This window comes from Nocardia sp. SYP-A9097 (assembly GCF_009649815.1).
Lineage (GTDB): Bacteria > Actinomycetota > Actinomycetes > Mycobacteriales > Mycobacteriaceae > Nocardia.
Genome location: NZ_WJIC01000009.1, coordinates 1 through 113,647 on the forward strand (window position 1 = coordinate 1; position 113,647 = coordinate 113,647).

110 protein-coding genes and 3 pseudogenes (1 of these 113 cut by a window edge) are annotated in these 113,647 nt (G+C 65.6%); 50 read left to right on the top strand and 63 right to left on the bottom strand.

Features of this window, described 5'->3' with window-relative positions:
• Positions 1–858: 858 nt before the first annotated feature.
• The 5 genes from GFY24_RS19330 to dxs all read right to left on the bottom strand — a co-directional run bounded on the left by GFY24_RS19330 (position 859) and on the right by dxs (position 6,812).
• Positions 859–1,596 (bottom strand): dienelactone hydrolase family protein, encoded by a 738-nt coding sequence (locus tag GFY24_RS19330; protein ID WP_153806490.1) that lies wholly within the window; start codon positions 1,594–1,596, stop codon positions 859–861.
• Positions 1,597–1,886: 290 nt separating this feature from the next.
• On the bottom strand, positions 1,887–2,657 hold the full coding sequence (locus GFY24_RS19335; protein ID WP_153806491.1) for a hypothetical protein: 771 nt from the start codon (positions 2,655–2,657) through the stop codon (positions 1,887–1,889).
• A complete protein-coding gene (locus tag GFY24_RS19340; RefSeq protein WP_228566464.1) occupies positions 2,641–3,552 on the bottom strand; it encodes a hypothetical protein in 912 nt (303 codons plus the stop codon). The genes GFY24_RS19335 and GFY24_RS19340 overlap by 17 nt, the downstream gene beginning before the upstream one ends.
• Before the next feature lie 334 nt (positions 3,553–3,886).
• Positions 3,887–4,705 (bottom strand): enoyl-CoA hydratase, encoded by an 819-nt coding sequence (locus GFY24_RS19345; protein ID WP_153806492.1) that lies wholly within the window; start codon positions 4,703–4,705, stop codon positions 3,887–3,889.
• Between the two features lie 136 nt (positions 4,706–4,841).
• Entirely contained in the window at positions 4,842–6,812 is a 1,971-nt protein-coding gene (gene dxs / locus GFY24_RS19350; protein WP_309231049.1) for a 1-deoxy-D-xylulose-5-phosphate synthase, read from the bottom strand.
• A 198-nt stretch (positions 6,813–7,010) separates the two neighbouring features.
• Between dxs and glsA the strand changes: the two are divergent.
• The 4 genes and pseudogenes from glsA to GFY24_RS19370 all read left to right on the top strand — a co-directional run bounded on the left by glsA (position 7,011) and on the right by GFY24_RS19370 (position 11,467).
• Positions 7,011–8,831, top strand: a pseudogene (glsA, locus tag GFY24_RS19355) (glutaminase A).
• Positions 8,832–8,960: 129 nt separating this feature from the next.
• Positions 8,961–9,647, top strand: a complete 687-nt coding sequence (locus GFY24_RS19360) for an SIMPL domain-containing protein (protein ID WP_309231050.1) — start codon at positions 8,961–8,963, stop codon at positions 9,645–9,647.
• A gap of 721 nt (positions 9,648–10,368) precedes the next feature.
• Positions 10,369–11,268 carry a helix-turn-helix transcriptional regulator gene (locus GFY24_RS19365; RefSeq protein WP_153806493.1) on the top strand — a complete coding sequence of 300 codons (900 nt, stop codon included), beginning with the start codon at positions 10,369–10,371 and terminating at the stop codon, positions 11,266–11,268.
• Positions 11,258–11,467, top strand: a complete 210-nt coding sequence (locus GFY24_RS19370) for a DUF397 domain-containing protein (protein ID WP_309231051.1) — start codon at positions 11,258–11,260, stop codon at positions 11,465–11,467. The genes GFY24_RS19365 and GFY24_RS19370 overlap by 11 nt, the downstream gene beginning before the upstream one ends.
• 49 nt (positions 11,468–11,516) lie before the next feature.
• Here the strand turns inward: GFY24_RS19370 and GFY24_RS19375 are convergent, their stop codons facing one another.
• From GFY24_RS19375 to GFY24_RS19385, 3 genes are all read right to left on the bottom strand, one after another.
• On the bottom strand, positions 11,517–12,326 hold the full coding sequence (locus GFY24_RS19375) for a hypothetical protein (protein WP_153806495.1): 810 nt from the start codon (positions 12,324–12,326) through the stop codon (positions 11,517–11,519).
• 93 nt (positions 12,327–12,419) lie between these two features.
• Positions 12,420–13,883 (bottom strand): TRAM domain-containing protein, encoded by a 1,464-nt coding sequence (locus tag GFY24_RS19380; protein ID WP_309231052.1) that lies wholly within the window; start codon positions 13,881–13,883, stop codon positions 12,420–12,422.
• Complete coding sequence (locus GFY24_RS19385; RefSeq protein WP_309231053.1) at positions 13,880–15,868, bottom strand: APC family permease; 1,989 nt, start codon at positions 15,866–15,868, stop codon at positions 13,880–13,882. The genes GFY24_RS19380 and GFY24_RS19385 overlap by 4 nt, the downstream gene beginning before the upstream one ends.
• 259 nt (positions 15,869–16,127) lie before the next feature.
• On the opposite strand from GFY24_RS19385, the gene GFY24_RS19390 reads away from it, so the two are divergent.
• Together GFY24_RS19390 and GFY24_RS19395 are read left to right on the top strand one after the other, a co-directional pair.
• On the top strand, positions 16,128–16,793 hold the full coding sequence (locus GFY24_RS19390) for a TrkA family potassium uptake protein (RefSeq protein WP_309231054.1): 666 nt from the start codon (positions 16,128–16,130) through the stop codon (positions 16,791–16,793).
• A 2-nt stretch (positions 16,794–16,795) separates the two neighbouring features.
• Positions 16,796–17,485, top strand: coding sequence for a TrkA family potassium uptake protein (locus GFY24_RS19395; protein ID WP_153806498.1), 690 nt, complete (start codon positions 16,796–16,798; stop codon positions 17,483–17,485).
• 49 nt (positions 17,486–17,534) lie between these two features.
• On the opposite strand, the gene GFY24_RS19400 is transcribed toward GFY24_RS19395, so the two are convergent.
• The 3 genes from GFY24_RS19400 to GFY24_RS19410 all read right to left on the bottom strand — a co-directional run bounded on the left by GFY24_RS19400 (position 17,535) and on the right by GFY24_RS19410 (position 19,625).
• Positions 17,535–18,176, bottom strand: coding sequence for a sigma-70 family RNA polymerase sigma factor (locus tag GFY24_RS19400; RefSeq protein WP_309231095.1), 642 nt, complete (start codon positions 18,174–18,176; stop codon positions 17,535–17,537).
• Positions 18,177–18,396: 220 nt separating this feature from the next.
• Positions 18,397–19,227: a DUF3159 domain-containing protein gene (locus GFY24_RS19405; protein ID WP_228566465.1), complete on the bottom strand. Its 831-nt coding sequence runs from the start codon at positions 19,225–19,227 to the stop codon at positions 18,397–18,399.
• Positions 19,228–19,232: 5 nt separating this feature from the next.
• Entirely contained in the window at positions 19,233–19,625 is a 393-nt protein-coding gene (locus GFY24_RS19410; RefSeq protein WP_153806500.1) for an OB-fold nucleic acid binding domain-containing protein, read from the bottom strand.
• 157 nt (positions 19,626–19,782) lie between these two features.
• On the opposite strand from GFY24_RS19410, the gene GFY24_RS19415 reads away from it, so the two are divergent.
• Positions 19,783–20,499 (top strand): alpha/beta hydrolase, encoded by a 717-nt coding sequence (locus tag GFY24_RS19415; protein ID WP_309231055.1) that lies wholly within the window; start codon positions 19,783–19,785, stop codon positions 20,497–20,499.
• A 77-nt stretch (positions 20,500–20,576) separates the two neighbouring features.
• Here GFY24_RS19415 and GFY24_RS19420 read toward each other — a convergent pair whose 3' ends face one another.
• Positions 20,577–21,449 carry a DUF3710 domain-containing protein gene (locus tag GFY24_RS19420; RefSeq protein ID WP_153806698.1) on the bottom strand — a complete coding sequence of 291 codons (873 nt, stop codon included), beginning with the start codon at positions 21,447–21,449 and terminating at the stop codon, positions 20,577–20,579.
• 2 nt (positions 21,450–21,451) lie between these two features.
• The gene (gene dut, locus GFY24_RS19425; RefSeq protein WP_309231056.1) at positions 21,452–21,952 is read right to left on the bottom strand and encodes a dUTP diphosphatase; all 501 of its coding nucleotides are present in this window, start codon (positions 21,950–21,952) and stop codon (positions 21,452–21,454) included.
• 79 nt (positions 21,953–22,031) lie between these two features.
• On the opposite strand from dut, the gene GFY24_RS19430 reads away from it, so the two are divergent.
• Positions 22,032–22,505: a DUF3093 domain-containing protein gene (locus tag GFY24_RS19430; protein ID WP_153806700.1), complete on the top strand. Its 474-nt coding sequence runs from the start codon at positions 22,032–22,034 to the stop codon at positions 22,503–22,505.
• Between the two features lie 170 nt (positions 22,506–22,675).
• On the opposite strand, the gene GFY24_RS19435 is transcribed toward GFY24_RS19430, so the two are convergent.
• Positions 22,676–22,978, bottom strand: coding sequence for a DUF4193 domain-containing protein (locus tag GFY24_RS19435; RefSeq protein ID WP_067566805.1), 303 nt, complete (start codon positions 22,976–22,978; stop codon positions 22,676–22,678).
• A gap of 419 nt (positions 22,979–23,397) precedes the next feature.
• Between GFY24_RS19435 and cei the strand changes: the two genes are divergently transcribed.
• Positions 23,398–24,075, top strand: a complete 678-nt coding sequence (gene cei, locus GFY24_RS19440) for an envelope integrity protein Cei (protein WP_309231057.1) — start codon at positions 23,398–23,400, stop codon at positions 24,073–24,075.
• A 121-nt stretch (positions 24,076–24,196) separates the two neighbouring features.
• On the opposite strand, the gene GFY24_RS19445 is transcribed toward cei, so the two are convergent.
• Entirely contained in the window at positions 24,197–25,138 is a 942-nt protein-coding gene (locus GFY24_RS19445) for an inositol monophosphatase family protein (RefSeq protein WP_153806501.1), read from the bottom strand.
• A 156-nt stretch (positions 25,139–25,294) separates the two neighbouring features.
• On the opposite strand from GFY24_RS19445, the gene ppgK reads away from it, so the two are divergent.
• Positions 25,295–26,053, top strand: a complete 759-nt coding sequence (ppgK, locus tag GFY24_RS19450; protein ID WP_153806502.1) for a polyphosphate--glucose phosphotransferase — start codon at positions 25,295–25,297, stop codon at positions 26,051–26,053.
• Positions 26,054–26,204: 151 nt separating this feature from the next.
• Positions 26,205–27,596, top strand: a complete 1,392-nt coding sequence (locus tag GFY24_RS19455; protein ID WP_309231058.1) for an RNA polymerase sigma factor — start codon at positions 26,205–26,207, stop codon at positions 27,594–27,596.
• Between the two features lie 310 nt (positions 27,597–27,906).
• On the opposite strand, the gene GFY24_RS19460 is transcribed toward GFY24_RS19455, so the two are convergent.
• From GFY24_RS19460 to fdxA, 3 genes are all read right to left on the bottom strand, one after another.
• Positions 27,907–28,047, bottom strand: a complete 141-nt coding sequence (locus GFY24_RS19460; RefSeq protein WP_153806504.1) for a hypothetical protein — start codon at positions 28,045–28,047, stop codon at positions 27,907–27,909.
• Between the two features lie 47 nt (positions 28,048–28,094).
• Positions 28,095–28,625 (bottom strand): ADP-ribosyltransferase, encoded by a 531-nt coding sequence (locus GFY24_RS19465; RefSeq protein WP_194852935.1) that lies wholly within the window; start codon positions 28,623–28,625, stop codon positions 28,095–28,097.
• Positions 28,626–28,961: 336 nt separating this feature from the next.
• Positions 28,962–29,297, bottom strand: coding sequence for a ferredoxin (gene fdxA / locus GFY24_RS19470; protein WP_153806506.1), 336 nt, complete (start codon positions 29,295–29,297; stop codon positions 28,962–28,964).
• Positions 29,298–29,408: 111 nt separating this feature from the next.
• On the opposite strand from fdxA, the gene GFY24_RS19475 reads away from it, so the two are divergent.
• Together GFY24_RS19475 and GFY24_RS19480 are read left to right on the top strand one after the other, a co-directional pair.
• Positions 29,409–30,338, top strand: coding sequence for a LysR family transcriptional regulator (locus GFY24_RS19475; protein ID WP_153806507.1), 930 nt, complete (start codon positions 29,409–29,411; stop codon positions 30,336–30,338).
• Between the two features lie 199 nt (positions 30,339–30,537).
• The gene (locus GFY24_RS19480; RefSeq protein WP_153806508.1) at positions 30,538–30,876 is read left to right on the top strand and encodes a hypothetical protein; all 339 of its coding nucleotides are present in this window, start codon (positions 30,538–30,540) and stop codon (positions 30,874–30,876) included.
• Positions 30,877–31,024: 148 nt separating this feature from the next.
• On the opposite strand, the gene GFY24_RS43360 is transcribed toward GFY24_RS19480, so the two are convergent.
• Positions 31,025–31,330: a hypothetical protein gene (locus GFY24_RS43360; RefSeq protein WP_309231101.1), complete on the bottom strand. Its 306-nt coding sequence runs from the start codon at positions 31,328–31,330 to the stop codon at positions 31,025–31,027.
• Between GFY24_RS43360 and GFY24_RS19485 the strand changes: the two genes are divergently transcribed.
• The 3 genes from GFY24_RS19485 to GFY24_RS19490 all read left to right on the top strand — a co-directional run bounded on the left by GFY24_RS19485 (position 31,310) and on the right by GFY24_RS19490 (position 33,066).
• Complete coding sequence (locus GFY24_RS19485; protein ID WP_309231096.1) at positions 31,310–32,035, top strand: MHYT domain-containing protein; 726 nt, start codon at positions 31,310–31,312, stop codon at positions 32,033–32,035. The two genes, GFY24_RS43360 and GFY24_RS19485, sit on opposite strands and share 21 nt — an antisense overlap.
• A 200-nt stretch (positions 32,036–32,235) precedes the next feature.
• Positions 32,236–32,427, top strand: coding sequence for a hypothetical protein (locus GFY24_RS42095; RefSeq protein WP_228566466.1), 192 nt, complete (start codon positions 32,236–32,238; stop codon positions 32,425–32,427).
• An 18-nt stretch (positions 32,428–32,445) separates the two neighbouring features.
• The gene (locus GFY24_RS19490) at positions 32,446–33,066 is read left to right on the top strand and encodes a cation:proton antiporter (RefSeq protein ID WP_228566483.1); all 621 of its coding nucleotides are present in this window, start codon (positions 32,446–32,448) and stop codon (positions 33,064–33,066) included.
• A gap of 64 nt (positions 33,067–33,130) precedes the next feature.
• Here GFY24_RS19490 and eutC read toward each other — a convergent pair whose 3' ends face one another.
• Together eutC and GFY24_RS19500 are read right to left on the bottom strand one after the other, a co-directional pair.
• Positions 33,131–33,934 (bottom strand): ethanolamine ammonia-lyase subunit EutC, encoded by an 804-nt coding sequence (gene eutC, locus GFY24_RS19495; protein ID WP_153806509.1) that lies wholly within the window; start codon positions 33,932–33,934, stop codon positions 33,131–33,133.
• Between the two features lie 10 nt (positions 33,935–33,944).
• On the bottom strand, positions 33,945–35,357 hold the full coding sequence (locus GFY24_RS19500) for an ethanolamine ammonia-lyase subunit EutB (protein ID WP_153806510.1): 1,413 nt from the start codon (positions 35,355–35,357) through the stop codon (positions 33,945–33,947).
• Between the two features lie 206 nt (positions 35,358–35,563).
• On the opposite strand from GFY24_RS19500, the gene GFY24_RS19505 reads away from it, so the two are divergent.
• Complete coding sequence (locus tag GFY24_RS19505) at positions 35,564–36,436, top strand: rhomboid-like protein (protein WP_194852936.1); 873 nt, start codon at positions 35,564–35,566, stop codon at positions 36,434–36,436.
• Here GFY24_RS19505 and GFY24_RS19510 read toward each other — a convergent pair.
• From GFY24_RS19510 to GFY24_RS19530, 5 genes are read right to left on the bottom strand one after another with little or no spacing between them, the layout of a single operon-like run.
• On the bottom strand, positions 36,332–37,522 hold the full coding sequence (locus tag GFY24_RS19510) for a cation:proton antiporter (protein ID WP_309231059.1): 1,191 nt from the start codon (positions 37,520–37,522) through the stop codon (positions 36,332–36,334). The genes GFY24_RS19505 and GFY24_RS19510 overlap by 105 nt on opposite strands.
• Positions 37,523–37,526: 4 nt before the next feature.
• Positions 37,527–38,009, bottom strand: a complete 483-nt coding sequence (locus GFY24_RS19515; RefSeq protein WP_309231060.1) for a cation:proton antiporter regulatory subunit — start codon at positions 38,007–38,009, stop codon at positions 37,527–37,529.
• 43 nt (positions 38,010–38,052) lie between these two features.
• The gene (locus GFY24_RS19520; RefSeq protein ID WP_309231061.1) at positions 38,053–38,421 is read right to left on the bottom strand and encodes a DUF952 domain-containing protein; all 369 of its coding nucleotides are present in this window, start codon (positions 38,419–38,421) and stop codon (positions 38,053–38,055) included.
• A gap of 35 nt (positions 38,422–38,456) precedes the next feature.
• On the bottom strand, positions 38,457–38,819 hold the full coding sequence (locus tag GFY24_RS19525; RefSeq protein ID WP_194852937.1) for an aldehyde dehydrogenase family protein: 363 nt from the start codon (positions 38,817–38,819) through the stop codon (positions 38,457–38,459).
• A 13-nt stretch (positions 38,820–38,832) separates the two neighbouring features.
• Entirely contained in the window at positions 38,833–39,282 is a 450-nt protein-coding gene (locus GFY24_RS19530) for an aldehyde dehydrogenase family protein (RefSeq protein WP_153806513.1), read from the bottom strand.
• Between the two features lie 135 nt (positions 39,283–39,417).
• On the opposite strand from GFY24_RS19530, the gene GFY24_RS19535 reads away from it, so the two are divergent.
• From GFY24_RS19535 to GFY24_RS19555, 5 genes are all read left to right on the top strand, one after another.
• Entirely contained in the window at positions 39,418–40,452 is a 1,035-nt protein-coding gene (locus GFY24_RS19535) for an AraC family transcriptional regulator (protein ID WP_153806514.1), read from the top strand.
• Between the two features lie 88 nt (positions 40,453–40,540).
• The gene (locus GFY24_RS19540; protein WP_153806515.1) at positions 40,541–42,346 is read left to right on the top strand and encodes an acyl-CoA dehydrogenase; all 1,806 of its coding nucleotides are present in this window, start codon (positions 40,541–40,543) and stop codon (positions 42,344–42,346) included.
• Positions 42,347–42,682: 336 nt separating this feature from the next.
• Positions 42,683–42,877, top strand: a complete 195-nt coding sequence (locus tag GFY24_RS42100) for a hypothetical protein (RefSeq protein ID WP_040809921.1) — start codon at positions 42,683–42,685, stop codon at positions 42,875–42,877.
• 229 nt (positions 42,878–43,106) lie between these two features.
• Positions 43,107–44,834 (top strand): DEAD/DEAH box helicase, encoded by a 1,728-nt coding sequence (locus GFY24_RS19550; RefSeq protein WP_153806705.1) that lies wholly within the window; start codon positions 43,107–43,109, stop codon positions 44,832–44,834.
• A 1-nt stretch (position 44,835) separates the two neighbouring features.
• Positions 44,836–45,396, top strand: coding sequence for a hypothetical protein (locus tag GFY24_RS19555; protein ID WP_153806516.1), 561 nt, complete (start codon positions 44,836–44,838; stop codon positions 45,394–45,396).
• Here the strand turns inward: GFY24_RS19555 and GFY24_RS19560 are convergent.
• Positions 45,393–45,959 carry a class I SAM-dependent methyltransferase gene (locus tag GFY24_RS19560; RefSeq protein ID WP_153806517.1) on the bottom strand — a complete coding sequence of 189 codons (567 nt, stop codon included), beginning with the start codon at positions 45,957–45,959 and terminating at the stop codon, positions 45,393–45,395. The genes GFY24_RS19555 and GFY24_RS19560 overlap by 4 nt on opposite strands.
• Positions 45,960–46,102: 143 nt before the next feature.
• On the opposite strand from GFY24_RS19560, the gene GFY24_RS19565 reads away from it, so the two are divergent.
• Both GFY24_RS19565 and GFY24_RS19570 read left to right on the top strand, forming a co-directional pair.
• A complete protein-coding gene (locus GFY24_RS19565; RefSeq protein WP_153806518.1) occupies positions 46,103–46,438 on the top strand; it encodes a hypothetical protein in 336 nt (111 codons plus the stop codon).
• 156 nt (positions 46,439–46,594) lie between these two features.
• A complete protein-coding gene (locus GFY24_RS19570; RefSeq protein WP_309231062.1) occupies positions 46,595–47,362 on the top strand; it encodes a helix-turn-helix transcriptional regulator in 768 nt (255 codons plus the stop codon).
• A 9-nt stretch (positions 47,363–47,371) separates the two neighbouring features.
• On the opposite strand, the gene GFY24_RS19575 is transcribed toward GFY24_RS19570, so the two are convergent.
• Complete coding sequence (locus GFY24_RS19575; RefSeq protein ID WP_153806519.1) at positions 47,372–47,710, bottom strand: hypothetical protein; 339 nt, start codon at positions 47,708–47,710, stop codon at positions 47,372–47,374.
• A gap of 263 nt (positions 47,711–47,973) precedes the next feature.
• On the opposite strand from GFY24_RS19575, the gene GFY24_RS19580 reads away from it, so the two are divergent.
• From GFY24_RS19580 to GFY24_RS19620, 9 genes are all read left to right on the top strand, one after another.
• Positions 47,974–48,942, top strand: coding sequence for a hypothetical protein (locus GFY24_RS19580; RefSeq protein WP_194852938.1), 969 nt, complete (start codon positions 47,974–47,976; stop codon positions 48,940–48,942).
• A 144-nt stretch (positions 48,943–49,086) separates the two neighbouring features.
• Positions 49,087–50,268, top strand: a complete 1,182-nt coding sequence (locus GFY24_RS19585) for a hypothetical protein (protein ID WP_153806521.1) — start codon at positions 49,087–49,089, stop codon at positions 50,266–50,268.
• Positions 50,265–52,475: a caspase family protein gene (locus tag GFY24_RS19590; protein ID WP_153806522.1), complete on the top strand. Its 2,211-nt coding sequence runs from the start codon at positions 50,265–50,267 to the stop codon at positions 52,473–52,475. The genes GFY24_RS19585 and GFY24_RS19590 overlap by 4 nt, the downstream gene beginning before the upstream one ends.
• Positions 52,475–53,419 (top strand): MoxR family ATPase, encoded by a 945-nt coding sequence (locus GFY24_RS19595; protein WP_153806523.1) that lies wholly within the window; start codon positions 52,475–52,477, stop codon positions 53,417–53,419. Before GFY24_RS19590 ends, GFY24_RS19595 begins: the two co-directional genes overlap by 1 nt.
• Entirely contained in the window at positions 53,416–58,125 is a 4,710-nt protein-coding gene (locus GFY24_RS43205) for an SAV_2336 N-terminal domain-related protein (protein WP_153806524.1), read from the top strand. The genes GFY24_RS19595 and GFY24_RS43205 overlap by 4 nt, the downstream gene beginning before the upstream one ends.
• A 22-nt stretch (positions 58,126–58,147) precedes the next feature.
• Positions 58,148–58,510, top strand: a complete 363-nt coding sequence (locus tag GFY24_RS19605; protein WP_228566468.1) for a putative quinol monooxygenase — start codon at positions 58,148–58,150, stop codon at positions 58,508–58,510.
• Between the two features lie 43 nt (positions 58,511–58,553).
• Positions 58,554–59,051, top strand: a complete 498-nt coding sequence (locus GFY24_RS19610; protein ID WP_309231063.1) for a DUF1992 domain-containing protein — start codon at positions 58,554–58,556, stop codon at positions 59,049–59,051.
• A 185-nt stretch (positions 59,052–59,236) separates the two neighbouring features.
• The gene (locus GFY24_RS19615) at positions 59,237–59,506 is read left to right on the top strand and encodes an excalibur calcium-binding domain-containing protein (protein ID WP_309231064.1); all 270 of its coding nucleotides are present in this window, start codon (positions 59,237–59,239) and stop codon (positions 59,504–59,506) included.
• A gap of 48 nt (positions 59,507–59,554) precedes the next feature.
• Positions 59,555–59,869 carry a DUF1905 domain-containing protein gene (locus GFY24_RS19620; RefSeq protein WP_153806525.1) on the top strand — a complete coding sequence of 105 codons (315 nt, stop codon included), beginning with the start codon at positions 59,555–59,557 and terminating at the stop codon, positions 59,867–59,869.
• A 58-nt stretch (positions 59,870–59,927) separates the two neighbouring features.
• Here the strand turns inward: GFY24_RS19620 and GFY24_RS19625 are convergent, their stop codons facing one another.
• The gene (locus GFY24_RS19625) at positions 59,928–61,643 is read right to left on the bottom strand and encodes a DEAD/DEAH box helicase (RefSeq protein ID WP_309231065.1); all 1,716 of its coding nucleotides are present in this window, start codon (positions 61,641–61,643) and stop codon (positions 59,928–59,930) included.
• Positions 61,644–61,765: 122 nt separating this feature from the next.
• On the opposite strand from GFY24_RS19625, the gene GFY24_RS19630 reads away from it, so the two are divergent.
• A complete protein-coding gene (locus GFY24_RS19630) occupies positions 61,766–62,842 on the top strand; it encodes a YihY/virulence factor BrkB family protein (protein ID WP_153806708.1) in 1,077 nt (358 codons plus the stop codon).
• A 38-nt stretch (positions 62,843–62,880) separates the two neighbouring features.
• On the opposite strand, the pseudogene GFY24_RS19635 reads toward GFY24_RS19630, so the two are convergent.
• Positions 62,881–63,624, bottom strand: a pseudogene (locus GFY24_RS19635) (DUF4132 domain-containing protein); the annotation flags it as partial.
• Between the two features lie 194 nt (positions 63,625–63,818).
• Between GFY24_RS19635 and GFY24_RS19640 the strand changes: the two are divergent.
• On the top strand, positions 63,819–64,160 hold the full coding sequence (locus GFY24_RS19640) for an STAS domain-containing protein (protein WP_309231067.1): 342 nt from the start codon (positions 63,819–63,821) through the stop codon (positions 64,158–64,160).
• Here GFY24_RS19640 and GFY24_RS19645 read toward each other — a convergent pair.
• The 3 genes from GFY24_RS19645 to GFY24_RS19655 all read right to left on the bottom strand — a co-directional run bounded on the left by GFY24_RS19645 (position 64,127) and on the right by GFY24_RS19655 (position 68,515).
• Positions 64,127–65,704: a CHASE3 domain-containing protein gene (locus GFY24_RS19645; protein WP_153806528.1), complete on the bottom strand. Its 1,578-nt coding sequence runs from the start codon at positions 65,702–65,704 to the stop codon at positions 64,127–64,129. The genes GFY24_RS19640 and GFY24_RS19645 overlap by 34 nt on opposite strands.
• On the bottom strand, positions 65,701–66,918 hold the full coding sequence (locus tag GFY24_RS19650) for a fused response regulator/phosphatase (RefSeq protein ID WP_153806529.1): 1,218 nt from the start codon (positions 66,916–66,918) through the stop codon (positions 65,701–65,703). Before GFY24_RS19650 ends, GFY24_RS19645 begins: the two co-directional genes overlap by 4 nt.
• Before the next feature lie 106 nt (positions 66,919–67,024).
• Positions 67,025–68,515: a carboxylesterase family protein gene (locus GFY24_RS19655; protein WP_309231068.1), complete on the bottom strand. Its 1,491-nt coding sequence runs from the start codon at positions 68,513–68,515 to the stop codon at positions 67,025–67,027.
• A gap of 325 nt (positions 68,516–68,840) precedes the next feature.
• Between GFY24_RS19655 and GFY24_RS19660 the strand changes: the two genes are divergently transcribed.
• A complete protein-coding gene (locus GFY24_RS19660) occupies positions 68,841–69,347 on the top strand; it encodes a hypothetical protein (protein ID WP_153806530.1) in 507 nt (168 codons plus the stop codon).
• 1 nt (position 69,348) lies between these two features.
• Positions 69,349–70,911 carry an MFS transporter gene (locus GFY24_RS19665; protein WP_153806531.1) on the top strand — a complete coding sequence of 521 codons (1,563 nt, stop codon included), beginning with the start codon at positions 69,349–69,351 and terminating at the stop codon, positions 70,909–70,911.
• Here the strand turns inward: GFY24_RS19665 and GFY24_RS19670 are convergent, their stop codons facing one another.
• Positions 70,912–71,844 (bottom strand): glycoside hydrolase family 43 protein, encoded by a 933-nt coding sequence (locus GFY24_RS19670; RefSeq protein WP_309231069.1) that lies wholly within the window; start codon positions 71,842–71,844, stop codon positions 70,912–70,914.
• A gap of 118 nt (positions 71,845–71,962) precedes the next feature.
• Here GFY24_RS19670 and GFY24_RS19675 point away from each other — a divergent pair, with 118 nt between their 5' ends.
• Positions 71,963–72,319 carry a hypothetical protein gene (locus GFY24_RS19675; protein ID WP_153806532.1) on the top strand — a complete coding sequence of 119 codons (357 nt, stop codon included), beginning with the start codon at positions 71,963–71,965 and terminating at the stop codon, positions 72,317–72,319.
• Between the two features lie 8 nt (positions 72,320–72,327).
• On the opposite strand, the gene GFY24_RS19680 is transcribed toward GFY24_RS19675, so the two are convergent.
• From GFY24_RS19680 to GFY24_RS19735, 12 genes are read right to left on the bottom strand one after another with little or no spacing between them, the layout of a single operon-like run.
• Positions 72,328–73,944 carry an ABC transporter ATP-binding protein gene (locus GFY24_RS19680; protein WP_194852939.1) on the bottom strand — a complete coding sequence of 539 codons (1,617 nt, stop codon included), beginning with the start codon at positions 73,942–73,944 and terminating at the stop codon, positions 72,328–72,330.
• Positions 73,941–74,828, bottom strand: coding sequence for an ABC transporter permease (locus tag GFY24_RS19685; protein WP_153806534.1), 888 nt, complete (start codon positions 74,826–74,828; stop codon positions 73,941–73,943). Before GFY24_RS19685 ends, GFY24_RS19680 begins: the two co-directional genes overlap by 4 nt.
• Positions 74,825–75,838: an ABC transporter permease gene (locus tag GFY24_RS19690; RefSeq protein ID WP_153806535.1), complete on the bottom strand. Its 1,014-nt coding sequence runs from the start codon at positions 75,836–75,838 to the stop codon at positions 74,825–74,827. The genes GFY24_RS19685 and GFY24_RS19690 overlap by 4 nt, the downstream gene beginning before the upstream one ends.
• Positions 75,822–77,432 carry an ABC transporter substrate-binding protein gene (locus GFY24_RS19695; RefSeq protein ID WP_153806536.1) on the bottom strand — a complete coding sequence of 537 codons (1,611 nt, stop codon included), beginning with the start codon at positions 77,430–77,432 and terminating at the stop codon, positions 75,822–75,824. The genes GFY24_RS19690 and GFY24_RS19695 overlap by 17 nt, the downstream gene beginning before the upstream one ends.
• A complete protein-coding gene (locus GFY24_RS19700) occupies positions 77,429–78,673 on the bottom strand; it encodes a serine hydrolase (protein ID WP_153806537.1) in 1,245 nt (414 codons plus the stop codon). Before GFY24_RS19700 ends, GFY24_RS19695 begins: the two co-directional genes overlap by 4 nt.
• Positions 78,674–78,717: 44 nt before the next feature.
• Positions 78,718–79,548, bottom strand: a complete 831-nt coding sequence (locus tag GFY24_RS19705) for a thioesterase family protein (protein WP_153806538.1) — start codon at positions 79,546–79,548, stop codon at positions 78,718–78,720.
• Entirely contained in the window at positions 79,545–80,756 is a 1,212-nt protein-coding gene (locus GFY24_RS19710) for an MFS transporter (RefSeq protein WP_153806539.1), read from the bottom strand. The genes GFY24_RS19705 and GFY24_RS19710 overlap by 4 nt, the downstream gene beginning before the upstream one ends.
• Entirely contained in the window at positions 80,749–81,726 is a 978-nt protein-coding gene (locus GFY24_RS19715) for a glutathione S-transferase C-terminal domain-containing protein (RefSeq protein ID WP_153806540.1), read from the bottom strand. Before GFY24_RS19715 ends, GFY24_RS19710 begins: the two co-directional genes overlap by 8 nt.
• Positions 81,707–82,636, bottom strand: a complete 930-nt coding sequence (locus GFY24_RS19720; RefSeq protein WP_153806541.1) for a hypothetical protein — start codon at positions 82,634–82,636, stop codon at positions 81,707–81,709. Before GFY24_RS19720 ends, GFY24_RS19715 begins: the two co-directional genes overlap by 20 nt.
• Positions 82,633–83,781, bottom strand: a complete 1,149-nt coding sequence (locus tag GFY24_RS19725; RefSeq protein WP_153806542.1) for a 3-deoxy-7-phosphoheptulonate synthase — start codon at positions 83,779–83,781, stop codon at positions 82,633–82,635. Before GFY24_RS19725 ends, GFY24_RS19720 begins: the two co-directional genes overlap by 4 nt.
• Positions 83,778–85,517: an asparagine synthase-related protein gene (locus GFY24_RS19730; protein WP_153806543.1), complete on the bottom strand. Its 1,740-nt coding sequence runs from the start codon at positions 85,515–85,517 to the stop codon at positions 83,778–83,780. Before GFY24_RS19730 ends, GFY24_RS19725 begins: the two co-directional genes overlap by 4 nt.
• Positions 85,514–86,938 carry a phenylacetate--CoA ligase family protein gene (locus GFY24_RS19735; protein ID WP_194852940.1) on the bottom strand — a complete coding sequence of 475 codons (1,425 nt, stop codon included), beginning with the start codon at positions 86,936–86,938 and terminating at the stop codon, positions 85,514–85,516. The genes GFY24_RS19730 and GFY24_RS19735 overlap by 4 nt, the downstream gene beginning before the upstream one ends.
• Positions 86,939–88,255: 1,317 nt before the next feature.
• On the opposite strand from GFY24_RS19735, the gene GFY24_RS19740 reads away from it, so the two are divergent.
• On the top strand, positions 88,256–88,675 hold the full coding sequence (locus tag GFY24_RS19740) for a DUF4352 domain-containing protein (RefSeq protein WP_153806545.1): 420 nt from the start codon (positions 88,256–88,258) through the stop codon (positions 88,673–88,675).
• 593 nt (positions 88,676–89,268) lie between these two features.
• Positions 89,269–89,424: a DUF4352 domain-containing protein gene (locus GFY24_RS43770; protein WP_375336069.1), complete on the top strand. Its 156-nt coding sequence runs from the start codon at positions 89,269–89,271 to the stop codon at positions 89,422–89,424.
• 240 nt (positions 89,425–89,664) lie between these two features.
• Here the strand turns inward: GFY24_RS43770 and GFY24_RS19745 are convergent, their stop codons facing one another.
• On the bottom strand, positions 89,665–90,102 hold the full coding sequence (locus tag GFY24_RS19745; RefSeq protein WP_153806546.1) for a hypothetical protein: 438 nt from the start codon (positions 90,100–90,102) through the stop codon (positions 89,665–89,667).
• Between the two features lie 258 nt (positions 90,103–90,360).
• On the opposite strand from GFY24_RS19745, the gene GFY24_RS42985 reads away from it, so the two are divergent.
• Both GFY24_RS42985 and GFY24_RS19750 read left to right on the top strand, forming a co-directional pair.
• A complete protein-coding gene (locus GFY24_RS42985; protein ID WP_255458703.1) occupies positions 90,361–90,495 on the top strand; it encodes a hypothetical protein in 135 nt (44 codons plus the stop codon).
• 458 nt (positions 90,496–90,953) lie between these two features.
• Positions 90,954–91,256 (top strand): hypothetical protein, encoded by a 303-nt coding sequence (locus GFY24_RS19750; protein WP_153806547.1) that lies wholly within the window; start codon positions 90,954–90,956, stop codon positions 91,254–91,256.
• Between the two features lie 57 nt (positions 91,257–91,313).
• On the opposite strand, the gene GFY24_RS42110 is transcribed toward GFY24_RS19750, so the two are convergent.
• The gene (locus GFY24_RS42110; protein ID WP_309231070.1) at positions 91,314–91,547 is read right to left on the bottom strand and encodes a DUF3039 domain-containing protein; all 234 of its coding nucleotides are present in this window, start codon (positions 91,545–91,547) and stop codon (positions 91,314–91,316) included.
• Positions 91,548–91,710: 163 nt separating this feature from the next.
• On the opposite strand from GFY24_RS42110, the gene GFY24_RS19760 reads away from it, so the two are divergent.
• Entirely contained in the window at positions 91,711–92,061 is a 351-nt protein-coding gene (locus tag GFY24_RS19760; RefSeq protein WP_228566493.1) for a DUF3099 domain-containing protein, read from the top strand.
• Here the strand turns inward: GFY24_RS19760 and GFY24_RS19765 are convergent.
• On the bottom strand, positions 92,032–93,303 hold the full coding sequence (locus tag GFY24_RS19765; protein ID WP_153806711.1) for an MFS transporter: 1,272 nt from the start codon (positions 93,301–93,303) through the stop codon (positions 92,032–92,034). The two genes, GFY24_RS19760 and GFY24_RS19765, sit on opposite strands and share 30 nt — an antisense overlap.
• Positions 93,304–93,558: 255 nt before the next feature.
• Here GFY24_RS19765 and GFY24_RS19770 point away from each other — a divergent pair, with 255 nt between their 5' ends.
• On the top strand, positions 93,559–94,557 hold the full coding sequence (locus GFY24_RS19770) for a GlxA family transcriptional regulator (protein ID WP_153806550.1): 999 nt from the start codon (positions 93,559–93,561) through the stop codon (positions 94,555–94,557).
• Positions 94,554–95,279 (top strand): VOC family protein, encoded by a 726-nt coding sequence (locus GFY24_RS19775; RefSeq protein ID WP_153806551.1) that lies wholly within the window; start codon positions 94,554–94,556, stop codon positions 95,277–95,279. Before GFY24_RS19770 ends, GFY24_RS19775 begins: the two co-directional genes overlap by 4 nt.
• 17 nt (positions 95,280–95,296) lie before the next feature.
• On the opposite strand, the gene GFY24_RS19780 is transcribed toward GFY24_RS19775, so the two are convergent.
• The 6 genes and pseudogenes from GFY24_RS19780 to GFY24_RS19805 all read right to left on the bottom strand — a co-directional run.
• Positions 95,297–95,869 carry a hypothetical protein gene (locus GFY24_RS19780; RefSeq protein ID WP_228566469.1) on the bottom strand — a complete coding sequence of 191 codons (573 nt, stop codon included), beginning with the start codon at positions 95,867–95,869 and terminating at the stop codon, positions 95,297–95,299.
• Positions 95,869–96,375, bottom strand: coding sequence for a F0F1 ATP synthase subunit B (locus GFY24_RS19785; RefSeq protein ID WP_153806553.1), 507 nt, complete (start codon positions 96,373–96,375; stop codon positions 95,869–95,871). The genes GFY24_RS19780 and GFY24_RS19785 overlap by 1 nt, the downstream gene beginning before the upstream one ends.
• 8 nt (positions 96,376–96,383) lie before the next feature.
• The gene (locus GFY24_RS19790; RefSeq protein ID WP_153806554.1) at positions 96,384–96,641 is read right to left on the bottom strand and encodes a F0F1 ATP synthase subunit C; all 258 of its coding nucleotides are present in this window, start codon (positions 96,639–96,641) and stop codon (positions 96,384–96,386) included.
• 44 nt (positions 96,642–96,685) lie between these two features.
• On the bottom strand, positions 96,686–97,438 hold the full coding sequence (gene atpB, locus GFY24_RS19795; protein WP_153806555.1) for a F0F1 ATP synthase subunit A: 753 nt from the start codon (positions 97,436–97,438) through the stop codon (positions 96,686–96,688).
• A 26-nt stretch (positions 97,439–97,464) separates the two neighbouring features.
• Positions 97,465–97,845, bottom strand: coding sequence for a hypothetical protein (locus GFY24_RS19800; RefSeq protein ID WP_309231071.1), 381 nt, complete (start codon positions 97,843–97,845; stop codon positions 97,465–97,467).
• Positions 97,846–98,009: 164 nt separating this feature from the next.
• Positions 98,010–98,456, bottom strand: a pseudogene (locus GFY24_RS19805) (cation acetate symporter); the annotation flags it as partial.
• Positions 98,457–98,745: 289 nt separating this feature from the next.
• Between GFY24_RS19805 and GFY24_RS19810 the strand changes: the two are divergent.
• Both GFY24_RS19810 and GFY24_RS19815 read left to right on the top strand, forming a co-directional pair.
• Entirely contained in the window at positions 98,746–100,263 is a 1,518-nt protein-coding gene (locus tag GFY24_RS19810; RefSeq protein WP_153806556.1) for a methyltransferase, read from the top strand.
• A 442-nt stretch (positions 100,264–100,705) separates the two neighbouring features.
• Positions 100,706–101,674: a sigma-70 family RNA polymerase sigma factor gene (locus GFY24_RS19815; RefSeq protein ID WP_153806557.1), complete on the top strand. Its 969-nt coding sequence runs from the start codon at positions 100,706–100,708 to the stop codon at positions 101,672–101,674.
• Between the two features lie 110 nt (positions 101,675–101,784).
• Here the strand turns inward: GFY24_RS19815 and GFY24_RS19820 are convergent, their stop codons facing one another.
• From GFY24_RS19820 to GFY24_RS19830, 3 genes are all read right to left on the bottom strand, one after another.
• Complete coding sequence (locus GFY24_RS19820) at positions 101,785–103,881, bottom strand: glycogen debranching N-terminal domain-containing protein (protein WP_309231072.1); 2,097 nt, start codon at positions 103,879–103,881, stop codon at positions 101,785–101,787.
• Positions 103,878–105,062 (bottom strand): glycosyltransferase family 4 protein, encoded by a 1,185-nt coding sequence (locus GFY24_RS19825; RefSeq protein WP_153806558.1) that lies wholly within the window; start codon positions 105,060–105,062, stop codon positions 103,878–103,880. Before GFY24_RS19825 ends, GFY24_RS19820 begins: the two co-directional genes overlap by 4 nt.
• Before the next feature lie 301 nt (positions 105,063–105,363).
• Positions 105,364–105,579, bottom strand: coding sequence for a hypothetical protein (locus GFY24_RS19830; RefSeq protein ID WP_153806559.1), 216 nt, complete (start codon positions 105,577–105,579; stop codon positions 105,364–105,366).
• A 169-nt stretch (positions 105,580–105,748) separates the two neighbouring features.
• Between GFY24_RS19830 and GFY24_RS19835 the strand changes: the two genes are divergently transcribed.
• A complete protein-coding gene (locus GFY24_RS19835; RefSeq protein WP_153806560.1) occupies positions 105,749–106,600 on the top strand; it encodes an SAM-dependent methyltransferase in 852 nt (283 codons plus the stop codon).
• A 114-nt stretch (positions 106,601–106,714) separates the two neighbouring features.
• A complete protein-coding gene (locus GFY24_RS19840) occupies positions 106,715–107,362 on the top strand; it encodes a hypothetical protein (RefSeq protein WP_153806561.1) in 648 nt (215 codons plus the stop codon).
• A 90-nt stretch (positions 107,363–107,452) separates the two neighbouring features.
• On the opposite strand, the gene GFY24_RS19845 is transcribed toward GFY24_RS19840, so the two are convergent.
• The gene (locus GFY24_RS19845; RefSeq protein WP_153806562.1) at positions 107,453–108,274 is read right to left on the bottom strand and encodes a helix-turn-helix domain-containing protein; all 822 of its coding nucleotides are present in this window, start codon (positions 108,272–108,274) and stop codon (positions 107,453–107,455) included.
• Between the two features lie 86 nt (positions 108,275–108,360).
• On the opposite strand from GFY24_RS19845, the gene GFY24_RS19850 reads away from it, so the two are divergent.
• Positions 108,361–109,227 (top strand): NAD(P)H-binding protein, encoded by an 867-nt coding sequence (locus GFY24_RS19850; RefSeq protein ID WP_153806563.1) that lies wholly within the window; start codon positions 108,361–108,363, stop codon positions 109,225–109,227.
• Positions 109,228–109,276: 49 nt separating this feature from the next.
• Here the strand turns inward: GFY24_RS19850 and GFY24_RS19855 are convergent, their stop codons facing one another.
• The 4 genes from GFY24_RS19855 to GFY24_RS19870 all read right to left on the bottom strand — a co-directional run.
• Positions 109,277–109,720 carry an SRPBCC domain-containing protein gene (locus GFY24_RS19855; protein ID WP_153806564.1) on the bottom strand — a complete coding sequence of 148 codons (444 nt, stop codon included), beginning with the start codon at positions 109,718–109,720 and terminating at the stop codon, positions 109,277–109,279.
• A complete protein-coding gene (locus GFY24_RS19860; protein WP_228566470.1) occupies positions 109,717–110,067 on the bottom strand; it encodes a helix-turn-helix transcriptional regulator in 351 nt (116 codons plus the stop codon). Before GFY24_RS19860 ends, GFY24_RS19855 begins: the two co-directional genes overlap by 4 nt.
• A 75-nt stretch (positions 110,068–110,142) precedes the next feature.
• Positions 110,143–112,905, bottom strand: a complete 2,763-nt coding sequence (gene ppc / locus GFY24_RS19865; RefSeq protein ID WP_153806566.1) for a phosphoenolpyruvate carboxylase — start codon at positions 112,903–112,905, stop codon at positions 110,143–110,145.
• An 87-nt stretch (positions 112,906–112,992) separates the two neighbouring features.
• A protein-coding gene (locus GFY24_RS19870) for a GNAT family N-acetyltransferase (RefSeq protein ID WP_153806715.1) crosses the window boundary here: on the bottom strand, positions 112,993–113,647 show its end. Its footprint extends 2,024 nt past the window's final position; only the last 655 of its 2,679 coding nucleotides appear in the window; the start codon falls outside the window, past its right edge — the gene reads right to left on this strand; its stop codon occupies positions 112,993–112,995.

A 113,647-nucleotide genomic window follows, 5' to 3' on the forward strand; every position in this document is an offset into this window, starting at 1 on the left:
AGTCGTCATCGGTCAACGCCAGCAGTGAGGCTTCGAGAAGAGTGTCAGCCGCATCGCCCAGTGCCGAAGCACCGGCTGCGATTACGGTTTCCCTCCCCTGATTCATAGCCTAATTCTACCGCCGAAATAGCCCCCGAAGAACCCCAAATGTGTTGTGATATAAAGTGATTCAGAATATCGGGCCGTTCATTTCACGCCCTTTGTCTCCACGCGTCTACCGACCGAGAGTTCCCGCATTTTCTCGTTCTTGTTCTTTTATGTTTTGTCTCTGAACGGAACCACAGCCTGCCAGCCAGGCTGGTACGTGAGATGACGGCACCCAAGGGGGGAGCGAAAGCCGGGTACGGCACCCAAGGTTCCCACACCTCTTCTTTGTCGCATGCACGCCACAACCGAACACCACCAAGATCGCACCACGCCATTGGTTCGGCCACCCCCGGCAAATGCCAAACCAGTAGTGCGCGCCGCGGCGCCCAATCAGCACCGCGGCACAACCACTCCCTCGCCAGGGAAGGGCATCTGCTCGTTATCCACCGTCACCCAGCGAGAAGAGTTTTCAGGCGGACGCCAACTGACGCTGTATGCGAACTGCCACACAATGATTCATCGACGGCCGAAGCAATTACTCACGCCAGACAAGCCGCGAAAGACTATCGTGCGACCGACCAACTGATTCCGTGCGTTCCCACGATCTGAGCCGTGAGATCGACTGCGGTACAGGCTGACTGGGTACCGCTACAGTCGAGGTGGTTGTAGATCTGCCGGCCATCGCTCATCGAGGAGGGGCGTGACCCGTCCTCGATGAGCGGCAGCCTGGCCGACAGCTCTATCGTCTGCTGCCGGCGTGACGGGTCGGTCTCACTTCAGGTGCCGGGCGAAGAACCGGTTCCCCTCCTCCCCCGCGAACTGCGGGACGCCGGTGTGGCCGCCCATATTGGCGTGCAGAGTCTTCTCTTTGGAGCCGAAGGCGTCGAAGAGGTCCAGGGCCATTTGCCGGTCGTTTCCTTCGTCGTCCCATTGCAGCAGGACGTGCAGTGGGATGGTGACCTGCCGGGCCTCCTCGATTATGGTGCGGGGCACGAAACTTCCGGCGAACAGGACGGCGGCCGAGATGCGTGGCTCGACCAGCGCGAGCCGTACACCGATGGAGATCACCCCTCCCGAGAAACCGACTGGGCCATCGATCTCGGGCAGCGCGAGCAGGGCGTCCAGGGTGGCCTGCCATTCCGGGACCGATTTGTCGACGAGCGGGAGGATGAGCCGGTCGACGATGTCGTCGGTGACCGGCTCCCCGGCCTGCAGCACTTGGCGCAGGTCGGCGCGGGCCTGATCGGCAGCGGCCGAACGGGGCCGATCACCAGTCCAGGGCAGTTCGATGGTGGCCGCGGCGTAGCCCTGCGCCGCGGAGTGCTGGGCCCGAGCTACCAGTCGGGGGTACATCTTCTTCAGTCCGAGTCCGCCGGGATTGCCGAGCAGGATCAGCGGTGTCGGTGCGGATACGGATTCAGGCGTCCAGAGGATGCCGGGAATCTCGCCGAGGGTGAATTCGCGCTCGAGGACGCCGTCATCGAGGCGCTTTTCAGAAGTGAATTGCATTGGTCGTGCCTTTCGGGAGTGCTGATGGCGCTCCCAGACGACCTATCGCCCGACCGTGACCCCAGAGGGGAGCACCCATGTAGATACTGCGTTCACGGGTACCACCTCCTCGTTCTCTCGCACGGCCTCCGGAAGGCTAACAGTGGTCGCCACAGTCCGCCAACATGTTTTCGCGGAGGCTTTCATGGCCGGATTGCCCGGTAATACACCTGACTGCCTGTCGCGTGGACGATGGAATCGCATCTCCGGACCGGCACTCGGATCTCGCACACCATCGGAAGCACCGGAGGTCATACGGGCGGCATCAGGTCGCTCTCGCTGACTGTGTACGTCAACGGGGGGTAGACGAAGTCTATTTCGTTGTTCTCGCGTCGGCGTAGTCGGTAGAACTCGCGCCGCTGATCGTCGTCAGCCGAGGTGAGGCGCGCACCCTGCGGGAGGTAGGCGTGTCCCTCGCGAAACCGGATGAAGGTCTTCGACGTCCGGAAGGTCACGCCCAGCCATTGGTTCTCCGCTGCCCGGGCGGGCGCGCCCAGGACGATCTTGTGCACGAGTCGCCGATTCGAGGTGACGGAGAACGCGACGACACTGTTGTGGGCGAGGGGGATCTCGAACGTCTTGCCGGACAACCCCTTTGGTTCGAAGATCAGCTTCCTCGGCGGGACCGCTTCGGGGTGTCGGTAGCAGGAGAAGACGGCGATGAACGACTCGTCGGCCAGATCGAGGGCTTGGTCCGAATGGCTGCCCATGGTGGCGTAGGCGTTCGTGTAGCTCTCGATGAGTGCGTTGTTGAAGCCGACCGAGAGCCCTGCTACCTCCTGAATCCGTTGTGCCAGACGGTCATGCACCGCCCGGAAGTGCTGTGTCGGGCTGCCGTATCGAGTGGTGGTACGGACGAGAGGCACGCCGCCCGACCCGTCGGTCTTGGTGAGCGTGGCGCCTCGCCGACCTTTTCCCACGTCTTCCAAGAGTGCCGAGGCGGAGAGCTCCGCGAAGAGATCCTCCTCGAAAAGCAGTGCGTACGAGACGATTTCGTCCGAGATCCTAGGCTCGGGGCGCAACGTAGTCTCCCGTGTTCATGCTGAAGAGAAATTGGTCGCCGTAGTCGATGAAGGACGAGGTCCTGTTCTCCTGGGAGTACAGCCTGCGCAGCTCATCCATGCCCTCGGGTGTGGGCGGCCCCAGCTCCACCAAGTCTCCGGCCCTGTCGAGAAATGTTTGGCTATTCTTGTGCACGGCTTCGGTTTTCGAGCAGCGCACCACGTATCCCAGGCGGGTCGGCAGCGATTCGACGTCCAACGTCGAAGGCCGGATTTCGTGGGTGTACAGGCGGTTGGTCGACAGCGGCATGAAGAAGACGGAGCCGGGATAGAGGATCAGGGTGAACTGTGCGGGGAGCCCGTCGCGCTCTTCGACCGAATCCTTCAGGCGGAAGCGGAGTTTGGTCAGCCCGCTGGCACTCTTCACGCCGTAGTCGAAGGCGTCTTCGGTCAAGGGCCGCAGCTTGTCGAGCCCGTCATAAAAGGTGCAGAAGGCCATGATCCCGCTGGCGGGCATGTCCTTGGTCTTGTCCGCGTGGGCCGAGATCTTGGCCTTGGACTGCTTCCGCTCGGCCGCGGCAAGGGTGTTGTGGTAGATCTGGGCGAGGACGTGATTGAGCGGTGCCTGATCCCGAAAGACGGTGGCGGCCTCACGATTCAGGGCCTCGACGATGCTCGTATCGGTCGGGCCGAAGTTCTCGGTCGGCCCCGAGAGGTTCGTGGAGCAGCGGAGCAGTCGGAAATGCAGTTCACCACCACGTCGCGTGACAGGCGTTAAATAGATCCCGCTGCGATGCGCTGTCCCAGGCTTGGTGGACTCGGTCAAGGACTGGAACGCGTGCTCCGCGTGGATCCGCCCGAAGTGGTCGGCACCGAGGTCGAAGAAGCGGCGGTAGAACACGCCGACGCCGTGCACACGGACGGGAACCCGGCCGAGGTCGATGAGGGTCCACGGTTCGTCGACGTCCTCGCGGTAACCGTGTGACAGCCCTCGGATGACGAACACTCTTGCAGCCGCCCGAGTTGGCGGTCGCCGATCGCTGAAACATCACCACACAGGTAGACGGTCTTCTGCGTGAGGTCGGGTGAACCGGAAGCAAGTTCCTCCGGTGTGACCGTGGACCCGAAGAAGTCCCTGATCAAGTCGTTGTCCCGCAACGCCGCAGGCGCGATCAAGATGTTGCTCGTGTCTTCGATGCAGGCTTCTGTGGTGTACATCAAGCGGTACCCGTCATTCGCAGATCTCGCGGTCAGTCTTCGAAGATCGGGGGGCGGCGGTCTCGACGGGCGCGGATTGCCTCTTCGAAGTTTTCGGTGGTGAGGCGGACGTAGAGCTGGGCGGTGCCCTCGTGTTGCATGTGAGATTCGAAGCTGCCGGCTTCGAGGCCGCTCCAGAGCATGCGTTTGGTCAGTTCGGTGCCTACTCGGCTCCAGCGGATGATTTGGTCGGCGGTGTCGTACGCGGCTTCGAGGAGTTTGTCGGCGGGGACTACGCGCGAGACTATGCCGATGCGTTCGGCTTCGGCGGCGTCCACGTCGCGGCCGGTGAGCATGATTTCGAAGGCTCGGGTGGTGCCGACCGCTCGGGGTAGCAGGTAGCTGATGCCGAGTTCGGCCGCGGTCAGGCCGTTGTTGATGCCTGCGGCCCGGAAGTAGGCGTCCTCCGAGGCGATTCGGATATCGGTGCCGACCGCCAGGCAGAAGCCGCCGCCGATGGCCGCGCCGTTGATGGCGCTGATCACCGGCTGATGCATGCGGCGGATGGTCAGCATGACGTTGTTGAGCAGCTCCATGGAGCGGCGGGCGATGGTGGTTTTGGTCAGGCCCTCGACCCCGGGGACACGGCCCGCGTGTTGCAGGTCCGCGCCGGAGCAGAAGCCGTGGCCCGCGCCGGTGAGCACCACCACGCGGACCTCGTTGTCGGCGGCGACCGCCTCGAGGGTTTCACGCAGCGGGATCATGACGTCGAAGGCCATGGCGTTCATCCGCTCGGGGCGGTTGAGGGTGACCAGGGCGATGCCCGGGCGCGGCTTCTCGACGAGTACGAACGCGGGGTCCTCTGCGGGCATGCACAACTCCTGACCGGAAAACTGTAACCGGTTCTAGAATCTACGCGAGAAGTGCTGCGGCGTACACGTTCCGGCGGATACGAGAGAGGCGGGCCGCACCCCTGGAGATGCCGCCCGCCTCTGCTCTTGGATACGACTACTCCGCGAGCGCCCTCGCGGTCGAGATGGGCTTACCGCCCTCGGCTTCGGACATCGCCACATCCGCCTCGGCGCTGTTACCCAGCCAGCCGTGCACACGCTGCGCGATATCGCCCGGGGTGAGACCCAGGTCGTGGTGGATCTGCGCGCGCGCGGCGTGATCCAGGAACTGCTGCGGCACACCGAGATCGCGCGTGGCGACATCGACACCGACCGCACGCAGGCGCGCGGAGACCGTACTGCCGATACCACCGTGCAGGCCGCTGTCCTCCATGGTCACGACCAGGCGGTAGTTCTCGGCCAGCTTCACCACGGTGTCCGAGACCGGCAGCACCCAGCGCGGGTCGATGACCGTGACCGAAACACCCTCGGCCGCCAGCAGATCCGAGACCTTCAAGGCAAGGTCCGCGAAGGCACCGACCGCGACGAGCAGTACATCGCCACGCGCCGACTGCGCACCGGCGTCCTCACCCTCGGGCAGCCGCAGCACATCCACGCCGTCGAAGCGCTCGACCGCGGAAATATCCTCCGAGGTCGTGCCCTTCGGGAAGCGGATGGCAGTCGGGCCGTCACTGATATGCAGTGCCTCGCCCAGCTCCTCGCGCAGGGTGGCACCATCGCGCGGGGCTGCCACGCGAATACCGGGGACGATGCCGAGCACCGAGAAATCCCACATGCCATTGTGCGAAGCACCGTCGTCACCGGTGATTCCGGCGCGATCCAGCACCAGCGTCACCGGAAGCTTGAGTAGTGCCACATCCATCAGCAGCTGATCGAACGCACGGTTCAGGAAGGTGGAGTAGATGGCCACCACCGGATGCAGACCACCCAGGGCCATACCGGCCGCGGAAGTCATGGCGTGCTGTTCGGCGATGCCGACGTCGAACATGCGCTCCGGGAAGCGCTTTCCGAACGGGGACAATCCGGTCGGACCGGGCATGGCGGCGGTAATTGCGACAATATCGTCGCGCTGCTCGGCCTGCTCGATGAGTTCCTCGGAGAAGATCGAGGTCCAGCTCGTTCCGGACGAACCACCCAGCGGCTCACCCGTCTCCGGGTCGATGCGGCTGACCGAATGCATCTGATCGGCCACATGGTCCTCGGCGGGCTTGAAACCGCGGCCCTTCTGCGTGACCACGTGCACCACGACCGGACCACCGAAATCCTTGGCGCGCCGCAGCGCAGCCTCCAATGCCACGGTGTCGTGACCATCGACCGGGCCCACGTACTTCAGGCCCAGATCGCCGAACAACTCCTGCGGAGCCACCGCGTCCTTGATGCCGGTCTTCAACGCGTGCAGCATCGAATAGGCCGAATCCCCCACGCGCGGAATGGACTGCACGATGCGCTTGGTGGCGTCCAGAGCCTGCTCGTAGGCAGGCTGCATACGCAACCCGGCCAACCGCTCGGCGAGACCGCCGATGGTCGGCGCATACGAACGACCATTGTCATTGACCACCACGACCACCGAACGGTCCTGCCCGGCGGCGATATTGTTCAACGCCTCCCAGCACATACCGCCGGTGAGTGCGCCGTCGCCGACGACCGCGACCACATGCCGCTTCTGCCTGGTCAGCCCGAACGCCTTGGCCAGACCGTCCGCATAGGACAGTGACGCCGACGCGTGCGAGGACTCGACCCAGTCGTGCGCGCTCTCCGCGCGGCACGGATAGCCGGACAGGCCACCGCCCTTGCGTAGCGTGTCGAACCCGTCCTTGCGGCCGGTGAGGATCTTGTGCACATAGGCCTGGTGCCCGGTATCGAAGATGATCGGGTCGGCCGGCGAATCGAAGATCCGGTGCAGCGCGATGGTCAGCTCCACGACGCCGAGGTTCGGCCCCAGGTGCCCACCGGTGACGGCGACCTTTCGCACCAGGAACTCGCGAATCTCCTCGGCCAATTCGCGCAGCTCCGGTATCGACAGCCGACGCAGGTCCTCGGGCATGTCGACCCGGGAAAGCACTCCCACGGCTATTGCTCCCTCCGGATGTCTCCTGTGATTGCAACAGTCTACGGAGACCCGACCGGCCCCCAACGCCAGGAACTGAACTCCACCTGCGACATCCGCAATAGATGTGAGGCTCCACACACATTACCTGGATACAGTGGCCGCGTGGTCCCCCCAATTCCGGCCACCGGCGGCCCAGCTCGCGTGTCGCACGGCGTGGTGGCGAACATCATCGATGAAGTGTACGAATTATGCCGTTCGGACACCTCCGGTGAGCTCGCCGACTACATACCGGAACTCGCGGCGGTACAACCGGATTCATTCGGCATCTGCCTGACCACCGCCGACGGCAAGATATACGGCAGCGGAGACCTGGACACCCACTTCACAATTCAGTCGATCTCCAAACCCTTCACCTACGCACTGGCATTGGCCGATCGCGGACCCGCCGCCGTGGCCGAACGAATTGATGTGGAGCCCACCGGGGAACCGTTCAACGAAATCAGTCTCGACCCCAAGACCCAGCGGCCCCGCAATCCGATGATCAACGCCGGCGCGATTGCCGCCGCGGCCCTGGTCGACGGTCGTGACGCGGCCGACCGATTCGCACGGATACGGCGCAGCTACAGCCGATTCGCCGGGCGTGAACTTCAACTCGATGAGGACGTGTACGCCTCCGAGGCGCGCACCGGATTCCGCAATCGGGCCATCGGATATCTGCTGCGCGGAGCCGGAATCATCGACGGCGATCCGGATGAAGCGGTCGACCGGTACTTCCGGCAATGCTCCATCGACGTGACCTGCCGCGATCTGGCGGTGATGGCCGCCACGCTCGCCAATAACGGCGTGAATCCATTGACACACGAACGCGCGCTGTCGCGGCCACTGGTCGAACAGGTACTGAGCGTGATGACCACCTGCGGTATGTACGACGCCGCCGGAGACTGAGTCACCACCGTCGGGCTGCCCGCGAAAAGCGGTGTGGGCGGCGGGATTCTGGCCGTCCTGCCCGGCCAGATCGGAATCGCCGTCTACTCACCACGATTGGACGCACACGGCAGCAGTGTGCGCGGGGTCAAGGTGTGCCGGGAGCTCTCGCATCGGCTCGGATTGCACTTCCTGCATGTGACACGGGCCGCGCATACGGCAATTCGGACCGCTTATACCGTGGCCGAAGCACCTTCGCGATTGCGGCGTGACGCCGATGAACTGGCGGTTTTGCGCGAATGGGGTGAGCGCGCACAGATTTTCGAACTACACGGCGATCTGCTGTTCGCGGGCGCGGAATCCACCGTGCGCACGGTGGAGGCCACCGCGGCTACGGGAGATCTCGAAGCGCTCGTATTGGATCTGCGCGAAGTCGCCGATGTGAGCGCGATCGCGGTCCGCATGCTCGACGATCTGCAAGCCGAACTCGCCGCCGCCGGAAGCCGGGTGGCACTGGTCGATCCGGAAGCCAAACTCGGGCATATGGAATCGAGTCTGGATCCGGGCGACCCGCGCGGACGCGTATTCGCCGACCGCGACAGCGCCACCGAATGGTGCGAACAACTCATCATCGACAAATATCGGCCCGAGGATTGCACGCCGTCGGCCGCATTGCGAATCGAACAGCATCCCGCGCTGGCCGATCTGCCCGATGAGGAAAGGCAGCGGCTGGCAAAGGAATTCGAGATCCGCACCATCGCGCGCGGCGAACGCATCATCGCCCGCGACAGCCCGCGCGCCGGACTCTTCCTGATACTCGACGGCCGCGTCCGCTTCACCTTCGAGGATCACACCGGCAGACGACACCGGCTCATCTCACTCTCACCCGGAATGTCATTCGGCGAGATCTCCCTGCTCACCGGAGCGCGATTCAGCAATGACATCTACGCCGAGAACACCGTCCGCCTGGCGGTACTCACCCCGGACAAATTCGACGAACTCACCCGCCAAGCCCCCGAAGTGAAACTCGCACTCCTGGAACGCCTCGCCACCGCCGCCTACGCCCAAGCCGACGCCGCCGTCCGCGCACTCGCCGCACACGGCGGAGTCTGACCAGCGCGCCGCGACCTGGGCAAACGTGGGCGTCGGTAGCATCGGAGCGTGCTCCAGCTTCGGTGCATCCCGGCCGGAACCACGCCGGGATGACGAGGTGACTTCACGATCAGCAACCAGGAGGACGCCGTGACCGGCACCGGAACCAACACCGGCAGCATTACGATCTACGGCTCCGGAAGTGCCACCGGCACACCGGATCTCATGCGAGTGACCATGTCCATCGAGACCAAGGCGAGCACTGTCGCACTCGCGTACGCGGCGGCCGGGGAACGCACTACCGCGCTCATCGAATCGCTACGCAGGGATGAGGTCCCGGGGCGCGATATCTCGACCAGCGGACTGTCGGTGCGCACGGACACGGTATGGACCGAGGCCAATCGCGAGCAGGTTGTCGGATACATCGCGAGCACTTCGCTGTCAGTGACGCTGCGCGATATCGCCGCACCGGAGAAGAGCGACGCGACCAGCGGACCAGCGGCGATCATCGCGCACGCGGTCGACGCGGGCGGAGACGACGTGCGCCTCGGCGGATTGACCCTCACCGTAAGCGATCCCGAGACAATGCTCATCCGGGCACGCGATGCCGCCTGGGACCACGCCCTGGACAAAGCCGAACAGTTCGCCCGCCGCGCAGGCCGCAGGCTCGGCCCGGTCCTGGAGATCACCGAAGACACCTCCGGCCCCTCAATCCCCATGCCCCGCATAGCTTTCGCCGCCGCCAAGAGCGATATAGCCGGTGCCCCACCGATTCCCGTCGAACTCGGTGAAAGCGAACTCTCCGCCTCGATCAAGGTCACCTGGCAACTCGGCTGAACCGCTGCCAGACAGGCTTCGGCAGTGCAGCTTTCGCCCGACGGTGTCGCGGACCGCCCAGGTGCCTAGGCACGATGCCGCCCGTGTTTGCGATGAAGATTGCTTACCGGGATGCGATGGAATGGGCGGCCGTGGGCGATCAGGAGATGTCTGTCAAGCACTGGCGAAGTGTCCGAGTGATCCTCGGAGATCGCCCACCGTACAACCGCGACAACTCCGATATAGGACAGTGCTACGACAATGAACTGAGCCAGCACGAGCATGAAAACCCCCTTAAGACAGGGTATTTGTGAATTTGCGGCACTTGCGGAATTGAGCAGCGGGCGTGCCCGATGACGTTGATCAACCGTCCTTCACATTGAGCGGCTCGACGTCGATTACCAGGGCGACCAGTCCAGGATCGTCACGCACCATGTCCTTGGGCCGTATAGCGCTGCCGTGCTACGAATTTCGGCTTCATCCCACGCTTGCCGCACGCCGCTGATGTCTGATCGCAGGTATCCGATCGCGGTCGGCCGAAACTTCATTGTGTGTCTCCGTTCTCGGGGTATCCCGCTCCGACTGCCCGATGCGCATTTCTATGACACACCCCAGGGCGGTGAAGATTTCACTGAAACGGTGGCACCGAAGAAACTGCCCCGAAACCCCTGAACGATCCCCGCCGCCGGTGGGAAGATATCGCCGCAACGGTGAATCCAACCTCCCCGAACCGGAGGATCCAATGACACAGCCAACCAGCGACGCAGGTTCGACGCTGCCTCGTCGCCAACTCGGCCGCTACCTGCTGGAGTGGCGCACCCGCGCCGGATACACACAGACAAAAGCCGCTCAGCTCCTAGAAATGGGGGCGACCAGTCTCGGACGGTTGGAGAAGGGGGAGAACTCCCGCATCAAATCGCGGGACCTACAGGCCGCGTGCGACCTGTACGGCGTGCCGGAGGATCTCGCCGCCGCACTGGTCGGCCTGGCAAAGCAGACCAACGTCAAGAACTGGTGGCACCAGTACGGCGACCTGATTCCCAAAGACTTTGATGTCTATGTGGGTCTCGAGGCCGCTGCGTCGAAAATCACTACGTACCAACCTGATCTGGTGCCCGGCCTACTTCAGATCGCAGAGTATGACCGATCGCTGGTGAGCCAGATTTGGCCGGCCGATCCCCCCGAGGAGTGGGAGCGGCGTGTGCAGTTGAAAATGCAGCGTCAGAGGATCGTCAGCCGGCGAACCCAGCCGGTTGAGCTGGATGTGGTCGTCGGTGAAGCAGCGCTGCGCCGAGTCGCCGGCGGGCGCACCGTAATGGCTGCTCAACTTCGACGGCTCGCAGATGAATCAGCGCAGGAGAACATCGAGTTGCGGATACTCCCCTCGGAGGCCAGGTTTCCAGGCGGTATCTCGATGCCGCCCTTCGTCCTCCTTCAGTACGGAGAATCGGCACGTGGAGAGCCTGTAGAGCCTCCTGTTGTGTTCCTGGAGGGCATTGTGGGCAACATGTACATTGAGGACGCGGACAACGTGGCAAGCTTCTCGCGATCATTCGACCGCCTCAGAGACGTAGCACTCGACTGCACCGACAGCCGACAGATGCTCAGGAAGATGGCAAGGGAGTATGAGAGTGAACGTTGACCTGTCGGGCGCACGCTGGTTCAAGAGCAGCCATAGCCAGGGCGGCGGCGAATGTGTGGAGGTCGCCTTCCTCGATGGTGGCGCTGTCGGCGTCCGCGACTCCAAGAACCCGACCGGCCCTGCACTGGTCTTCACGCCCGGTGAATGGAGCGCCTTCACCGCAGGTGTCGATGACGGAGAATTCAACCACCCCAACTGATTTCGTAGTCGCGGGCGGCGCCGCTCTCGTCGCCGCGGATCTGGCTGAATCAGAACTCGATCTGGGACAGCAGGGTCGCGGCGCGGGTGGCGGTGAGTTGGATGCGGAAGCGGGTGGCGTCGGCGCGGGTGCGGTGGGGGTGTGGGTTCGGGGAGGTGAGTAGGCGGAGGTCGCGGAGTAGGCGGGTGCCTGCTCGGATCGAGAGGCGGCTCGTATCTATCAGGTGGCGAACGTTTTTGGTGCTGTCGAGGTCTTGGGTGCCCGCTGCGTAGGCGGTGAGGTGGTCGAGGGCGGTGCTCAGGTGTTCTTCGCAGGTGGGGTAGTCGCGGCGGGAGAAGGCGCGGGTGGCCTGCTGTAGGTGTTCCAAAGGGGTTTGCTGGCTGCGTAATTCGAGTTCGGTCTCGATCAGGGCCAGTTGTTCCGCCAGGGCGACGGGCAGGCGCTGGGTGGGTCTGAGGCGACAGCGGACACTGGATTCTGCCGCTGTGCCGCTTACCTTTTCGAGGCGCAGCTGATAGCCGTCGACCAGTAGCGTGGCGCGCAAGGTGGCCAGCCAGGGCGGAAGTTGTTTGCGCTCGGTGGATTCCCCGCGCAGGAACTTCTGTGTGGTCACCTCCACCAGGTTCAGCAGCGCCTGATCGGCGTCGGCATTACCGGCGAGCGCCGCCATGCGCGCACCGTAGACGGGGGTGACCAATCGCCCCCAATAGCTGTCGCTGTTGACCCACATCTCGACGGTGTACTCCGGGCGTTTGAGGTCGACGCTCAGGAGCAGCCCCTCGAGGGAGTAGAACTTGGCTTGATCGCCGTAGATCAGTTCCACCACCGCCGCGAGGGTCGGGTCGGACAGCGTAGTCATGACGGCTATCTTGGCCGACGCCCTGCGGGCCGTGCCGCACGACCCGCTTCCGGCGGGCAAACGGAGAGGGATTCTGCCGCAATACGATCCGGGTCAGCGCTCCAGCAGCGCTATGCATTCCACGTGGTGAGTACCGGGGAAGGCATCGAATACCCGCAGCGCCGAGGGGCGGTAACCGGCAGTGCGGTACAACCCCACATCGCGGGCGAAAGCCGCTGGATCACAACCGATATGGACAATGCGACGCGGGCCACGCTCACCCAGGGCGGCAATGACCTCTTTGCCCGCACCCGCACGCGGCGGGTCCAGCACAACGACATCCGGTGTGGTGTCGGACTGTTCGACAATCCAGCGTTCGACGCGCTCGGCCCGCAACTCCACCCACGGCAGATCCCGCAGTGCCGCTTTACCTTCGGTGACCGCGGTGCGCGCGAACTCGACACCGTGCACCACACCGTCCGCACCGACCCGCTCACCCAGTCCGGCGGCGAAGACACCGACACCGCTGTAGAGATCCCAGGCCAGCGCACCGGGGGCGGCATCGGCCCACTCCCCCACCACATCCGAATAGCATTGCGCCGCACCGTAATGCGGCTGCCAGAAACCGGTGGCGGAGAGTTCGAAGCGGCGACCCGAGACATACTGAACGGCCCGGCCACTGCCATCGATCAGTCGCTCATGGCGCGGACCGGCCGCGGCGGCGCGACGCGCGGCCGCACTACTGCGGTCACTCCCGCGACCCCCACCCTGACGACCACCACGATTGCGTTCACCCCGGCCATGCGCATTGCGGTCACCGCGCTCGGACTCGACCGGAGCCAACTCGATCAAGTGCCGCATACCGTCACCATCCACGGCCACAACAAGATCCGCGCCGGGAGTCCACTTGCGGTCGGCGATACCCTCCATGGCACCGGCCATCGGCTGTGGGCAGCGCAGATCCGCGATCACCTCGGTACTGCGGTAGCCGTGCACACCCGCCCGGCCGTTCGCATCCACCACCAAGCGCACCCGGGATCGCCAACCGGCCGTATATGACTGCGGCACAATCTCTTTCACACGACCGGCCGCGAAGTCACGAATCCGGCCGGCCGCGATGCCGCGCACACCGCCCAGTGCGGCGGGCATGGTGCCGGCCTCGAACGCGCCGAGCCGCGCCGCCGCGCCGTACACCGGGGCGGGGATGGCCTCGACCTCGAAGTCGGTCTCCCAGTCGGCGAGTCGGCGCAACTGCTCGGAGACCACGGCGGCTTTCAGACCGCGCTGACCCTCGGGGCTCGCATGCGCGAAGTCGCAGCAGCCCGCGCCGCCGGGGCCGGAGACCGGGCAGGTGGGGTCGATACGGTCCGCGGACGCCTCCAGGATTTCGATGGCGTCGGCGCGGCAGAACGATCCACCGCGATCCTCGGTCACCCTCGCGCGCACCAGTTCACCGGGCAGGCCGTGGCGCACGAACAGCACGCGCCCCTCATGCCGTGCGACACAGAAGCCACCATGTCCGGGCGGCCCGAGCCGAACCTCGAAAACCGAACCGCGCCAATCTTCTCCGCTACTCACAGTTCGTCTCCGTATCCGCGCCGCACCGAACCGGGGGCACTGATCTCACGTCCGGCACGCGCCTTGGCCGAGGAGGTGAGCTGCCACGGCACCGAGGTCACCATGACGCCCGGCTCGAACAGCAGACGGCCCTTCAATCGCAGCGCACTCTGGTTGTGCAGCAACTGTTCCCACCAATGCCCGACCACATATTCGGGAATGAACACGGTCACCACATCGCGCGGGGAATCCCTGCGCATCCGCTTCACGTAATCCATCACGGGCTTGGTGATTTCACGGTACGGCGATTCGATCACCTTGAGCGGCACCGAGATATCGCTGCGCTCCCACTCCCGTACCAGCGCGCGGGTATCGGGTTCATCGACATTGACGGTAATCGCCTCGATTGTGTCGGGCCGGGTGGCACGCGCGTACGCGATGGCCCGTTTGGTGGGTAGATGGAGTTTGGAGACCAGCACGATGGAGTGCGTGCGACTGGGCAGCACACCATCCCACTCGGTCTCGTCGAGTTCACGCGAGACCGTGTCGTAGTGCCGCCGAATGAGTTTCATCAAACCGAAAATCGCCGCCATGGTGACGATGGCGATCCACGCGCCCGCCAGGAATTTGGTGACCAGCACGATCACCAGCACGGTCGCGGTCATGGTGAGACCGACCGCGTTGATCACCCGCGAACGCTTCATCCGCGCCCGCTGCGTCGGATCGGTCTCGGTGCGCAGCAGTCGCGTCCAATGCCGCAGCATGCCGGTCTGACTCAGCACGAACGACACGAACACACCCACGATGTAGAGCTGGATGAGCTTGGTCACCTCGGCCCCGAAGAACACCACGAACGCGATCGCCGCACCCGCCAGGAAGATGATGCCGTTACTGAACGCCAACCGGTCACCGCGCGTATGCAGCTGCCTCGGCAGGAAGCGGTCCTGCGCCAGAATCGAACCGAGCACCGGGAAACCGTTGAACGCGGTATTGGCCGCCAGCACCAGGATCAGCGCGGTGACGATGGTGACGAAGTAGAAGCCCGCCGGGAACCCGTGGAACACCGCGCCCGCCAACTGCGCGACCAGGGTCTTCTGCTCGTATCCGGCCGGCGCGCCGATCAGATCGGAGGTGTTGTGCGCGTACACCACACCCACCTTCTGGGTGAGCACGATCATCCCCATGAACATGACGATCGCGATACTGCCCAGCAGCAACAGCGTGGTCGCGGCATTGCGCGACTTGGGCTTCCGGAACGCGGGCACACCATTGCTGATGGCCTCCACACCCGTCAGCGCGGCACAGCCGGAGGAGAACGCGCGGGCGATGAGGAACACCAGCGGCAGGCCGAGCAGATGCTCCTCCTCGGCTTTCAGCCCGAATCCATACGACTCCGCGTGCACCTGATCGCCCAGCAGACCGATCCGGAAGAAACCCCACACCAGCATGACGAACATGCCGATCATGAACGCGTACACCGGAATGGCGAACAACGTCCCGGATTCCCGCACACCACGCAGATTCATGGCGGTCAGGATCACGATCGCCGCGACCGCGAACAACACCTTGTGCGTGGAGACGAACGGCACCGCCGAACCGATATTCGAGGCCGCCGAGGAGATCGACACCGCCACGGTGAGCACATAATCCACCAGCAGCGCACTACCCACGGTCAGACCCGCGGTGGGCCCCAGATTCTTCGTGGCGACCTCGTAATCGCCACCACCGGATGGATAGGCGTGCACATTCTGCCGATAGCTGGCAACCACCACCGCCATCACCAGCGCGACCGCCAAACCCACCCACGGTGCGTACGTGTAGGCCGACAGCCCGGCCACCGACAGCACCAGGAAGATCTCCTCCGGCGCGTATGCCACCGATGACAAAGCATCCGAGGCGAAGACCGGGAGCGCGATTCGTTTGGGCAGCAGCGTATGCCCCAGGGAATCGCTACGGAATGGGCGGCCAACCAGCATGCGTTTGGCGGCCGTCGTCAACTTCGACACTTTGGTGAGCATAAGGGAGTGCGCGGCCGGTCGTGTCCACGGCGCGGCAGAGCGCCGTCGCGGACCGTACTGTTGCGCAGGGAGGCCGTGAGTATCAAGCGCTCCGCGGTGTGACCTTTTTCCAGTTCCGGTTTGAATACCGACAAGAGGGGGAAAGTGCCTCGGGAAAAACTCGAGCGGTACGGTTGCCCACCACTGTGGTTTTCTACAAGAGGGAACCAGACCGCACACCACGGTTTTCGGGAATGGGGTTCGCACGGTGTACGTAGTGATCATGGGGTGTGGACGAGTGGGATCCTCACTCGCGCGCGCCCTGGTCCGCATCGGCCACGAGGTCGCGGTGATCGACCAGAATTCGAGCGCCTTCCTCCGTCTCGGCCGTGATTTCCCCGGATTGTGCATTACCGGAGTCGGATTCGACCGGGATGTGCTGACCCGCGCGGGAATCGAACGGGCGGGCGCGTTCGCGGCCGTCTCCTCCGGCGACAACTCCAATATCATCTCCGCGCGGGTGGCTCGCGAAACCTTCGGAATCGACCGCGTCGTCGCCCGCATCTACGACGCCAAACGCGCCGCGGTCTACGAGCGCCTCGGCATTCCGACCATCGCCACCGTGCCGTGGACCACCGATCGGTTCCTGCGCACGCTGGTCGCCGATCAATCCACCACCACCTGGCGCGACCCCACCGGCACCGTCGCGGTCACCGAAATCCCACTGCACGAGGAGTGGTACGGGCGCACCGTGCAATCCCTGGAGAGCGCCACCGGCGCGCGCGTGGCCTTCCTCATCCGGTTCGGACAGGGCATGCTGCCCAACGCCAAAACCATGCTGCAGGCCGATGACATGGTCTATATCGCCGCCACCTCCGGCAGCGTCGGCGAGGCCGTCGCGCTGGCCGGTAATCCCCCCGCTAGCGAGGACTAGTCATGAAGGTAGCCATTGCGGGCGCCGGCGCCGTCGGCCGATCCATCGCCCAGGAGCTATTGCGCGGCGGGCACCAGGTCATGCTGCTGGAGCGCCGCCTCGATCACATCGATCCGACCGCCGCACCCACTGCGGTGTGGACGCACGCCGATGCCTGCGAGCTGGAGACGCTCGAAGAGGCCGGGCTGCAATCCTATGACGTGGTCATCGCCGCCACCGGCGACGACAAGGTGAACCTGGTGTTCGCGCTGCTCGCCAAGACCGAATTCGGGGTGGGGCGCGTGGTCGCGCGCGTGAACGATCCGCGCAACGAATGGCTGTTCGATACCTCGTGGGGTGTGGACGTCGCCGTCTCGACACCGCGACTGCTGGCCTCACTGGTCGAGGAGGCCGTCTCGGTCGGTGATCTGGTGCGGCTCATGACCCTGCGCCAGGGTCAGGCCAATCTGGTCGAGATCACACTGCCCACCGATACGCCATTGGCGGGCAAGGCCGTTCGCACGCTGAAGCTGCCGCGCGATGCCGCGCTGGTCACCATTCTGCGCGGCGGGCGGGTCATCGTCCCGCAGGCCGACGATCCCCTGGAAGGAGAGGACGAACTGCTGTTCGTCACCTCCGTGGAGGCCGAGGACGATCTTCGTAAAGCCCTCGGCGTCAACGGTTTCGGCAGCCCGGTCGGCGCAACCGCCTGATCCTGCCGGGCCGGACTCCCGAAACGTGTTCGGTGCGGGCGGTATTCATCTATGAAGCCGCCCGCAGTTCGGCGCGCAGCTTGTTGAGCGCGCGATGCTGCATCACCCGCACCACGCCCGGACTGGTGCCGATGGCCTCCGCGGTCTGCGCCGCGGTCCACCCCAGCACAATCCGCATGACCAGCACCTCGCGATGGGTCGGAGCCAGCACCTTCATGAGTTCCCGTGTGGCTGCCCGAGTTTCGGACTGCATCGCCCGCTCCTCCGGTCCGGCCTCCATATTCGGCTCGTCCGGGAACTCCGCCACCGGGTATGCCGGGTGCAGCTGTGCCCGCCGGAACGCGTCGGCGACCTTATTGGCCGAGATGCCGTACACGAATGCCAGGAACGACTTGCCCTGATCCCGGTAGCGCGGAATCGCCTGCACGGTGGCCAGGCAGATCTCCTGTGCCACATCATCGGCCGTCACATGCAGGTGTCCCGCACCGCTCATCCGGGCCGCGCAATAACGCCGCACCAGCGGATACACGATCTTGAGAATCTCGGTGACCGCCGCCCGATCACCCGCGGCCGCCGGACCGATCAACTTCTCCAGTTCGGCTGCGGCACGCCGGGATTCCGATGTGGCCGCACTATTGGTCTTGCTTCCCCGCCCCGCCGAATGCCTGCGCGCGGCGGCCGCTGTCTGCACTACGGTCCCGAGCCCCTCGCCACGGTCCTGCTGTGCCACTGCCTTGCCGTCGGTGTTCAACTCCGTCGATCCTTTCGCCGTATCGTTCATAACGATCCTGCGATGATCGGAGCCTTCGAAATAGGCACCCCAGGGGTGGGGTGGCCACCCCCTTTACGGGCCAGATCCGACCGAAGGTGTTGCGCAACGGGCAGTTAGCGCGATAAGGCGCTGGTAGAGCTCAATTACGAGCGGAGTCCGCGGATTCGGTCGACTCGGCGGACTTCCCGGTCTTCGCGGTGGAGACGGGCAGATGCCCGGCCTTACGCACCGCCCACACCGTGACCACCAGGGCCACCGCGGTCAGCGGCCAGCCCATGGCCAGGCGAGCCACCGCCAGCAGACCCGTGCTGTTGGAGGCGTAGAGGTGGTTCTGCACCAGATAGCGGGCACCGAACACCACCGCCCACACCACGGTCGCCAGATCGTAGAGGCGCATGGCCCGGCGATCCGAACGCCATTCGGTGCCATGACCGTTCAACACACCCCAGATGACACCGGCCAGCGGCCAGCGCACCACCAGAGACAGCAGGAACGCGCCCGAGTACACCAGGCTCGCGTAGATACCGAACAGGAAGAAGCCCTTGGCCTCACCCATGCGATAGGCGATGAACGCGCACAGGCCCACACCCAGGAAACCCGAGATCGCGGGCTGAATCGCACCGCGCCGCACCAGACGCCAGATCAGAATCGCGGTCGCCACACCCAGGGCCGCCCAGATGGCGGTGGTGAGCCCGCGCAACGAATTCACCGGCACGAACACCAGCACCGGCAGCGAGGAGTAGATCAGCCCGCTGAAACCACCCAACTGCTCGAGCAGGGTCTGTTCGACCACTTCCTCGAGCTCGTCTTCGAGCTTCTCCTCGAAGTGCTGCACCGCGTACTGCTCGGTCACGGCCCCGGCAAGCTCGGCCTCACGCGCGGTGAGCTCGTGCCCGAAGACGTCCTCCAGCTCGCGAGGGTCACCGGCGGGCGCGCGGCCCTCGTCATTGCTGCTGGCAGGTATCGGCATAGGTGTCAGGAGTTCCCGCGAAGTTCGTAGTAGGGGTTGAAGATGACCTTGCCGCCGGCACGCTCACCGACGCGACCTCGGACCAGAATACGACGGCCCGGCTCGATACCGGGGATACGCCGCCTGCCGATGAAAACCAGGGCGACACTGTCGGTGCCATCGAAGAACTCGGCCTCGACCTCGGCCCCACCCGACTTCGGACACGCCTCCACACTACGCAAACGGCCCAGCATGGTGACCTCTTCGCCACGGCGACACTCCGATGCGTGGCACGCGCCGGACGCCTCCGACGTCTCGGCGAGTTCCTCGGCATCCAAACGATCCAGGTCCTCCGTCAAGCGTCGGCTGAGTCGCCGGAAATAGCCTGACGGGAAGTCCTTTCCACCCGAGGATGGCATCTCGCACGCTCTCCTGTAGAGCCAACACGGCGTGGGTCGCACGTCGTTCGTTTCTTCCACTTACCGGAGGGTTACCCCCGGCCCGTGGACGTACACCGCCACTGTAGAGGGGACGGCCCGCACCCGCCACGCGCGCCTGTCGCAGTACGCTCGCCGGGTGCCAGATCTTCCCCATCCGGCGGTCGCCGTCGCCCTGCCCGGAACCGGCTCCGACGCCCACTTCGCCCGACGCGCCTTCGGATCCGCCTGTGCCGCACTGGATATCCCCTTCCACCCGGTCGACCCCGACCCGCGGCGCGTGATCGACAGCTATCACGCGGCATTGGACGCGGCCGCACGCTCGGGACCGGTGCTGATCGCCGGAATCTCGCTCGGCGCGGCGGTCGCGGTGGATTGGGCGGCCCGAAACCCGGGATCGGTCTACGGCGTAGTCGCGGCCCTGCCCGCCTGGACCGGCGCCGACACCACCGGCTGCCCGGCGGCATTGAGCGCGGCAGCCACCGCCTCGGCCCTGCGCGCGGACGGCATCGACGCCGTCATCGAGGGCATGCGAGCCTCCAGCCCCACCTGGCTCGCCGAAGCCCTCACCCGCTCCTGGCGCACCCAATGGCCGGACCTGCCCGCGGCCCTCGACGAGGCCGCCGCCTACCGCTGGCCCGAAGCGGAACTGTTGAGCAGCATCACCGTCCCCGTCTCCATCGTCGGCACGATCGACGACCCGGTGCACCCCTTCACTGTCGCCCAAAGCTGGACAGACCTCATCCCCGACAGCGAGCTACACCACATCACCCTCGACGAACTCGGCTCGGACCCAGCCATTCTCGGCTCACGCGGCTTCCGAACCCTCGTCCCCCGCCGCATCCCAACCCACTGAGTGGGGCCGCCCACATACAGCAAACGGCCTCCGCCACCTCGTTTCGCTGAGGTGTGCGGAGGCCGTTGTATTTCTGGCTAGTTGAGGCCCAACTGCTGCATGGCCGAACCTTCCGCGCCTCGGCGCGGTTCGGCGTCCGGTTGCGGGACACCCGGCTGAGGGCCGCCTTGGAGGGCGGCGAGCTGCGCGGCCACGGCCTGCTGCTGCGCGGCCAGCTGCTGCTGGTGCGCGGCGGAGAGCTGATCCGCGAGCTCCTGGGGTAGGACCACCGGCAGCGGTTCCCGCACCGGCAGCGGCTCGTCACCGCGGCGCACGATGGTCTCACTCATGATCGCGCGGGCGGCGGCGACCAGGGGCGTGCTCTCGGCGGCCGCACCGGCGGCACCGGCCGCGACCAGGCGCACCATCCAGCGGTGCCCGTCGACGCCGATGAAACGCAGATCCGCGCCCTCGGTGACGGCATGCAGTTCCCGACCCCAGGGACCGTTCTGCACCGATACCTGCGCACCGTCCTTGCGCAGTGTCTCGGCGAGATCGGCTGCGACCGAACGCCATTGGCCCGACGACTTGGGTGCGGCGTACGCGGCCACGGTGATCCGGCCGTGCTCGGTCGCCAGGTGCACCGCCTGCGGGGTGCCATCGGGAGTCATCTCGACCTGCAGCTGCCCGCCGGGCGGGACCGGCACGATGACCGATCCCAGGTCCAGGCGCTGTTCGGCGACATTCTCGAGCTGGTCGGCGACATCCTCGTAGTTGTACGGGCCGACCTTGGAGCCGCGCTCGGGCACCCGGAACGAATCGGTATCGAACTCCGGATCCGTCGCCGCGGTGTACTCGGGTTCGTCGTAGCCCTCGGCCTCGTACTCGACGTCGTCGTCGCCGTATTCGTCGTACTCGTCGTACTGGGCGGCGGCATCCGCGTCGCCCTTGTTCTTCTTGCGTCCGAACATCGTCATGCCTCCTTGCCGACTGATCTACCCGCCCCGCCGGACTGTGCGGTCAGGCTGGCGTGCCCACCGCTCGATCCGTATCCTCCTGCGCCCCGCTCGGTTTCGTCGAGGGAGCCCACCTCGGCGAAGTCGACCCGCTCGACCCGCTGCACCAGCAGCTGAGCGATGCGGTCACCGCGCCGGAGCTCGATGGGAGTACGCAAATCATGATTGATCAAGCAAACCTTGATCTCACCGCGGTACCCGGCGTCGACCGTGCCGGGGGTGTTGACAACCGACAGGCCGTGCTTGGCCGCCAGTCCGGATCGGGGATGGATCAGACCGACCGTCCCGATCGGGAGCGCGATCGCGATGCCGGTACCCACCAGCACCCGCTCCCCCGGTTCGATGATGACGTCCTCGGTGGTGCACAGGTCCACCCCGGCGTCGCCCTCATGAGCGCGCGTGGGTACGGGCATGCCGGCATCGAGCCGCAGCAGGGGAATAGGAGGAATTCCGGTCACGTGCGCCGAGCCTACGCGTTCACCCCCGCAGTCATTGACCTAGTCTGATGTCGTGTCCGACCAGCCCCCTCAGGTGACCATGGAACCTCAGCAGCAGACCACGCCCCTCTACTCCGAGCGCCTGTGGGTGCCGCTGTGGTGGTGGCCCGTCGGATTGGCCGTCACCGGCCTCCTGGCAGCCGAAATCCACATGGGCGCACCGGGTATCCGGGCGTGGCTGCCGTACGTTCTGCTGTTCCCCATCCCCGTCTGGGTACTGCTGTGGATGTCGCGGCACCGGGTCGAAGTGACCCGCGACGCGGACGGAACCCCCGAATTGCGAATCGACACCGCCCATCTCCCGGCCACTTTCGTGGCGCGCGCGGCGGGGGTGCCGACGAGTGCGAAGAGCGCGGCCCTGGGTCGACAACTCGATCCGGCCGCCTATGTACAACACCACGCCTGGGTCGGCCCGATGCTGCTACTGGTACTCGACGACCCGGACGACCCGACACCGTACTGGTTGGTCAGTACGCGTCGGCCCGAACGAATCATGGAATCACTCGGCCTTTAACGAGCCTGGTTGGTCAGGCTGCGCTTGTGGGCCCGAACGAATCCTCGAGGCTCTAGGTGTGGAAATCGCCGCTTAGCTAACGCTTTTCAGACCCAGATCGTCCTTGCCGCGCTCGGCGAACCGAGCGCGGGCTGACGGATATTTCCTGCTCAGGGCTGCGTGACCTGGAATCAGGCCGCGCAGTCCATGCAAATCAGCTGCCCGCCGGCCTCATTGGCCAGCCGGCTGCGGTGGTGCACGAGGAAGCAGCTGGAACAGGTGAACTCATCGGCCTGCTTCGGGATGACCCGAACCGAGAGCACCTCCTCCGAAAGATCCGCGCCGGGAAGCTCGAACGACTCCGCGGTATCGGATTCGTCGATATCCACGACGGCGGACGCGGCCTCGTTGCGACGAGCCTTCAGCTCCTCGAGCGAGTCCTCCGAAACTTCGTCGGTTTCGCTACGCCTCGGTGCGTCATAGTCGGTTGCCATGTCGTCTTCCCCTCGTCCTTACTCCGTATATCCCGGACCGGCTCGTTCCGGTTCGGATTCCCACAGGAATCCGGCCGGGGTTTGCCGCCCCGCCCGTGGTGTACGCCACACGTACACCGGTCACCGACCTGGCCGGATACTCCTGGTCCGTACCTGATCGCGCTCGGTCAACGCAGGACATGCCCTTGTTGTTCCCGAAATCGAACCCCCGATTCAACCCGGGCGATACGATCTGGGCCGCCAGACAATAGCGGACCCCGGGACAAAAGTCGCAATCAAAACACACGCGAGTCGAAACTGAGGGTCAATCGTCACCGACCAGGGAACTGGCCGAGACCTTGACGCGGGTTCCCGAGACCAACCGGGGACTTACCGAGACCTTGCACGCAACCGCGCTCAGCTTTTCGTAGAGTGTGCCTGTGGTTTCACTGATCACCCAAGGCAATTCGACCGACCCCGAGGGGCGGCCCTTCATTCGGCGACGCTGGGAGCCGTGGGCAGCCATGGTGGGCGTCATCGCCGTGATCTGCGTCGGTGTGTGGTTCAAGGCACTGACGACGACCGAGGCCGATCACGGCGCGATGGCATGCAATTCGCCCAGTCCAGCGTCCAGTACCTCCGCTCCCGCGGCCGCCCCACTGGGCCAGCGGGTCGGACAATCCCGGCTGCGCGATGTGGAGCCGGTGGCGCTCGCACAGTCCAAGGTGCGTGTGTTCAATGCCAACGCCCAGCGCGGGCAGGCCGCGCATGTGGCCTCCGAACTGGGCGATCTCGGTTTCGCCAGCGCACCGGACGTGCAGGTCGGCAATGATCCGGTCTACGTGAACGGTGATCTGGAGTGCACCGGGCAGATTCGATTCGGCGTGAACGGGCGGCCCGCCGCGGCGGCCGTGCAGTTGGTCGCGCCGTGTGCGGAGTTGATCGAGGATCAGCGCACCGATGACACCGTGGATCTGGTGCTGGGCTCGCTCTTCCGCGATATCCGGCCGAGCACCGATGCCGAGGAGGTGTTGCGGTCGCTGAAGAATCCGGCCCCGGGCACCACACCGGCTATCGATCCGAAATTGCTGGACGCGGCCCGGCACGCCAAGTGCTGACGTCCTGAGAACCACCGGCCGAAAACCCTTTCCGGCCGTGACCGATACGAGAATCGCCGCACCCGGTTCGGGTGCGGCGATTCGTCATTTCCGGGGTTCGGGCGTGTCTAGCGGGGTGGAGCTAAACCGGGATAGGGGTGGTGACACCGATACGGTCCAGCAGATCGGACAATTCGGCCGCGATTCCGGGGGCGGCGGCGACCACCAACTCCCCCGCCGTCCCCAAGGAGGTCGGCGCGGGCAGGGTCAGCACCGCGCCCGCCTCGGCGGCGATGAGCGCGCCCGCGGCCCAATCCCAGAGGTTCAGGCCGTGCTCGTAGTGCGCGTCCACCCGGCCCTCGGCGACCATGCACAGATCGAGTGCCGCGGAACCCAATCGGCGGATGTCGCGAATCTCCGGCAACAGTTCGGCGATGAGCTCGCCCTGCCGGGCGCGGCGCTTGGGCGCGTAGGCGAATCCGGTGGCGACCAGTGCCATGGAGACCGAGTCGACGGCATTGCAGCGCAACGGAATCGGCGCGTCCACCGGATCCCCGGCCGTGCCCCAGACGCCGAACGCACTGCGATGTGCGCCCTCCCCCAGGCCCGCGCTGTAGGTGACCCCGTGCACCACATCCGCGACGGCTCCGGCCACGGACTGCCCGCCGCGCACCGCCGCCACCGATACCGAGTACGCGGGAATCCCGTAGACGAAGTTCACCGTCCCGTCGATCGGATCCACGACCCACTGCACGGCCTCCTGATCGTCCGCCAGCGTCCCGCCGTCCTCTTCCCCTACTACGTAGTCCCCCGGGCGCAATTCGTCGACGAGGCGGCGGACCAGGGCCTCGGTTTCGGTATCGACGATCGTCACCGGGTCCGTGGGCGTGCTCTTGGACTGCATGGCCTCGTCTTCGACGGCGCCCGGCCCGAAAACCTGCGGGCGGCGTTCGCGCACATGCGCGGCGGCGGTTTCGGCCAGATGTACCGCTATGCGCCGAAGTTCGGCGACGTCGGTCCCGTCGGCGGTCGTGGTGGTGTTCGATGCGGTGGAGGTGAAATCGGATTCCGGCACGTTGACCATCGCAGCACAGATCCGGCATGCCTCGCATTAGGCTTGTCGGGCAGGACACAGCTCATCGGCCGGTTCCAGCCAGGGGAAAACAGGGTCACCGCCGGAGCCGGTATCGTGCCGCGCGCCGGGATTCATCGGCATCATCGGGAGAACGAGGAGTCTTCAATGTCCGCTCGGGGCCACGGGTTCGGGATCGACATCGGCGGTAGCGGGGTCAAGGGCGCCGAGGTCGATCTGGCCACCGGCGAACTGGTCGCGGAACGCATCAAGGTGGCGACACCGCAGCCGTCCACGCCGAACGCGGTGGCCGAGGCGGTCGCGAAGGTGGTGGCGCAGTCCGGTTGGGCGGGTCCGGTCGGCATCACCATGCCGAGCGTGATCATCAACGGTGCGGTGCGCACGGCCGCCAATATCGACAAGTCCTGGATCGGGACCGATGCCCGTTCGCTGTTCTCGCTCGCGCTGGGTGGCCGGGAGGTGACGGTGCTCAATGACGCCGACGCCGCCGGGCTCGCCGAGGACCGCTACGGCGCGGCAAAGGATCTCGACGGTTTGGTAATGCTGCTCACCTTCGGCACGGGTATCGGATCGGCCGTGATGTACAACGGCTTGCTGGTTCCGAACAGCGAACTCGGGCATATCGAAGTCGATGGCCGGGAGGCCGAGCATCGGGCCGCCGCGTCCGTGAAGGATCGCGAGGGCCTGAGCTACGCCGAATGGGCCGTCGAGGTGAGTAAGGTGCTGGTCACGCTGGAAAATCTGTTCTGGCCGAATGTGTTCGTGGCGGGTGGCGGCATCAGCCGTGACTACGCCGAATGGATTCCCCTGCTGACCAACAGAACACCGGTTGTGGCAGCCGATTTGAAGAACACCGCGGGCATTGTCGGAGCGGCTATGGCCGTGTCTGCAGGTATCGCGCCGTAAGCAGGCTGGTTCGATCGTTACAATGGAACAACATCCGGCGGTGCGCCGGTGAAACCAACCCGGCATGCGCGCCGGTTATCCCCCGACAGACCGCTCCGCCGGATCACCACTCTGGCGTGACGCCGCACGAGACCGTCACGAAAGGGCGTACGTGGTAGCCACGAATACCCGAGAGACCGCCGAATCGGCCGACGAAGCCGACTCCGCAGACACCACCGCAGCACGGCCGGTCAAAAAGGCTGCCGCCAAGAAAGCACCGGCCAAGAAAGCGGTAGCCAAAAAGGCTGCCGCCAAGAAGGTCGCTGCCAAGAAGGCGCCCGCCAAGAAAGCCGCCGCGAAGAAGGCCACCGCCAAGGGCGAAGGCTCCGAGGGCGAAGCCGAAGTGATCGGCGAAGACGAGGTCGAACTCGACGATCTCGGCGACCTGGAGGTCGACGAGACCGATCTGGTCGAGGAAGATCTCGCCGAGGACGACGCCGACGAAGAGGCCGAGGCGACTCCGGCGGGCGAGGAGGCGGAAGCCGAGGAGCCCACCGAGAAGGACAAGGCTTCCGGCGATTTCGTCTGGGACGAGGAGGAATCCGAGGCCCTGCGCCAGGCCCGTAAGGACGCCGAGCTCACCGCTTCGGCCGACTCGGTCCGCGCCTACCTCAAGCAGATCGGCAAGGTCGCACTGCTCAACGCGGAGGAGGAGGTCGAGCTCGCCAAGCGAATCGAGGCCGGTCTCTACGCCACCGAGCGCCTGCGCGAACTGGCCGAGAAGGGCGAGAAGCTCCCCGTTCAGCTGCGCCGCGATCTGCAGTGGATCATGCGCGATGGGAATCGCGCCAAGAACCATCTGCTGGAAGCGAACCTGCGACTGGTGGTTTCGCTCGCCAAGCGCTACACCGGCCGCGGTATGGCGTTCCTGGACCTCATCCAGGAAGGCAACCTGGGTCTGATCCGCGCGGTCGAGAAGTTCGACTACACCAAGGGCTACAAGTTCTCCACGTACGCCACCTGGTGGATCCGTCAGGCCATCACCCGCGCCATGGCAGACCAGGCCCGCACCATCCGCATCCCGGTGCACATGGTCGAGGTCATCAACAAGCTGGGCCGTATCCAGCGCGAACTCCTCCAGGACCTGGGCCGCGAGCCCACCCCGGAAGAGCTCGCCAAGGAAATGGACATCACGCCCGAAAAGGTGCTGGAAATCCAGCAGTACGCGCGTGAACCCATCTCCCTCGACCAGACCATCGGCGACGAGGGCGACTCCCAACTCGGCGACTTCATCGAAGACTCCGAAGCCGTAGTCGCCGTTGACGCGGTCAGCTTCACCCTGCTCCAGGATCAACTCCAGTCGGTCCTCGAGACGTTGTCCGAACGCGAAGCCGGCGTAGTCCGCCTCCGCTTCGGCCTCACCGACGGCCAGCCCCGCACCTTGGACGAAATCGGCCAGGTTTACGGGGTAACCCGCGAACGCATCCGCCAAATCGAGTCCAAGACCATGAGCAAGCTCCGCCACCCGAGCCGCTCCCAGGTCCTGCGCGACTATTTGGATTAGTCCGCACCCGAGATCGGGCCGCCGAGCAACTGCTCGGCGGCCCGATCTCGTATCCCGCCTCAAACACACCGCTGTCAGTCCTGAATAGCAGGAACTAGAATTCAGCGTGCGCTCCCCGGCAGTGTCCGTGTGCGCCTCGAAGAGACGCTGCAGGTCCTTACTCTGATTACGGGGCGATCCGAGAACCCACGGACGCGCCCGCTTCTCACGTTGAAATGGTTCGGCGGCGTTGACAGTTCGGCCGACGCCGGATGGATCCTCGGAGGCTCCCGCTCACCAATCTGGTGGCGGCCTGGAGAGCGTGGGGGGTCTACTTATCAGCCTTGCCGACGGGGTTGCGGCGGCGGATCTTGATACCCAGTTTTTCGGCCTCGCGGCGGCGTTCTTCGCGCTGTTCAGGCGTCAGCTTCACGCGCTCGACACGCATCGTCTCTTGCGTCAACGCTCCCATTTCACGCCTCCCTCACGAATCCCTGGATGCGCCACATGCTACGCGCCTCATCCCCAGTCGACACCACTGATGAAGTAGCTGCGCGCGTCGATGAGCAGCACTTCCCGCTCTTCTTTGACGGTGGCGAGATCACCCAGCCGTAGCGCTGGGGTACCTGTGGGCACGATCAAGTCCACGATCACTGCGGGACGGTGACGAATCGAGCGCGGCGGGTATGCCAGACCACAAGTCGACATAAACCCTCGGTGTCTGATTTCCTCTTCGACAAGCGCGTCCGCGGACCCTTCGTCGAAGATGTCGAAGTCGGCCGCCACGGCTTCGCGGGTCACGCGAACGGGCTCAGGAAGCGGATACTTCGCCAGGCCGGACCGGATCAGGTCGATATAACGGGCCACCAGCGGCGACCTTTCGCCGCCATCCCACAGTGCGGCGTTGATCTGCTCGAAGTAGTTATATGCGTATGCTCGGATTGCTCCGCTCTCCTCGGAGGTAAGTAGGGAGTGGTCTTGACTCGTTAGCGCTGTGTCAGCCAGTCGTGTCGTCTGAAAAGCGTCATCCTCGTTATCCGCGTCCACCACATGTGGATTGTCCCGCATCACCACTCGCGCTCGTCCCGCTTCGCGCAGCGCAATCAGCCGCGTGGATTCAGTTCAGCGGCGCTGATCGACGGGGTGGTCTTCAGTTGTCAGTCAAAGATATTGGGCAAGTGCGCGACTACGTGGATTTAGTCGCAACCGAGTAAGGCCCCCTGAGTTCCAACTCTGGGGGCCTTTCTCGCATCCGGACTCCGGGCGCTGGCGTCAAACCTGGGTATTGCCAACGGAATTCAGCGTCCTGAAGAACTTGGCCTTGCTGAACTGGTTGACCGTCAACCACTCTCGGAGGCGGTCGAAGTCAAGGTGGGGCGCAGCATATTACGGGTGGTACTCGCGCACATAAGCTGTATCCACGCCGAGTGCGCCGAGTCGGGTTCCGTTGCCGGGGTGGCCGAGGGGGGTTGGGTGGCCGGGTAGGGGGTCGGTGAAGAAGCGGGCGTTTTCGGTGGCGAACTGTTCTTGGTCTGGGGGGAGGTCGTCTTCGTAGTAGATGGCTTCGACGGGGCAGGCTGGTTCGCAGGCGCCGCAGTCGGTGCATTCGTCGGGTTGGATGTAGGCCATTCGGTTGCCAATGAAGATGCAGTCGACTGGGCATTCTTCGATGCAGGCTTTGTCCAGGACATCTACGCAGGCGGCGCCTATCACGTATGTCATGATGCGGTCCTTCGCTGTTTTCGGGCCGCGAGGTGCGGATATGCATGATCCTGGTGGCCGTGCTCGTCGGACGGTAGCGATCGAATGCCGAGTACGTCATAAGGTGGCCTTATGTTGCTGCCGCCGGGTACGCCTGATTTGGAGGTGCTCGCGCTGCTCGTGTCGGTGGCGGAGTTGGGCAGTCTCGGTGCGGCCGCGCGACGGCACGGGATCAGTCAGCCTGCCGCGAGCATGCGAATCAGTGGGCTGGAGCGGCGGTTGAATCTGTGGTTGATCGATCGTGGGCGCAGCGGGTCGGTGTTGACCGATGCCGGACAGATCGTGGTCGAGCTCGGCCGGCCGGTGCTGGCGGCGGCGCTGGCATTGACCGACGGTATCGCGGCGCTGCACAGTCCGGTGGGGGCGAGCTTGCGCATCGTGGCCTCGACAACCATTGCCGACCATCGCATTCCGCACTGGCTGACGGCGTTGCGGAAGATCCATCCGGATCTGGCGGTGGTTTTGGACGTGGCGAACTCCAGTCAGGTCACAGCGGCGGTCCGCGATCGTGAGGCGGGGCTCGGATTCGTCGAAGGACCGCATCCGCCAACGGGATTGGGCAGTCGAGTGCTGGCTGCCGACGAGCTCGTGGTGGTCGTCGCGCCCACGCATCCGTGGTCTACCCGACGCCGGGCACTGACCACGCGCGAACTCGCCGACACCCCGCTGCTGTGGCGGGAGAAGGGTTCCGGCACCCGGGAGACGGTGTGGGAGACCCTCGAAATGCATGGCACACCGGCTCGGCCCGCGGCCGAACTCGGTTCGGCCGCAGCGATTCTCGCTACCGCCCGCAGCGGCACGGCACCGGCTGTGGTCAGCCGCTTGATCGTGGCGCACGAACTACGCGCCGGTACCCTCCGCGAGGTGCGCCTCGCCGATTCGCTCACATTGACCAGAAAGTTCCGTGCCATCTGGCACCGGCGGACACCTCCCAGCGGTCCCGCAGCGGACCTGGTCGAGCTCGCCGCCCGCATCGAATCCGCGCGCATGCGCCCGAAATAGCCCCGCCGACTGCGTGGCGGTGAAGGGTCGGATCGCGACCGAAGGGGCCTTTCGACACCGGATGGTGCGCCGAATGCGGTGGGGCGGTGGGGACTTCAGGGGACGTTCTGCCCTTGGTACGGCGGTGCGCGCAGGCCACTCTTGATGGAGGCAGAGGCCGAATCCCTGTGGGGATCACACCATTTCGAGAGGGCAAACCATGAAACCGTTGTCGGAATCGCTGATGGATCTCGCGACCAAGGTGAAGCAGTTCGAAGAGTCGTCGGCTGCGGCGCGGGAGCAGAACCGCGCCAAGTTGCAGGCTCGGCGGGAAGAGCTGGGTGCGACCCTCGAGCATGAGGGGAACGAGTTCGAAACGACCACCGCGGAGCTGCGGCAGGCGGCGCAGAGTTGGTGGTCGGATACCAAGGATGCCCTCGAACATCAGATCACGGTGATGCGGGCCGACTTCGACAAATGGCAAGCCGACATCAAGGCGCAGCGTACGGAGCAGCCCGCAGCGGCGGCCGAGCCCGCCGAGCCGGCGACCAAGGGCTGATCACGAGAGCCGAATGCCCCATCGCAGGAGAACGATTCGAAGGCCGCCACCGAGATGCTCGGCGGCGGCCTTCGTTTGCCCCCGCGCACTGGTTCGGAACCCGTTCCCTCACACCGATTCTCAGCAGCGGTTAATAGGAACGAAACATTCACTTTTCAATTTCCCAATCGGACCATCGGCCGGTACTCTTCGCTCGTCGCAGCTGCGATAGCGAAACTTTTGTTCTGGCAATGGAGTTCGAGTGCTGGAAATAAGCCACTTCAGCTATGGATGGGTCACACCCGTACTGGCATACATAATGTCCGTCACCGGATGTTTGCTCGGTCTTCGATGCACGGCGCGTGCGCGCACCGGTGAGGGGCGGCGAGGCTGGCTTATCGCGGCGGCCGTCGCGATTGGCGGAACCGGCATCTGGGTTATGCATTTCATTGCCATGCTTGGCTTTTCGATTCATGGCGCGACGATCCGATACAACGTGCCGATTACCCTGCTCAGCGCGGCGATCGCCATGCTCGTAGTGTGGGTCGGACTGTCGATTGTGGCGACCGGGCGCTGGGGTGGCTGGGAGTTGCCCGCCGGTGGCACGGTGACCGGACTCGGTGTGGGCGCCATGCATTACTCGGGTATGTACGCCATGAAATCCGATGCGATCATTGATTACAATCCAGGTTTGGTAAGCCTTTCCATGGTTATCGCCGTGGTGGCATCGATTGTGGCGCTGTGGTTCACCTTGAATATCAACGGGATTCTCGCCACTTTCGGTGCGGCGCTCATCATGGGCGTCGCCGTTTGCGGTATGCATTACACCGGTATGGCGTCGATGAGCGCACATCAGGGCAATCATATGAGCATGCCGCACGGCGCGGGCGCGATGGAATTGCTCGCACCACTGATGATCAGCGTCAGCATGGTGACCATGGTGTTGCTCATTCACGTCGGTTTGACCGAGGTGGACGAGGCGAGCCGGGTGGCCGAACCGGTGCGACCGGAGCCGGTGCCACACGATCCGTGGTCCCTGCAGGCGCATCCGGTCGGTGTGCAGTCGAATCCTGTTGCGCCACAGCAGTACACGGAAGCGCACAATCCCGAGCCGTATCAGTACCCGCAGCCGCCGCAGTACGCACCGGAGCGCAGCGTCTATCCGCCACGCTTTTCCTGAACTCCTCCGCAATAACCTGAGATTCGCCCCGCCCGCCTGAGAACTTCACGGCGGACTGCTGAGAACAGGGACCACCTGGTCGACTTTCCGGCATACGCGCAGCAAACTGTCTGGCGTGGCGCATCAAATGGAGTTGATCTTCGTCGTCCTGTTCGCGACGATCCTGGCCCAACCGCTCGGTAAGGGGCCTGTTCAATGATGTGACGGCCATCGTCATCTATTCGGTGGCCATTCAGGCGGTGGTCACCGGCAAATTCTCGACATGGGACGCGGCCGGAAAATTCGCCGTCTCGGCACTGGTCGGCGTAGGGGTCGGATTACTGTTCGGCTGGGCGGTCATCGGCGGCGCGGCCGTGGTGATCGGCGTGGTGGTGGGTTTGCGCCTGATCTGACTGCTGATCACCACCGCCCTGTTCCGGAACTGGTGGCGCGATCGCGAGGCCGACGAGCCGTACACCTGGCGAGAGACCGTGGTCACCTGGTGGGCGGGTATGCGCGGAGTCGCGACAGTCGCTCTGGCACTTGCCGTTCCATTCACCACAGATGCCGGCGAACCGTTCCCCCGACGCACCGAAATCCTGTTCACGGCGTTCGCGGTGGCACTGTTCACCCTCCTGCTACAGGGCCCGACCCTGCCCGCGGTGGTGCGCGCCACCGGAGTGCACGTGGACACCGTGCATGAGCGAGCCATGGAGCGCCGCTTGTGGACTCGTGTCCTGGAGGCGGAACTCGCTCGGCTGAAGGAGATCTCGACCACAGAGGCCCTCCCCGAGGAGGTCTACGAACGCCTCCGCGACGGCTTCGAACGCCGTCTGGCACAGGCGGATCCGGAGGCCGCCGACAGCAATGCCCGCATGAACACCGACCGCACCGTGGCCTTCGCCGAACAAATGCGCGCCATCAGCAACGAGGTCCTGGAAGCGGGCCGGGCCGAAGCCCTCGCCGCCCGCCGCGAACCCGGCATCGCCCCCGACGTCGTGGACCGCGTCATGCGCCGCCTCGACCTGCGCACCAAAGCCGGAGCGCCCTGACGTGCATGTACTGGCGCAGGCCCCTTCTCGACGTTTACCAGCGTGATTGCATGCACTTCGGGGGCTATGCCGATTCGGCCTCCAGAATGAGTGTGTCGGCTGGGCTTAACGAGCCGGAGGTGTCCTTGAGGTCGACACCGGAACGGCCCAGACGGCGCGCGCCCTCGATAAGACCGGCGGTGACCTGGGCGGCGCGGGTGTAACCGAGACCCTCGGGTGGGTGGATATTCGAGATGCAATTGCGCTCGGAGTCGGCGCGGCCGGGACTCGGGAGATGGGTGAGGTAAATACCGAGACTGTCGGCCACCGACAGGCCCGGGCGTTCGCCGATCAGGACCAGCAGCGTCGTGACGCCCTGCGCGGAGCCGATGTGGTCGCCGAGGGCTACCCGAGATTGGGTGGCGATAACCGGTGGGGCAAAGGTGAATCGGTCTCCGAGTGCCTCGAAAAGCGCGGCGAGCATGGGCGCACCATGGTCGGTGAGCGCACGGGGTGAGAGGCCGTCGGCGAGCACCACCCCGATATCCGCGCCGGTGTGATGCAGAGCTGAAATGCCCTGACCGGCAGGAAGTTCGGACTTCCCGGGAACACGGCCGAGATCGGGGCGGCGCAGGTATTCGGACCGATTACCGGCACTGCTGCGAACACGCACCGGATCACCGAGCCCGAGCGCTTTCACCTGCGCCGCAAGGGCGTCCACATCGAGAGGATTGTGTACGGCATCGCGTGCGGCCGCATGCGCGGCCCGCAACTCCAGAACATCGGCGGTGGGCAGTGCATCACCGGTCCGCCCCAACCCGATGCGAGCCTGGGTGGTGCGGCGTAGTTCGGCCCAGAATGCCTGGGCAGCAATATCGTTCGTGGTCATACTTCCCCGATCAAGAGGCGCCGGCGAGGGCACGCAGGGGTGAGGACAGGGGTTCCACGGGCAGGATGCGACCGTCCGCGCCCATCATGCCGAGTCGATCCAGCCAGGCGGCGAATTCGGGAGCGGGCGTGAGCCCCAAGACTTTTCGGGCGTAGAGGGCATCGTGGTAAGCCAGGCTCTGGTAGCCGAGCATGACATCGTCGGCACCGGGGACGGCGATGACGAAGGCGCATCCGGCCGCGCCCAGCAGGGTGAGGAGGGTGTCCATATCGTCTTGGTCGGCTTCGGCGTGGTTGGTGTAGCAGACATCCACGCCCATGGGCAGGCCGAGCAACTTGCCGCAGAAGTGGTCTTCGAGCCCGGCGCGAATGATTTGCTTACCGTCATAGAGGTATTCGGGCCCGATGAACCCGACCACCGTATTGACCAGCAGCGGGTCCAGGTCCCGCGCGACGGCGTAGGCGCGGGTCTCGAGGGTCTGCTGATCGACCGGTTTGCCGCCGGTGCCCAGGTGCGCACCGGCCGAAAGTGCCGAACCCTGACCGGTTTCCAGGTACATGACATTGTCACCGACGGTGCCGCGCCGCAGTGAGCGTCCGGCCTCGTCGGCCTCGCGCAGTAGCGAAATATTCACGCCGAAGCCGGAATTGGCGCCTTCGGTGCCCGCGATGGATTGGAATACCAGATCCACCGGCGCACCGGCCTCGATCAATCCCATGGTGGTGGTGACATGCGAGAGCACACAGGACTGGGTCGGAATATCGAACCGCTGCCGCACCTCGTCCAGCAGGTACAGCAGATCGGCGGTGGCCTTGGGCGAGTCGGTGGCCGGATTGATCCCGATGACCGCGTCCCCGCAGCCCAGCAGCAGCCCGTCCAGCACTGCCGCGGCGATCCCGCGCGGATCATCGGTGGGATGGTTGGGCTGCAAGCGTGTGGCGAGCGTCCCGGGCAGTCCGATGGTGGTGCGGAATCCGGCCGTCACCTCGGTGGCCTTGGCGACGGCGATGAGATCCTGATTGCGCATGAGCTTGCTGACCGCCGCCACCATCTCCGGTGTCAGCCCCCGGGATACGGCCGCGAGCGTCACGGCGGCGTCCGGTTCGGCCGCGACGGCGAGCAGCCAGTCCCGCAGTCCGCCCACTGTGAGATGCGAAACCGCCTGGAACGCAACACGATCGTGGGTATCGAGGATCAACCGCGTGACCTCGTCGGTCTCGTACGGCACCACCGGCTCGTTCAGGAAGACACTCAGCGGCACCTCCGACAGCGCCCATTGCGCGGCGGCCCGTTCGGCATCGGATTCGGCAGCGCACCCGGCCAATTCATCGCCGCTGCGTCTGGGAGTGGCCTTGGCGAGCAGTTCCACCAACCCGTCGAAGGTGTGGTTGGTGCCGCCGATTCGCTGGTGGTACCGGGTCATTCGAGCTCCTCCGATGGATGACATTCCCATCCTCCGGATCCATGTTGCTGCGGTGTAACCGAATCTTTCCCGCAGCATTAATGCCGGTTACTTCGCATGCGCGAGACACACCGCTGCGAGCGCGTTGACCTCGGGATACCATGGCAGCAACGCCCCGGTGGGGCATCTGTTCGCACCAGTAGCGCACGCGAGAACGGACCCCGCACATGAGTTTGCGCACCTACCGGCCGCCCTGGGTCGACTCCGTCGATATCGGCGATGAGATCCGGATGATGCGCGCGTGGTGGGGTCAACCGCATCGGCTGCGCCGCGCGGCGAGCGCATATCAGCGGCTGCTGGCGGTGGCCCCGGCCGCTATCGCGTACGCCTTCACCCTGTTCGTCACCTGGTGGACGTTGCGCGGGGCCAGCGATATCGTCGGCCGCCGCCTGATCCTGTCGGCGTCCACGAATCTGCGGAATATGCAGCGTGATCCGATTCAGGTGCTGCTCGCCTCGGCGTTCTGGACCGATGGCGGTTTCCCCTGGGGCGACATTCTCACTCTGCTCACCGTGATGGCGCTGGCCGAGCGCTGGCTGGGTTCACTGCGCTGGATTCTGGTGGTGGCCGCCGGGCATATCGGCGCGACTCTGCTCACGGTGAGCGCGATTTCTCATGCGGTGGCCCGGGATATGATCCCGTTCCGGGTGACGGTGGCCTCGGACGTCGGCCCCAGCTACGGGATTTCGGCCATGCTCGCGGTGATGGCCTATCGATTACGCGGCAGGGTCAGGCTGATTTACGCTGTCGGACTGCTGATCTGGTACGGCTTCGCGCTCTGGAGCGGGCCGACTTTCACCGATTACGGCCATTTGCTCGCGCTGTTCATCGGTTTCGCCGTCGGCGGCCTGGCGGTGCTGTTCTCGCGGCGTCTGCTGGCATGGCGGAATTCGGCCGCTCGCACCGGTCCGACGGCCGAAAGAGCCGCCGTGCCTTCAGATCCCGGCGACGGGGTCGAGTCCGCCGCGGTCCCGCTGGAAGAGCCGGACGGCAGGCTCGACCACTCGGGCGGCGATCGGGCCCAGTATGGCCATAATTAGCACATATGCCGAGGCCAGCGCGGCCAGCTTGTGATTCGTCCCGCCCATCGAAACCGCCAGTCCGGCAATGACAATGGAGAATTCGCCGCGCGCGACCAGGGCGGCTCCCGCACGCGCCCGGCCCATCCGGCGAATGCCCTGCCGTCGGGCCGCCCACCAGCCGGTGCCGATCTTGGTCAATGCGGTGACCACGGCCAGCGCGATGGCCCAGACCAGTACCGGCGGTATGGCCTGCGGATCGGTATTGAGCCCGAAGGCCACAAAGAAAATGGCCGCGAACAGATCTCGTAATGGTTCCAGGAGTTTGGCCGCCTCCTGCGCGGTCGATCCGGAGATGGCGATGCCGAGCAGGAACGCGCCGACTGCCGCCGACACATTCAGCGCGGAGGCCGCACCGGCGACCAGCAGCGCCGCGCCCAGCAGTTTGAGCAGGAAGATCTCATTGTCATTGCTGTCCACCACGGCCGAGACGTAGCGTCCGTAGCGCAGCGCCACCAGCAATACGACGGTGATCGCGACCAATGCGATGGCGAGGGATCTCATCCCGGTGGCGAGGCTCAGCCCGGCCAGCATCATGGTCAGGATCGGCAGGTACACCGCCATGGCCAGATCCTCGAACACCAGGATGGAGAGGATCACCGGTGTCTCGCGGTTACCCAGTCGCCCGAGGTCATTGAGCACTTTGGCGACAATCCCGGAGGACGAGATATAGGTGATGCCGCCCATGGTCACCGCCCCCACCGCCCCCCAGCCCAGGAACAGCGCCACCAGTACGCCCGGCGTCGCATTGGCGACGATATCGAGGATGCCCGCGAGCCAGCCGCGCCGCAGTCCGGTCACCAATTCGGCTGCGGTGTACTCCAATCCGAGCAGCAGGAGCAGTAGCACCACGCCGATCTCACCGGCCAGGTGACCGAACTCGGCGGCGGCCCGCATCTCGATGATCCCGCCTTCACCGAAGGCGAGTCCGCCCAGCAGATACAGCGGAATCGGCGACATGCCGAAGCGGGCGGCGAACCGGCCCATCATGCCGAGCGCGAACAAGATCGCGCCGAGTTCGATCAGTGCTAGGCCGGTCGAATCCACCGGTTCAGCCGTCGGCCAGGATGCGGACGGCCGCGTCCAGTCCGTGCGGTGTGCCGACCACAACCAGCAGATCGCCGGAGTCGAGAACGAAATCGGGTCCGGGTGAGGGGTGTAGTTGGCCCGCGCGCATGACCGCGACTATGGAGGCTTTGGTGCGGGTGCGCATTCCGGTCTCACCGAGCATGCGGCCGCGGTAGGGCGAATTGCCGCCGATGGGTAGTTGGCGGGTGGTAATGCCGGGTAGGTCGCGGTGGTCTTCCTTGAGTTTCTCCACCAGCTGTGGCGCGCCGAGCAGATTGGCCAGCACGGCGGCCTCATCGGTGGTGAGTGGAACCTGCGCCAGGCAGGCGTCCGGGTCGTCGCGCTGGGAGACGATCAGGTCGATGGCGCCGTCTCGATGCGCCACCACCCCGATCCGACGCCCCGAACGGACCTCGAAATCCTTCCGCACACCGATACCGGGCAGCGCTGTCACATCGACGTTCACCCGTCCAGATTAGGACAGGGTGGACCGATACCGGTGGAGCAGCTCAGCTGTCGGCGAGCGCGCTGTAAAGACCGTCCGGTCCTGGCCGGTAGGCGGTGATTTCCACGACCGCCGAAATCGGCAGTGGACCGTACAGATGCGGGAAGCGCATGGACTCCGGATCGGTCGGCACGCCCGGCTCCCACTTCACCGGGGCGCCGAGGCGTTCAGGGTCCAGCCGCAGCAGCGCCATATCCGTGCGCCCCGCGAAGAGCCGATTGGCGGGAAGATGCACCTGATACGGCTCGGACAGATGAATGAATCCGACCTCCGCGAGTGAGGGCGCGCGGTACTCCCCCGCCGCCACGGCCGCCTCCCACTCATCGCGAGCGCAGATGTGCAGCAAGGTCTTCGGCGTCGTCTCGTCGTCCACCCGCTCCAATTTAGCCGTATGGCGCGCGGACCCGATCAGAACGGAGCGGGGCGGGCGACGTGCACCGATACGTCATTGACCTCAACGGGGGTGGGCGCGAACCGGCCCACCGCGCGAGCGCCGACCGCGGCGTCCCCGGTCCAGACACTCACGCACGGCGCGCCGGGCGGGCGCAGGGCGAGTTCGAAAGCCTCGCCCGCTTCGGCGACACGCACCACGGGCAGCACCGGGCCGAGGGTCTGCTGGGTCAGCACGGACATGGTCGGGTCGACATCGCCGAGCACGGTCGGTTCGAAGCTGTGCCCGGCCGCGGTGCCGCCGCAGTGCAGGGTCGCGCCCTCGAGCAGTGCGTCGCGGACCTGATCGCGAACCTGATCGATATGTTTGGCGGAGGTCATGACGCCGACCGTGTCATCGTCCAGACTCGGCCCGAAGGCGGCGGCCTCCGAGTTGCATGGCCGTGCCGGGCCGCAGCGACGCCTGCGGCATTCTGCCGCCCAGGAATTCAGCGGCATTGGTGCGGTAGTGATCGAGGGCCTCGAGGGTGAGCGCCAACTCGGCATCGGCCTCGATCTCGGGTTTACCGGTCTCCAGGCTCAGCAGCGTGGTGAGCCCGGACCTGTTGTCCTGTAACCAATTCCGGAACGAGTACAGCCAGTGGACGCGCCCGACGACGCCCAGTGACCGCCACAGCACGCTGTTGTCGCGCAGCCGATCCACGGCATCGCGAACCGATGCGGGGGTGTGAGCGGGAACGGTGTCGATCACTCTGCCGTCGGCGGGTGCGATCACGATGAGCATCGGCGAGCCGACCTTTCCGGCGGACGACACCTCGGAATATGCGGAAAGCGCAGTGCGCATGAATCTCACCGTATGGGTGGGGTTTTCGAGCGACCAGCTGGCAATGGGCCAGGAATCAGCGAATATGGGCCGTACCCAGGCAACTTACCGGCTGGTAACGGCCCGGGGGCGCCGAAAGTTTGCGAGTATGCCTGAGTGACGGAAGAGTTGGCGCAACTGCGGTCCATCACCAGCACCGCGCTGCTGGCCGACTTCGCCCTGGGTCGCGGGCTCACCATACGGTCGGTTTTGCACGAAACCGGTATCGGCGAAACAGATCTGCGCGACCCCTCCACGGAAATCACACTGGCGCAGGAATTCTCGATCATGCGCAACGTGGTCGCGGGTATCGAGGACGAACCCGGACTGGGTCTACTGGCCGGTCTGCTCTGCCATCCGCCATCCATGGGCGTACTCGGTTTCGCGCTGATGAGCGCCGCGAATCTGCGTGGGGCCATGGATATCGCGCTGCGCTACGCCGACCTTTCCTTCACCGCCGCACACCATTACATCGAGGATATGGGGTCCGAGGTGGCGGTGGTGCGCGATGACAGTGCGCTACCCCCGGATATCCGCCGCTTCACCCTGGAACGCGATCTGGCCGCCATCGCCACCATTCAGCAGGACCTGCTGCCCATGCGCATTCCCGCGGTGCGCGTGGAGCTCTATGTCGAAGCCCATCCAATCTACGAGATGTTCGGCGCGGTCTTCGGCGTCGAGGAGGTGTCGTTCTCTATGCCGCAGTCCCGCATCACCTTTCAGGCGACCACCCTGCAAACCCCACTGCCGCAGGCGAATATATCCACCGCCCGCTTCTACGAACAGCAGTGCGCGGACCTCATGGAGAGCAGGCACAGCCGCGCCGGGCTCAGCGGGCGGGTGCGGCAGTTGCTCATCCGGCACGGCGGTTCGGCGGATCAGGCGCGCATTGCCGCGGATCTGGATGTCAGCGTGCGCACCCTGCGCCGCCGCCTCTCCGAGGAGGGCACCACCTTCCGCGAACTGAGCTCCGAGACGGTCGGACTGCTGGCCGAGGAGCTGCTCATTGCCGGATTGACCGTCGAGCAGGCGGCCGAGCGGCTCGGCTACTCCAGTGTGTCGGCGTTCGCCTCGGCCTTCCGCACCTGGAAGGGCCTGTCACCAGGGCATTTCGGCCGCCTGCACCGCGGCCGCACCTCGGTGCGCTCCTGAGCCTGCCCGGCGGGGTCGTGGGCGGAACCACACCGATCTGGTAGACCGTCGGGTACGAGACCACCCGTACCCGACCGTTCGAGGAACCATGAACCCGTCCGTGATCATGTCCGCCCGCGATATCGAGTTCCTGCTCTACGACTGGCTGGACGTGGAGTCTCTCACCGGGCGCGAACGCTTCGCCGACCACTCCCGCGATACCTTCGACCAAGTACTGCGGCTGTGCCAGGATCTGGCCACCACCTACTTCGCCCCGCACAATCGCGAGAACGATCTGCACGAGCCCGAATTCGACGGTGAGCGCGTGCACATCATCCCCGCCGTAGGCAAGGCCGTGAAAGCCTTCGCCGATGCCGGAATGATCGGCGCGGCAATGGATTACGAGATCGGCGGCATGCAGCTGCCACATGTGCTGTACACCGCGTGCATGTCCTGGTTCCACGCCGCCAACGCGGGCACCACCGCCTACCCCATGCTCACCACCGGAAACGCGAATCTGCTTGCCACACACGGCAGTCCGGAGCAGATCGAACGCTTCGTGCGCCCCATGCTGGACGGCCGCAGCCTCGGCACCATGGCGCTGTCGGAGCCGCACGCCGGATCCAGCCTCGCCGATATCACCACCCGCGCCGTGCCCCAGGATGACGCCTCGTACCGGATCTTCGGTCACAAAATGTGGATTTCCGGTGGGGACCACGAACTTTCGGAGAATATCGTGCACCTGGTGCTGGCCCGGATTCCGGGCGCACCCGAGGGCACGCGCGGCATCTCCCTGTTCATCGTGCCGAAATTCCTCGCGGACGAACAGGATCGGCCGACCGTGCGCAATGATGTGGCGCTCGCGGGCATCAATCACAAGATGGGCTGGCGCGGCACCGTCAATACCGCACCGGTCTTCGGCGACGGCAATTTCACCCCCGGCGGGCAGCCCGGCGCGGTCGGATATCTGGTCGGCGAACCGAATCACGGTCTGGCACAGATGTTCACGATGATGAACGAGGCCCGTATCAGCGTCGGCCTGGCCGCCACCGCGCTGGGCTACACCGGCTACCTCAAGTCCCTCGACTATGCCCGCACTCGTCCGCAGGGCCGCCCGCTCGGTGCGAAGGGCGGCCCGCAGGTGCCGATCATCGACCACCCGGATGTGCGCCGCATGCTGCTCGCACAGAAGTCGTACGTCGAAGGCGCACTGGCACTGCAGTTCTACTGCGGCAAGCTCGTCGACGAACAGCACACCGCCACAACCGAATCCGAGCGCGCCGAGGCCGCGACCCTGCTGCGCATCCTCACCCCCATCGCCAAGAGCTGGCCCAGCCAATGGTGCCTGACCGCCAATGATCTCGCCATCCAGGTGCACGGCGGTGCCGGCTACACCCGCGACTACGACGTCGAACAGCACTATCGCGACAATCGCCTCAACCCGATTCACGAGGGCACACACGGCATTCAGAGCATGGACCTGCTCGGCCGCCAGGTCACCCTCGACAATGGCGCGGCGCTGACCGCCCTGCTCACCCGGATGGCCGCGACTGTCGCCACCGCCCGCGCCACCGGCGATACCGAGCTGACGGGTTACGCCGACGCCCTCGAGACCGCCGCCGGGCGACTCGCCGCCACCACGGCGGGTCTGTGGCGGGACGGCGACGCGGCGACCGCCCTGGCCAACTCGGCGGTCTACCTCGAGGCGTTCGGTCATGTGACGCTGTCCTGGATCTGGCTCGAACAGGCTCTCGCCGCGGCACCACTCGCGGCCCGCGGCGACAGCTTCGGATCGGGTAAGCGCGCGGCCGCCGGATACTTCTTCCGATGGGAATTACCGCGCACCGCTGCACAGTTCGATCTGCTCGACTCGCGCGACCGCGCGACCCTCGATCTGAACCCGTCTTGGCTGTGAGCTTGCTAAGCGTGTTCGGAGGGTTATCCAATCGGAGTGTGAGTGTCGGTGCCCCCGGGTAGTCTCCCGATAGACAACTCGATCAGTGTGTTCGGAGGGGCGGATCCAAGTGCTCCGCGGGGACCCGCCAGGGCCTGTTCGCTTTCAGCGAAATCCCTGGTCGTGTTAGGCAAAACACACGGGAAACTCCTCGGGAACAAAGACCTCCCCCCGAACGTCTGACAGAGTAGTCATCAACCACTGCTGGGAAGTAGCGGTAGCGAGCTCGCGAAGTGGATCGCGAGCCCCACACCAGGCGAAGGGTGTGCGAACACTCGGAGCCAGGACGGAGGAGTCATGCCAGGAACCCTGACTAGCACCCCACTGACCGCGGTCGATCGTTGTGACCGCTGCGGGGCGGCTGCACGCGTGCGTGCAACCCTTCCTGCTGGTGGTGAGTTGCTCTTCTGCCAGCATCACGCCAATGAGCACATGGATCGTCTCCGTGCGCTCGAAGCCGTGATCGACACGGAGTCGGCACCGGCGCTGTAACAGCTCCTCCACCTCGGGTTCGGTATACCGGCTCGGGGGGTCCGCTCGAAAACTGAATCTTCCCAACAGAATTACCAAGCAACGGGCGGTCCCTCACGGGCCCGCCCGTTGCCCAGTTTTCCGGCCCGGACTTGCGCAAAACTGTATTTGTGTGTCCTGGGCCGGAATCCACGCATCGGAGGAGAGCGTCCTGTCTGCCACACACGCCACTTACCTGCCCGATCGGCATATGTTCGCGCTCTGGAGTTGGAGCGCGTCGGCTCCGGGCGCGCCGCCGGCGCTCGCGGGTGAATCGGACGCGGTCACACTGGCGATTCCCGACGGCACCGGCTTCGCGGTGCGCGAGGTGCCCTGTCTGCTGGTCGAGCCGGAGCGGTTCCCGGCGCTCGAACTGGACAGGCCCGGTTCGTCGGCATTGAGCTGGCGGGCCGTGTTGAACGGTGAGCCGACCGGGCTGCCGGTCGCCGCGCACGCGGTGCCCAATGCGGGCGGGAACGCCATCGTGACGGCCGATCGGGCCGTGCGAGCGCTGCGGGACACCCTCTCGCTCGGCAATGAACTGCGCAGCGGATTGAAGGCCGAGCTGCGGCCGTATCAGGCGCGCGGCATCACCTGGCTGCATGAGACCACGGCCGCGCACCGGGGTGCGGTGCTCGCCGATGAGATGGGTTTGGGCAAGACCGTGCAGGCCATCGGGTATCTGCTGGGGCGGGCGGCGGACGGACCACAATTGGTGGTGTGTCCCACATCACTCGTCGGCAACTGGGTGCATGAGATCGATCGATTCGCGCCCGAACTGGCGGCGATCGGATGGCGGGGCGGGGAGCTGCCCGAGGCCGCAGCGGGGACGGTGGTCGTCACCGGGTATCCGACGCTACGCGGGCACGGGTCGGCGTTGACGGAAAAGCAGTGGGCGAGTGTCGTATTCGATGAGGCGCAGGTGCTGAAGAATCCGCGCACGCAGGTGTCCAAGGCGGCGCGGGGTATCAAGGCGCGGGCGCGGGTGGCGCTGACCGGTACGCCCGTGGAGAACAATCTCGAGGAGCTGTGGGCGCTGCTCAACCTGGTTGTGCCGCACGAGTTCACGCATAAGACGCAATTCCGGCGGCGGTTCGTGCGGCCCATCGGCGAGGGGTCCGCACCCGCGGTGCTGCGACTACGCGATGCCATCGAACCCGTAGTGCTGGCGCGGCGTAAGTCCGAGGTGGCGGCGACGCTGCCGCCCAAGATCCACACCGATCTGGTCTGCGACCTCACTCGCGAGCAGGAGCGGATCTATGACCAGCTGCTCGATCGCGCTGAGGAGGAGGGGTTCGGGTCGGGTGGACAGCGGCATACGCGACTGCTTTCGGTGCTCACCGAGCTCAAGCAGGTGTGCAATCATCCCGGGTTGATCACCGGGGATCTGGATGAATTGGGCGGGCGCTCAGGCAAATTCGATGTGTGTGCCGATATCCTGGCCGCGAATGTGGCCAATGACGCGCCCACGCTGGTGTTCACGCAGTATCGGCGCACCGGGGAGCTGCTCGTACGGCATTGCGCCGAGGAGCTGGGCGTGACCGCGCCGTTCTTCCACGGCGGATTGAATCAGGCGCAGCGCGGGGAGATAGTGCGGGACTTCCAATCACCCGGCGGGCCACCGGTATTGGTGCTGAGCCTGCGGGCGGCGGGAACCGGCCTCACCCTGACGCGCGCCGCCGATGTCATCCATTTCGACCGCTGGTGGAATCCGGCCGTCGAGGCGCAGGCGTCGGATCGCGCCCACCGGATCGGGCAGACTCGCACGGTCACCGTCACCACGCTGACGTCGGGGACGACCATCGAGGAGCACATCGCGGGGATGCACGACCGCAAGTCGGCGTTGACCGACCTCACCGATACCGCCGGGATCTCCGCCCTCGCGCGTCTCGATGACGATCGACTATTCGAACTCCTGCGTCGAAAGCGAGCCAACTGATATGGCCGACAATGACTTCGGATACACCGGCTGGGGCATGGACTGGGTGCGACTGGCCCAACCGTTGCGGATGAGCAAGCCGGAACCGCTGCTGCCGCGGGCACGCAGTATCGCGGGTAACGGCCTGGTGCGGACCGAGATCGAGAACACCATGGTGCGGGCCACGATTCATCGCGGGTCCGAGGCTTCGGTGACCTACCTGGAGCTGATGCCGCTGTCCGCCACGACCATCGAGGCCATCGCGCAGGTGATTCCGGCGGACGCGCTGACCTTGACCGATGAGCATCGGGTGACGCTCGCCGAGCGTGGGATCGGTATCGCACCGCAATTCGCGCGAGTGGACTGTTCCTGCCGGGCGCGTACCGAGCGATGCCTGCACTATCTGGCCACCTGTTACGCGCTGGCCCGGCAGGTCGACGAAACTCCCTGGCTGGCACTGGAATTGCAGGGTTTTCGCAGCGGTGGGGCCGTGGCGGCGGCTACCGGCGAATCCCATCCGGCCCGGTGGACGCCGCTCAGCTCGCTGGATCCGGCGGCCTATTTCGATGTGCCGGTGAGCTAGGGGCGGCGCGCACGGAAGCGGAACATGGTTGCGCCGGTATCGATTTCGATATCGGTGAAACCGATGCCGGTGAGGCGGCCGGTCAGGGTCGCGGGTGGGACGGGGACGCAGGTGTCGCCGATATGCATGAGGCGGAAGAACGGGCTGTCCAGGCCGTCACTGCCGGCGAACACACCCTCGGGGCGCAGGACGCGGAAGGCTTCGGCGAACAGCGCGTCCTGCTGATCCGGAGAAGGGACGTGATGCAGCATGGTGAAGCACACCACCGAGCTGAACTCCTTGTCCGGCAAGGGCATTGCGGTGCCGTCACCCTCGATTACCTCGAGCTGACCGGATTGCCGGGAACGCAGCCGCGCGGCCAGCGCCGGGTCGATCTCCAGACCGGTGAGGGCGGCGGCGCGCCCGCGCAGGGTACGCACATTGGCGCCGTAACCGGGGCCGACCTCGAGCGCACTGTCGCCGAGGTCCAGCCGGTCCAGCGCCCACGGCACAATTCGGGTGGCGCTGGCCCGCTCCCACATCGAAGACCGGCAGAGCAGTTGGTGGAAGTAGTTCATTCCCATACCCGCAACGCTAGGCAGCCGCCCGCGCGACCACGACAGACTACGCGGACAGACTGTGTCGCCAAACGGCCAACCCGCTCTTCCCGCCCGCCACGCCGAGTTCCGGCGGTCCGTTGTCGTAGCGGGTCCGTATCGTCCAGCTCATGACCGATATCGCCCCCTTGGCCGCATTCGCACGGGCAAAGTTCGGTGACCCCGGAGTCCATGCCATCGTCCGGAATGGGCGCACCGTGCACGCGGTCGGCCTGGGCCACTGGATAGGCACGGAGGAAGTCCCGGAACTGTTGTGCCACACCGGTGTAGCCGGCTGGTCCCCCAACGCCCTCCGCCCCACCCGCGCAGCGGTCACCTGCGTCCGCTGCCTGCGCACCCTCAACGAGAACAGCGACAGCACCTCCCCCCAACTACCCCTGTTCAGCCGAGACTGGCAGTCCGACCCCAAGCCCCCGACCACTCCGACTCCCGATCTCGCGCGGTGATCTCAGCCGCGGACAAGCTCGACGGGGGCCAAGGGATGCCTGCTGCGGGTCGCTGATTTCACGAAACCCGTTGTGCCGCAGACCGAATTCCAGCTGCTCGGAAGGCGGTGATCCGGTGGCGCCGCTTACGACCCTGACAGACTACGGTTGGAGATTGTGTCGCTGAACGGCCAATTACCGGTGTACCCCGCGCCCCCGGGGCCTACCGCCATGGTTTTCGGGGCGGGGACGTTGCCGGCGCGGCTCTGGTTCGACGAGCATGAGCATCCGCAGCATCAGATCGCCTGGGCCACACGGGGAGTCATTACCGTGGAGGTGGGCGATGGGCGATGGGTGTTGCCGCCGACGCGGGCATTGTGGATTCCGGGTGGTACGCGGCACCGCACGGGGACCTATGCGGGGGCCGTAATGAGTGGCATCTATCTCGACCCGGATCGGACGCCGGTCAGCTTCGGCGGGTCGGCCATGCTCCGGGTCTCCGGACTGCTGCGTGAACTCTTCCAGCACCTCACCGCCGAGGCGACCGGTCCGGACCAGCGCGAACGCGCCGAATCGGTGATCTTCGATCTACTCGAACCGGTGCGGGTCGTACCCATCGGTGCGCGCCTGCCTACCGACTCGCGCGCCCGGGTGGTGGCCGAAGCGTTGCGGGCCGATCCGGGCGATCCTCGTACGCTCGGCGAGTTTGCCGCCGCGGCCACGACCAGCCCGCGCACACTGGCGCGAATATTTCTCGCCGAAACCGGAATCACCTTCGGCCAGTGGCGAACCCAGATCCGCCTGGCCGCCTCACTTCCGCTGCTGGCTGCACGCATGCCCCTCGCACGTATTGCCGCCCGGGTCGGGTATGCCACTCCCAGTGCCTATGTCGCGGCCTTCCACCGCGAGGTCGGCGTCTCCCCCGCACGGTACTTCGCGCATTGAAGCGGGTGGCTATCTCGGGAACGCCGAGGTGATATCGGTACGCTGGAGCGATCCGCCTCCGCAGGCGTGGTAGTCGATCTCCCAGGTGCCCGGTGGTATCACACCGCTGATCGATTCGGTCGTTCGGACGTATTCGGTCGAACCATCGTCCATGTTCACCGGCACCATGCAGTCCGCTGTCCCGATGACGACGAATGTGCTGTCCGAGACGTTCGTGCAGTAACGCCAGTTGTCGCAGCGCACACCGGGTGCGACCTCCTGTGCCACGGCTGTCGGCGAGCCGAACACGACGGCCGCGACGAGTGTGGCGAAGCCTACGCCCACGCCGAAAATGTTGTACCGCTTCATGATTCCCCCCGGAAACTTTGTCTCGGTTCACGCTACAAAACACTGCCACCGCGCGCAAGGCAATTAGGCCGGGGCGGTCGGTAGTATCGATGGCGTGACCGAGCGCAAACCGCCCGATCTCACCGTCGAATCCCATGCGAGCTGTCGTTTTTCGTCCGGTCGGCAAATTTTCGGAGTCGTCGAGTGACTTCTTGGAGAGCCTTGATGCAGCAGACCTCTCGGCCGTTGAGCCTCCCGGCTCTCGACCGCACATCGATCAGTCGATGATCGCCGGGGTGTTGTGCGAGACCGCTGCCGACGAACGACGGGTGGCGCTGACACCTGACGACGTCCGGCGACTCGATGCGGTCGGCCTGCCTGTGGTGGTGCAGGCCGGCGCGGGTGGGGGTGTGGGGTTCGACGATCGTTCCTACGAGTGCGCCGGAGCCCGGCTGGTCACCGATCCCGCAACGGTTTTCGGGTTGGCCGATCTGGTCGCCTGGGTGAAACCGCCTGTCTATGAGCTGGAATCGATGCCGCTGCGACGCGGGCAGGCATTGATCGGGTTCCAGGATCCGATCGCACGTGCCGAAGAGATCATGCGGTTGCGCGACCGCGGTGTGGAGTCGGTGGCGTTCGAGCAGATCCCCGCGGACAGCGGGACGGACGCCGATGCGCTGTCGGCCATGAGCCGCATCGCCGGGGGGATCGCTTATGAGGAGGGGCGCGGGTTGCTGGCCGCGGACCGGCAGGCCCGCCCGGTGCGGACGTTGGTGCTGGGCTGCGGGCACGCGGGGCTGGCGGCCCTCGCCGCGGCGGCCCGGCATGGCGACGAGCCGGTCGCCGTCGGACATCGCCCGGAACAACGGGATGCCGCGGTCCGGCACGGTACCCAGCGATTCCTGCTCGACCCCGAGATACCCGCACTACTCGCGCAGGAGCCGATCGACCTGGTGATCTGTGCGGCCGTACGGCGTGGGTTACCCGCGCCGGTGCTGCTCGGAGCCACTGAACTGGCGGCGCTGCGCCCGGGTGCGGTGGTGGTCGACCTGGCCGGCAAAGCCGGTGGGAACTGCGTCGCCACGGTGGTTCACGCGACGGTGGCGCTACCCGGCGGTGTCACCGTCACCCATCGCTCGAACTATCCGTCGCGACAACCCATCGCCGCGAGTCATGCCTATAGTGCCGCGGTTACCGCGATGCTGTTGTCACGTTCTCAGGAATCGCCGGTCACGGGAGATCCGGGCAAGTAAAGTGCGTGCAACGCAGTCAGATTCGCGCGCAGAGCGGGTGACGGTGCGATGGGGCAGCAGGGCCGCGCATTCAGGCAAGGCCCGCGGCACCGAGGCTCGGGCCGACGGCGATGTGCGGGGGATATCCACTAGGGGGGATCGCCGATGGCGCATCAGACCACCCTGCTTTTCGTGCACGGAACCGGCGTCCGCGGGCAGAAGTACGAGAAGACGCTGCGGTCGATCGAATCCCGGGTCGCGGCGAGGAGTTGGCCGGTATCGGTCGCCGGATGTCATTGGGGCCTCAGCACGGGCGTCACGCTGCGAAATCCTCGATCGATTCCGACCTACACGGATTCGAAGGGAGGGCTGTCGCCGGAACAGGAGTGGCTGGATCTGTGGGCGGTGCTGTACACCGACCCGTGGTACGAAATGCGACTCCTGCAAGACTTCGACGAACAGCCCGAACCGGTGGTCCCCGGCGAGGATCCCCCCGCACAGGTGTTGCGGGACCGTATCGATCACTTCCAGCCCGCTGACAAACTGGCCGCCGATCTCGCCGAACTCGGGTTGACCGAGAAGTTCGACAGTGCCCTCACGCAGTTGCGGACAGCACCGGAATTCGAATCCGCAGTGGCTACCGCGCCGACCGACCCACTCGAACACCGCGCGGCGATCGCACGCGCGTTGATCGCCCGGATGATCGCGGACACCTCGGCCGACGAGGCTCCTCCACTCGGCGGCGTGGTACGCGACGCATTGACCGCACAGTTGACCACCGATCTGGACGGAAGTGGACTCGGGATCAGCGACAAACTCGCCGGTCTGCGCACGAAGTTCATCTCGCATCTGGTCACCCGCAAGCTGGTCGGCGAGCGTGGCGGACTCACCGATGCGGCAGCCCCGCTGGCCGGTGACATACTGCGCTATCTCGCCAGGGGGCAGCGGATGAGGGAGTTCCTGCATCGCACGATCGCCGATGTGGAATCGGATTCGATAGTGCTGCTGGGACATTCACTCGGCGGCATCATGTGCGTCGATCTGCTGGCAGGTGAGCACATACCCCGAGTACGGGCGCTGGTGACGGTGGGCTCCCAGGCTCCATTCCTGTACGAGATCGGCGCCTTGCCGAGTCTGGAACCGCCGCATACCCTGCCGGCGCACTTCCCACCCTGGGTGAACATCTACGACCATCGAGACCTGCTGTCCTACACTGGATCCGGAGTATTCGACGGGCGCGTCGTCGACATTCGCGTAGACAACGGAGAGCCCTTCGTCGCCTCGCACAGCGCCTACTGGTCCAATGACGCGGTCTGGGAATCCATCGGGGCCGTGCTGCCGAAATGAGAGCCTTCGATCCGGAGAAGGTGCTGGTGATCGCGGTCGGCATCGATCAGTACCGGCAGGAGAACTTGCGACTCAACGGTGCCGCGGCCTATGCGGAGCGTCTTGCCGGCTGGGCGCTGGCGCGCGGGGTTCCGGCGAAGAACATATTGCTGGCCTGTTGTCACAAGGGCGTCGCACCCGAACCACCGCCGGAGGTTGTTCGACGGGAACCGACGTACGCGAATATTGTGGGACTGCTCACCGATGCCTCGAAACACGATGCCGAACTGCTGCTGATGTACTGGTGCGGGCACGGGGTTTTGAACAAATACGGCGAGCGCACATTATTTACATCCGACGCATATATCGGAGCGAAGTTCAACCATCCGGTGAACGATATCCTGCTCTATCTGCGTTCGAATACCGTCACGAAACTACGCAGTCAGATTGTCGTCATCGATGCCTGTGCCAATTACATCCATCAAATGCACCTGCGTGAAAATCTGCCGAGAGCGGCCACCCTCAATATTGGCGATCCTCGAACAGTTGAACAGTACGTCCTATATTCAGCCAGTCAGGGGCAGACCGCCAAGCATAATTTGGTTACCGGTTTGAATGCCTTCTCCGACACCACCTTCGAGTGGTTGGAAAAAATGCCTCACGGCCCCGTCGACCCGGATACCATGACGCTGACCAGCAAGGTCAGGACAGTTTTCGAAAATTTGCGTGAGACCGTCCCCGGATTCAATCAGATGCCGATGACAGTAGAAATCTCCGGAACCGTGTCAAGTGACAGCCAGCTGGCCAACGCCGGCGGAATACCGGTATCGGGTGAGCAGTACCACGATATCGCAGTCAATGGGCTGAATATCGCCCATACCCGGCATGCGGCCGAATCCTGTCGGCACCTGATCGAATGGTGGACCGCGACCGATGCCAAGGCAGTAGCGGGCAGTGCGCCGCCGCAGATACGTGCGACGCTGATCGCCGCACTTCGCAGCACGCGATTCGACGGTAGCGCCGACAATCTCGATATGGAGGCGCTGACAGTCCGCGTCTTCGGCACCAACCAGGTCGCGCGGCTATTCGAGCTGCTCGCGGATCGCGCCACCACGGAAGCGCTGCTGCTCTGGCTGGAAAGAGTTCGCACACTGTGGCTCCAGGAGGCCGACCTCACTCTCGTCGAGCAGTATTTTCCCGAGGCCACCAGACGGATGGTCGCGGATTCTTACCGGCGGGCGGCACCCGATGCGCGTAATGGGTGGCAGTCGAATCTCACCGAGGCACTGCATGATCTCGCCGGGCTGCCGAAGAAGGACGGACAACGACCGCTGCATCGTTTCGTCGCCGCAATGGAGCTCGCGACCGACCGCAAGGTCGACGACTTCTGGTTCGGCATTCCGAGCGATCAACTGCGGTCGCTGCGCGCCGCTGCCGCCGAACCGTACGTGGAGCACGATCGACTTGTGATCGAAATCCCCAACGGCTCACCGGATCCCGAAAAGTTCATCTGGCCGGCCGGTATTCGCGAACATCGATACACGCCGGGCAGGGGATGGGCGAACGAGTGGCATGCGTGCCAGCCCACTCCGCCGGCGATTCAGGAGATAGTCAACCTGGTGGCCGGTGACGATACGTTCGTGCTCGGATTTCTACTGCCACGCGCGGTGTTCGACAATTTCCCTGAATCCTGGGAATCCAGCACACTTCTCAGTGATCCGATTCCGCACTGGTATCTGCGACCGGTGGTACTGCACAGCGCCGACCGTCGACAGGACCGGAGACTTCGGCATCGCTGGACCAGCAGGCATGCCGCGATCAGAACCCACTTGGAGAACAACCCCCACGATCTGCTGAAATGGGTCGAGCACATCGAGAGCGAGCAGATCTACCGTGCGGTGAGTGATTCCAAATCCGCCTGTGTGGGACTGGCTTTCGTTCCCCCGGACTACTGCGGTGTTCTCCGTCATGATCCGCTCATCGCGGCGATCCGGGCAGGCGCGCCTTACATCCTGTGGACGACAAATAAGTCCGTCGACTGGCCGACCGTGCAACGTTTGGTGGACGATCTGATGAAGGAGAGATCCTTCGACGAACTGCCGGCGCTCCTGCACGAAAAGCGCCGCAGCAGAAACAATCTCGATGGCAATATCCGCCTGCTCTGGGACGATCCCAAAGCAGTGCCGGAGGCCGCGCATATGCCGGGTATGCAAATGGAGGCCAAGTAATGACCGAGAATACCGCTGTACCGCTGTACGCCGGTTCTCCTCCGCGATCCAGCCCACCGGGACTGAGACCGCCCCCGCCACCGTGGCGTGTATTCGATCGGCCCGACTCGGTGCCGGACACCTTCCGTACGACCGAGACAATGGTCGACGCGGTCAACGCGGCGCTGACGCTGCGGCGTCCACTGCTGGTGACCGGCAGCCCCGGAACGGGAAAGTCGTCGCTGATCGAATCGGTTGCCCGGCAATCGCAACTTGGTCCGGTACTGCGCTGGCCGATCACTTCTCGATCGACGGTCGACGACGCACTGTACCGGTATGACGTCGTGGGACGCGTGCATGCGGTGCAAATGAAGGACGAATCGACAACGATCAGCGACTACATGCGGCTCGGCCCGCTGGGCACGGCGCTGATCCCGAACGACCGTCCGCGCGCACTGCTCATCGATGAGATCGACAGGGGCGATATCGACCTCCCGAACGATCTACTGAACATCTTCGAGCACGGCGAATTCGAGATCAAGGAATTGGCTCGCCTGAAAGATCCGGAGCCGCAGTACATTCGGCACGCGGACAGCGATGATCGCGCGGAGATCCGACGCGGACGGGTGGTATGCACGAATTTCCCTTTTATTGTGATGACCAGTAGTGGCGACCGCGAGTTCACGCCAGAATTCCTGCACCGCTGCATCAGACTTCGTATGCCCGAGCCGACCGACCAGCAGTTGGCCGAGATCGTCGCGGCACACCTCGGCGAGACCGCGGCAGCCGCAGCCACAGACCTCATCGACGCCTTCCTGCAGCGCGCACGCAAACCCGGTGCCGTGGTCGCCACCGACCAATTGATGAACGCCGTCTACATGGTGACCCAGCAGAATCCCGGCGCGGACGCGAGGCAGCGGATCATCGAACTCATTCTGCAAGAACTGAATTCGAGAACCCCGTGATCGAGCCACTGATCGCGGCCTTGCGTGCGGCGGATACCCGATTGGATTGGCGGGACCTGGCCGATGCGCTGTGGCTGGCGATTCACTCACCGGAGGGCGATACGCGAACCCAGCCGCCGACCACGCCGGCATTCCCCGACACGACCCCCGAGATCGCCTCGACGACAACCGTTTCCGAGGACGATTACGTGGAGTTACCCGGGCAACTCCGTCTGGCACGCGCGCTGCGCCCATTGAGACATCGTCGCCGTTCGAATCGGACCGACCCGTCGAACGGTGTGTTGGATATCGGCAGGACCGTCGAGCATTTCTGTGAAACCGACGTGTTGATTCCGGTGCCCGCACCGCCGGACGAACGATGGTTCCGTGAGGCCGCGGTGGTCATGGACGACGGACCGACGATGATCGTCTGGCGCGAGACCGTCGCCGCCTTCACCCGAATGCTGTTCCGCGAAGGCGCCTTCGATCGGGTCACCCGGTGGAGACTGCGGTACGAGGCCGGGCCGCCGGTCCTGCTCGATCACCGCGGCAGCGCATATCCGATCGACCAACTCGTCGAACGTGGCGGACGCCAGCTCATCTTCCTTGTCAGCGATTGTGTCTCGGAGATTTGGCGAGACGCTACGACGGCATGGGATGTGCTGGAGAAGTGGGGGCGATTCGGCCCGGTGGTGCTGGTTCAGACCATGCCGTGGCACCTATGGCACGCGACGCCGCTCGGCTCCGGCGTCGTGACACTTTTCGGACAGCACCGCGGCAATCCCAATCATCTACTGCGGATTCATGTTCCATTGTCGGACGGCGAGGACCACATCACCGCGGTCGGCACACCGGTCGTCGGACTGGACGAGTCCATGCTCGACGAGTGGGCGCGCATGCTGATGGCCTGCGGCCGGTCCGGCATCCCCGGCGTGGTCGCCCCGCCGCGTGACGATTACGAGCCGGAACCGGGTGCACCCGATCACACCACCCACGAACTGGTCCGAACCTTCTCCGGGACGGCCTCGCGACCGGCAACGCAACTCGCCCAACTGCTCTCGGCCGTCGACGTCGACCTCTCGATCGCCAGATTGATCCTGCGCACCCTCATCCCGGAAGGAAGGCAGGGGCATCTCGCCGAAGTACTCGCCAGTGGGTTGCTCCGGCGGCCGGTGCCGGGCGCCCCGGAGCATTTCGACTTCGTTCCGGGTGCTCGTGAAGTCCTACACGAATCCCTCGACAGGGCAACCGCATTGAACGTCTGGCGAACGATTTCGCTGCATTCGGGACGGACCGGCGGGCACGGAATCTTCTCCACAGTGCTCGATCAATCTATGCCGCCGTACTCGGCCATGGAGGCGATCGCGAGTGCCCTCGCCAAAAAGCTCGATATCCCGCCGTTGACCCAACGCGTGCGCGTTATGGGCGATCAGCACGACGGGGGGTGGTGGTTCTGCGGCCGCCACGCCGCCTTGGGCGCAATCACGAACTGGCTCGAGCTTCCCGAGCGCGACCGGACCCTGCTCGTGGTCACCGGCGACCCAGGTTCGGGCAAGTCGGCGGTGCTCGGACTCATCGCCTCGCTGACACACGCCGACTACCGTGCGGTCGCGTTCACACTCGGCCTGCCCGCCGAGATGATCCCACCGGTAGGCGCGGTCGACGTGGAGATCTCCGCCCGGCATCGCACCGCCGATCAGATACGCGACAGCATCGCCGCCGAGGCCGGCCTCACCGCCGCCACCGTCGATGACCTCGTGCAGCAATTGACAGGGCGCACCGAGGTGCTGACCGTACTGATCGACGCCGTCGACGAGTCCCGCGACCCCAATGTCTTGATCGCGGAACTGCTGCGGCCACTCACCGAACACACCGACGGTCACGTCCGGGTTGTAGTCGGCACCCGCCGTAACCTACTGAGTGATCTCGGAGGCTACTACGACACCATCGATCTGGATTCGGCCCAATACGCCGACCCGACGGCTCTTGTCGCCCATGCCGAGCTTCGCCTTCGGGGATCGGCGGCTCACTATGTAGAGCTTGACTCGCACCTGGTCACCGCGATCGCCACCGCGGTCGCAGAAAAGGCCGAGCGGTCGTTTCTGGTCGCTCGGATCGTGGCCGACGCACTCTCCGCCGATCACGTGATCCCAGATCCCGAGAATCCTTCGTGGCGGCACGACCTGCCGAAGGTCCCCGGCCTGGCCATGGCGAACGACCTGAGGTCCCGGCTCGGCGACCAAGCCGACCGTGCGCGAGATCTGCTGCGGCCCTTGGCCTTCGCCGAGGGGCAGGGATTGCCCGACAAGGAACTGTGGGCTCCGCTGGCGTCGCGGATCGCCGAGGTCGAATACACCGATGACGATTTGATATGGCTATTGCGGACAGCCGGCTCCTACGTGATCGAATCCACCGAAGCCGGAAACTCTGCCTACCGGCTGCACCATCAAGCGCTCGCCGAATATCTCGCCGCCGACCTCGATGACCGGGTCGTCCACGCGTATTTCGTACAGGTACTGCGACAGCGCGTACCGATGGTCGCCGACGGATCCCGCGACTGGTTGCGCGCCCACCCTTACACGGTGTCGCATCTGGCCTCTCATGCCGCGCACGCCGAACTCATCGACGAACTCGTCACCGACGTGGACTACCTGGTCCACGCCGAGCCCACGCCACTGCTGGCGGCGCTGAATGCCGTTACCACCGACACGGCACGACTCATCAGCACAATCTATCGGTGCTCCGCCTCCCATCACCGCCGGATGCAACCGGCGGGCCGGCGCCAGATTCTGGCCATCGATGCCGCGCGATTCCAGGCCAAGCAGCTTCAGGAGCAACTGAACCGTTCCCTGGATTGGCCGGCCCGATGGGCCACCGGCAGCCTCACCCACGCGGCGCACCGCGCCACCTTCACCGGACATGCGGGTGCGGTAACCGGGGTGGCCTGCGCGCGGATCGAAGGCCGGTCGCTCGCCGTCACCAGCGGTCACGACCGGACTGTCCGAATGTGGGACATGCGTACAGGTGTCGAGCAGGCACTTCTGACCGGCCATACCGATTGGGTCAGTGCGGTGGCCTGTACCGATCTCGACGGCCACGCGGTCGCCGTCACCACCGGCTACGACCTGACCGTGCGGGTCTGGGATCTGTACAGCGGCACCGAACGCGCCGTACTCACCGGCCACACCGACTGGGTCAGCGCCGTCGCATGCACACAAATCAACGGCCGCGCAGTTGCCCTCACCACCGGCCGAGACCGCACCGTGCGAGTCTGGGACCTGCACAGCGGCACCGAACGCGCCATACTCACCGGCCACACCGACTGGGTCAGCGCCGTCGCATGCACACAAATCAACGGCCGCGCAGTTGCCCTCACCACCGGCCGAGACCGCACCGTGCGAGTCTGGGACCTGCACAGCGGCACCGAACGCGCCATACTCACCGGCCACACCGACTGGGTCAGCGCCGTCGCATGCACCTGCATCGGCGACGAAACCGTCGCTGTCACAACCTCTTACGACCGCACGGTCAGAGTGTGGAATCTGCGCGACGGCACCGAACGCGCCGTGCTCACCGGCCACACCAACACCGTCACCGCGGTGACGTGCACGGAAATCGGCGACGAAACCGTCGCTGTCACAACCTCTTACGACCGCACGGTCAGAGTGTGGGACCTGGGCAGCGGCACCGAACGCGCTGAACTCACCAGCCACACCAACTGGGTGAGCGCCGTCGCGTGCACCGACATCGATAATCATCCGGTCGCGCTCACCACCGGGTGGGACAGCACGCTGCGGTTGTGGGAACTGGACGCCTCACGCCACGAACGACATGCATCGGGACACGCCGATCGGGTGATCGCCGCTGCCGCTCACTCGCTGTCCGACTCCACCATCGCGGTCACCACCGGCCGCGACACCGAGGTGCGGATCTGGGATCTGCGCACCGGCACCCCCCTCGCCGTACTCACCGGCCACACGCGTTGGGTGAGCGGAGTGGCATGCATCGACGTCGACGGGCACCCGGTCGCCGTCACCACCAGCCGCGACAACACGGTTCGGGTGTGGGATCTGCGCACCGCGACCGAACACGCCATGTATACCGGCCACGGACATTGGGTGAGCGCTGTCGCATGCATCGACGTCGACGGGCACCCGGTCGCCGTCACCACCAGCCGCGACGCCACGGTGCGGGTGTGGGATCTCGCCACCGGCTCCCAGCGTGATGTCCTTCTGGGCCATACCAATCCGGTGGATGCGGTGGCGTGCACAACTGTCGACGGGCATCCGGTCGCTGTCACCACAGGTGACGATCGGACCGTGCGGGTGTGGGATCTGCGCACGGGCACCCAACGCCGCATCCTCACCGGCCACACCGACTCCGTCAACTCCGTGGCCTGCACCAGCATCGACAACGTCCCGGTGGCCGTCACCGCCGGCATCGACCGCACAGTCCGGGTGTGGGATCTGCGCACGGGCACCCAACGCCGCATCCTCACCGGCCACACCGACTCCGTCAACTCCGTGGCCTGCACCAGCATCGACAACGTCCCGATCGTCATTACCGCCGGACACGACCGAACAGTGCGGATATGGAACCTTGACACCACGGATTCTCCGACTGTGATCGATTGTCCGACAACGCAACCGCTCGTCGCGATCGGCCCGGACAACGAAATCATCCTCGGACTCGGCAACGACATCGCTGTGCTGACGCGGCGGCCATGAGATGGCCCCGGACTTTGCGATAATGCGCGACCCCAGCCCCGGGTACCGTGACACCATGTACGCGCTGGTGGTGACACTGCATCTCCGCGATACCGAATTCGCGCGGGTTTTCGACCGCCTCGCCCTCGATACTGCGGACCACATCGCCGAATGCGAGCCTGGGACACTGCTTTACGTCATACACACCGTCGCCGACGCCCCGGAAGTGCGCACCATCTACGAGGTCTATCGCGACCGCGAAGCCTTCGAGCAACATCAGCGACAGCAGCACACGAAGAACTTCCTGGAGCAGCGCGACAACCTCATCGTGTCGACCAAGGTCCAGGTCCTGACGCCCGTCGCATACATGGGATTCACCCACCATCCCGAGTCGGCCGGACCCTGAAAGACCGCTTCGGCGATCTCGGACGGTCGGTAGTATCGATGGCGTGACCGAGCGCAAACCGCCCGATCTCACCTTCGAATCCTGGATAGACAAACAGATTCGAGAGGCCACCGATCGGGGCGAATTCGACGAGCTGCCGGGTGCGGGCAAACCCATTCCGCCGGGCATGGGCGATGAGAACTGGTGGGTCCGAAACCTGTTGCAACGCGAAGGTATCGGCACCGACGCCCTCCTGCCCGAACACATAGTCCTGCGCCGCGATCGCGAGCGCATCGACGACACCGTCCGGAACCTCACCTCCGAGCGCGCGGTCCGCGAGGCGGTAGCCGAGCTCAACGAACGTGTCGTCCACTGGCTCCGCTCCCCCGGCGGCCCGGATATCCCGATCGGGCCGGTGCGCGCGGACGATGTGGTGGCCCGATGGCGCGCGGCACGGGAGACCCGAACCACCATTGCGGCAGAAGCCGTTTCGGGTTCCTCGCCCTCCTCGATTACTCCTCGCGAGAAACGATCACGGTGGCAACGCCTGCGCGGACGCTGACCGGCGGATAACCCGCCACCCGGTCAACAGCCGAGATACGCTGCGCCAGAACCGTTTTCCCGGAAGAGTGAGCCACGCGATCGGAAGCATGTCGGGGGCGGGCGCTTCGCCGTCCCGATCGCATCCATCATTCAGGATCACGCGGACTCGAGACCACTCCGGTAGCCGCGATACAGACCCTGATCGTGACCACCGCCCCGGCGCTCTCGACCACCGCCGAGACTGCCGCCCCGGCCGAATCGCCCTTGTCCTCCATCACAACTCGCGCCACCGTCCCACTCGCCAAGCCGCCCGTGCAGACCGCGCCCGCCGCCGCTCCGGTGCCCGCCGCGCCTGTGGTCAGCTATAAGAGCTGCGCCGATGCCCGGGCGGCAGGAGCCGCACCGCTGCATCGCGGTGATCCGGGCTATCGATCCGGCCTCGACAAGGACGGCGACGGTACCGCCTGCGAGTAGTAGCCGCTCTGCCACGGAGCTGTCGTACCGCTGGGTTACGGTCTGGGCATGGCTACTTCTCGATACTCCTTCACCAGTGAGCTATGGGTGTGGGAGGGGCCTGCGGCCTGGTATTTCACCAGTTTGCCGGAGGAGGTGGCGGATGAGATCGAGGAGTTGCACGGGCATCTCGCGGGTGGGTTCGGGTCGGTGCGGGTGCGGGTCACCGTTGGCGGGAGTAAGTGGGCGACCTCGCTGTTTCCCAATCGCAAGCAGGGGACTTACATGCTGCCGATGAAGAAGCCGGTGCGGGTGGCCGAGGGGCTCGATGTCGGGGATTCGTTTCAGGTCGAACTGGAGGTGGTGGGAACCGAATCCGACTGACGGCCAGCGCGTTTCGGCTCCGCCGGGCCGCCGCAACAGGGCGGCCTCGGCGGTTCGATCAGCTGGTGCGGCGCAGAACGGCTATGCGCTCGGTGAGTTGGTCTGCCGTGGCCAATGCGGTTGGGGGGCCGCCGCATTCGCGGCGTAGGTCACCGTGGATGACGCCGTGTGGTTTGCCGGTGCGGTGGTGGTGCATGGCCACCAGGCTGTTGAGTTCGCGGCGGAGTTCGCCCAGGCGGTCCGCGGTGGCGGCGCGTTCGGCGGAGGCCGCGTTGGTGGGCAGGGTTGCGGTGCGGGCGGATTCGGCGGAGCGGTCCTGGAGTTGGCGCGATTGGCGGTCGCGGAGCAGGGCGCGCATCTGGTCGGCGTCGAGCAGGCCAGGGATGCCGAGGTAGTCTGCCTCCTCATCGCTGCCGGAGAAGGTGGCGGTGCCGAAGGAGTCGCCGTCGTAGATGACCTGATCGAGCTCAGCGTCGGCGGCCAGGGCGATGAACTTCTTCTCCTCCTCGCCGGGCTCGTCCTTCTGCTTGTTGGCGTCGATGAGCAGTTCGTCGTCGAGTTCGTTCTTCTCGCGATGCGGTTTGCCGATGACGTGGTCGCGCTGGACTTCCAGCTGCGCGGCGAGATCGAGCAGCACCGGCACCGAGGGCAGGAACACGCTCGCGGTCTCACCGGTTTTGCGGGCACGCACGAAACGGCCGATGGCCTGCGCGAAGTACAGCGGAGTCGAGGCGCTGGTGGCGTACACACCGACCGCCAGACGCGGCACGTCGACGCCTTCGGACACCATGCGCACCGCGACCATCCACGGATCGGTGCTCTCGCTGAATTCGCCGATGCGGCTGGAGGACTGCGGATCGTCCGAGAGCACCACCGTGGGCTTGATGCCCGAAATATGTTCCAGCAGTTCGGCGTAGTCGCGCGCCTTGTCCTGATCGGTGGCGATGACGAGTCCGCCCGCATCGGGCATACCTGTGGCGCGTAGCTGTCGCAGCCGGGTATCGGCGGCAGTGAGCACCTTGGACATCCAGTCGCCCGCGGGGTCCAGTGCGGTGCGCCAGGCGCGCGCGGTGTGTTCGGCGCTCAGCGGCTCGCCCAGGCGGGCAGAGTACTCGTCGCCGGCGCTGTCCCGCCAGTGCGCCTCACCGGAGTAGGCGAGGAAGACCACGGGCCGCACCACGCCGTCGGCCAGGGCCTCGGAGTAGCCGTAGCTGTGATCGGCCTTGGACTTCTCGAAGCCCGATTCGTCCGCCTCATAGGTGATGAAGGGGATCTTCGAATCATCGCTTCGGAAGGGCGTACCCGTGAGCGCGAGTCTTCGGGTGGCGTCGCCGAACGCCTCCTCGACCGCCTCACCCCAGCTCTTGGCGTCACCGGTGTGGTGGATCTCGTCCATGATGACCAGCGTGCGGCGGTTCTCGGTGCGCACCCGGTGCTTGAACGGATGCGAGGCCACCTGGGCATAGGTCACCACGACACCGTGATAGTCCGAGGAGGTCGACCCGGTCGAGTTGGAGAAGTTGGAGTCGAGCTGAATCCCGAGCCGCTGCGCCGATCCGGCCCACTGATGCTTCAGATGCTCGGTGGGGGCGACCACCGTCACTTGATCGATGGTGCGATCGGCGAGCAGTTCCGCCGCCACACGCAGCGCGAACGTCGTCTTACCCGCGCCCGGGGTCGCCACGGCAAGGAAGTCTCGAGGCTTTGTAGTCAGATACTTGGTGAGAGCCCTGCGCTGCCAAGCACGTAATGAACCGCCACCACCCGAAGTCACTTGGAAGAGATTAGCGATGTGGACCGACAACGCACCAATCCGACACAGTCACAAGTAGTGCCGCACGACACATCGAGGGTCCCCGTCCATTTGAAACGCTGGTGAGCGATGCTGTAGCCACCATGAACGAGCACGACAATCCCCCGCAACACGCCGACGCGTCCGACGCGCCCGGGGCAGACGTGCGCGTCGCCACATGGCTCGTGCGGGTCCGCGAACTCATCGTGCACGTCGCGGTGAAGGCGTGGGGCGACTCCATTTTCAACAAATCCGCCGCGGCCGCCTTCTGGCAGACCCTGTCCCTGGCCCCGCTGCTGCTCGGTCTGCTCGGCAGCCTCGGCTACGTCGGCCATTGGTTCGGCCCGGACACCGTGGACATTGTCGAATCCAAGATCATCACCTTCAGCCGGAACCTGTTCAGCACCAGCGTGGTCGACGACCTGATCGAACCGACCACCAATGACGTCCTCAAACGCGGTCACGGCGGTGTGGTCTCGGTAGGTTTCGTGCTCTCGCTCTGGGCCGGCTCCTCGGCCATGGCGACCTTCGTGGACGCCATCACCGCCGCGCACGGCCAAGCCAACGCCCGCCACCCCGTCTGGCAGCGCATCTTCGCCCTCTGGCTGTACGTCCTGTTCCTGGTGACCTCGGTACTGATCCTCCCGATCGTCGCGCTCGGCCCATCCCTCGTCGGCCGAGTCCTCCCCCGCGGCTGGAAAGAACCCGGCCTCAAACTCATCGACACGTTCTACTACCCCGGCGCGGGCCTACTCCTGATAGTCGCCCTCACCACCCTCTACAAACTGGCCCTGCACCGCACCCTCCCCTGGCACCGCCTCTTCGGCGGCGCACTGGTGGCGGGCGTCTTCTTCATGGCCGCCAGCGAGGGCCTGCGCCGCTACCTCTCCTGGGTAACCCGAACCGGCGTAACCTACGGCGCCCTGGCCACCCCCATAGCCTTCCTCCTGTTCACCTTCTTCCTCGGCTTCGCGGTAATCCTCGGCGCGGAGTTCAATGCCAGCGTCCAAGAGTTCTGGCCCGCCCGCGCCACCCGCCTCGCACAGGTCCGGGCCTGGTGGGCTCGGCGCGAACCACGGCAGCCGGCCGAACTGGAGATCGATCCCCCGACAATTCCTCTGCCGGCCGGACAACACATTTCACTGAAGAAGGGCCCACCACCACCCCTGATGCCCCGGTAGCCAACGGCGGATCCCATATCCCGCAGCCGAGAGTAGGGCTAGTGCGGCAATCCGGCCAGCTCTGCCAGAACCTCCGAAGCCAGGACCGAATCGGATGCCTCGAGTAGTGCTCTGGTGAAACGAATTTCGGTGATTCGCTGCTCGCCGGACGCATGCGCCGCGGCGACCATAATGCCGGGATCGAACTCGACGACGACTCCGACGGCCCCGTCGATGCGACGGAAGAATTCGCGTTGGACACCGCCATCGGCGTAGCTACGCTCCCAGCCACGACCGCCGAGACCCAGGATCGCGCCGATCGGCACGGTGGCTCCGACGAAACGGTCGATGCGGCCGGTGGCCCGCTCATGTGGGGTGAGTTCATGGACCGGATGGCCCAGCTGACGGAAAGGCTGGGTGATTTCGTAGTCGGCGAACACCTCGCCCCAGGCTTTGATCGCGTCGCCGAGGTGCAGCGGATGCGCGATGCGAATGCGGGCCGTCTCCGGGAGTTCCACTCTCGCATCGTCGATATCGGCGAGGGTGTGGTCTTCGGCCAGCCGGAAGGTGAGTTCGCCGGTGGTCCACACCAGGCGGCGGGTGAGGTGCCGCAGCAGCGGTGGTGCGACCAGGAATTGTTCGAAACCCGCTGGGGTCCAGTCCCTTCCGGTCACCATGGCACGTTCCAATCGCAGGATCTGATCGGTGGCGGCGGTGCGAGCCAGCTTCTTCAGGGCGGTGAAGTGCCGGTGAGCGGCCGGTGCGAGATCGGGGTCGTCCGATGCGGCGGGCTTGGGCAGAGCCTTTCTGGGCTTAGATGTGGCTCGGCCGGGTGCGCGCCGCCCTCAGGGAAATGAAAATCGTTGAAGCGGCGTGAGATCGGGCTGGTGCGGGGGAGGGACGGGAGTAGGATTGCGTAGCCTTGCCAAGGTCGGGATCATTCGCGGAAATGGGTGGGCGGCTCGCGTTGGTGTGATGTGTTCGGAGGTATCGAAGAGTGAGCACCGAGGCAAGGGAATTGGTTGTTCGGACGCGGTCGGCGGAGTCGGCGGTGATTCTGTCGGCGGCGGGTGAGGTGGATATCGTTTCGGCGCCGACATTGTCGGCGGCGGTGGGAGCGGCGCTGGCGACGGATTCGGCGGTGCTCGTGGTGGATTTGTCCGGGGTGGGGTTTTTCGGGTCGGCCGGGTTGAGTGTGTTGGTCGAGGCTTTGGAGTCGATCGGGGGGCGGCGGTTGAAGGTGGTCGCGTCGCCTCAGGTGCGACGGCCCATCGAGGTGACCGGGCTCGATGATCTGCTCGATGTCTACGGGACGCTGGAGGAGGCGTTGGCCGAGTAGGGCGGCTGCTCGAAGAGGGTGAAGCAGAAGCGGGTTCCCTCGGTGTGGGTGGTGTCGATCCAGATGCGGCCGCCGTGGAACTCCACGATCTTCTTGCAGAGCGCCAATCCGATTCCGGTGCCGGTGTATTCGTCGCGACCGTGCAGCCGCCGGAAGATCACGAAGACCTGGTCGGCCAATTCGGGGGCGATGCCGATACCGTTGTCGGACACCGTGAATCGCCAGCCCACCCGGTCGCCGGGTTCGGAATCGCAGTCGATGCGGACGATCGGGGGCAGATCGGGGCGGTGGAATTTGATGGCATTGGCAATGAGGTTCTGCCACAGCATGATCAGTTGTGTGGGTTCACCGGTTATCTCGGGCAGTTGATCGGGACGCTCCACCCGTAATCCCGAATCCTCGACTGCCGCAGCGAGATTCAGCAGGGCTTGATCCAGTACCTGGTCGAGATGGATGGCGTCGATCGAGTCATGCACCCGGCCTACTCTGGAGAAGGTGAGCAGGTCGTCGATCAGGCCCTGCATGCGCTGCGCGCCGTCCACCGCGAATTCGATGTACTGCCTTGCCCGTTCGTCGAGTTGATCCCCGTAGCGCCGGTCGAGCAGTTCGCAGAACGAGGCCACCTTGCGGAGCGGTTCGCGCAGATCATGCGAGGCGACATAGGCGAACTGCTCCAATTCGGTATTGGAGCGGCGCAATTCGGCGGTCTGCGCGGCGAGCATCGTCTCCTGGACCCGAGAGGATTCGAGTTCGGCCACGATCCGGCGGCGCATGCTCTCCACGGCCTCCGCGACGGTCGCCAGATCGGCGGGACCACCGATGGTGATGCGGTGTTCGAAATCGCCGTCGGCCACCCGCAGCGAGGCGGTCGCCAACTCTCGCAGCGGTCGCGCCACGAGCCGCCGCACCAGCACGGTCAGTGCGAAGCCGGTCACCAGGAAGGCCGCTACCATCCCCGCCAATGCCGTATTCCGGATGACGCGCTGATGGATCAGGTCGGCGCGACCACTGATGACGGCGGCCTCCAGGTCGGCGTTCAGGGTGGCGGAATATCTACGCAGCGTATCGAATTCGGTTTTGCCGAGCGCCGTGGCGACGCCGTCCACGGGCCGGACCGTGCCGGGCGTGATGGTAGCGATGAGCGGCTGCGCGTAATCGTTGCGCCAGTCTTGAGCCGCCTGTTCCAGGCCGTCGAGATCGGCGAGCAGCCCGGGCCGATCCCGCAGCAGTTCACGCAGATGAGCGATGGCCCGCGCCTCCTCCTGCCGGCCCGTGGTGAAGGGTTCGAGGAACTGTGTGTCTGCGGTGATGGCATATCCGCGAACACCGGTCTCCTGGTTGGCGAGCGCGCTCTGCAGCCGATAGGACTCGGTGGCGGCGGGCTGCACTTGCCGGCCGAGGCGATCGCTGACGCGGGTGGTCGCGCCGATCGCGGCGGCCGTCAGCGCCGCACCGGCGACCACGACGAGCACCATGAGCGCCAGCACCCGCTGGAACCATTCCTCCGCGGGCACCCGCCCGATTCGGGAGAGGGCCGCGGTCATGATTGCTCGTCCCGGGTTCGAGCGGCGAGACTCCAGCGCAGGGCGAGAACCGCGACATCGTCGGCGAGTCCGCCGCGCTGCTCGGCGAGTCGTTCGGCGTGCGCGACGAGATCGTCCAGGAACTCCGCGGGTTCGGACGCGGGCAGCGAACGTGCCAGTCTCAACAGACCGGCCTCGCCCAATCGTTCGTCGCCAGCACCGATATGCCCCTCGAACAGGCCGTCGGTGAACAGCACCAATTCGGCATCGGGTGGCAGCTCGACCTCCTGTATCGGCCAATCCGCCTGTGCGGGTTTGAATCCGAGGGCGGGGCCGCCCGGTACCTCACACCATCGCACCTCGGTGCCCGAGCGCACCAGCATGCCCGGATGCCCGGCGCGAATCACCTGCACCGCATGCCGGGACGGTCGCAGCATCAGGGTCGTGACGGTCGCGAAGGTGTGCCGTCCGGTGCGCTCGGCCAGCAGTAGCCGTTCCAGCAGTCGTAGTTGCCGAGTCCCGGTGATGCCGCTGAGAACCAGTGTGCGCCATGCCAATCGGAGTGCGACCCCGGTCGCCGCCTCATCGGGTCCGTGCCCGGAGACATCGCCGATCACGACATGCACCACACTGTCGTCATCCTGCACCACATCATAGAAGTCGCCGCCGAGCAGCGAATGCGCGCGCCCCGGCCGATACCGGGTCACCACATCGACGACGGGCGCACCGTGCAGCAGCGGCTTGGGCAGCAGTCCGCGTTCGAGCCGCGCGTTCTCCTGCGCCTGCATCCGACCGGCGTGCAGCGCGGCCGCGGCCCGCTCGGCCTGTTTGCGCTGAACCGCATAGCGCAGCGCGCGCCCGAACAGCTCCGGTTCGACTCGACCTTTGACCATGTAATCCTGTGCCCCCGCGGCGACCGCGGCCAATCCCATGGGCTCCTGGTCCAGCCCGGTGAGCACGACTATCGCCACATCGGCTGCGGCGGAACGCAATCGGTCCAGGGATTCCAGCCCGTACGCGTCGGGCAGGTGCAGATCCAGCAGCACACAGTCGGGCGGTTCGGTCGCGAGAATCTCGCAGGCCCGCGCGACGGACCGCACCCACTCCAGCACCGCCCCGGAGGCCGCGTCGGCGACCAATTCCCGGACCAGCACCGCATCGGCGTGGTCATCCTCCACCAGCAGGATCCGCAGACGATCCGACTCCCAGCCTGGCGGCCGCTCAATCGAGGACATCAGCGCCTCCGCGCGGGCAGGCAGTCACGATGCCACAGTATTCGAGTCCGGGCGCGCGGCAGTCGATCCCGGCGGCGAACGATCGTGCATACCGGTGCGTCCGGGGTCAGGACGTGACGGGTGACGGGAGGCCGGCGTTCTCGTCGGCGCGTGGATCGCGGACCAGCGCCGAATACGGTTCGTCGAAGGTCATCACGACCCGGGAGTCCCCGTAGGGCGGCCAGCCCGGATCACCGGATTTGGCGAATTCCACCCAGGCCGAATGCATTTCGTCGGCAATGCGCTGGGGCGGATTCGGGCCGCTGAGTGACGGCGCGGCAGCGAGAGTGTCGAAGACGAACGGGATTTCGAGGCCGTGCATCGCGCCAAGATCGTCATCGGTTCGCCGCCAGGCGAATTCGTAGAGGTAGGCCGATGGGTTCAGCGCCTGCTGCGCCTGCACCAATTGCCGGGTCGGGCCACGGAAGGCCGCATCGGTGATGATGGCCGCGAACAAATCTCCGGGGGCGGCGTCCGGCCGATGCTCGGCGTACACGTCGATCACCGCGGGATCGATACCGAAGCGGGCGATCGCGTACGGCAGCATCTCCGCGGTGACGGCCGCGCCGAGTCCGGTCGGGACGGTGAACAGCCGGAACTCCTCGGTATTGGTTCCGGCCAGCACTGCGATATCGCGCGCGGAGCCCGCCGCGATCGCATCGATCGGCAATCCGGTGAGAATCTCACCGTCCACGACCGGCAGGAAAGTCATTACCGCGATTCCGCCGCTGAGGACCGACGCACCCCAGCGGGCCGGATCCGGGTTCTTGGTCAGGGCCGTGTACACGGCATCCTGCGCCGCGAGCAACACCCCCGGCTCGACGGCCGCGAACGCCTCGGCGGTGGCCGGAATCCCCAGTGCCACAGCGAGTTCCTTGCCGAGCAGGCGGGCATCGTCGAGGGTGCACGCGGCTCCGCCATTGCCGCTCTGCATAATCGCCTTGCCGAAAAGCCCGTATGCCGCGGGCGAACCGAGCAGCGAGGCGACACTCATCGCACCCGCGGATTCCCCGAAGATCGTGACATTGTCCGGATCGCCACCGAAGGCGCGGATATTCTCCTGAACCCAGGCGAGGGCATACAGCTGGTCTCGCAGACCACGATTGGGCACCGCACCGTCGAGTATCGCGAAACCGGACGCGCCGAGCCGGTAGTTGACCGACACCAGGACCACACCGTCCCGTGCGAAAGCCGCGCCGTCGTAGGCCGGTATCGCATTCGAGCCACGGGTGAATGCGCCACCGTGAATCCACACCATGACCGGCAGCCCCGAGCCGCCCGGATCCGGGGTCCACACATTGACATTCAGGTATTCGGGTCCCGGCACCCGGCATTTTCCGAGGATCGCGGCGATCTCGGCTGGATAGTCGGACTGGACGCAGGTCGCGCCGAGCTCGGTGGCTTCGCGTACCCCGTCCCACTCCCGCACCGGCCGCGGTGCCTGGAATCGCGCGGCACCGATCGGCGGCGCGGCGTACGGCACCCCGAGGAAGGCGCTGACGCCCGCGGTGGTCCGGCCCTGGATCTTGCCCCCGGTGACCTCGACTACTGGTTCCACGAACTACTCCTCCATTGAACGATCCCGCGCCGCGACCATTGTGCGGCATGGGGAAATGCCGCGTATTCCGGTCGGACTCGCCGCAGTATCACGCTCGGAATCGTGCGATATAACGCATTCCGGGGAATTCGACCGATTCGGTGCCGGGGCACAGTGCCGACTTGCGCGCACTGTGCTGTACGCACAACGGCATCGTCGCATTCGAGGTGCACGGCCGTGTTGTTCGCGTACCGACAGGTCGCGAATCCGGGCCCGCCGGTCGGCCCGGGCGAGTAACCTCGAATTTCTGATCATTCATGCCGATCTGTCGCCCAGGAGGGCAGGCATGCCGAATCGTATTCGACTATCGAAAATCCTTGTGGTCTGCGCTCTTACGGTCGTAGCCCTGGCCGGGTGCGGCACCTCGGCCAAGGAAACCAAGTCCACGCACCCCACCGTCGCGGTCCCCGGCGTGGATTCCGCGCTCACCCAGGCTGTTACGGACGTCTTCCAGCGCTTCTTCGACGGTGCGTCCTCGTCCGACGAGAAGATCGCCGCCCTCGAGAACGGACCGAGTTTCGCCGATACCATTCGGGCACAGGCCGATTCGCCGATCGCCAAGGGTACGAAGGTCACGGTGTCGACCGTGACCGCCGCCGGGGCCGACCGCGCGAATGTGGTGTACACCGTCTCGCTCAACGGCACTCCCGCGCTGCAGGATCAGCCGGGCGATGCGGTGCGGGCCCAAGGATCATGGAAGGTATCGGCCGCGACATTCTGCGCACTGCTCACCTTGGAATCACAGGGCAAACCGCCCGCCCCCTGCACTGCGTCGGCCACTCCGACCAGTTGATATGCGTGACAACGGAATAACCGCCGCCGCGACCCGGCGGCCGGGCATTGCGCTGGCGACCGTCACCGCCGTCCTGTTCGTGACGTTTCTGGATACCACCGTCGTCAGTGTCACCCTCGGCGATATCCAATCGGATCTGCACGCGGGTGTCGTGTCACTGCAATGGGTGGTGAACGCGTACACCCTGGTGTTCGCGAGCCTCATGCTGACCGCCGGATCGCTCGGCGACCGTTGGGGACGCAAGCGCGTCATGATCGCGGGCCTGGTGGTCTTCGCCGCGGGATCGGCACTTTCGGCTTTCGCGACCAGTGTGGCGGTGCTGATCGCGGGTCGTGCGGTCATGGGTTTGGGTGCGGCGGCCTCGGAACCCGGCACGCTGTCGGTGATCCGGCAGGTCTTCCCGGATCGTCGCGAACGCGCTCGCGCACTGGGTGCTTGGGCGGCGGTCTCGGGCCTGGCGCTGGCACTGGGACCGGTGCTCGGCGGAGTCCTGGTCGGAGCCTACGGCTGGCGTTCGGTGTTCTGGTTCAATCTTGCGGTTGCCGCGGTGGTGCTGGTGGCCACGCTGCGCTATGTCCCGGAATCCGCCGACCCGCAACCGGGTCCGGTCGATATCGCCGGATTCGTCTCGGGCTCAATGTTTCTCGGCTGTGTGATCTACGCGGGAATCTCCGGCGAGGAGGTTGGATACGGCGCCGCCTCGGTCATCACACTGTTCGTGATCGGCGGTGTCGCGGGAATCGTGTTCGTATTCATCGAAACCCGTGCCCGCGATCCGATGTTCGACTTCCACTATCTGAAGCGGCCGATGGTGCGCAGCGCGCTGATCGTGGCATTCGCCGTCTACTTCGGCATCTTCTCGATCTTCTTTTTCACCGCGCTGTATCTGCAAGAGGTATCCGGTTATTCGGGCTGGCGCACGGCGGAAGTGTTCGCCCCCATGGCGGTCGCCATTATCGTCGGTGCGCTGGTCGCGGGATTCTGGGTGGCCCAGCGTGGTTCGCGCACCCCGATGATCACCGGCTGTGTCCTCGGTGCGGCCGGCATCCTACTCACTCGCGAAATGCTGGATATCACACCAGAATTCGGTCCGCTCGCGCTGTCTTTGATGCTCGCCGGACTCGGCTTCGGAGTAGCCGTGGTCCCCTTGACCTCGGCGGTGCTGTCCGGAGTGCCACCCGAGCACTCCGGTATGGCGGCTGCCACCACCAACACCATGCGTCAGGTCGGTGCGGTGGTGGGCGTGGCAGCCCTTGGCTCCCTGGTGAATTCGTTCCTGAATGCCGATCTGGTGGATCGGCTCGACCAATTGGGTATCCCCGCCAATTTCCAGGCGATAGTCATAGACGCCATCGAAACCGGCCGAGTCCCCGCCGGTGGCGATGCCTCGGCCTCGGCCGCCTACGGCCCCATAGTCGATCAGGTGATCACCGCCACCTACGCCGCCTTCCACCGCGGCCTGGAGGTGGCCCTGCTGGTCTCCGCGATCATGATCCTGGCCGCCGCCCTCATCACCGCGGTCTCCTCCCGCGGCGACCACTCGGGCTACGACTACGAGACCTGACTAGTGGTTCTTCGGTGCCGTAACACCGCGCTCGGGAAACACCGTGAAATGCCTTACGGTGCCGGACAATCCGGGAAGTTCGACGGGCGGCGTCCACGTCCGGAAATCATCGTGGCTGTCGCTGTACAGGTACATGCCGTCGTCATAGGCGTCGAAGTAGATGCGCCAGCCGCCATCGGGTAGCCGGATGACGCATTGGCCTTCGCGCGGTGTCCCCCACCCGGCCCAATCATCGGTCCCCAGAAAGCGATAGCGGCCGCGCAACTGCTCGGCGACGGCGAGTTCGACGTACTTGGTGGTCTCATCCTTGGTGAAGGCGTAATAGCGGCCGCGATAGTGCACCACGGTGGTGTCGATATAGCCGTATCCGGTGTCCTTGGGGCCGATCCCCAACAACGGTGTCAGCGGCGACCACTCCCGCAGCCCCGGATCGGTCGCGGTCATCAGATGCGGCGTGAATCGATAGCCATCCGATAGCGAAACCAGCACATTGACTTCACCATTCGCGTCCACGAACCATTCGGGAGCCCAGGTCGCGGTCACCCCCTCGATCTGAACCGGGTGATCGTAGAGGTGTGTCCAGGTGACCCGGTCATCGCTGCACGCGAATCCGATACTCTGCCCGTCCCACCCGGTCGTGTAGGTGATGTAGTACCGGCCGTCGGTGTGCCGGATCAAACTCGGATCCCGCAGCAACCCGTCAGGCGGCTCATACGCCGACCCCTTCACCAGCTTGAAATTGGTGGCATCGGTGGATTCGTAGACGTACAGCTCGGATTCACTGTCATTGGTGAACGCGGTCATGGTGTACCGCACGGCAGTCCGGTCCGGCTGGGTGACCACCGGCGGCGCACCCTCCGCCCGCCCGAGCCCGACGGCGCCCAGCGGCAGGCACCCCAGCAAACCCAGCATGAATCTTCGACTTACGGCCACCCGAAGAATTATCGGGCGTCAATTAGCCGAACCATTGCCGACACACCGTCCGACTCGACTCACAGGGTCGATATGCGTGCCGCCGCCGGGCACGCATCCAGCGCCGTACCCTGGACACATGGGTCGCCTGCTGTTCCTCGTCGTCATTGTGGCCGTGCTGGCGCTGGTCGTGTGGTGGATATCGCGGGAGTGGTCCGGCGATGCCGAACGCGTCGCCAAAGCCAAATCCGAGGTACGCGGCTACCTCGATCACATGAGCAGCGAACTGGTCCTGCTCGACCCCGACAACGACGACGCACTCGACGCACTCACCGAAGCCGTCGACCGCCTCAATACCGCGCGCACCCAATTGGCTTCGGCCACCACCTTCGGCCAGGTCCGCCTGGCCCGCGAAACCGCCCGCGGCGGTCTGTACTTCATCCGCAAAGCCCGCACGGCCCTTGGCCTCGACCCCGGCCCACCGATCCCCCGCTGACCTCGGACTCAGTCCTTGCGCATTTCGTAAGCCCGTCGATCAGGGGGTAGCGCGGCCTTGAGTTCGCGGCCCGCATTGCTGGTTGGATGGTCGAGAATCGTTGGGGTCGGGCCGTATTCGGCCACCCGTCCCGCTTCGAGGATGAGGGTCTCGTGCGCCAGGTCTCGGACCACCGACAGATCGTGCGAAATCAACAGCATTGCCAGTCCGGTGTCCGCCTGGATTTCGGCGAGTAATCGCAGGATCGAGTCCTGAACGACGACGTCGAGCGCGGACACCGGCTCGTCGGCGATCAGCAGGCGCGGAGACGGTGCGAGGGCGCGCGCGATATTCACGCGCTGCCGTTGCCCGCCGGACAGTGCTCGCGGATCCGCGGTGAGTGCCGTGCGTGGCAGGCCGACCTGATCGAGCACCGCACGCACCCGGGGGTCGATCGCCGAACGTCCGATATCGCCGCGGCGCAGCAGTGGCACAAGGGATTCCGCGACGACTTCGCCGACCGTGTGGCCCGGACGGAACGATCCGAGCGAATCCTGCGCCACGAACTGGACCGCCGGCCGCCGGGCGCGACGGCGCCGTTCGGGCTCCGCCGACCAAGGACGCCCTTCGATGCGTATCTCGCCCTCGGTCGGCCGCCGCAATCCCAGAATGAGGGATGCCAGCGTCGACTTGCCGGACCCGGAGGCTCCGACGACGCCGAGGGTCCGGCCACGGCGGATCGTGGCGGACACCTCCGACAGAACGCGCCGCCGCTGCAGCACGCAACCGACGCCGCTGACGGACAGCACCTCGGCACCGGCCGGCACCGGCGGCACCGCGCCGAGTCGGCTGCCGCGCACGCGCGAGTCCACCAGCAGCCGCGTGTACCGGTCCGCAGGCGCGGACATCAGTCGGCGCGCGGGTCCGGATTCGACCACGCGGCCATCGCGCAGCACCAGCACCCGGTCCGCGACCTCGGCCACCAGCTCCAGATCGTGGCTGATCAGCAGCACCGCGGTGCCGCCGCGGCGAATCCGGTTGAGCTCAGCGATGATCCGGCGCTGGGTCACCGCATCGAGTGCGGTGGTCGGCTCGTCCGCGATCACCAGCTGTGGCGCCGCGGACAGGGCGCCCGCGATCAGCACCCGCTGCCGTAACCCGCCCGACAGCACCGGGCTGCGCTGGCGCGCGCGCCTGGGCGCATCGTCTATGCCCGCGCGTTCCATGGCGTCGTAGACCCGGGCCCGCCGTTCCCGCCGGGAGCCGATCCGATGGACGGCCATCGCCTCGGCGACCTCCCAGCCCGCGGGTCGCAGCGGATCGAGTGCGCCGAGCGCGTCCTGCGGCACCACACCGATCCGGCGGCCACGCACCGACCGCCAGTCCCGCTCAGCCAGGGCAGTCAGCTCGATATCGCCGAGATGCGCTGTCCCGGTGGCGATCACACCACCTTCAGGCAGCAGACCGCTCAGCGCGGACGCGACCATGGTCTTGCCGGAGCCCGACTCACCCACCAGCGCAACGCATTCCCCACCCGAAAGCGTGAAGCTCACACCGGAGACAACGAGATCCGTATGTCCGGACAGCCGGACGCCCAGATCGGAAACACGCAGCAGCGCACCGGAATCGGGAATACCGATGGTCATGAGCGGTTCCTCGTCTCGGACGTGGCCGATGGTGCGGCGGTGGACAGTCCATGGCCGATGAGCGCGCAGAGCAGCACGACCGCCACCGTGGCGATTCCCGGAAACACCGAGGGCCACCAGGCAATTCGCAGTACGAGACGCCCTTCGGACATCATCGCCCCCCATTCCGGCGTGGGTGGTTGCACCCCGAGCCCGATGAAGCTCAGCCCCGAGGCGGTCAGGATCGCGGCACCGACCTCCAGTGCGGCCAGATGCGGAACACCCGCGAGCGCCCGCGGCAGCACATGTACGCCGATCACATGCCGGCGCGTCAATCCCATGATGATCGCCTGGGTGGTGTGGTGCATGCTCAGCGCTCCGCGCGCGTTCGACCGCACCAGGCGAGCCAGCCGCGGGGTGCCCGCAATAGCCAGCGCGACAACCAGATTCGCCGAACCGGTACCGGTGAACGTGATGAGCACCAGGCACAGCAGCACACCGGGGAACGCGCCGATCGCGTCGAGAAAGCGGTTGGACACCTCGTCCAGCCAGGCGGGGGCGAGCGCGCTCAGCAGGCCCCACAGCACCCCGGCCAGCACACACAGGGTGGTCGCCGCCAACCCGATACCCACCGAGTACCGCGTGCCGTGCACTACGCGGCTGAACACATCCCGGCCGAGGCGGTCGGTCCCGAACAGGTGCGCCGCCGACGGAGCTCGCAAGGTGGCCCGGGGATCGGTGTGCAACGGATCGATGCCGGTGACGAGGTGCGGGTCGATGAGCGCGACGGCCAGGATCACCAGCGGTAGCAGCAACACGATGACACGCCACCGAGCCCGCCGGAGATCCATACCGCGCAAGGAGATACGCCGGGCGCCGAGGCGCGGGGGGTTGCCGGGCGTCATGATGCCCGCCTCGGGTCGATGACCGATACCAGCAGATCGCACGTCAGTGCCACCAGCACGAACACGACCACACCGACGATCGCCACCCCGGTGATCACCGGGACGTCTCCGGAGCGCACCGCGGTCACCGCGAGTTGTCCCAGCCCCGGACGCGAGAACACCTGCTCGATAATCAGCGATCCGGCACAGACATTCGCGAACGTCCATCCCACGAGCGGAATCAGCGGCAGCAGCGCGTGCGGGACGGCATGGGCCAGCACGACGCGCGCCCGTCCGGCCCCCCGCGCCCGGACGGTTCGGGTAAACGGTTGTGCCAGTGCGTGTTCGATCTCCGCACGCGCCACCGAGGCGAGGACACCGGCGGCGCCGAGCCCGAGTGCGATGGTCGGCAGGATCAGCGTCGAGGCGGTCTGCGCACCCGTGGCGGGCACCCAGCCGAGCCGGAAACTGAACAGCAGCAACAACATCATCCCGATCCAGAGGTGCGGCAGCGAGGCGAACACCAGCTCGAACGCCGCGCTGATCCGGCCCGCGCGACGGCGACCCGCCGTGACGGCGGCGAGTCCGAGCGCGAGCAGCACACCGAAAATCGACGAGGTGACCGCCAATTCCACAGTGGGCCCGGCATTTTCGCGCAGTACGGTCACCACCGAGGTGTGCAGCTGATAGCTCTGCCCCAGATCCCCGGAGACGAGCCTCCCGAGGTAGTCCCAATACTGCGTGACCAACGGCCGCTCGAGCCCCCACTGCGCGGCAACCTCCGCCCGCATCTGCGGCGTCGACGGCTCCTCCCCGAGCAGCACATCCACCACCTGCCCGGGCGTCGCGTGAATGCCGGCGAAGCAGGCGGTCGCCACGATCCATACCGTGCACACCCCGAGCAGGCCCCGCCGCACCACCTGCCGCACCGCGGCAACAAGGTTCGGCCCGCGCGCGTCCCCTGCCGCCGCCGAGCGTACGCCCGGACCCGCGAGCGCTGTATCGGCTGCCGACTCAGCCGAGCCAGACATCGAACCAGCTTTCCGCGCCACCCCGGTACGGACGCAATTTCAGGCCGTTGACCCGGGCCGAACCTGCCAGCTGGTCGCCGGATTCGTACAGCGGGAGCGTGTAGAAGCGATCGAGTACGAACTGTTGCAGGTCGCTGTACAGCGTGGCGCGCGCGGCATTGTCGTCGGTGACCCAGGACTGTTCGAGTAGCTCCGCCAGCTTCGGGTCGGCGGCATTGCTGAAGTTGTAGTAGCCGCCGTTCTGTTTGGGCGCCCACAGGTATTCCAGTGGCGTGCCGCCGGTTCCGCCCTGGGAGTTCTCGAACGCGCCGTAGTCGCCGGAGCCGATGCGCGCGGTTCTGGTGCCCGTATCGACCAGGCGCACATCGAGATCGATGCCCGCGTTCTGCCTGGCCTGACCGCTGATCGCCTGCAACAGCGTGACATTGTTCTCGGACTTGGCATTGACGTATACCGAAACTGTCAGCCGCTGACCGTCTTTGGTGCGGAAGCCCTGATCGTCCCGACCGATCCAGCCGGCCTTGTCCAGTAGGTCCGCCGCTCGGCGCGGATCGTAATGGTCACGGTTGTCGAAGCGGCCGGTGTGCACGCCCACCGAGGTGGAGGTGCTCGGCGCCCACGCGCGTTGCACCGCATTGCCGAAGACCGACTGCACCGAGGCACCGACGTCGACCGAATCCACCAGCGCCTCGCGGACCGATTGCTCCGCGGTCGGGGTTCGGGAAACGTTGAAATACAACGCATATGGCGTACCCGGTGTCACGCCGTGCACATACCGATACGACGGATCCTTGGCGAACAGTTCGATATCGGTCGGCGAAACGTCGCTGATGACATCGGTTTGGGCCGAAGTCAGCAGTCCGGTCCGCACGGCCGCCTCGGGCACGATCTTCACGTTCACACCGTCCAGGTAGGCCACGCCCGCACGCGCACCCTCGGGGGCGACATACCCGTCATTGCGAACGAACTCGATCGACTGGCCCCGTTGGTATTTCGACAGTATGAAGGGACCGGTGCCCGCGATTCCCGGGCCGCCCGCCTGCACCTCGGCGGCGGCGTACGAGCCCGGCGCGATGATCGGCACCGTGGCCAGGTAGTCCAGGAATGGCGAATACGCTGCGCGCAAAACGATTTCGAACTGCGTGTCATCGATCTTGCGTACGTCCTGCACATGCGAGATCGCCCCGATCGACGCCGACCGGTTGTACGCCGGATCGCGCAATTTCGCGATGTTGGTCAGCGCCGCGTCGGCATTCCACACCTCACCATTGCTGAAGTGCACGCCGGTGGCCAGCCGCACCCGATACGTCCGGCCACCATCGACCAGTTCGTAGGAGCGCGCCAGCGCCGGGACGATCCCCCCGCTCGCATCGCGGGCGAAGAAGGAGTCGTACGTGTTGTACAGCAGCGTCTTGATCGTGGTTTGCGTGGTGAGCTGTGGATTCAGGGTGGTGGGATCGTCGGGGATCGCCCACCGCAAGGTGCCGCCGCGGACGGGCTGCTCCGATCCGTTCCCGCTCGCGCCGGTGGCCGAGCACCCGGCGAGGAGGGTGAGCGCGCACGCGGCCGCCGCGAGCCGGCGCAACCCCGTCATCGGGTCAGCGCCTGGTACGTGACCTGACGGAAGCGGCTGAGCAACGGCAGCGTCTTGGACGGGAACAGCTGCGGCGCGGCCAGCGCCCACAGTCCGGTGCCGGGATCCACGAAGGCGTGAAAACTGTTGGCCGACAGCCAGAAGTATTCGCCCGGGCTGGACGGCACGCGGGCATCGGCGGGATTCTCGACGGTGGCGAAGCCGAGTCCGAAGCCGAGTCCGTCGAGAGTGTCCAGGGCGGGCACCACGTCACGCCCACTGTCGCCCAGCGAAACACCCTGTGGCAGCTGGTTTCTGGTGGCGAAGCGCAGGGTATGCGCCCCGAGGATCCGAGTTCCGTCGGCGGCGACGCCACCGGCGGCGAGCGCACGCAGGAAGATGCCGTAGTCCGCGACGGTGGTGATGATGCCCGACCCCGCCGACCACCAGGAGGGGGCGGCGCGTCCGATCGCGCTGAGCGGCTCACTGCGGATCACCCGCCCGCCCGCCGGATCCGGTGAGTAGATCGCGCCGAGCCGCGACTGCCGGCTCTCGGGCACGATGAATCCGGTATCGCGCAGGCCGAGTGGTTCGGTTATGTAGGTACGCAACAGATCCGGCAGCTCCTCACCGGTCACCAGCTCCAGGATTCGCCCCAGCACATCGGTCGCGACACTGTAGTTCCAGGAGGTGCCGGGCTCGTAGAGCAGTGGAATACCGGCCCAGATCTCGACCGCCTGCGCCAGGCTGATGCCGGGCGGGCTGCCCCAGCCGAAACCGTTCTTCAGATAGATCTCGTCGACCGGGTGCGCCTGGTGGAAGCCGTAGGCCAAACCCGAAGTGTGCGTGAAGAGATGGTGGATGCGGATCGGCTCGGCGGCCGGTCGCGTCTCCGGCCAGACCGCGCCGCCGCGCCGATACACTTGCGGCGCGGCGAATTCGGGCAGGTACTGCGCGATCGGATCGTGCAGCCCGAAGTAGCCCCGCTCGTAAAGGGCAAGCGCCAGTACCGAAGTCAACGGTTTGGACAGCGACATCGCGGGGATCAGCACGTCCGGCCCGAAGGGCAGCTTCGCCTCGATATCGGCGTAGCCGCCCGAACTCTCGTGTACGAGTTCGTGTCCCAGTCCGACCTGCGCCGACCAGCCGGGAATCCGGCCGTCCACGAGCAGCCGCTCGAAATAGCCATCCAGGTGTCGCAGCCGCCCCGCATCGATCCGTGCCGTGGCGGGGGTGGTGACGGCGTCATCGAGCCGTGTCATCAGAATTGTCCTTCGTTTTCAATATAGTTGCGGGAGTGCGTGATTCAGCGCACGGAGACCGGGGCCGGTCGTTCGACACCGGCGAGCAGCAGTTCCTGGGTGAGCAGCACCGCCGGGCCCGAGGCGTCCGACAGGGTGGCGCGTGTGACACCGGTGCCATCCCGCCCGACGAAACTGTGGGCGTCGATGTTGAACCATTCGCCACGCGGCACATCCAGCAGATGCGCGGTCATCTCGACATTCATGAATGTCCAGGCGTCGGGTTCGGCGGCGTCGCCGAACGCGTTCGAGAAATCGGCGACACCGAATACCCGCTCGAGCGCACCGGTCTGCTCGCCGGCGACCAACCCGACCAGGGGACGCACCCAGACCGAATCGAAGCGCGCGTCGCGCACCACCTCGACCGATCGGACGAAGCCACCCGGCCACAGCGCGGTCATATCGATCGCTTCGCCGCGGTCCGGCGCACTGACCCGCGCGGGTTCGGGAAGGCGGCTGATGGACGAGGTGTCGGTGCGTGCGAGACGCCAAGCGCGCGCGACCATTACGGGCCGCCACCACGCACCGGACCGGGTCTCCATCACCGCTTCGGACAGGTCGATGCGGCGGCCCGGCCGCAGGGTGGCCGCACGCACCCGCACCTCGTCCATGGGAATCGGGCCCAGGAAATCGAAGGAGAGCCGGGCAGCCTGTTTGCCGTCGGCATGGGTGTCCCAGAGCCTGCGCAACGACCGCACCAGCAGGCCCATCGGCGGCGCACCGTGCTGCAGGTCCGGTGACCACGACCCGCCGCAGTACGACGTCGGCCGGAACACCTCCCAGCCGGGTTCGGCATCGGGAACCGGTACGTAGTACGCCCGCGTATCGGTGCTCATGTGCGGTCCCGCGGAGCAGATCCGATGGGCCGCAACGTCAATGCGGCGAGCAATGCCACGGCGACGATACCGGCGGACACCAGCGGCAACGGTCCGGCTCCAGCACGACTCTGCACGAGCCCGCCGACGACACCGGACAGGCTGATACCCAGGTACATCGCGGAAGAGTTGAGCGATAACAACACCGGGCCGTTCACCGCCCCCGCGCGCAGCAGATTCGCCTGCACCGATGGCAGCAGCGACCAGCCCCAGCCGCCCCACACCAGTGCGAGGGCGACGAAGACCGGCGTCCACGGCAGCACCGCGATGAGCAGGAAGGTCACCACCGCCCCGGCGAGCGACACCCGCAGCAGTCGCACCGGGGATTCCGGGCGCACGAAATGCCCGGCGGCGAGATTGCCGATCAGGCCGCCGACGCCGAATGCCAGCAGTACCAGTCCGACCAGCCCGGACGTACCGGGCGAACGGTGCTCGGTGAACGCGGTGACATACGAGTACAGCGTGAACGCGCCGAGGAAGAACACGAAGGTCACCGCGAGCGTCCGGGCGGCGCCGCGAGTCCTGATCGCCTCGATCAGGGACGGCGGTTTCGCCGCACCGCGCAACTCCCCGGGCAGCACCGCCGCGACCACGCCGGCGAGCACGACGCCCGCGCCCGCCAGCGCCCAGAACACCGGCGGGTAGCCGCTGTGGGTGGCGACGAACGCCCCGAGTGGCACTCCCACGATCGTCGCGGCGGTCATTCCGGTCATCACATACGAGATGTGCCGGGTGGCGCGCGCGCCACTGAGAACGTGCACCGAGGCCAGCGCGGCGGGCGTGAACGCGGCGGCGCCGATCGCGGCGACCACCCGTCCAGCCAGCAGCCACCCGAAAGACGTACTCGCGGCGAAGATTCCATTGCCCAGCGCGAACACCACCAGGGCCGTGGCCAGCACCCACCGGCGCGGGAATCGAGCCGTGCTGCGGGTCGCGAGCGGACCGGCTATGGAGTACACGAGGGCGAACGCGCTGCCGAGTTGACCGGCGGTGGCCACCGAGACGTCGGCGGTGCGCGCCACCACATCGAGCAGGCCCGCGAGTACGAAGGCGTCCGTCCCGATCGCGAAGGTACCCAGCGCCAGTACCGGAACGACGAAACGCCTTGCGGTCGAACCGGATTGCGCACCGGCTACGGAAAACGCCGGGCTTTGCAGAATTTCACTCATGGTCTCGTCCTGCGTTTCGGGCGGTGGTTCGCACCACGGCGGAAACGGCGTCGGTCAACAGGTATCTGTCCCGGACGCCGAGTGGAACGACGGACCGGCGCAGCGAACTGATGCCGTAGTAGTAGCCGAGCGTGATCGCATCGAAGTCCGTTGTCGCCCGCAGCACCGGATCCCGGTAGAGCCGCCGGACGTAGTCGAGCAGCGCGGGATAGTCGGTCAGGCGCAGCGCGTGCAGCCGGAACAGCGGGCCGTAGACGTGATCGAAACGCACCAGCAGCGTGAAAGCCCACAGGTCCGCCAGGCCGGGGGCCGCGCCGCCGAGATACGCCTCGGCCGCGACGGCGGCGTCGAGGTCGGCGAGGAATCCGGCGACATCGAGTACCTGACGCTCGTACTCGGACTGCCGCTCGAGGAACCCCGCGCGGTACACACCGGCATGCAGATCGGTGAAAATGCGCTGCTCCCAGCGCAATCGGTGTGCTCGCACCGACTCCGGCTCGGTGCGCAGCGCACCGAGGTAGCCGGCCGCACTCCCGAGGCGCGTGCCGATCCGCCACGGCAGGTCGTAGACGTCATTGCTGATCCGCCGGCGACCGGCGTCATCGGGCCGGGTATCGACAAGCACCGGCATGCGGATGCCCGCCGCGGCACGCAATGCCGAATCACGGTGCGCGCGAGCCGAACTGTCGTCGACGAAGATCAACTCGGAGTCGGACACCCGGGTCAGCCGCCCCCGATCGACATCGATGACCTCGATGTAATCCGCTGCGCCCGACCAGAATACGGCCGCGGCGAGCTTCTGACTCGACGGGGCGAGCAGACTCACCACCGCGATATAGCGACCCCGGTCGGGTGTGAGTTCACCGAGGTCGTCATGAAGTTGCGCGGCCAGGATCGGACCGCCGGGGATGCCGGTGTCCACGGTCGGCGCCGGGCGAAAGTACGCGATGTCATTCGGTGATGTGCTCATAGCTACCCTCCACTTCCACCAGGAGTTCGGCACGGCAGATGTCGGCCACGACCGCGGTGACGATGGCCGCGGGCACGCCGAGCCGGTTGATCAGCTCGCGACGCACGGTGGCGAGGTCCGCGGGCCGCCGCACGTACGCCTTGATCTCACGCCAGCGGCCGCCGGAACGGGTCGCGCGGGCGCGCGCGGCATCGATCACCGCGCCGAGGTTGTGCACGGTGTGCCCGAGCTGATCGGTGAGAGTGTCACCGCGGGAATCGTGCCCGAGGATCGATGCCGTCCCCGATACGAAAGTCAGCTCGCTGTCCGCGTCACGCCGCAGCAGCGCTCGGCTGAAGGACGGCGAGGCGGGACCGTAGCTGCGCGGATACCGGAATGCCGGTACCTGCAAAGGGTTTTCGATCGCCTCGACACGCACGTGCGCCGGTTCGGCGAACACAATCGACACCACTCCCCCCGCCGCGGTACCGACCCCGGTGGCGGCCGGCAGCAGTGTGCGCAGCAGTCCCGCCGCCGCGTAGGCGCGGTCGCGGCCCACACAGAAGTCCCGATACCGTTCCAGCCCATCATGATTGGGCTCATTGATACGGCCGACATAGTTCCAGGTGCGTACCACCCGGGTACCGCCGTAGACGCGCAGCACCTCGACCGCCTCGAGGTGTGCCGCCGCGACCGAGCGCGCAAGCACCGGGGCGTCCGGCACCGCGACGGCGTACACGTGCCGGAATCCGTCGCGGATGACCAGATGATCGAATCCCGCTGCGTTCGTTCCCGTTTCGAGCACCTCCGCGGTGTCGGCGAAGGTCAGCGAATGCACGATTCCGGCGGCCTCGGCGGGGGCGGCCCGAAGCAGATTTCCGCCGACATCGACCGCGATCCGCAGTCGGCTCGGCGCGAGTGTGCTTGTCATAGTTCCTCCGCGAACGCATCGACGACGCGAGTGGCTTGCTCTTCGTTCAGGCGCGGGTCACACAGCGACAGCAGCCGCGGCGCGCGTGTCCCGGCGAGGTCGGCAGCGCCGGGATCGGCGCTGCCGTCGACGCATTCGTAGACGCACAGATCCGTTGCCTCCAAATGCAATCCGCCTGCGACGACACCGAATTCGGCCAGGATCCGCACTGCCCGGGTGGTCTCGCGCAGCACGGCATCGAGCGGCCGGGTCTTGCCGAACGGAGTGGACACGGTATTGCCGTGCAGCGGATCGATCACCCAGCGCGGCGACTCACCCAACCGCGCGATACCGCGCGCGAGTGGGCCGAGCGCCTCGATCTTCGTCGCGCCGAACCGCGCGATGAAGGTGATATGGCGATCCGGGTATCGGCCGCGCAGCGTCCGCAGTAACTCGACCGCCTCCTGCGGCGACAACGTCGCATCGACCTTGACCGACACCGGGTTTCGCACCTGGGCGAGCAATGCGACGTGTGGTCCGTCGAGAGCCCGTGTGCGGTTGCCGATCCACGGCCAGTGCGCACTGGTCAGATAGCTGCCCACTGATGTCTCACGCACCCAGCGGTGTTCGTATTCGGTCAGCAGTACCTCGTGGCTGGTCCACACCCGTGGTGCGTGCCGGGCGAGATCCTCGAGCTCGCTACTCACCTGCGCGGCGGCCAGCACCGCGGTCGAGATGCGATGCACATTGACCCGCCGGTCCGCCCAGGCGTGCACCAGCGGACCGCGATAGGTGAGCTGTTCGGCACCGGCCACCAACTCGGTGGGCGCACTGCGCGGTTTGGCGAACTGCCCGGCCATCCGCCCGACAGTCACCACCGGTTTCCCGTTGCGGGACAGGCGATCCCCGAGCCGAGCCAGGAACGCGGCCTTGCGCCGGGTACGCAGCCGGGTCGCTTCGTCGAAACCTTCGACACAGTCACCGGCCTGCAGCACGAGGGGGCTGTGCGGGCCGTCCAGCGTCGCGGTCAGCGCTTCGATCTGCTCGGGCGAGACCAGCGCGGGATGTTCGGCGACCAGGGACAGGATCGAGGTGAGCGCGCCGTCGTCGTGGTCCTGCCACGGAATCTCATAGGACTGTGGCCTTTCCAGGGCCGGTGCGCTCATCGCACGACCTCGTGCTGCACGAACCGGAGGTCGTATTGCCGAGCCCACAGGTCGAGCTGGACGAGCCGTGGCAGCAGTGGCGGGGCGGCGAAACGCCCATCGTTCCACTGCTCGGAGTCCAGGATCGTGCGCAGCTGATCGAGGTCCACGATATCGGTAAGGATGCTGTCGCCCGCGGCCAGACGATCGCGCAGGTACCCGCGCACCGCGGTGGTGTACGCAGGATCGACATCGATCGCGAAACCGCTCTTGCGGCGGGCGATCACCGACGCCGGCAGCAGATCATCGAAAGCCGCACGCAGCGCGCCCTTTTCGATATCACCGGTGCGCCGGATACGGCGCGGCAGCGACAGACCCACCTCGACCACGCGGGGATCCAGGAACGGCAGTGCCGCATGAATACCCGCCGCGCGGCTCAGCCGTTCCGCGCGATCGACCAGGAACGGCAGGAAGCGGGTGATGCCGACCGCGGAGACAATGGCCGAATCGGCGTCCGGGTGATCGTCCGGGTCGCCACCGTGGTCGGTGAGCGCCTGCCGCCAGCGGGCACGCAACTCCGCGTCGAAACTCCAATCCCGTTGCAGTGCGGGGGCGATGAGCGCACCCGCGGAGGTTCCAATGAGCCACGGGAAATTCGCTACGCCGCCGACATCCGGTGCCGACCAAGGGAATCCGCCGAAGATATCGTCGGCGCCCTCACCGCCGGTGTACGACGCCGAGCCCGCGGACACCAACCCGTCGAGCAAACGGATCAGTCCACTGTCGAGATCACCGGGCCCGGGAATGCCGCGGGCCGCAACCGCGCGCGCGAGCAGCGCGATGTGATCGACACCCGGTTCGAAGACGAATTCGGTGTGCGTAGCGCCGAGATGGTGCGCGACCTCCCGCGCGAACGGTGTGTCCGCGGTGAGATGCAGGGCGTCGGCGTGATCGGGCGAACCGTATCGAAAGGCGAAGGTCCGGATCGACTCGCCTGCCCGGCGGGCGGCGATAGCGTCGATGATCGAGGAATCCAATCCACCCGAGAGCAGGAAGCCGGTCGGGTGCGGGAGGTCCGCGATCTCGCGTTCAACCGCCCGCGTCACAACCTCGCGGACGGCACGGATCGCGTCCTGCTCGTCGAGTGTCTCATCGGCTCGGGTCGGCGGCGACCAGTACGCGCGCTGGGTCACTCGACCGCCGGATACCGTCGCCACATGTGCGGGCGCCACCTCACGCAGTGCCGGAAGCACCGTCGTACCGGGCACCCGCGAGGTCGAGTTGAAGAGGTCCACCAGGTTCGACGGACCGAACACCCGAGGGAATCCCGGCTGGCTGATCAGCGGTTCCGCGTCCAGCCCGGCCCGCACCGCACCATCGATCGCGGTGCAGTACAGCGGAACGATGCCCAGGTGGTCCCGGACGAGATGGACCACATCGGTGCGATCGTCGATGACCACGATCGCGAACCTGCCGGCCAGGTCCGCCGCGAACAATGGACCCTGTTCGAGATACAGGTCGAGCAGCCGCGCCGCGCTCGACCGCCCACTACCGAATTGTTCATGGATCCGCCCCAGCGCCAGCACCGCGACACGGCCGCCGGCGAGATCGCGCTCCACGGCGTCGATCGGTAGCGCGGATCCCTCGGCAACCGCCGAACCCGTGCGGCCGATCACGATGTGTGAGGTCTTCGAATGAGGTGCCGTCGCCTCGATACTCGCGGGTATCGAGACATTCAATGAAAGTGCTTGTGTCACAGCGTTACCACCTCGCCGTCTCGTGTCGCCAATGCGAACTCTCTGGTCTGTCGCAGCACATCCGCGAGGTGCGGCACGGCACCGTCCGCGAGCGCGGCATCGGGTCCGATATCGATGACCCGCGCCGCCTTCCAGCCCGCGGCGGAACCGAGCGCCGCGGACGCGGGCAACTGCGGAACGCGCCGGGCGACCGCCCCGGGCAAGACCGCCCGGATGGCCGCGGTCACGCGATCGTTCTCTGCCGCAGCGCTTTCCACCGCATCGACCGGGGCCGACGAGGTATAGAACAGATCCACCCGGTCGCCGTCGTGGGCCAGTAGATAGTTGACGACCGCCAGGCCGGGATCACCCCATACGGCGTTCTCGATGAGCTGTTGATCGATCCCCTGCCCGGCGATATCGACGCTGTCGCCGACCCGCCCGAGCGGCCGCAGCGCCAGTCCGCCGCCGGTCGCCCGTTCCACTCGCACCAGATCACCGGTGCGATAGCGAACGAGAGGGCGGAACCGGTTGTCGAGCGTGGTCACCACGAGCTCGCCCTCCGCCGTACCGCGCTCGTGCACGCGCTGCTCGGCCGCGATCGTCACGGTCCGACCCGCCGTGTCCTCGACGATCAACTCGAACAGAAAGCTCTGGGTCTGCAGTCGCAGCTCATCCGCGGAGACGGCTACAGCCGTCGTACCGGTCTCGGACGAGCCATAGGACGCATCGACGACGGTCGCGCCGGTGAGTGCGGCGAGCCGCCGCCGCAGTGCGGGACCGGTGCGTTCCCCGGTCAGCAACACGGTCTCGAACTCGGGTGGGCGCGAGCCCGCGGCGTACGCCCGCTCATAGAGATTGAGCAGTTGCGAAGGCGGCCCGGCGAATACATCCGGCCGCGTTCGCTCGATCACCGCCAGCACGCGCGAATAGTCATTGCGCAAGGCGTCGACCCAGGTACGAAATGTGCCGATACCCAGGTAATTCAATGCGATCTCGAATTGGAACGCGGCGGGCCCCTGCGGGGTATTGATGAGCACGATCGCAAACCGCGCGCCGCCGAGGAACGACGCCCAATGCTCACCGAAATTGATGGTGTTCACCACCAGATCCGCGGTGGATTTCGGCGCCGGCGCCGGTGCCGAAGTGGTGCCGGACGTTTCGAAGTAGTTACTCAACCGCCCGTCCGCCAGGGCGATCACCTCATCGCCCAGCAGTCGCGAAAACCCCTTGTCCACCAAGGGAAGTGCACGCAGCGCGACCCAGGGGTCGGTGTGCGCCGCCGCCGTCACCGCGGCGATGTCGACCGTCCGCCAAACCTGCCGATACGCCTGCAACGCCGCGGCTCGAGTCACCAATTCCGCCAATTCCGCGCCGCGCTCACCGCCTCGCTCCGCGGGCGATTCACGCCATACACGAATCTTCTCCTGCTGGCGCTCCACCAGCGCTTCCAGCTCGGATCTCTCGGATTTTTCCCGGCGAAGAATCACCAATCCCCCGTAACCATTCGAGCCAACCCACCAGCCCACAGACCCTGGATCAACTATCCATTCAGTACGCGGGTATCAGCCTGTCCGACCGCGGCGGCAATCTCGATAGTTCTGCGCAGCGCGAGCGGAACCCCCTCTGCCCCTGGGTGATCCGGCGCAAAAGCCCGGCCCATCTCCGATCTTGTACGGTGGCCCGGAGCGGTGTCGCTTCCGGCAGTTGGGCGCTCGAGCCCAGCCACAGCCACATCGTGGTGTCCATCAACCACACCCACGAAGCATTCACCGTGTAATTCCCCGATGGGCGCACCGAACACAGTGCGGTGCCTTCGAATTCGCCGCCGAACATCCTGTCCGACCAGCTACTCCCGACCCGAGTGGCCGATACCCGATTCGTGCTCGATCAACTCACCGCAGCCCCACACTCCACCGCTGCGAGTCCCCCACTACCGCAACCCGCAGAAACCATCACGCGACTCGCGCAGCCCGAAATGCTCCCACACCTGTAACCCCCTGCCATTCGCGTCTCACTACTGACTGATCCGGGCTCGTGCAACGTCAGTCCATTCGTACTTTCCGTTGTCACGGTTCAGCTTGATCAGTGACACGCTGTCGACAACAGCGTCGCGTTCGATGTCCGCCAAGCCGACTGCGGCAAGGCTTTCCGCAATCCCAGCGATCGGTTCGATACCGCAGGAGTAGGCGACCGTAGGATGTGGGCGAAACTCATTGTCGCGCTCAGGAATTCACATCGTCGACAGCGTTGCACACCGCGACCATCTGACCGTCGCGAAGATTCAGGCCCGGCTGACCGCTGAAAGCGCAAGCACCACAACGAATCCCGTCGCCTTCAGCCGGAGGTGACGGCGATGGCTCTGACAGAGCATGCAGCAAAAGTGTTGGGCGCGTCGGCCGATGCTTCCGCGTCCACCTCGGCGACGGTGCGCGAGCTGAGCCGACACACAGGTCCGACCGAAGCAGCGATACGCAAAGCGCTGATGAGACTTTCCCGTTCGGGACTGACAGCGGGCACACCGCACGGTCCGGCACGATGGCCGCCAACAGACCGGGACCGGCTGGCGATCAACCACTCAGCGATTCAAATGGGAACGAAAGGGGGGACAGTGACCGACCTGTTCCCGCCGGATCCAACGCCGATCGGCTCAGGTTCGGACGGTCTGGACGCGTCCGACCGAATCCACCAGCCATAGAAACAATTCGCCCCAGCCGTCGCCAAATGGTCTACCTGCAGCACCCGCACCAACGACAGTCGTGGCGGCAGAGAAGCCGAAAAGTGATATCGCGCCAGCTGGTACTGCGGTAAGGGACGGCCAGTTCGAATTCCTTGTCACCAAAGTTGACCAAGGCGCAACGCATGTGGGTGACGGGTTTTGGAGCGAGGACGCCAAGGGCGAGTTCGTGCTCGTCCACGTCTCCGTGAGCAATATCGGCAAGCGACCACAGACATACTTCGCGTCAAACCTCCGATTGTTCGACGATCAAGATCGGCGCTTCGAAGCGAGTTTCGAAGCGGACGCCGCATTGAACAATGGTCCGACCAGCGAGGAACTCAACCCAGGCCAGCAGATTTCCGCAGTGATCGCGTTCGACGTACCCAAGGGTCTCGCGCCCGTACAAATACAGTTCTGCGACTCCATGTTCTCGCGTGGCGCGAAGGTCGCACTGCGGTAACAACTTTGGCCCCCTTGAACCAAGGGCAACCAAATCCGAATGAATCCCGACCTCATATCGGAGTTGGCATGATAGCCGGTATGGGTATGCAGATCCCTCGAGCACTACCGCGAACGCGCCATCGGGGAAGCCATCGTCGCCGGGTACACCGCCATCCCTGACGGCGAGGACGAGATCCTGGACGAATTCCTGGATGCCGCGAGCAAGTCCGTGTGGGGTGAGGTGTGAGGCCGATTCACATTGCCGAGTTGGGCACAAGCCGCGGCCGGCACCGAACACGGTCACCGTCACCCTGATCACCGGCACCATCCGCAACATGCCCGCCGAGGTTCGGCTCGATGCCCGCAACGGGCTCGATCACGACTGCGTAGCGTTGCTGGACAAGATCACCACCATCCCGCGGCGCAGTTCACACCGCGCCGGCCGGACCTGCCATTTCACCGGCAGGCAGGCACGTCGCAGTGCCGAGAGGAAGCTCGGGCGCACTATTGCGGCACGTCGCCGCCCAGAATGCGTAGCCACTGTTCGGCGAAGACCATCGGCATGCTGGTTCGCGGAGCCCGTATACAGCCGCCAACGGCGCGTTCGATCCAATTCCCAACAACGGCAACAGCTTCGGCGATGACCTCAACCCTGGCTTCGCGGTAGATCGGGTCGTGTACTTCGATGTTCCGGTGGGCACGACACCAGCCACGATGGTGTTCCACGACTCAGCCTTCTCCGGCGGCGCGAAGGTGGCATTGCGATAACTGAAGGGCCAGCCTCAAACCGGGGCTGGCCTTATAACAGTTGATCGCCGCAACGGTCGGGCGCGGGCACACACCCGCCCAGTTCCGAACAGGGCCCAGTACTGCCGTCACGAGGGAGCTTGGCCTGGCCCTGGGGGCTGTACGCCGCTACTACCGCGCCGAGAGCGTCGAAGCGGTAGTAGCGGGCACGCTGACCGGGTAGCCAGCAAACTCGATGACTACAAGCCGGTGGTTCTCACCTCACTCGTGGAACTGGAAGCGCCACGCCTGCCACGGGTTGTTCACATCGAGTGGCCGCAATGCCAGCCGGGGCGGATAGATCCGCAACAGGCTGAAATCGAGGGCTAGTTCCGTGCCATCGATCGGGCCGCCAGGGACGACGATGTGGAAGGCGAAGGGCATCGCACTCTGATAGAGCGCCCATTCCCACTGTTTGCCGAGGCCGAGGACCGGCAGGTTGACCTGCGGATCATCGTCGACGCCCAGGTAGCCCATGTTTCTGAGATTGCGCAGCGTGACGTTGCCGTTCGGCTGTTCCTCGACAACCCATTCCTGCTCGCCCGGTTGCCCGGTCGGTGGCAGGGCCATTGCCATGGTGGGCAATTCGTTGTCGAGGACGGTGATCAGCTGTTCATTGGGGCGGCTTATCGCGTAGACGCCGACTGGAATCTGTGCCATCACTAACCTTCCTCCGCCGCGCGTGAATTGTGCACTGCGCGCGGCATGGTTGGGGATAGGACGAGTGCAGCTGCGTACCCACCTTACGACGGCTCGCAGCTGAAATTATGCGAACGGCGAATTAGTCTTTCGCTCAGGCGACTACCTCGATCAGTTGAGCGCCATCCACACGTGCTGCGTTTCGTTTCGGCGGTTCTCGAATTCGAGTGCGTCACCAGCCTGGGCGACAAGGCAGTTCACGATTGCACTAGTGGCGCCATGTACCGGCACGCAAGTCACGCGGCCTATGTCGTCGAACTCGAGGCGGCCGACGACCTGTTCTTTGCTGCCATCGCAGTCCTCGATGACAGTGTCGCCGTCCTGCAGTCCGAAGCCACGAAGCAGGTGGCCTGAGCCTATGGCGAACAACTCCCTCGAGCCTGGCGCTCTGCCCCCGAAAGAGAAGTTGAACCCGGTCAAGGGTGACGATGGTATCCGGCGGCTGAAAAGTGTCCGGCATCGTTCATTCAGCGGCGAATACCCGCGAACCAGTGGCAGCGGGCGCACACGCTACACCCGCGTTATCTACGAGCCCGAGAAGAAGCCTCGATACAACCCCAACCCGAACGCTTTCAAGCTTGAGACCGAGATGGGGAAACTCGCGATACTCGAAGCTGCGGACCCTGGTTATCTGAGGAAAGTCGCAAGAGCGGTAACTCGTACAGGGTTTTGCTGCCTGAGTGGCTGGCTGTCGCTTTGGACCGGGAGAAGGTTGTCGCCTGCCCGCCTCCGATGACGTGCCGATCGTGGAAGGACCGCGAAGCTCTGGGGGTTGGGTGCGTACCGCGAACGCGCGGGTCACGCTTCAGTCGATGCGTGGGCCGTTCGGCATCGACTGGTTCCGATGGTCCGATCTTCGCGACACCGTCGCGACGCACATTGCGGTTGTCACAGACGACGATGAGCGTGCCAGTGCCCAGCTCGGACACATCGACGGTAAGAGGTCGATGGCACAAGAACACTACATCGAGCAAGGTATTCGGCGGCTGACCGCCGTCGATAATGCTGACGTGCTGGAGCTGCTGAATCCCTTCTTCGGGGAGTCGCCAGCGCTGCCCCAGCAACGAGCGCTACCTGCTGGTTCGTGGACGCCTGAACCGGGAAAACTGCAGTAGCTCGACACTTTCGGGTCTTGCTCTGTTGCCCGAAAGTCCCTGACCTGCGCAGGAACCTTAGTCCTTCTTCATCATTTCGTACACGCGCTTGCACTCCTCACACACCGGGGAACCCGGCTTGGCGGAGCGGGTGACGGGGAATACCTCGCCGCACAAGGCCTGCACGAAGGTGCCCATGACGGCGCTTTCGGCGATCTTGTTCTTCTTGACGTAGTGGAAGACCTTGGGGATGTCGGCGTCGGTCGACTCGTCGGTGGTCGTTTCCGGACGTACCAGGGTGTCTGTGCTCACCCGTCCATGATGCCAGGACGCTCGCGGGAGGCAACCGGCATGTGCATTCGACAGGCGGTAGTGCAAGACTCGAGGTATGCAGCGTGACGGCGATTCCCAGGCCGATCCCGATGGCGGCCAGGATCGCCCCGAGGTCGAATTCCATCCTGCCGGTTCGATTCCCATGCCGGAGCGCAAGCCGGCGGGGTTCTTCCGGGGGGAGAAGGAACAGCCCACGCTGATCACCGCGGCCGCGGAGTCGCTGGAGCAGCAGTATCACAATCGGGTGCGCCGGTACACGATCATTATGGCGCTCCGGATTCCGTGCCTGGTCGGGGCGGCGGTCGCCTACAGCATCTGGGGCAACTGGGTGATCTCGCTGCTGATCATCGGCGTTTCGATTCCGCTGCCGTGGATCGCGGTACTGGGCGCGAACGACCGCCCGCCCCGCAGCAAGGAAGAACCCAGCCGCTGGGACGGGCGGCGCAATCAGAAGGCGCTCGACTCACACCCGCACAACGCCATCGACGGATGAGGGCTGTTTGCGGCGGATACTCACCGACATGAGCGCCGCCAGTCCGCACAACGCGCCCGCGATGTACCAGGCCAGGGTGTAGCTGCCCTGGATATCGCGGATAAAGCCCGCACCGAACGCCGCCACCGCCGCACCGACCTGATGTGAGGCGAAGACCCAGCCGAACGCGACCGGCCCGTCCGCGCCGAAATGCTCCCGGCACAGCGCGACCGTCGGCGGCACGGTGGCAATCCAGTCCAGGCCGTAGAAGATGATGAAAGCCCACATGCTCGGCTGCACATCGGGCCCGAAGAGCACCGGCAACACCAGCAGGGACAGCCCGCGCAGCGAGTAGTAGGCCACCAGCAGATACCGCGAATCCACGCGATCGGTGAACCAGCCCGACGCGATGGTCCCCGCGACATCGAAGACACCGACCAGTGCGAGCAGCCCGGCCGCCGTGGTGGCGGGCATACCGTGATCATGGGCGGCGCTCACGAAATGCGTGCCGATGAGACCGTTGGTCGACATCCCGCAGATGGCGAAACCACCTGCCAGCAACCAGAATACGGGCTTACGAGCAATCGAGAACAGGACGGTGAGCGCCCGTCCCGCACCGCCGGGAGCCTGCGTGCGCACACCCGCCGCGCTGTCCGGCTCGGCCCCGTAGGCGGTGACGCCGATATCGCCCGGATAGTCGCGAATGAAAAGCAGCACCAGCGGCACCACCACCAGCGCGGTCCCCGCCACCACGAGAGATGGTGTGCGCCAACCGTAATCGCCCGCCAGCCGCGCGATCAGCGGCAGGAATACCAGCTGCCCCGCCGCGCCGGCCGCGGTGAGCACACCGGTCACCAGACCACGCTGTCGCACGAACCATCGCCCGGTGATGGTGGCCACGAACGGCATGGACATGGATCCCACGCCGATGCCGACCAGCAGCCCCCAGGTGGCCACCAATTGCCAAGCCTGCGTCATGAATACGGTGAGCCCGGCGCCCGCGGCGATCAGCAGTAGGGCGATCGCCACCACCCGCCGAATCCCGAACCTGTCCATGAGTGCGGCGGCGAACGGTGAAATCAGCCCGTAGAGCAGCACATTCACCGATACGGCCGCGCCGATGGTCCCGTGCGACCAGCCGAACTCCTCGTGCAGCGGTTCCATGAGTACGCCGGGCACGGACCGGAAGGCCGCCGCGCCGACCAGTGCGATGAAGCCGACCGCCGCGACAATCCACGCCGGATGCAGCCGGCCGAAACTCATGCCGTGCCCAGCCGGTCCGGGCGCGTCGCCGTCGCGTGGTGTCGCATCGATCGACAGCGCGTCGCCCGCGCGCAAGGGCTCCCCCGGCGCTGCCGCATCAGCCTGGCGCGATTGCGGTGTGCCGTGCGGTGTTTCGGGCACGGCATCGGTCTGAGTTTCGCTCACCGGTCGAGCTTCCCGGAATTCGCTGTGGCGAACGAGTGGCCTGAATGACACAATGCGTCAATATTCGGCCAATCGTGAGGAGAGGAGGCGATGGTGGGCGCACCTCATGTGGTGGCCGTGCTGGCGCTGGAACCGCTGGTCGGGTTCGATATGACCATTCCGCCGATGGTGCTGGGGTCGGCGAAGGACGAGCAGGGTCGCAAGCTGTACGACGTGCACGTGTGCGGATTGCACAGCGGGCGTGGCCTTTCCAGCACTACCGGCTATACCGTCATCCCGGAGTTCGGACCGGAACTGCTGGCCCGCGCCGATACCGTGATCGTGCCGGGCACCCAGATGCCCGAACCGCGCACGCAAGGCATATTGACGCCGGAGCTGGCGGAGGCGCTGGGCACCATCCGACCGCGGGCGCGCATCGTCTCGATCTGTACCGGCGCGTTCGTGCTGGCCGCGGCGGGTCTGCTGGACGGGCGGCGCGCGACCACGCACTGGAAGTTCGCCGAGGCGTTCCGCGCCCTGTACCCGCTGGTCCGGCTGGATGAGAACCTACTCTTCATCGAGGATGAAAACATTTGGACCGCAGCGGGATTGGCGGCCGGTATCGATCTCTGCCTGCATCTGCTGCGCACCGATCACGGCAGCGCCGTCGCCAATGACGCGGCCCGCTACTGCGTGGTGCCGCCATGGCGGGAGGGCGGGCAATCGCAATTCATCGAACAGCAGGTCCCCGAACCGGGTTCGGACGGCACCGCGCCGACCCGATTGTGGGCGCTGCACCACCTGCATCACGAGCTGGATCTGAATTCCCTTGCCGCACACGCGTGTATGAGCGTGCGGACGTTCACCCGGCGCTTCAAAGCCGAGACCGGGATGGCTCCCGGCGCATGGGTATTGCAACAGCGACTGCGGCACGCCCGGCAGCTGTTGGAGACGACGGATCTGCCGATCGACGAGGTGGCGCGCTCGGCGGGTATCGGCACCGCCGCCTCACTGCGCCATCACATGCGCTCGGAACTGGGTGTGCCACCGCTGGCGTACCGCAAGACATTTCGCAAGGACTGGCATCGCGAGGACTGGGAGACAGCATGACGATTCGGTGGGTCTGGGCATTCATCGACTGTCCCGCAACACAATTCGGCAAATGCGCCGAGTTCTGGACCGCGGTCACCGGGACCACACTCTCGGCCAAGCGCGGTGAGCACGACGAATTCGTCACGCTGCTACCTGCTTCCGGTACGCCATCGCTGAAAATGCAGTCGGTGCCGCACTCTCCACGCATTCATCTCGATCTGGATGTCGAGGATGTACCGGCGGCCGTGGAGCACGCCGTAAAGCTCGGGGCCACAAAGGTTTTCGAGCATCCCGACTACACGGTGCTGAGGTCCCCGCACGGCATGATCTTCTGCCTGACCCCAGCGGGCACCGCAGGCGATTTCGCACCCGTGGTCATCGGACCGGCCGGTGATCGCAGTCGTTTGGATCAGGTCTGCCTGGATATCGGTCCGTCTGCTCACGCCGATGAGGTCCGCTTCTGGAGCGAGCTCACCGGCTGGCGCTGGACCCCCGGCAGTCTGCCCGAATTCTCCAGGCTCACACCGGAACCCGCGCTACCCATCAAAATGCTGCTGCAACGCCTGAACGAGGACCGGCCCACCACCGCGCATCCGGATCTGGCCTGCACCGATATCGACGCGACCGCAACCTGGCATGAAAAGCTCGGCGCGCGCCGCGTGAGCCGGGGCAGCCATTGGATAGTCATGGCTGATCCGGCCGGTCAGAGCTACTGCCTAACCGGCCGGGATCCGGCCTGACGCAATCCGATTCGGGTTCAGTTCAACCCGGTCTGCGGCTGACGCCGTACGGCCGGGGTCGAGTTGGCCAGGACCTCGAGGTCCTCCAGGAAACGCTCCACGCTCTCGGACCGCGCCTGCGGTGTGCCGATCTGCTCGCGCACCTTCTCCTCGGTGAGTGCCAGCATGGCGGCCGATAGATCGGCCTCCAGGTCGCGCATCAGCTGCCTGCGGTACTGCAGGATCTGATCGCGGCCCTGCCTGCGTACCCGCTCCACCTCGGCGGCCGCCGCCTCCCGCATCTGCGCGATGATGCGGTCGGCGTCGGCGCGCGCCTCGGCGCGCATCCGCTCGAGTTCGGCCTGGGCTTCGGCGACGGCGCTGTCGTAGGCGGTCTTCGCGTCGGTCAGTCGAACCGCCGCGTCCTCGCTCTCCTCCAACTGCCGCCGGACGGTGTCCTGCGCCTTGGACATAATCCTTTTCAAGGGCGGCAGAATGTATTTGACGAAGATCCAGATAATGACGCCGAAGCCGAATAGCTGGCTGAAGAAGACGGGCCAGTCGAAGGTGATGTTGTAAATGCCTTCGGCGAGCAGCCCACTGGTGTGCATCAGGGCGTCCCCCGTCCTCTCTGATTGCCGGCGCTGGACCGGGGTCTATCACTCACGCCGAGCATGCGATCGGCGAGATTGCGGGCCAGCGGTTCGACGTCCTCGCGTAGTTCGGCGGCGACCTGGTCGGCCTCGGCACGCAGGTGTGCCGAGGATTCGGCAACAATGTGATCGACTTCTTTTTGCGCGTCGCCGCGTAGTTCTTCGAGTATTGCCCGGCCTTCGGCGCGCGCCTGGTTCCGGATCTCGGCCGCTTCGGTCCGAGCCTGCTCCAGTGCCGACTGGTATCTGGCCTCGGCCTCGGCGAACAACTCGGTCGCCGATTTGCTGGTCGTCGCCGTCTCCTCGACCCGAGCCTCCCGCTCCGCCAACACCTTTCGGATCGGCGGAACCACGAAGAACATGATGACTCCGAGCACGATCAGGAAGATCACGAGCTCGGCGAAGAAGGTGCCGTTGGGGATCAGGAAGTTCCCCGCGGCCTCCACATCTGTTCTGGGAGACATGATTTCGTCTACTTACCGGGAGTGGCGAATACGAAAAGCGCCATGAATGCGAGGTTGATGAAGTAGGCCGCCTCGACCAGACCGACGGTCAGGAAGAAGTTGCCGCGCAGTCGGCTTTCGGCCTCGGGCTGCCGGGTAACACCATTGATCAATGCCGCGCCGGCGAGACCGTCACCGATGCCCGCGCCGATGGCACCGCCCGCCAGGATGATGCCGCCGCCGATGAGAGCGCCCTGGACGATACTCGCGGTTGCTGGATCTGCCATTTTTCACTTCCTTTGTGGAAACTATCACCGAACAGCGGTGCCGATCAGTGCTTTTCGTGCTCCAGCGACATCGACTGGCTGAAGTACAGAACGGTCAGCAGGGAGAAAATGAAGGCCTGGATGGCTCCGACGAAAAGATCGAAAAGCTTCCATACCGCATTCGGACCCCAGCTGATCCAGAACGGGAACAGCGTGATCACCGCAACCATGACGCCACCGGCGAACATATTGCCGAAGAGTCGCAATGCCAGTGAGAGCGGCTTCGCGATTTCCTCGATCACATTGATGAAAACCATGCCCCAACCGGCGTGGCCCTTGAGCAATTGTTTGGCATGCCCGCCCGCACCGCGCCTGCCCACACCGGCGGCGTGATAGGCGACGAATACGAACAGCGCCAAGGCATATACGAAGTTCACGTCCGAGGCGGGCGGCGCGATCAGCTCACCCGAGCCGTACTGCACCGGTAGCACCGACAGCCAGTTGGACATCAGGATGAAGGTGAACAGCGTGACCCCGAGGGGCAGTACGAAAGGTGCGACCTTCATGCCGATGGCGCTCTCCACCTGATCGCGCATCTGCACCGTGACGGTCTCGAAGTACAGCTGTACGCCGTTGGGCACGCCCGAGGTGATCTTGACCCGCAGGTAGAAGGCCAGGCTCAGCACGATAAGGGCGGCAACGGAGGTCGACACAATGGTGTCGACATTGAACTCCAGACCCCACAGGTGCGCGACCGCGTGGTCGCCGACATGAATCTTGGACTCCGACTCCCCTTCGGCGCTCAGGGTGACGGACATCTGGGCAATCGAAGCGATGGGGTGGCTCATGGCTGCTGTCGGAGCCCTTTCACCTCGGGCACCACGGTGTGCAGTACCAGAATCAATTGAAAGACGGCCAGCCCGAAGAAGATTCCGACCCCGTAGGGCCGGGTGAAGAAGGCGACGACTATCGACAGGCCGGTCAATATGATCAGCCGCGCGGCCGAGGACAATGCGAGTTTTTGTTTGCTGGGAGTTTCCGCATCGGTGATGCGCACAATGGACATCCACGTAATTTGCGCATTGATCCAACCGAGAGCCAGTCCGGCACTGATGAATACACCCAGCAACAATCGATCAAGCGCTCCGGTGGCCATTAATATCACTGCGCCGAGTGCGAGGGCTATTGCCGTCGCACGACGCATTCGGAGCCTGTTGACGTCCACTTACGACACCGCCTCGCCATCATCCCACCTCGTAGTGGGGCTGTGCATGATCAATAGCATACACAGCCCAACCACGTTGCGTAGCAGTATTTTTGATCTTCGAATTATTGATCTTGAAATGCCACAAAGGCTTTCAGCGACATTTCAGCGACCATTCTTGTAACTCAATATCGCACAGCCTTTTCCGCTCCGGTGCCGGTCAGCGACCGCACCCGCAGCTCGGCATACTTCGCATCATCGCGTTCGCTCGAAAGTGTGGTCGCCAGCCAGCCCAGGGCGAACGATACGGGGATGGACACCAGACCCGGGTTCGCGAACGGGAACCAGTGGGAGTCAACAGATTTGATCATGGCCGCGGGGGCTCCCAAGACCGCCGGTGAGAACACCATGAGCACGATGGTGACCGTCAGCCCGCCGTAGATAATCCACGGTGCCCCAGCGGTATTGAAGCGCCGCCAGAACAGGGAGTACAAGATCGTCGGCAGGTTCGCCGAGGCCGCTACCGCGAACGCCAGGGCAACCAGGAAGGCCACATTCCGGTTCTTTGCCAGAGTGCCACCCACGATCGCCGACACGCTGATCACCACCGCGATGATCCGCGCGACCCGCACCGCAGGACATACAGCACGCACCAAGCCAGGAAGAGAACTGTCATGGGGAAGACGAAGAGTCGGAAGCTGCGGCGTAGTCGCGATACCCCCCATGTGAACCCGGTCACACCGCAAGGAATAACGCCCCGAGCGGTTGGAATAACCGCAGGTGAGAGCATCCAATGATGTTGAAGTGAGCGGGAATTCACGTTTTTCACCTACCAGCCCACACCTGGTGAACACTCAGCGCGACCCGTCAGCCGGGGCCGCGTGCAGATGCCAGGAGATTGCGGTGGCAGAGTTTCGATCCATGCCGACGAATCAGACGACCGCCTCGTCCCTGCTCGCCGACCTGGCCCCCGATCTGCGCACCGCGCTCATTCGGGTCCGCTACGACTCCGACTCCCTGTTGGAAGTCCTCGGCGATGCGGCACACGCCGCGCTCTGGCGCTCCGAACCGGTCCCGGTGCGCCGCGCCGCCCGCGACGCCGGAGAGCTGGGTACCCTGGTGCGGCTGCTGCTGCTCGGTGACGCCATGCCCGAGCGCGAAGTGGCCGCGGCGCTCGCACCGGTCGATGTCGATCGCGCGGTCGCCGCCGGACTCCTCGAACGCGATGGCGGCGATATCCGCCCGGCGCTGGACCTGCGTCCACTGGATCTCGGCGATGGCACGCGCTGGGTGCTCTCCGATCTGGACGACTCGATGCGCCGGCGCACCCTCGATACCGATCATGTGCTCGGCGTCGGGCAGGCGTCGCTGTCGCTGCTGCGCGCCACTCCGACCCGACCGGTCGGCACCGTCCTGGATCTCGGCACCGGCTGCGGTGTGCAGGCGATTCACGCGGCTTCCTACGGGCAGCGAGTCACCGGCACCGATCTCAACAAGCGCGCCCTCTGGCTCGCCGAGGCCACCGCGGCGCTCAACGGCCTGGATATCGAACTGCGCCAAGGCTCCTGGTACGAGCCGGTAGCGGGACGGCGCTTCGATCAGGTGGTGGCCAATCCCCCGTTCGTGGTCGGACCCGCGCGCGTCGAACACACCTATAGGGATTCCGGCCTCGCCATGGACGGTGCGAGCGAACTCGTCATCTCCGGAATGCCCGCCATGCTGAATCCCGGCGGTACCGCGGCACTTCTGGCCTCCTGGGTGCATGTGGAGGGAGAAGACTGGCGCGCCCGCGTCTCGAGCTGGCTGCCCGATCAGGGCGTGGACGCGTGGATCGTGCAGCGCGACATCGCCGATCCCGCCCTCTATGTCGGAACCTGGTTGCGGGACGCGGGATTGGATCCGCGCGAACCGCAGGCCCAGGAGCGGGCCGAACGCTGGTTGCAGGCGTTCACCGATGCCAAGGTCGACGGAATCGGCTTCGGTGTCGTCTATTTGCGCGATATAGAAGGCCCCACCGAGATCCTGGCCGAGGACCTCACCCACCACTTCGAGGATCCGCTCGGGAATGAGGCGAGCCGGTATTTCGAGCGGTCCGCGTGGCTGCGCGCGGTGGCCACCGATCCGGACCTGGTCCTGGCCTCCCGCTTCGAGGTCGATCCGGCGAGCGCGCTGGAGCGGGTCTATCTGCCGGGCGCCGAAGGCTGGGAGCAGCAGGTGGCGCGGCTGCATCGCGGCGATGGTCCGCTGTGGCAGCACGAGGTCGACGACACCACCGCGGCGCTGCTGGCCGGAATGCGCCCGGACGGTCTGCCACTGAGCGACCTCGTCGAACTGCTGGCGTTCAGCGAGACCGGCGGCGCGGCCACCCCCGAATTCGAGTCGGCGGTGCTGGGCGTGGTGGTCGGCCTGGTCCGGCACGGCCTTATTCATCCGCGATAGCTCCGAGCTGAATCGCGTTCACTCTTCGGCCGCCGGGTATCCACCCCGGCGGCCGAGTCGTTTCCGGGCTGTGACCTGGCGTTCATCCGCGTATAGTGATCCATGTCACGTTTCAAGTCAGGGCGGCGATAACCAGAGGAATGCGGCTGACCGGCGCGTCGTTGCACAAAAAGCTCGAGCGACCAGCGGCAGGGCAAGACCCATTCACGCGTATTCGATTGGCACGCTCCGGAGTTCGAGACTCGGACGTGGGTAACTACACGGATACCAACGGTCACGGATCGGGCGCGTGAGTTCCGCACTGTACGCGCTTCTCAGGAACTTCTCAGACGTAGGCGGCGGAAACCGCAGCTCAGATACGGTTTACGAGCGCCACCGCGGGGAACTTTCCTGATGTCGGGTCCGTTGAACGGAGCGAGACACCACCGACAGGAGGCAAGTCATGACAAGCCCCGCCACCACTGACGTGCGCATCAGCGAACAGGACCTCGACGCCCAGAGCCCCGCAGCCGACCTGGTACGCGTGTACCTGAACGGCATTGGCAAGACCGCGCTGCTCACGGCCGCCGACGAGGTCGAGCTGGCGAAGCGCATCGAGGCGGGCCTCTACGCGCAGCATCTGCTGGAGACGACCAAACGGTTGTCCGCGGTCAAGAAGAAGGATCTCGCGATCCTGGTCCGCGAGGGCCGCGCCGCCCGCCAGCATCTGCTCGAAGCCAACCTGCGCCTCGTGGTTTCTCTGGCCAAGCGATACACCGGCCGCGGTATGCCGCTGCTGGACCTGATCCAGGAAGGCAACCTGGGTCTGATTCGCGCCATGGAGAAGTTCGACTACACCAAGGGCTTCAAGTTCTCGACGTACGCCACCTGGTGGATTCGTCAGGCGATCACCCGCGGTATGGCCGACCAGAGTCGCACCATCCGGCTGCCCGTCCACCTCGTGGAGCAGGTCAACAAGCTGGCCCGCATCAAGCGTGAACTGCATCAGCAGCTGGGCCGTGAGGCCACCGACGCCGAACTGGCTCGCGAATCCGGCATTCCGCAGGAGAAGATCGCGGACCTGCTGGACCACAGCCGCGACCCGGTGAGCCTGGATATGCCGGTCGGCAATGACGAAGAGGCCCCGCTCGGCGATTTCATCGAGGATTCCGAGGCCACCTCGGCCGAGTCCGCCGTGATCGCCGGTCTGCTGCATCGTGACGTCCGGGTGGTGCTGGCCACCCTCGACGAGCGCGAACAGCAGGTCATTCGCCTGCGCTACGGCCTCGACGACGGTCAGCCGCGCACCCTCGACCAGATCGGCAAGCTCTTCGGGCTCTCCCGTGAGCGCGTCCGCCAGATCGAGCGTGAGGTCATGACCAAGCTCCGCAAGGGTGAGCGCGCCGACCGCCTGCGGGCCTACGCCAGCTAGTCCCATCAGACCGTCGGACCGTCATTCGAGGCGCCGGTCCGGTCAAGCCGGCCGATTCACGTATTCCGTTGTCCCTCTCCGGAAGACGCGAGTCGGCTGGCGTTCTGCCGTCAGTCCTCGATGAGCTGCCAATCCTCGGGCAGGCCCTCCACCTTGATCGTGTCACCCTGCGCCTCGATGGTCACCGTGGCCGTGCCCAGCCGCAGATCCGCAAGCCGGACGCGACCGGCCCGGACGGGCAGGCGCGGCGCGACCGTCAGCGTCCGATGCGGGACGTCCGGGGCGAGGCCGAGGAAGGACCGCATCAGCAGCAGCGGGGCCGCACTGGACCAGGCCTGCGGGGAACATGAGGTGGGATACGGGATGGGCAAACAGAATTCGGGGCGGGCGAAGCCGCAGAACAGCTCGGGCGGGCGGGCATCGAACTCGGCGATCGCCTCCAGCAGTCCACCCGCCAGTCGTTCGGCCAATTCCAGTGCGCCCGGTACGTGCCGATAGCGCAGTAACCCCGCGACGGCGATCGCGGTGTCGTGCGGCCAGACCGATCCGGTGTGGTAGCCCATCGGGTTGTATCTGCGGGCGGTCGAGGAGAGCGTGCGCAGGCCGAATCCACTGTCCATGTCCGCGCCGCCGAGCCCCGCGATGAGGGCCTCGGCGCGCTCGTCGGCGACGATGCCGGTCCACAGGCAGTGGCCCACATTGCTGGTGACCGTGTCCACCTGTCGTTTCGACCCGTCGAGGGCGAGTGCGTAGCACTTCGCGTCCGGTATCCAGAAGGCGTCGTTGAAATGCTGTTTCAGCTCCTGCGCCCGAGCGCGCTGGCGCTGCGCGGTCGAGTTGTCGCCGAGGGCCTCGGCCAAGTCGGCGCGGCCCTGCCGGGCGGCGTAGACGTACCCCTGCACCTCGCACAGGGCAATCGGTGTCTCGGCGAGGCGGCCGTCCGCGAAACTGATCGCGTCCCAGCTGTCCTTCCAGCCCTGATTGGCAAGCCCGCGATCGGTTTTGCGGCGGTATTCGACGAATCCGTCACCGTCGCTGTCGCCGTACTCGTCGATCCAGGCGAGCGCGGCGTCCGCGGCGGGCAACAGCTCCTCGATCGCGGAGCTGTCCACGCCCCACCGCCGGCATTCGGCGAGCAGCATGACGAAAAGCGGTGTGGCATCGGCGGTTCCGTAATAGACGCTGCCGCCGAGCACGGCATCGCCGCCCGGACCGTGCCGCATCTCGTGCATGATGCGCCCGGGCTCCTCCTCGGTGAGCGGATTGTTCTGTCTGCCTTGCAGTTTCGCCAGCTGACGTAACGTGCCCAGGGCCAGATCCGAGTCGAGCACCAGCGCCATCCACGAGGTGAGCAGGCTGTCTCGGCCGAACAGGGCCATGAACCACGGCGCGCCCGCGGCCACATACGCGGTCCCACCGCTGGGGTCGTCCATCCGCAACGCACCGAGATCGCTCTCGGTGCGTTGCAGGATGGCGTTCAAGCCCGCGCCGCTGGCGGTGAGACTGGTCGCGGTGGCTCGCCACTGCCGAATCTTGTTGGACGGGTTGTCATCCGAATCATCGTCCAGATTCACTGCGACCGGATGATGCCCGACAATCGGCTGGCACAGCACCACCGTCTGCCAGCTGGAGTGGCGTGGCACCACGATGCGCCAGCTCAGCGAACCCGGCTGCGCGATCGGCTCACCGGTCGCGCTGATGACGAGTCCGCGCCCCGAATTGCCGCGGTCGGCCAACTGGAGAATGCCCTCGTCGGCGGCGAGTTCGCAACTGCTGCTGTGCACTCGGCCCTCCTTGACCGCGAACAGATCGGCGAAATCGGAGTCGGCGGTGAGCGTGACCGTCATCGCGGTGTCCTCGTCGCCGAGATTGTGCACCGTGATGGTCTCGCGCATACCTTCACCGATCATGCGCCGCCGCAGCAGCAGCACCGTGGCGTCCGCGACCCCGTGATGCGGGGGTTTGCGCCCCACGAAGCGGGCCCGGAACGCCTCGGCCATCATGACCGAAAGGTGTTCCGGCGGATGGCCATCCAACCGCAGCTCCCAGCGCGCCAGCAGCCGGGTGTCGCGGTAGAACAGGCCCTGCGCGGAACCCGGATGGATATCGCCGAGCTGATCGGACAGGCAGAACGTGCCCGCCTCGACCAGGGTGACGATTCCGCGACCGTCGACCGGCCGCGGCGGGCCCGCATTGAAAATGCTCACCGGCGGCTCACACCGGCGATATCGGGCGCCGCGAGTGTCCCGGTCCGAATCACGCCGCGGTAGTCGGTGAAGCGCAGCGGCGGCCGCTTCGCACTGTCCTCGATAGCACTGCGGTAGGCCGCCTCGTAGCCGCACACGAAGTGGTCGTCGGCGAACAGGCGCTCCACTCGGGCCCGGCAGGCGTGCGGATCGATCTCCCCCGCCCGTGCGATCGCCGCCGGTAGTTCGGCGGGATCGTCGCAGATCCAGCCTGTGACACCGTGTTCGACGACTTCTTCGACCGCACCGCCGCGCAGCGCGATCACCGGGGTACCGCACACCATGGCCTCGATCATGACCAGGCCGAACGGTTCTTCCCACTGGATCGGGAACAGCAGGCAGCGCGCGCCCGCCAGCAGTTCACGTTTGGCGATGGCATCGGCTTCGCCGAACACCTGGTCGTCAGCGGTGAGCAGTGGGCGGATGCACTCCTCGAAGTAGGCCTTCTCGGGCGGCTCGTTGCACTTGCCCGCCAGGATCAACCGCAGCCCCGCGGCGTGCGCGGCTTTCAGCGCGAGATCCGGCCCCTTGGACGGTGCGTACCGACCCAGGAACAGGCCGTAGTCCAATTTCTCGGTATGGAACGGCCATTCTTCGGGTCGAATCGCATTGTGTACGCGCGCAATCCATTTCAGGCCCGGGGCCAATTCACGCTGCCGGTTGCTGATGGCGATGAGATTCACGCCGTGGTCGAATGACCGGTAGTACTCGTGCATGTCGGGATCCACCGGTCCATGGACGGTCACCACGGTGGGTATTCCGAGCAACCGATACGCAGCCGCATTGAGCGGGCCCGCGAAGGTGTGATCGTGAACGATGTCGACCGGGTCTTCGGCATTCAATTTCTCGATGATCCGCAAGGCCCGCATCGCATTGACGATCTCCGGGTACATCTCGCCGAGACGCGCGGCCTGAATATCGGGCCACATCGGGATGAACCGGGCCTTCGTGCCCGGGTTACCGGCTCCGAGCAGGGTCACCCGGTGCCCACGATCGACCAGCGTATCGGCGAGCGTGGCGACCATGGCCTCGACGCCGCCGTATCCGGTCGGTGGAATGTCGAAATACGGTGGGGCTGCTAGAACTACGTGTAAAGGGTGAGCACAAGAATCTCCGGAAGTGTCCGAAAGTTCGAAAGTCATTCCAATCTCCTCGTCGGTGAGGCGTGGATGAAATCGAAAACAAGATCCGGTCTCGTGGGCCCTGGTTGCCTCCTTTTCGAACAGACGGGTTCGAGCATACGTCCCCGTAATTATTACCTCAGCAACTAGTTCGCAAACATGATTTCTTCGAAAAGGCGCCCCAGCACGTCAAGTCCGCTAGAAATATCGGCGGGCCTCGTAGTTGGCCGGTTCGACGGCGGTCAGCCGCGCACACGCACACGCCCGCCCGAAAAGTACCAGGTCGCGTGATCGATAGCCGGTAGCGGCTGATCGAGAATATTCACGGCGGTTCGAAGCCCACGGTGCCGAGCATCCGTTTCGTCAGCATGAGTTGGATGTCCGGGTGTTCGAGCCCGAGCACTCCCGGGGTATCCGATCCGACTCCCGGATGCAGATCCACGACCAGCGCGTCACGCCTGAGGTAACGATGCACCCGCAGCCCCTGAATCGTATTCCATGGCAGGAAGACCGAGTCCGGCGCAGAATCGGAACTCAACCGTAATCCGTTCGGGGACAGTCGCATTGCTACGGCGGCGATCCCCACCTCACTCCAGGAGTCCCGCAGTCGCCGCACCTGACGCAGCATCCTTACCCCGCTGTAGATGAATATCGCGGGCCTCCACGCCTCGCACGCTACCGAAATAGTTTGAAGGAGCTGAGGTTTGATGCCTCGACCACTGGTGACGCATGTTTCCGATACCGCGCGGTGGGTGGCGGCGCGGCGGGCCGCGGAGTCCACTCGGCCCGACGCGTTGTTTCGTGACCCGCTGGCCGCGCGCTTGGCCGGGGACCGGGGGCGTGAGATCGCCGCCGGGGCCGCGAAAGTCATGGGTGACGACTGGTTTCTGGTCACTCGCACGCGAATGATCGACGATCAGGTCGCGGCGGCGGTGGCCGCCGGGTGTGAGTTGGTGCTGAATCTCGGTGCGGGACTCGATACACGGCCTTATCGAATGATGTTGCCGGACAATCTGATCTGGGTCGAGGCCGACCTTCCCGGCCTGGTCGACGAGAAGAACGCGCTGCTCGCCGACGAGACACCGCGGTGCCGAATGACCCGGGCCGCAGTCGATCTCACCGATCACACCGCGGTGGCGGCACTCCTCGACGCCACGCTCGCCGGGGCGGAGCAGGCGCTCGTATTGACCGAGGGCCTGGTGATGTACTTGAGCGAACCCGACGTGCTCGCCCTGGCAACGGCTTTCGAACGACCGGAAATCGCGGGCTGGTGTCTCGACTTCAGCGCTGCGGGCGTCGCCCGGCTGATGGCCGAACGCAAAGTGGGTCTACTTCGCCAATCTCCCTTGAAATTCCTGCCGCACAACGGAATCGCGTTCTTCGAAGACCACGGCTGGCAAGTCGCCTACCTCGAATCGATCCACACCGCTGCCGACCGACTCGGCCGCATGTCCTCCCCACACCTGCGCGCGGCCCTCGACGGCCCACAACCCGATCCGCGCGCCCCAGGCTCCTGGCCCTACAGCGCGGTGACCCGGCTGGTCCCGGCGCGGAATTGACGAAATGCTCCGTCCCGCTTGCCGGATTCCTCGGCCGCCAGGCGATCAACGTACGCGCCGAGGCCAACGGCCAATTGCTCGGCGGGATACCCTTTACGTGGATGGGACAGGGTAATGGTCGACGTCGGATCCATCATCACACCACCCGGCCAATACACCCACTGCGTCGACCGCAATGCCTATATAGAGGTGCCGGGTTTATGGCCCTGGGACGGCGGCATCCCATCCACGGCCGAGTTCGGCCTATGCGAATACCTCCTGGGTGGCAAGCTCGTGTGCCTCGCCGCGGGCGAGGACCGGTGCGCGATAGGTGTGGTCGCGGGCCTCGAACCGGTAGGGGCCGGCAAGTCCGGGTTCGACAAGCTGGACAATGACTTCTCGTTCAACATTCTGCTGGCTCCGCTGGTGCCCAAGGACTTCGCCGAGTACGGCCCCGTGCTGGGTGGACCGAACGGCAGCCCCCAAAAGATCCGTGACGACGTGGGGCGGGGTCCGCTGGGCTGGCTCATGCGCGACTCCGGCGATCCGTCCACGCTTCCGCGCCCCCGTGATCCGGACGGACCGAATCGCGTCGACGGCTATGGGGTGCAATGGCAATGGGATGGAAAGACCGTCTCCGATATGGGGGCCGTGGGCGACAACTTACACAAATTGCCCACGATCCTCAGCACAGTCACGCTCCCCGTCCTGCACGCCGAATGCGAGGGATCACGAATCTTCTTCGTATGTCAGGCCATGCATCCGCCGCCGCAACGGCATTGATTGTGCGACGCCGTCGCGCCCGCCGATCCGGTAGTCATCGACCGGCGGGTTCGAAAACGCCCTCGGACCGATGAGCTTCGTCCGAGCTCCTCACTTGGACAGCATGGTGATCGATCGACATGGCGACGGCGCGGGCACAATTCCCCTGAAGAACCGGTCCGGCGTCACTCCCATCAGCGAGCGGAAGTCCGCGACCATATGAGACTGGTCGTAAAAGCTGGCAGTGTGGGCCAGATCGGACCACGGAGTATTACCCGCGGCGGCGAGGACCTGGCGGATACGGGTTATCCGGGCAAAGTGTTTGGGCGAGACACCGATTCCGGCTGAGAAGAGGTTGCGCAGGTGGCGTTCGCTCACCGATAGGGCTGCCGCCAGGTCCGTGATCGAGCCGGGGGCGGTCGACAGGGCATGCACCGCCGATTCGAGTAAGCGCCGATGGGCCTGGTGAATGTCGCTGGTGGGGATGTGCTGCGGTAGCACCGACCCCAGGAACGGGAGGACTTCGTCGAGGTTCAACTCCGTGAGTTCGGCGGCGAAATCGGCTGCGACACCGGGGACATCGGATATAAGGACGACCTTGTCGGCGAGATCCGCTGCGGGCAGACCCAATAGCGGCTGCACGGCTCCGGGAGCCAGTCGGAGGCGCAGGCAACCGACCGGCTGCTTCGCCGCGGCGTAGACGGCACGGGTATGCGGGCCGACCACGAGGACATCGCGATGATCGGAGGCATCTCCGCGCAGCACGATGGTGGTGGCCGCTTGGGGTACGTGGGCGAATTTGGGTGACAGGTCGAAAAAGGCTGGGATACGACCTATTTCGGTGAACCACGGGCGCAGCGACTCCGGCGGCGCGACGGGGTCTTCGAAATCCTCTGCCGTCATGAGTCCGGGCCGATCCCGCGTGGTGATCACGAGTTCACTGTAGGCAGGTTCCGGGGCCGGGGGTTGTGCCGGTTTTTCCTATAGCCGGGCGGGGTGCGGGCGGCACCGTTGTGGGCATGATCGTTATCACGGGTGCTACAGGCACCATCGGCAGTGAAGTTGTGCGGCAGTTGGCGACGCGCGGTGAACGCGTGCGCGCGGTGACGCGGAATCCCGAAGGGGCGCGGGTTCCTTCGGGGGTGGAGGTGGTGCGCGGGGATTACGCGGACACGGCTGCCATGGCCGCCGCGTTCGAAGGCGGCGAGGCGGCGTTCATTGTGGGGCTGCTCGGGCCGGAGTTCGTGGAATTGGATCGGGCGCTGGTCGCGGCGGCGCGAGACGCCGGGGTGCGGCGGATTGTGAAGCTGTCGACCATCGGGACCGGGGAGCCGGACCTGGGCCGGGTGGGGACCTGGCATATGCCGGGTGAGCAGGCGGTGCGGGAGAGCGGGGTGGCGTGGACCATCCTGCGGCCCAGCAGTTTCGGCAGCAATACATTGAGTTGGGCGGCACCGATTCAGGCGGGGCAGCCGGTGCCGAACCTGACCGGGGAAGGCGCGCAAGGCGTCATCGACCCCCGTGATGTATCCGCGGTCGCTGTCGAGGCCCTACTCTCGGACGCGCACTCCGGGCGGGTCTACACGCTCACCGGCCCCGCGGCGCTGACCGCCGCCGATCAGGCCGCGGAGATTGCCAGCGCGCTGGGCAAAACCGTTGAGACAGTGGATGTTCCGCTCGACCAGGCGCGGCAGCACATGCTGGCGGCGGGCATGTCGGAGGAGTTCGCCGATGGCGCGCTCGCCGGTCAGGAGTATGTCCGCACGGGACGCAATGCCACGGTCACCGACGATGTTCGGCAGGTGCTCGGTCGCGCGCCGCGAACCTATGCGGACTGGGTGCGCGACCATGTGGACGCATTCGGGTCGCGGACGAGTCTGCACTGACGGCGGTGGATTGCGGATATCGCCGCCGTGAGTGCACACTCGCGCTGGGTTATTCGGCCGCGAGGACCCGTTGCAGGCCGTCGAGCATCGAGGCCCAGCCTTTGCCCATAATACCGCGGGTGCGCTGGGCGGTGGCATCGTCGGGGTCGAAGCCGGTGTGGGTGAACAGGATTCGGGTGCCGCGACCTTCGGGGCGGAGCTCCCAGGTGATGATCCAGCCGGTGCGGGCCTCGGCATTGGCGTCGTCCCAGGTGAGGCGCAGGCGCTGTGGGGCAATGGCTTCCAGGACCTCGCCGCGGATTTCGCCGGAGAAGTCCTGGCCGGGCATGGGCTGGGTCTTCATCTCGAAGATATTGCCCGCGACGGGTTCGAAGCCGATCGGCTGCATCATCCACTGCCCCATCAATTCCGGGGTGGTGAGTGCACGCCACACCTTCTCCGGCGGATGCGGGTAGTAGTGGTCGAGTTCGATGGTGGTGAGGTCGTCGCTCATCGGTGGTCCTTATCGGAGTCGGGGTTGTCCGGCATGGTGTCGAGCACCTCACCGAGGGCGTGCAGCCGCTCCCGCCAGTAGCGTTCGAACGGGTCGAGCCAGGACTGCAATTCGTGCAGGGGATGTGGTTCGACGCGGTAGAAGCGCTGGCGGCCGCGCTTGTCCTCGGCGACCAGCCCGGCCTCGCGCAGCACCTTGAGATGCTCGGAGACGCTGGGCCGGGCCATATCGAAGTGTTCGGCCAGGGCCTGCACCGACTGTTCGCCCGCGAGCAACAGCTCGAGGAGGTCACGCCGCGTCGGATTCGCCAGGGCGCCGAACACCCGATCGGCGGTGCCGGACTTCATGCGGTAGGGCATAACCCACCATAGGTAGGACTTCCCCTACCTGTCAACCGTAGGTGTTTTCCTACCGAATACCGGCTATCCGGAGTTGCGCAGGGCGGTGGCCAGGCCGTTCATGGTGAGCAGAATGCCGCGCTCGACCAACTCCGAGTCATCGCCCGCGCGACGGCGGCGCAGCAGTTCGACCTGTAGCTGGTTGATCGGTTCCAGATACGGGAAGCGATTGTGGATCGACTCGGCCAGGGCCGGGTTGTCCGAGAGCAGTTCATCGGTGCCGGTAATGGCGGCGTGCATGCGGGCGGTCCGGCCGAATTCATCGCAGATCATGCCGAAGACGGTGGCGCGCAAGGCTTCATCGGGCACCAGCTCGGCATAGGTCGCGGCGATATCCATATCGGCCTTGGCCATGACCTGCGCGAGATTGGAGAGCACGGTCTGGAAGAACGGCCAGCGCCGATACAGCTCGGACAACTGCGCCAACCGCGCGGGATCATCACCGATCCACTCCTGGATGGCGGACCCGGTGCCGTACCAGCCGGGCAGCATGACCCGGGATTGACTCCAGGCCATCACCCAGGGAATGGCGCGCAGGTCGTATACCGAGCTGGTCGGTTTCCGCGAGGCCGGGCGACTGCCGAGATTGAGATCGGCAACCTCCGCGACCGGGGTGGAGGCGCGGAAGTACTCCACAAAGCCGGGCCTCTCATGCACCAGGCGCGAATAGGCTCGGCGCGCAAGCTCGGCCAGCTCGTCCAGGACCGCGTAGGCGGGTTCGGCATCGGCGCCGAGCCCCTCCACATCCAGCAGGGTGGATTCCAGCGTGCCCGCCACCAATGCCTCCAGATTGCGGTAGGCGGTGCCCGCCTCGGCGTATTTGGTGGAGATGACCTCGCCCTGCTCGGTCAGGCGCAGCGACCCGCGCACCGCGCCGGCGGGCTGAGCCAGGATGGCGTCATAACTGCGGCCGCCACCGCGACCGACGGTCCCGCCGCGACCATGGAAGAGCCGCATACGGATTCCGGTTTTGCGCGCGGTATCCACCAGATCCAACTCCGCGCGATACAGCGCCCAGTTGGCGGCCAGATATCCGCCGTCCTTATTGGAGTCGGAGTACCCGAGCATGATCTCCTGCCGCATACCGCGCGCCTGCACCAGACGTTTGTAGGCCGGCACTTCCAGTGCGGCGGAAAGGATTTCGGCCCCACCGCGCAGATCGTCGATGGTTTCGAAGAGCGGCACCACACCCACCGCGCTGGAGGGCGGGGTATCGGCATCGCCCGGATCGAGGATGCCCGCCTCCTTGAGCAGCAGCGCCGCCTCCAGCATGTCACTGACCGAGGTGCACATGCTGATGATGTAGTTGGGCACGGTATCCGGGCCCAGATCATCGAGGGCGGTCTTGGCGGCGCGCACCACGGCCAACTCCTTGGCCGCGAGCTCGCTCAAGTGGGCGCTGGGCCCGACAAGTGGCCTGCGCGTGGTCAATTCGGCCGCGAGCAACTCCACCCGCTGCGCCTCGTCCAATGACGCGTAGTCCGAATGCACACCCGCCCAGGCGAACAGCTCGGCCACCACCTGCTCATGGGTCTCCGAGTTCTGCCGCAGATCCAGGCCCTGCAGATGGAAGCCGAAGGTCTCCACCGCGCCGCGTAGCGCGGCGAGCTGATCATCGGCGAGCAGACCGTCACCGGAGGCGCGCATGGCGGCGTCGAGCACATTCAGATCGGCGAGCAGCTCCCCCGATCCGGCATACGGCTCGGCCATGACATCGATTCCGTCCGAAGGGATTTCCCCCAGGGACTGCCGGGCCGAGGCGCTGAGCCGGGCCCGAATCGCGCGCACCGCCCGCCGATACGGTTCGTCGGCGCGCTGCGGCGAATCATCGAATCCGGCATCGGCGAGCGCCGCCAGCTCCGGTGTCACCGGCACCAGCCGCGCCGACTGCGAGAGCGACTTCTCCAGCTCCACAAGGCTTTTCAAATACCGTTCGAAGGCGACGGTGCCCGCGCGGTGGGTGGCGCGGTGCACCACCTCGGCGGTGACATTGGGATTACCGTCGCGGTCGCCGCCGATCCAGGACCCGGGCCGCAGGATGGGGCGGGAGAGCAGTTCATGTTCGGGCCAGCGGGTGCGCAAGGCGGCCCGCACATCCGCATTGATCTTCGGAATGACCTCGAACAGGGTGAGGTCGTAATATCGCAGCCCGACCTCGATCTCGTCCTGAATACGCAAGCGCGCCAGCCGAATCAGCGCCGCCCGCCACAATTGCAGCACCTGCCGCCGAATATCGGTGTCGATGGCGGCGAACTCGGGTTCATATTCGCCATAGCGCTGGCGGGTGCGCATAAGTTCGGTGATCCGGGACTGCACATCGAAGATGGTGCGCCGCCGCGTCTCGGTAGGATGCGCGGTGATGACGGGCGAGACGAGGGCATCGCCGAGTAGATCGGCGACCAGGTCACCGTCCGGCAGCGCGGCGTCGAGTTTTCGGTAGGTGGCCGCCAGACTGGAGTCCTGGGGTGGCTCCCCCGCCGCGATATGCACCGCACGCCGGCGATCACGCTGCAGGTCCTCGGACAGATTGGCGAGCAGCAGGAAGTGGCTGAAGGCTCGAATCACCGGTATGGCGGTACCGATTTCGAGATCGCGCAGCATATCCGCGACCGCGCCACGATCCACCTCGGAGCGCCGGATCTTGAACGCCTCCACCCGGACCCGTTCGATGAGGTCGAAGACCTCCGGTCCCTCATGATCGCGAATCGTGTCCCCGAGGATCCCGCCCAGGAACCGGATGTCATCGCGCAGTGGCGCGGTCGCCGTCTCGATCTGGTTCTCCCGCATACGATCACCTCTCCATGCCGACGATTCTTGTTCCATCTCAACCCATCTCGGCCGCGCTGCCGCTGTGAGTCGTGCCATAGGCCCGGTTCACGCCATACGGCGCGGCCCGATATCGAAACGGCTGGGCTCCGGGCCGATTCGCACCCGGCTGTACAGCACCGCGGCCCCCTCGGGCGCGGCCATAATCGGTTCGCACTGCAATTCGCGCACCTCGGGCAGGTCGTCGCAGAGCGCCGAAATGCGTTGCGCCAGTTCGGCGAGGGCCGCCCGGTCCACCGGTTTGCCGATATCGCGACCGCGCACGTGGCCCGAGAGCAAAGGCGCGGCGCGTGGTGCGTCGATGAGCTCGGCCGATTCGGCCTCGGTGAGCGGTAGGGCGCGATACACGCGGTCGCCGAGCAGATCGATGATGGTGCCGGACAGGCCGAAACTGATCACCGAACCGAACGACGGATCATCCTGCACCCGAAAACCACAGCCGACACCCTTGGTGGCCATGCGTTGAATGTGGACGGGATTGCCGGAGATCTCCGACAATTCGGTGAACCCGCGCCGTACCGCATCCGAGCGCCACAGATCCAGCCGAACACCGGTCAGGTCGGGGCGATTACGCCAGATCTCCCCGGTCGCCTTGGCCGCCACCGGATAGCCGAGCTCCTCGGCGGCGGCCACCGCGGCATCGGCATCACGCACCTCGCGGAATTCCACGACGCGAATGCCGTAGCAGCCCAGCAGTTCCGCG

What these genes read in the sequence shown, in the direction of transcription:
- GFY24_RS19850 (WP_153806563.1), top strand. Translation starts at nt 108,361, where the DNA reads ATGATCGTTATCACGGGTGCTACAGGCACCATCGGCAGTGAAGTTGTG.
- GFY24_RS19590 (WP_153806522.1), top strand. Translation starts at nt 50,265, where the DNA reads ATGAGAGCCTTCGATCCGGAGAAGGTGCTGGTGATCGCGGTCGGCATC.
- GFY24_RS19375 (WP_153806495.1), bottom strand. Translation starts at nt 12,326, where the DNA reads ATGACTACGCTGTCCGACCCGACCCTCGCGGCGGTGGTGGAACTGATC.
- GFY24_RS19690 (WP_153806535.1), bottom strand. Translation starts at nt 75,838, where the DNA reads ATGTCTGGCTCGGCTGAGTCGGCAGCCGATACAGCGCTCGCGGGTCCG.
- GFY24_RS19720 (WP_153806541.1), bottom strand. Translation starts at nt 82,636, where the DNA reads ATGACAAGCACACTCGCGCCGAGCCGACTGCGGATCGCGGTCGATGTC.
- GFY24_RS19575 (WP_153806519.1), bottom strand. Translation starts at nt 47,710, where the DNA reads ATGAAGCGGTACAACATTTTCGGCGTGGGCGTAGGCTTCGCCACACTC.
- GFY24_RS19405 (WP_228566465.1), bottom strand. Translation starts at nt 19,227, where the DNA reads ATGCCGATACCTGCCAGCAGCAATGACGAGGGCCGCGCGCCCGCCGGT.
- GFY24_RS19650 (WP_153806529.1), bottom strand. Translation starts at nt 66,918, where the DNA reads ATGTCCTCGATTGAGCGGCCGCCAGGCTGGGAGTCGGATCGTCTGCGG.
- GFY24_RS19710 (WP_153806539.1), bottom strand. Translation starts at nt 80,756, where the DNA reads ATGAGTGAAATTCTGCAAAGCCCGGCGTTTTCCGTAGCCGGTGCGCAA.
- GFY24_RS19785 (WP_153806553.1), bottom strand. Translation starts at nt 96,375, where the DNA reads ATGTCTCCCAGAACAGATGTGGAGGCCGCGGGGAACTTCCTGATCCCC.
- GFY24_RS19750 (WP_153806547.1), top strand. Translation starts at nt 90,954, where the DNA reads ATGCGTGGGCCGTTCGGCATCGACTGGTTCCGATGGTCCGATCTTCGC.
- GFY24_RS19445 (WP_153806501.1), bottom strand. Translation starts at nt 25,138, where the DNA reads ATGGTCAACGTGCCGGAATCCGATTTCACCTCCACCGCATCGAACACC.
- GFY24_RS19620 (WP_153806525.1), top strand. Translation starts at nt 59,555, where the DNA reads ATGGCTACTTCTCGATACTCCTTCACCAGTGAGCTATGGGTGTGGGAG.
- GFY24_RS19605 (WP_228566468.1), top strand. Translation starts at nt 58,148, where the DNA reads ATGCGCGACCCCAGCCCCGGGTACCGTGACACCATGTACGCGCTGGTG.
- GFY24_RS19505 (WP_194852936.1), top strand. Translation starts at nt 35,564, where the DNA reads ATGAGTTTGCGCACCTACCGGCCGCCCTGGGTCGACTCCGTCGATATC.
- GFY24_RS43360 (WP_309231101.1), bottom strand. Translation starts at nt 31,330, where the DNA reads ATGAATCGAAAAGCCAAGCATGGCAATGAAATGCATAACCCAGATGCC.
- GFY24_RS19485 (WP_309231096.1), top strand. Translation starts at nt 31,310, where the DNA reads ATGCTTGGCTTTTCGATTCATGGCGCGACGATCCGATACAACGTGCCG.
- GFY24_RS19630 (WP_153806708.1), top strand. Translation starts at nt 61,766, where the DNA reads ATGAACGAGCACGACAATCCCCCGCAACACGCCGACGCGTCCGACGCG.
- GFY24_RS19685 (WP_153806534.1), bottom strand. Translation starts at nt 74,828, where the DNA reads ATGACGCCCGGCAACCCCCCGCGCCTCGGCGCCCGGCGTATCTCCTTG.
- GFY24_RS19760 (WP_228566493.1), top strand. Translation starts at nt 91,711, where the DNA reads ATGCCGGAGCGCAAGCCGGCGGGGTTCTTCCGGGGGGAGAAGGAACAG.
- GFY24_RS19790 (WP_153806554.1), bottom strand. Translation starts at nt 96,641, where the DNA reads ATGGCAGATCCAGCAACCGCGAGTATCGTCCAGGGCGCTCTCATCGGC.
- GFY24_RS19500 (WP_153806510.1), bottom strand. Translation starts at nt 35,357, where the DNA reads ATGACCCGGTACCACCAGCGAATCGGCGGCACCAACCACACCTTCGAC.
- GFY24_RS19840 (WP_153806561.1), top strand. Translation starts at nt 106,715, where the DNA reads ATGGTCGACGTCGGATCCATCATCACACCACCCGGCCAATACACCCAC.
- fdxA (WP_153806506.1), bottom strand. Translation starts at nt 29,297, where the DNA reads ATGACATACGTGATAGGCGCCGCCTGCGTAGATGTCCTGGACAAAGCC.
- GFY24_RS19410 (WP_153806500.1), bottom strand. Translation starts at nt 19,625, where the DNA reads ATGCCATCCTCGGGTGGAAAGGACTTCCCGTCAGGCTATTTCCGGCGA.
- GFY24_RS19550 (WP_153806705.1), top strand. Translation starts at nt 43,107, where the DNA reads ATGTTCGCGCTCTGGAGTTGGAGCGCGTCGGCTCCGGGCGCGCCGCCG.
- GFY24_RS19395 (WP_153806498.1), top strand. Translation starts at nt 16,796, where the DNA reads ATGAAGGTAGCCATTGCGGGCGCCGGCGCCGTCGGCCGATCCATCGCC.
- GFY24_RS19680 (WP_194852939.1), bottom strand. Translation starts at nt 73,944, where the DNA reads ATGACCATCGGTATTCCCGATTCCGGTGCGCTGCTGCGTGTTTCCGAT.
- GFY24_RS19560 (WP_153806517.1), bottom strand. Translation starts at nt 45,959, where the DNA reads ATGGGAATGAACTACTTCCACCAACTGCTCTGCCGGTCTTCGATGTGG.
- GFY24_RS19675 (WP_153806532.1), top strand. Translation starts at nt 71,963, where the DNA reads ATGGGTCGCCTGCTGTTCCTCGTCGTCATTGTGGCCGTGCTGGCGCTG.
- GFY24_RS19775 (WP_153806551.1), top strand. Translation starts at nt 94,554, where the DNA reads ATGACGATTCGGTGGGTCTGGGCATTCATCGACTGTCCCGCAACACAA.
- GFY24_RS19815 (WP_153806557.1), top strand. Translation starts at nt 100,706, where the DNA reads ATGACAAGCCCCGCCACCACTGACGTGCGCATCAGCGAACAGGACCTC.
- GFY24_RS19475 (WP_153806507.1), top strand. Translation starts at nt 29,409, where the DNA reads ATGTTGCTGCCGCCGGGTACGCCTGATTTGGAGGTGCTCGCGCTGCTC.
- eutC (WP_153806509.1), bottom strand. Translation starts at nt 33,934, where the DNA reads ATGACCACGAACGATATTGCTGCCCAGGCATTCTGGGCCGAACTACGC.
- GFY24_RS19525 (WP_194852937.1), bottom strand. Translation starts at nt 38,819, where the DNA reads ATGACCTCCGCCAAACATATCGATCAGGTTCGCGATCAGGTCCGCGAC.
- atpB (WP_153806555.1), bottom strand. Translation starts at nt 97,438, where the DNA reads ATGTCCGTCACCCTGAGCGCCGAAGGGGAGTCGGAGTCCAAGATTCAT.
- GFY24_RS19580 (WP_194852938.1), top strand. Translation starts at nt 47,974, where the DNA reads ATGATCGCCGGGGTGTTGTGCGAGACCGCTGCCGACGAACGACGGGTG.
- GFY24_RS19660 (WP_153806530.1), top strand. Translation starts at nt 68,841, where the DNA reads ATGCCGAATCGTATTCGACTATCGAAAATCCTTGTGGTCTGCGCTCTT.
- GFY24_RS19555 (WP_153806516.1), top strand. Translation starts at nt 44,836, where the DNA reads ATGGCCGACAATGACTTCGGATACACCGGCTGGGGCATGGACTGGGTG.
- ppgK (WP_153806502.1), top strand. Translation starts at nt 25,295, where the DNA reads ATGTCCGCTCGGGGCCACGGGTTCGGGATCGACATCGGCGGTAGCGGG.
- GFY24_RS42985 (WP_255458703.1), top strand. Translation starts at nt 90,361, where the DNA reads ATGTACCGGCACGCAAGTCACGCGGCCTATGTCGTCGAACTCGAGGCG.
- GFY24_RS19330 (WP_153806490.1), bottom strand. Translation starts at nt 1,596, where the DNA reads ATGCAATTCACTTCTGAAAAGCGCCTCGATGACGGCGTCCTCGAGCGC.
- GFY24_RS19860 (WP_228566470.1), bottom strand. Translation starts at nt 110,067, where the DNA reads ATGAAGTCCGGCACCGCCGATCGGGTGTTCGGCGCCCTGGCGAATCCG.
- GFY24_RS19480 (WP_153806508.1), top strand. Translation starts at nt 30,538, where the DNA reads ATGAAACCGTTGTCGGAATCGCTGATGGATCTCGCGACCAAGGTGAAG.
- GFY24_RS19715 (WP_153806540.1), bottom strand. Translation starts at nt 81,726, where the DNA reads ATGAGCACATCACCGAATGACATCGCGTACTTTCGCCCGGCGCCGACC.
- GFY24_RS19365 (WP_153806493.1), top strand. Translation starts at nt 10,369, where the DNA reads ATGACACAGCCAACCAGCGACGCAGGTTCGACGCTGCCTCGTCGCCAA.
- GFY24_RS19565 (WP_153806518.1), top strand. Translation starts at nt 46,103, where the DNA reads ATGACCGATATCGCCCCCTTGGCCGCATTCGCACGGGCAAAGTTCGGT.
- GFY24_RS19855 (WP_153806564.1), bottom strand. Translation starts at nt 109,720, where the DNA reads ATGAGCGACGACCTCACCACCATCGAACTCGACCACTACTACCCGCAT.
- GFY24_RS19745 (WP_153806546.1), bottom strand. Translation starts at nt 90,102, where the DNA reads ATGGCACAGATTCCAGTCGGCGTCTACGCGATAAGCCGCCCCAATGAA.
- GFY24_RS19770 (WP_153806550.1), top strand. Translation starts at nt 93,559, where the DNA reads ATGGTGGGCGCACCTCATGTGGTGGCCGTGCTGGCGCTGGAACCGCTG.
- GFY24_RS19700 (WP_153806537.1), bottom strand. Translation starts at nt 78,673, where the DNA reads ATGACACGGCTCGATGACGCCGTCACCACCCCCGCCACGGCACGGATC.
- GFY24_RS19695 (WP_153806536.1), bottom strand. Translation starts at nt 77,432, where the DNA reads ATGACGGGGTTGCGCCGGCTCGCGGCGGCCGCGTGCGCGCTCACCCTC.
- ppc (WP_153806566.1), bottom strand. Translation starts at nt 112,905, where the DNA reads ATGCGGGAGAACCAGATCGAGACGGCGACCGCGCCACTGCGCGATGAC.
- GFY24_RS19825 (WP_153806558.1), bottom strand. Translation starts at nt 105,062, where the DNA reads ATGACTTTCGAACTTTCGGACACTTCCGGAGATTCTTGTGCTCACCCT.
- GFY24_RS19345 (WP_153806492.1), bottom strand. Translation starts at nt 4,705, where the DNA reads ATGCCCGCAGAGGACCCCGCGTTCGTACTCGTCGAGAAGCCGCGCCCG.
- GFY24_RS19430 (WP_153806700.1), top strand. Translation starts at nt 22,032, where the DNA reads ATGGAACCTCAGCAGCAGACCACGCCCCTCTACTCCGAGCGCCTGTGG.
- GFY24_RS19540 (WP_153806515.1), top strand. Translation starts at nt 40,541, where the DNA reads ATGAACCCGTCCGTGATCATGTCCGCCCGCGATATCGAGTTCCTGCTC.
- GFY24_RS19585 (WP_153806521.1), top strand. Translation starts at nt 49,087, where the DNA reads ATGGCGCATCAGACCACCCTGCTTTTCGTGCACGGAACCGGCGTCCGC.
- GFY24_RS19435 (WP_067566805.1), bottom strand. Translation starts at nt 22,978, where the DNA reads ATGGCAACCGACTATGACGCACCGAGGCGTAGCGAAACCGACGAAGTT.
- GFY24_RS19530 (WP_153806513.1), bottom strand. Translation starts at nt 39,282, where the DNA reads ATGCGCACTGCGCTTTCCGCATATTCCGAGGTGTCGTCCGCCGGAAAG.
- GFY24_RS19780 (WP_228566469.1), bottom strand. Translation starts at nt 95,869, where the DNA reads ATGCACACCAGTGGGCTGCTCGCCGAAGGCATTTACAACATCACCTTC.
- GFY24_RS19665 (WP_153806531.1), top strand. Translation starts at nt 69,349, where the DNA reads ATGCGTGACAACGGAATAACCGCCGCCGCGACCCGGCGGCCGGGCATT.
- GFY24_RS19420 (WP_153806698.1), bottom strand. Translation starts at nt 21,449, where the DNA reads ATGTTCGGACGCAAGAAGAACAAGGGCGACGCGGATGCCGCCGCCCAG.
- GFY24_RS19645 (WP_153806528.1), bottom strand. Translation starts at nt 65,704, where the DNA reads ATGACCGCGGCCCTCTCCCGAATCGGGCGGGTGCCCGCGGAGGAATGG.
- GFY24_RS19835 (WP_153806560.1), top strand. Translation starts at nt 105,749, where the DNA reads ATGCCTCGACCACTGGTGACGCATGTTTCCGATACCGCGCGGTGGGTG.
- GFY24_RS19810 (WP_153806556.1), top strand. Translation starts at nt 98,746, where the DNA reads ATGCCGACGAATCAGACGACCGCCTCGTCCCTGCTCGCCGACCTGGCC.
- GFY24_RS19765 (WP_153806711.1), bottom strand. Translation starts at nt 93,303, where the DNA reads ATGAGTTTCGGCCGGCTGCATCCGGCGTGGATTGTCGCGGCGGTCGGC.
- GFY24_RS42100 (WP_040809921.1), top strand. Translation starts at nt 42,683, where the DNA reads ATGCCAGGAACCCTGACTAGCACCCCACTGACCGCGGTCGATCGTTGT.
- GFY24_RS19595 (WP_153806523.1), top strand. Translation starts at nt 52,475, where the DNA reads ATGACCGAGAATACCGCTGTACCGCTGTACGCCGGTTCTCCTCCGCGA.
- GFY24_RS19460 (WP_153806504.1), bottom strand. Translation starts at nt 28,047, where the DNA reads ATGGGAGCGTTGACGCAAGAGACGATGCGTGTCGAGCGCGTGAAGCTG.
- GFY24_RS19705 (WP_153806538.1), bottom strand. Translation starts at nt 79,548, where the DNA reads ATGAGCACCGATACGCGGGCGTACTACGTACCGGTTCCCGATGCCGAA.
- GFY24_RS19725 (WP_153806542.1), bottom strand. Translation starts at nt 83,781, where the DNA reads ATGAGCGCACCGGCCCTGGAAAGGCCACAGTCCTATGAGATTCCGTGG.